The following is a 113,147-nucleotide window of genomic DNA, read 5'->3' as shown; positions in this document are numbered from 1 at the left end:
CGGTCGGCGCCGCACTCTCGGTGCTCGGGATCGCCCTCGTCGTCCTCGGCGTGCTCCAGAGCACGACGTGGGGCTGGCTGCGTCCCCGCGACCCCGAGGTGACGGTGCTCGGGTTCGCGCCGACCTTCTTCGTCGTCGCGGCGGGCCTCGTCGTGCTCGCCCTCCTGCGCGCCTGGGTGCGCCGCCGGGAGGAGGCCGGACAGGACCCGCTGATCCGGTGGTCGCTCACCGCGGTGCCCCCGTTGCGGTCCGCCCTGTGGTGCCTGCTCGCCCAGAACCTCGTGCTGCTCGGGCTGTTCTTCGCCATCCCCCTGTACCTGCAGGTCGTGCTGGGGCTCGACGCCTTCCAGACGGGGCTGCGGCTCCTGCCGATCTCGGCGACGATGCTCGTCACGGCGCTCGTCGTCCCCCGCCTCGCCGGCCTCCTGGCGCCCCGTCAGGCCGTGCGGCTGGGCTTCGGCATCCTCGTGGTGGCCATCCTCTGGCTGCTCGCCACGGTCGAACCCGAGCTCGACGACGCCGCCTTCGCCGGCGCGACCGCCCTGCTCGGTATCGGTATGGGCCTGCTCGCGGCCCAGCTCGGCAACATCGCCCAATCGAGCGTGGGCGAGGACGACCGCGGCGCCGCCGGGGGGTTGCAGTACACCGCCCAGAACCTCGGGTCCTCGCTCGGCACCGCCTTCGTCGGGTCCGTCCTCATCGCCGCGCTGGGCGGCGCGGCGGCGCGCGGCATCGGCGGCGACCCGCGGCTCACCGCGGACCTGGCGGGGCAGGTCGGCGTCGCCATCTCCCGCGGACTGGACTTCGTCCCCGTCGGGCAGGCGGGGTCGGCGCTCGCGGCGGCCGGCGTCCCGCCCGACCAGGCGGCCGTGGTGCTCGAGGCCTACGCGGAGGCCCAGCTCCAGGCACTGCGGGCCGGGCTCCTGGCGGCCGCGGCGATCGCGCTGGCCAGCGTGCTGGTGACCGGTGCCCTCCCCGCCACGAGGGCACGGGAGGAGCAGGCGGGGCCCGCGCCGGTGTGAGCGGGCCGGACTCAGTGGAGCTGCGCCTTCAGGACGATGATGGCGACCCCGACGAGCACGGAGCCGACGACCGATCCCACCCGCACCAGGACCGACCGGTGCGACCCGTGCGCCTCGACGAGGCTGAGGCCGGTGAGCGTCAGGACCCCGAGCCAGAGCCCGATGTCGACGGCGGTCGGCACCGACAGCCCGAGGAGGTCGGCGAGGAGGAGGAAGGCGCCCGCGAGGACGCCTGGGGCGGCGGCCATCGAGCTGGCGCTGATCTCGTGGCGGACCTCGGCCCGCGGCACCTTCCGCTCCGAGGCCAGGGCCGTCGACAGCAGCCCGGCGTAGGCCTCACCCAGGAAGATCACGATCCCGGTCCCGGCCACCGTGACGACGGCCGTGACCAGGGCGGTGTCGTGGTCGCCGAGGTAGGCGAGCACGGACATCGCGAAGATCGACCCCGTCAGCGCGCTGCGCAGGTGCGCCCGCGCGACGGGACCCAGATCGCTGCGCGACGACACCGCCTCGTCGGACTCGTTCGTGGTCGCCACCCGGACCTCCACCCGCCTGCGTCGCCGATGCCGGTGGCGAGCGTGCGTGGCGCCGCGGCGGGGGGACCACGCCCGCGGAGGGTGAAGCGGCACCACGCCAGGGGCCGGCCACGCGGCTCACCCGGTCGGTCGATGCCGCGGTCGCCGGCCGAGCGGGACGGTCCGGGGCGTGACGGACGCGGCGCCAGGGCCCACCCTCGTCGAGGTGGCGCCCGGCCACCGGACGCGGGTCGTCGACGAGGGCGCCCGCGACGCCGCCGCGGTGGTCCTGCTGCACGGCACCCCGCTGGACCTGCGCGCCTGGGACGCCCTGATCCCGGCGCTGACCGCGACGCGTCGCGTGGTGCGCGTCGACGCGCGCGGGCACGGTACGGCGACGCCAGTGCCGGTGGCGGACGACGCGCGGCTGGCGGCGGACGTCGTGGCCGTGCTCGACCTGCTCGACGTCCGCGACGCCCACGTCGTCGGGCACTCGTGGGGTGGCCAGATCGCCCAGCGGGTGGCCGTCGAGCACCCCGACCGGGTCCGGCGCCTGTCGCTGCTGTGCACCCGGGCGTCGCCCTTCCCCCCGTTCGCCGACCTCGCGACGTCCCTGCGGGCGGGCGCGGTGGACCTCGAGACCCTGCTCGGGCGCTGGTTCACCCCGGAGGAACGCGCCGAGGTGGACGGCGTCGCGGCCACGGTGCGGGCGTGGCTCGCCGCCGCCGACCACGCGCGGTGGGCCGAGGCCCTCGACGGCATCGCGACCTTCGACGGCCTCGCCGACCTGGCGACGGTCACCGTGCCGGTGGACGTCGTGGCCGCGGAGCTCGACGCCGTCGCGACCCCGCCGCACATGGCCGAGATCGCCGCGGCCCTGCCCGACGCCACCGGGCACGTGCTGCCCGGGGCGCGGCACCTCGTCCCGCTGCAGCGGCCCGCCGAGATCGCCCGCATCCTCCTCGCGCCGGCGGTCTGACGCTCGTGTCGTCGCGGCAGCGCATGGAGGAGATGTTCACGCGCATGGTGGAGGCCGAGGACGCCTCGCTCGTGGACACCTCCTACGACCCGCAGTTCGTGCTCACGACCAACGGTCAGAGCCAGGACCTCGCGGCGTTCGGGGCCGGCCACGAGCGGGTGTACGCGGCCGCGATCTCCGACCGGGTGGAGTACGACGCGGACGCCTGGGTCGAGTCCGGGGACCGGCTCGCCGGACGGCTCTGGATCGCGATCGGCCGGCCCGGCGAGGAGCCGCAGCCGATCGAGGTGGTCTTCGTCGCGACCTTCCGCGACGGGCGGATCCTGCGGCTGCACGAGCTGACCTGGCCGGACTGGTCGACGAGGCCAGGCGTTCGAGACCTACGGGCCGCCGACCGGCACCGGATCGCCGCGCCCGTCCCCGGCGGGGGACCGTCGCTCATCTGCCGCGGGTGAGGACAGGCACCCGCGGCGCCCGCATCCTCCGGGGACGCGACCACTTCGTGTGCGGAGGAGCCATGAGCCACGAGCAGACATCGACGCCCACCGATCTGGCCGGGGCACCACCGCGGGCGCGGGGTGCGGGGTCCGACCTCGCCTCCTGGAACGCCTGGGTCGCCTTCGGCGGCATCCTGATGGCCGTCCTCGGCGTCTTCTCGGTGATCATGGGGATCACGGCGCTCCTCTCGCCCGACGTCTTCGTCACCGTCGAGGGCACGGTCCTGGCGATCGACATCTCGGCGTGGGGCTGGGTCCACATCGTCGTCGGCGCGGTCCTGACCGTCACCGGCGCCGCCCTCCTCAACGGCGCGCCCGAGTGGGCCCGCGGCCTGGGCATCGGCATCACCGGCTTCGGGATGCTGGTGCAGATGGCCTGGATCCCGGCCCACCCGCTCTGGTCGATCTTCATGATCGTCGTCGACGTGATCGTGCTGTACGCGCTCGTGGTGACCTGGGACGGCCGACCGGCCGGCCGCCGGGCGGCGTGAGGGTCCGCGTCACCTACCCCCGGTGCCCGCGGCGGGCGTCGTGCACGTGACGGTCCATCGCGTCGGTGTAGGCGCCGAGGAAGCGCGCGACGGTGTGCAGCTCGGCCGTGGTGAAGGTGTCGAGGACCTCGTCGGTGAGCCGGGTGAGCGGGCCGAAGAACTCGCCGGCCACGGCGCGGGCCGCGTCGCTGTAGCGCACGATGACCTTGCGGCGGTCGTGCTCGTCGCGGTGGCGCCGGACGTGCCCGGCCCGCTCCAGCCGGTCGATCACCGCGGTCGCGGCGCCCGTGCTCACGCCCAGGGACGCGGCCAGCGCGCCGGCGGTCGGCGGGTCGTTGCGCGCCTGGGCCTGCATGACGTGGAGCAGCGCCTCGAGGTCGGTGGCGTGCAGGCCCTCCCGGGCGGCGAAGACGTCGCCGACCCGGCGGGAGGCGACGCCCATCCGCTGGACCGCCGCGACGATGTCCTCGCCCAGCTGCTGACGCTCCTGGTCCTCGGCCCGCTCCACGGCGCCATCCTCGCCGACCGCTGCTCTTGTCACGCGCCGCTCCCCGGGTGACCATCTCTGTCGCCGAGAAGCTCGGCGGAGGAGGGGTCGTGAGCGCGCAGCTGTTCGCCTACCTGAGCTACGACGACGCGCCCGCCGCCCTGCGCTGGCTCGAGGCGGTCGGCTTCGCGGTGGTGCGTCGCCAGGACGGCGAGGACGGCCGGGTCGTGCACGCCGAGGTCCGGTTCGGCGACGTCGTGCTGATGGTGGCCAGCACCGACGCCGACTACGCCACACCACCGCTGCGCGGCCGCTCGACCGGCCGCGGCCTCTACCTGCTGGTCGACGACGTCGACGACTGCCACGCCCGCGCCGTCGCCGCGGGCGCGAGCAGCGTCATCGACCCCGAGGACACCGAGTGGGGCACCCGCCGCGCCCGCGTCCTCGACCCCGCGGGCCAGGAGTGGAGCTTCGGCACCTACCGGCCCGGCGAGGCGTGGTGAGGTGCCGGGATCCGGGTTCAGGCCGCTCAGGCCGCGGCGAAATCGGTGAGCGGGGCGCTGTCCCGCGTCGCGTCGAGGGTCGCGCGCAGGGCCTCCACCTTCGCCGTGAGGTAGGCGTGGGAGTCGGAGCCGAGCACCTGGCGCAGCTCGGTGTTCCCGGCGACGACGTTCGCGATCATCTGCTCGGCGCCCCGGACCGGGTCGCCGAGCTGGGTGCCGGGCATCTGCCGGTGCGCGGCGACCATCGCGCGGATGTCCGGGTACGCGTCGGTCGTGTCGGCCGGCAGGGCCAGGGAGTCGCTGCTGAGGAAGTCGGTGCGGAAGTAGCCCGGCTCGACGATCGTCACCGTGATCCCGTGCGCCGCCACCTCGCCGGCCAGCGACTCCGACAGCCCTTCGAGCGCGTACTTGCCCGAGCAGTAGAGGCCCCAGCCCGGCACCGAGGTGAGGCCCAGCACGGAGGAGACGTTCACGACGTGCCCGCCACCCTGGCCGCGCAGGACCGGCAGGGCGGCGCGCAGCACGTTGAACACGCCGACGACCTGCACGTCGAGCATGTCCCGCACCGCGTCGGGACCGGTCTCCTCGACCGCGGCGAGGTAGCCGTAGCCGGCGTTGTTGACCACGACGTCGAGCGTGGAGAAGCGCTCGGTCGTGCGGGCGACCGCCTCGTCCACCGCCCGCGGGTCGCGCAGGTCGACCTCGAGGGCGAGGAGGCGACCGGTGTCGGCCGAGCGCGCCGCCAGGGCCTCGGTCAGCCGCGCGGCCGACCGCGTCGTCGCGGCCACGTTCTCCCCCCGCTCGAGGAGCTGGGCGACGAGCTCGAGGCCGAGACCGCGGGAGGTGCCGGTGACGAACCAGGTGGCGGGGCGGTCGGTGGGGTAGCTCATGGGTGTCCTCTCGCCGGTGCGGCCGAGGGGCGGCCGCCGCGATCTCCACGGTGGTCGCGGCGGGGGCCGTGCGGGCCGCCATCGCGGGCCCTGCGCGACCCAGGACCCGGCGACCGAGGACGCGGAGGTCCAGGCAGGAAGCCCCGGGCCCGGCACACTGGAGCGGTGACCGGGCGGAACCAGGAGCTCGCGGACTTCCTGCGGCGTGCGCGCAGCCAGACCGACCCGGCCCGGGCCGGGCTGCCTCCCGACGCGCGGGTCCGGCGCGTGCCGGGGCTGCGCCGCGAGGAGGTCGCGCTCCTGGCCGGCGTCTCCACCGACTACTACGCGCGGCTGGAGCAGGGGCGGCGGATCGTCCCCTCGCCGGCCGTGGTCGAGGCCCTCGCGCGGGCACTGGACCTCGACGCCGCCGGGCGGACCCACCTCGAGCACCTCCTCGGGACGACCGGCACACCCCGACCCCGCTCGCGGGCCGTCCAGCGGGTCCGTCCCGGGCTGCGCCAGCTGCTCGACGCCCTCGACGGCGAGCCGGCGCTGGTCCTCGGGCGGCGCACGGACATCCTCGCCACCAACCGCATGGCACGGGCGCTGTTCGTCGACATCGAGGCGCGCCCGCCCGCCGAGCGCAACTACGCGCGGTGGATGCTGCTCGACGAGGACGCCCGCACGCTGTTCGTCGACTGGGAGGTCCAGGCCCGGGCCGCCGTCGAGAGCCTGCGGCTCGAGCTCGGCGCCCACCCGCACGACCGGGCGACGACGGAGCTGGTGGCCGAGCTGCGCGACGCGAGCGCGGAGTTCCGCGCCTGGTGGGACGAGCACCGCGTCCACCAGCGCACCCACGGCTCGAAGCGGCTGCGCCACCCGGTCGTCGGGGACCTCACCGTCGACTTCGAGACGCTCACCCTGCCCGGCGACGCCGACTGCACCCTCTTCGTCTACACGACCGAGCCGGGCTCGCCCTCCCGGCGGGCGCTGGATCTCCTCGCCAGCTGGACCCTCGCGCCCGGCCCGCGCGAGCCCGCGTCCTGATCACCGGAAGACCGCCCCGCGCAGGACGAGGAAGTTGATCGCCGTCCCCACGCCCTGGGAGACGACCCACGCCGCCACCGCGATCCCTGGCGCCGCGACGACCGCCGGGAGCAGGGCGAGCGCGATCCCGTGGGTGACCACGACGACCGCGAAGGTCGCGGCGTAGAGCAGCGCGGTCCACCCGAGCGCGCCGCGCACGCCGGCGGTGCGGAACGTCCAGCGCCGGTGGAGCACCGCGACGAGCGCCGTCCCGAGGAGGAAGGAGAGGGCCCGGGCGGCGATCGCGTCGACGCCGAGGGCCACCGCCGTGAGGTAGACACCCAGGCTCAGGGGGAGCACGACCAGGCCGGTGGCGAGGAACCGCGCGATCCCGCCCACGAGGCCGCGCCCGGGGTGACGTCGCCGCGACCCGGGCCCTGACACGATGCGCTCGTGGACGACGGCCGCCTGGCGATCGACACGCCGACGCGGCAGCCGGCGCCGGTGTCGCGGCTCCCGGTGCGGGTCGTCGCCCTCGTGCCGCCGATCGTCGCGCTGGCGGTCGGGGCGCTGATCCTCAGCCGTGGCACCGGTCTCTGGTACGACGAGCTCTTCTCCACCGAGGTGGCCCGCCGCCCGCTCGCGGAGATCCTCCGCGCGGCGTGGGAGGGCCGCGGCACCACCTGGTACCTCCGCGACATCCCGCCGTCGTACAACCTGCCGTGGTACGTCGTCGCGCACACCGTCCTGCTCGTCCCCGGCACCGACGGCGACCTCGCGCTGCGGCTGGTCGCGCTGGCGTGCGGCGCGGCCGCGTCGGGCGTGCTCGCCGCCGCGGTGGCGCGCCTCGCGGGCGACCGGCGGGTCGGGCTGGTCGCCGGGCTGGTCACGGCCCTGAACCCGCTGGTCCTCGAGTGGAGCGTCGAGGCGCGCTCGTACGGCCTCGCGCTGCTCGGGACCGCCGGGACGGCGTACGGGCTCGCGCGCTGGCTCGACCGCGACCGCGGCGGGCTGCTGGTCTTCGGCCTGTGCGCGGCCGGCGCCGGGCTGGCGCACTGGTACGCGCTGCTGCCGGTCGCGGGGCTCACGGTCGCCGGCATGCTGCTCGCGCCGCGGCGGGCGGTCTGGCTCGCGCTCGTCGCGCTGGTGGCCGCGACGCCGACGCTCGGGCTCGTGGCGCTGAACCTCGGGACCATCGCCGACCGCAACGCCGCGCTGCTCTACGACACCGCCGGGCGGCTGCCGCTGTTCGCGGCCTGGCGCTGGTCGGGCAAGAGCGTCGTCCTGGCCGCCGTCGTCACGGTGACCGCGGCGCTGGGGGTGTGGCGGGCGCCGACCCGGCTGCTCGTGGTCGTCACCGGCTGGCTCGCCCTGCCCGTCGTCGCGCTGCTCGTGGCCGAGACCGAGTACCGCCCGATCTACGAGCCCCGCTACGTCCTGCCCGCGCTGCTCGGCCTCGGGGTGCTCACCGCGGCCGGCGTCGCCTGCTGGCCGTGGCGGCTCCGCGGGCGGCGCGGGGGTCCGGCGGCCGTGCTCAGCGCCGTCCTCGTCGTGACCTCGCTCGTCGTCGCCGTCGGGCTGCGGCAGGCCCCGCCCCGCGAGCGCGCCGACGAGGTCGCCGCCATGATCGCCGCCGCCCACCGCCCCGGCGACGTCGTCATGGCCGGCGACCGGCAGTCGGCGCTCGGGCTCGAGCACTACGTCCGCACCCGCCACCCGCAGATGGGCCCCGACCTGCGCGTCCCGCCGGTCTACGCCGCGCCGGACGCGCCTGTGGTCTGGTACGTCCGGGTCCGGATCATCCACGGCGAGACCGGCCCGGTCGACGGCGACCACCTGCTCGCGGCGTCGGGGCGGCGGGTCGAGGGGCAGTGGTTCCTGCGCGCGACCTGGACCTCGCTCGTCGTTCAACGCTGGGTCCGCTGACGCACGCACCACCGCAGGGTCCGCAGGGACTGCCGCGCCCGCGCCCGCGAGGTCCACGCGGAGGTCCCGACGGCCCGGGCGGCGCGGACGACGGGACGGGACGCGACGCGCAGGCCCGCCCCGGCGCGGGTGCGCGGTCCCACCGCCACCACGACGCTCGGCGCGCCCGGCGCGGCGAGGACGGCCGACCGTGCCCGCGGGCCGAGGACGAGGAACGCGCCGGCGTCGCGCGGCAGGCCGGTGAGCGCGGCGACGAGCCGGCGGTGGACCCCGCCCGTGAGGCGGCGGCCCGACGACTCGTAGGCCCCGCGGCGTCCGGCGAACACGACGTCGCGGCCGGTCAGCGCGGCGAGCAGGGCGGGCAGGGCCTCCGGCGGGTCCTGGAGGTCGGCGTCGAGGCAGGCCCAAGCGGTGGCGTCGCGCTCGTCGGCGAGCCCGCGGCGCAACGCGGCGTGCTGCCCGACGTTGACGGCGAGCTCGCTGACGCCGACGCAGGGATCGCGCGCGGCGAGCGCGCGGGCCACGTCGCCGCTGCCCTCGGGGCACGCGTCGACCACGAGGCGCACCCGCCACGGCTGCCCGGCGAGGGCCGCGCCGACCCGGTCGACGAGCGCGGCGAGCGTCGCGGCGTTGCGGTGCACCGGGACGACGACCGCGACGGTCACGCCGCCACTACGTGGTCGGCGCGCCACGTCCGGCGCAGACCCTCGAGGAGGTCGACCGCCGGTTCCCAGCCGAGCAGGCGCCGGGCGCGGGCGGGGTCGGCGACCCAGTGCCCGGTGTCCCAGTCGCGGCCGGGGTGGGCGCCGACGTCGACGGGGACCGGGCGACCGGTGGCGCGCGCGGCCAGGGCGACGAGCTCCTCGTTGGCGGTCTGCACGCCGGTGCCGAGGTTGAGCACGGTCCCCGCGGGCAGGTCGTCGGCGCCGGCCGCGCGCACGCAGGCCTCGACGACATCGCCCACCCAGACCCAGTCGCGCCGGCGGCCCGGGCCCGTGAGCGGCACGCGCCGGCCGGCCGCCGCCGCGGCGAGCACGACGGGCACGAGGCGCCCGGGGTGGTCGCCGGGCCCGTAGACCTGGAAGGCGCGCAGGACCGTGGCCCGCACGCCACGCTCCGCGGCGCCCGCGAGCAGCAGCAGGGAGCCGGCGGCCTTGGTGCCCCCGAAGAAGCTCGCGGTGCTCAGCGGGGCGTCCTCGGTCAGCGGGCGCCCGCTCGCGGCGTACTCCGTGGACGACCCGAGCCGCACGACCGCCCGGCACCGCGGCCCGAGCGCGTCGACCAGCCACGGGCTCGTGTTGACGGCGGTGGTCGCCGCGCGCGCCCGGGCGTCCTCGCGCGCCCGCGCCGCGGCCAGGCTGAAGACGACGTCCGGGTCCGCCGCGCGCACGGCGGCGGTGGCGGCGACGGGGTCGGTGAGGTCGACCCGCTCGCGGGTGAGGGCGGTGACCGTCCAGCCGTCCGCGCGCAGCCGTGCGACGAGGTGGCGCCCGACGAACCCGCCGGCGCCCGTGACGAGCGCGTGCACGCCGTCAGACCGGGACGGGCGCGGGGAGCCCGACCGGCGCGGCCGCCGCGATCGCCCGCGCGAACGCCGCGCGGTCCTCGGCCCGCCGGCGGGCGTCGCGCGTGCTCGCCAGGGCGAGCGCGGCGTGGATGCGCCCGATCTCGGCGGCGGGGTCGCGGTCGGCGGTGTCGGCGTGGAACGAGCGCCGCAGGAACGTGAAGTCGACGCCGAGGCGGTCCATCTCGGCCATGAGCAGCGCGGACGGCACCGGGTGGCCGGCGTCGGGGCGGGTCAGCCCGGCGACGCCGAACGGGTGGCCGGCCGCGGCGACGCGCGCGCGGACGTGCTCGACGGTGCCGTCCACCATGGGCTCGAACAGGCCGGCGCGCGCCCCGCGGTCGATCCGCAGGTCGTTCAGCCCCACGTACACCCGCGCCAGCGGGCGGGCGACGAGGGCGTCGACCGCCTCGACGGCGTCCTGCGTCTCGACCATGGCGGCCACGCCGCACCGCCCGGCGGCGAGGTCCACGACGTGCGCGACCTCGTCGGGGCGGCGCAGCATCGGCACCAGCACCTCGTCGGCGCCGAGCGCGACGGCGCGCCGTACCTCGCCGGCGGTCCACCGGCCCACCGGGTTGATCCGGCAGACGACCCGGGCCGTCGTGGCGGCCCGGACCGCGCGCAGGTCCCGGGGCGTGTCGTGGTTGATCTGCGTGTCCTCGCCGAGCTGGCGGCGGGCCTTTCCGCGGCGCTCCCAGTCGATCACCGCTCCGGCGGCCCCACCCCCGACCAGGCGGGCCACGTCGGGCCCGGAGGTCGAGAAGACGAACAGGTCCACGGCTCTCTCCAGCTCCCGTGAGGACTTAGCGAAGCCTCACCACCCTTGACGCGTTCAGCGCAACGGGTCCACAACTTGGCACAGCCGAAAGGGACGAAAACGCCCCATTTTGGGGGTGTACGCGGGGGTGAGGCGACGGTTCGTTAGGTGAGGCGTGCCTATCGACCGCTCCCCAGGTCACCACGCCCCGAGGAGGCGTGCGTGATGGTGGTGCAGGGGCGGCGGATCGTCCGGGTCGTGCTCGCGGCGGTGGCCGGCGTGGCGCTGCTCGCCGCGGCCGCGTGCGGCGGTGCGCCGGCGCCCGAGGACCGCACGATCACGCTCTACAACGCCCAGCACGAGGACCTCGGCCGGCTCTGGGTCGACGAGTTCACGCGGCAGACCGGCATCCCGGTGCAGATCCGCAAGGGCGGCGACTTCGAGCTCGGCAACCAGCTCGTCGCCGAGGGCGCCGCGTCGCCGGCCGACGTGTTCATCACCGAGAACTCGCCGGCGATGTCGCTGGTCTCCGGCGCCGGCCTCTTCGCGCCCGTCGATCCGGCCACCCGGGCGCAGGTGCCCGCGCAGTACTCGTCGAACCGCGGCGACTGGGTGGGCATCGCGGCGCGGACCACGGTCGTCGTCTACAACCCGAGCCTGGTGCGCGCGGACCAGCTGCCCGCCTCGATCCTCGAGTTCGCCCAGCCCGCGTGGCAGGGACGGATCGCGTTCCCGCCGGGCGGCGCCGACTTCCAGGCGATCGTCTCGGCGGTGAACGCCCTCAACGGCGACGCCGCCACCCAGCAGTGGCTGGCCGGGCTCAAGGCCAACGGGCGGATCTACCAGAGCAACACCGCGACGATGCAGGCCGTGAACCGCGGGGAGGTCCCGGCCGGGATCATCTACCACTACTACTGGTACCAGGACCGCGCCGAGTCGGGCGCGAACAGCGCCAACACCCAGCTGCAGTTCTACACCGACGGCGACGCGGGCGGGTTCCTCTCGGTCTCGGGCGGCGGCGTCCTCGCCTCGAGCAAGCGCCCCGCCGAGGCCCAGCAGCTGCTCGCGTTCCTCGCCGGCGCGGCGGGGCAGCAGGTGCTCGCGCGGTCGGAGAACCTCGAGTACACCGTCGGCGCCGGCGTGCCCGCCAACCCCGCGCTCAAGCCCTTCGCCGAGCTGCGCCCGCCGCCCGTGGACCTCAACGCCCTCAACGGCCCGAAGATCGTGCAGATGATGCAGCAGGCCGGCTTGCTGTGACCGTCGTCGGTCGACGCGCGCGCGTGGGGGACCCGCTGCGCGTCGCCGTCGCCTCGGCGGCCGCCCTGCTCGCGCTCCTCCCGGTCGGCTACATCGCGGTGTCGGCGGTCCTCCTGGGCCCCCGCGGGATCGTGGACCTCGTGTGGCGGCCCCGGGTGGGCGAGCTGCTGGTCAACACCACGGTGCTCCTGGTCGCGACGGCCACGGCGTGCGCGGTCCTCGGCACCGCCACGGCGTGGGTCACCGAGCGCACCGACCTCCCCGGCGCTCCCGTGTGGGGCGCGCTGTTCGCCGCGCCGCTCGCCGTGCCGGCGTTCGTCACCAGCTACGCGTGGGTCTCGGTGCTGCCGGGCGTCGACGGGTTCGTCGGCGCGCTCGTCGTGACGACCATGTCCTACTTCCCGCTCGTGCACCTGCCCGTCGCGGCGGTGCTGCGCGGCCTGGATCGCGACCAGGAGGACGTCGCCCGCGCCCTCGGGCTCTCGGCGGGCGCGGCCGCGGTCCGCGTCGTGCTCCCGGCGATGCGTCCGGCGATCGTCGGCGGGGCGCTGCTCGTCGGGCTGCACCTGCTCGCCGAGTACGGCGCGCTGGCGCTGCTGCGCTACCCCACCGTCACGGTCGCGATCTACGACCTCTTCGAGTCCACCTTCGCGGGCCCGGGGGCGATCGTGCTGGCGGGGGTGCTCGTCGTGCTCTGCCTGGTGCTGCTGGCGGTCGACGTGGCCCTGGTCGGGCGGGCGCGCCGGGCGCGCGTGGGGTCGGGGGCGGCCCGCCGCCGGGCCCGGACCCCGCTCGGCGCCGCGCGGGTCCCGGCGCTGCTGGGCGTCGGGCTGCTCGTCGTCGCCGCGCTGGGGGTGCCGCTGGCGAGCCTCGTCCGCTGGCTGCTGGAAGGGCGCTCGACGACCCTGGAGGCCGGGCCGCTCCTCACCGCGACCGTGACCTCGATCGGGCTCGGCCTGCTCGCCGCGGCGGTGACGACGGCGCTGACCTTCCCCGTCGCCTGGCTCGCGGTCCGCCGCCCGGGCCGGCTCCCGCGCCTGCTCGAGCGCACCGCGTACCTCGGCAACGCGCTGCCCGGCATCGTCGTGGCCCTGGCGCTGATCATCGTCGCGATCCGGCTCGTGCCCGGGCTGTACCAGACCACGCCGCTGCTGATCACCGCGTACGCGATCCTCTTCATGCCCCTCGCGCTGGTGAACCTGCGCGCGGCGCTGGTGCGCCTGCCGCCGGAGCTCGAGGACGTCGCGCACGGGCTCGGCTCGCCACCGGCCGCCGTGCTCGTCCGGGTCACCGCGCCGCTGCTCGCGCGGGGCGCCGGGGCGGCCGCGGCGCTGGTGTTCCTCGCGGTCTCCACCGAGCTCACGGCCACCCTGCTCCTCGCCCCCACCGGCACGACGACGCTCGCGACGGCGTTCTGGGGCAAGGCGACGGCGCTGGCCTACGGCGCGGCCGCGCCCTACGCGGCGACGATGGTGCTCATCTCGGTGCCCGCGGCGTTCCTGCTCACGCGCCACGTCCACGCCGGGGTGCGGACGTGACCGGGATGGTGGTCGAGGGCGTCACCAAGGCCTTCGGCGCGACCCCCGTGCTGCGCGGCGTCACGCTGACCGCCCCGCCGGGCACGCTGACGGCCGTCCTGGGCCGGTCGGGGTGCGGCAAGACGACCCTGCTGCGCATCGTCGCGGGCTTCGACCGTCCCGACGCGGGCACGGTCGCGCTGCACGGGCGCACCGTCGCCGGCCCCGGGCGGGCGCTGCCCCCTGAGCAGCGCGGCATCGGCTACCTCACGCAGGAGGGCTCGCTCTTCCCGCACCTCACCGTCGCGGCGAACGTGCTGTTCGGCCTGCCCCGGCGCGAGCGCCGGCAGGGCGGCGCCCGGGTGGCGGCCCTGCTCGAGACCGTCGACCTCGCCCCGGAGCTGGCCGACCGCCACCCCCACGAGCTCTCCGGCGGCCAGCAGCAGCGCGTCGCCCTCGCCCGCGCGCTCGCGCCGGAACCCGCGGTCGTCCTGCTCGACGAGCCCTTCTCCTCGCTCGACGCCGGGCTGCGCGCCGACACCCAGCGCGCCGTCGCCAAGGCGCTCGCCGCCGCCGGGGCCACGGCGCTGCTCGTCACCCACGACCGGGCGGAGGCGCTCGCGCTGGCCGACCAGGTGGCGGTGATGCGGGACGGGGTCATCGCCCAGGTGGACGCGCCGGCCGCGATCTACCGGGACCCCGTCGACCCCGGGGTGGGCGCGCTCGTCGGCGACGCGGTCCTGCTCGACGGCCGGCGCGCGGCCGCCGGGCGGGTCTCCTGCGCGCTCGGGGACCTCGCGCTGCGCGGCGACGGGCCGGACGCCACGCAGGTCCGGGTGCTGGTCCGCCCCGAACAGCTCGTGGTGGGCCGCGACGGTCCGGGGGTGCCAGCGCGCGTCCGGACCCGCGAGTTCCGCGGCCCGGACCTCACGGTGGAGCTGGCCGTGGGCGCCGGGGCGGAGGACGCCGTGGTGGTCGCGGCCCGGCTCCCCGGCGACGCCGACGTCCTGCCCGGCGACGACGTCACCGTGGCCGTGCGCGGCGCCGTCACGGCCTACCGGGTCTGACGGCGCCGGGGAGCCCGCCGGCGCGCGGGGAGCCGGGACACCAGCAAGGACCGGGCGACGGGGCCCGGGACGACGACCGACCCGTGTGTCCCGGTGAGCTGCACGTCGCCCGTGCGGCGGTCGGCGCGCACGACCGCCACGGTCTCGCCGGGCAGCGCACCGGCGTCCTCGAGCGCGACGAGGAGGTCGCGGTCGGTCTGCAGGCGCTCGGGCACCCGGCGCAGCGTCACCCGGGACGTCTCGTCGCCCACGGCGTCGGCGAGCGGGACGAGGACCGGACCGACCTCCCCGGGGTGCTCGTGACCGGCGGCGCCCACCGGCGGGATCGGGGTGCCGAACGGGGTCCAGGTCGGGTCGCCCAGCCGCGCGGACATCTTCCGCTCGGCCTCGGCGCCGATGACGTGCTGCCAGCGGGACGCCTCGACGTGGGCGAGGTCCCAGGGCAGGCCCACCACCTCGAGGAGGAAGGTCTCGGCGAGGCGGTGCTTGCGGATCACCGCGGCCGCGTCCGCCCGGCCGCGCGGGGTCAGGACCAGGTGCTTCTCCGGGGTCACCTCGACCAACCCGTCGAGCACCAGCCGGTCGACCTGCTGCCACACGGTCGGCCGGCTCGCCCCGAGGCGTCGCCACAGCTCCTGGTGGCGTGCCGGCAGCCCCTCCTCCTCGAGCTCGAAGAGGATGCGCAGGTACATCCGCCCGGCGTCGAGGAACATCCGACGCCGGTCGTGGTGGGACGGCTCCGGGGGGACCGTCCGCAGGCGTGCCGCGCTCGCCATGACCGGACTCCGTCCCGGTGGTGACCGGCCGCTCCGACCGCCCGACCGGCCGCGCCGGAGCCTCTGCCGCAGGCGAGGCTAGCCTCATGACGACGGCCCCCGTCTCCCTACAATGAGGGGGTGCGCAGCGCGGATCCGGATGCGCTCGCGGCCCGCCCGGTGACCGCGAGGAGCGTCCTCGTGGTGGACGACCACCGCGTGTTCACCGACGCCCTCCGCCTCGGGCTCGAGCGTCAGGAGGACGTGGGGTCGGTGACGGTCGCCCACTCCGCGGGCGAGGCCCTGGCGCACGCCCGCCGCACCGCCTTCGACGCCGCCATCGTCGACCTCGACCTGCCCGACGCGTCGGGGCTGGACGTCGTCGCCGCGCTGACCGAGATCCGGCCGGGCGTGCGGGTGGTGGTCCTGACCGCCTACGGCCGGCCCGACCTCGTCGAGCGCGCCACCGCGGCGGGGGCGGACGCGTTCCTCACCAAGGAGGGCACCCTCGACCGGGTCCTCGACGCCCTGCGCATGCCCGGCGCCGCACGGCCCCCGGTCGACGCCGGGCACCACCCCGGGCAGACGGGCCGGGTCGAGCTGACCCACCGCGAGCAGGACGTCCTGCGGCTGCTCGGGCAGGGCCGCGACCCCGCGGGGATCGCGGCGGACCTGGGCATCTCGCTGCACACCGTCCGCGGGCACGTCAAGGCGGTGATGGCCAAGCTGGGCGCGCGCAGCCAGCTCGGGGCCGTGGTCGCCGCGCACCGCCGGGGACTCATCAGCATCGGTTCGAGGTACTGACGTGGCCGGCGGGCGCGGGGTCGTGCGGGCGGCGCTCGTCCGCCACGCGGTCGTCGCCCTCGTCGTCATCCTGGTCGCCGTCGCGGCCGTGACGTCCGGCGTCGCGCTGTTCGCCCGCGAGGACGCCTACCGGGAGGCCGAGGTCTCGGCGCGCCGGGTCGTGGCGGCGGTCGGCGGTGCGGTGTCCCGCCACGACCTGACGCGGCCCGTCGACGCGGCCACCCGCCAGGAGCTCGACGAGGCCCTGCGGCCGTTCCTCGCGAGCGGGATCATGTCGCGCGCGAAGATCTGGTCCCTGCGCGACGGCACCGCGCGGATCGTCTACTCCGACGAGCCGCGGGTGGAGGGCGCCACGGTCCCGCTGGCGCAGTTCCAGGACGGCGCGTTGCCGGTCCAGCCCGTGCCCGACGATCCCGAGCACCGGTTCGAGAGCTCCCGCTCGCACGCGCTGCTCGAGGTCTTCACGTCGTTCCGCGACGCGACGGGTACCGAGGCGTCGCTCGAGCTCTACGTCACCGTCGACGAGGAGACCGCGGTCTGGGACGCCGCCCGGCCCGTGGTGGCGGTGACCGTCGCCGCCCTGCTCGTGCTGGCCCTGGCCACGCTGCCCTGGACGGTCGCGTCCGCCCGCCGCACGGCGCGGCGACGCGCCGACGAGCAGGCGGCCCGCGACTACGCGCTCGCCGCCGCCGAGACCGCGCGCCGCGAGATCGCCCAGCGTCTCCACGAGGGCGTCATCCCCGACCTCGCCGGCGTCGGGCTGCTCCTCGAGATCGCGCGGGCCGAGGACGGCGAGCCCCGGGAGCGGTCGTCGGTGATCGGGCACGCGCACGACCTGCTCGCCGACGAGGTGGTGCGCCTGCGCGCGCTGCTCGACGACCTCGCCCGGCCCACCGTCGCGGCGCACGGGCTCGTGGCGTCGCTGCGCGAGCTGGCCGCGCAGCTGTCCACCCCCGGGACCGTGGTCTCCGTCGAGGGCCCGGACGACCCCGCGCTGCCCGAGGACGTCGCGGTCGTGCTGTACCGGGTGGCCCACGAGCTGGTGCGCAACGCCGTCCGGCACGCCGGCGCGTCGCGGATCGAGGTCACGGTCGACGACGTCGCGCGCGGCGACGGGATCGCGCTCACGGTGGTCGACGACGGCGCGGGGTTCGACGTCGCGGCGCCGGCCGGTCCGGGCCACGTCGGGCTGCTGCTCGTGCGGGGCGTCCTCGCCGACCGCGGGGGCGACCTGGAGCTCACCAGCGCGCCCGGCCGGGGGACGACGGCCGTCGCCCGGCTGCCGCGCACCGGCGCCCCCCGGCGCCCGCGGCGACGGCTCGCCGGGGCGGCCGGCTCCTGACGGGCCTCAGGCCGCGAGGTGGAACGTCCGCGCGAAGCGCCCGAGGAGGTCGCCCCGCCCGCGCAGCACCTCGACCGCGCCGGTGGCGATCGCGCGCTCCGGGGCCAGCTCACCGGAGATCAGCCGGTGGATGCTCGGACCTGCCGTGAAGGCGAGGTCCACGGGTCCGTCGCCGCGCGTGACGTCGAGGGTGGGGCCGTCGACGCGGATGAGCAGCTCGTCCGTGTCGACGCGCGCGGCGTAGGCGGTGGCGGGCTGGGTGGCCGCGACCTGCGGGCGGAAGGCGGTGCGCAGGGCGATGGTCACCGAGGCGGGGGTGACGATCTGCTCGTCCCGCGGCTCGCCCATCGCCTTCGCGCCCCAGGCCCCGAGCGCGAGCACGAGGGGCTCGAGCTCGCGGCCGTAGTCGGTGAGCTCGTAGACGACGACGCGCGAGCGCGGCGCCCGCCGCAGGATGCCGGCCTCCTGCAGCTCCTTGAGCCGGGCGGCGAGGATGTTGCTCGGGATGCGGGGCAGGCCCGCGGCGAGCTCGCCGTAGCGGCGCGGGGCGACGATCAGGTCGCGGACGATGAGCAGCGCCCAGCGCTCGCCCACGAGCTCCAGGGCGCGCGTGACGCCGTCGTACTGCCCGTACTCCCGGGCGGGCACCGCGTCAGCCCTGCTGGCCCACGGCGGCCCCGGGGCCCTCGGCGGCGGCGGCCGGGTCCATCCAGCCGAACTCGAGGGCGTTCCCGTCGGGGTCGGTGATCCCGCGCTGGTACATGAAGCCGTAGTCCGCCGCCGCGCGCGGCTCCGACCCCCCCGCGGCCAGGCCGTTCGCGGCGGTCGCGTCGACGTCCTCGCGGCTGTCGAGGAAGAACGCGGTCGACGCCGTGGGGCTCGCGGCCGGGTCGCCGAGGGGCAGGTCGGTGAAGGTCTGGAAGTACTCCCGCGTCAGGAGCATGACGGCGCTGTGGTCCTCCTCGACGACGACGCAGGCCGCGTTGTGGTCGCTGAAGGCCGGATTGATCCTGAACCCGACCGCGGTGTAGAAGGCCTTCGCCCGCTCCAGGTCGGTCACCGGCAGGCTGACGAACATCATGGTCATCTCGGGTCTCCCGCCCGTCGCTGCGTGCGGGAGCCACACTTGCGAAAAACAAGTGCGCGGTCAAGCCCGGGTGAGCACCTCCGGCCCGTGCTCGGTGATGGCGACGGTGTGCTCGGCGTGGGTGGTGCGCGAGCCGTCCGCCGACCGGATGGTCCAGCCGTCGGGGTCGTAGACGATCTTCCCGGTGGTGCGGGCGAACCACGGCTCGAGCGCGAGCGTCAGCCCCGGCCGCAGTCGCAGGCCCCGGCCGGCGCGCCCGTCGTTGGGCACGTGCGGGTCCTCGTGCATCGTGCGCCCCAGCCCGTGGCCGCCGAACTCGAGGTTGACCGGGTAGCCGTACCGCGCGGCGACGCGCCCGATCGCGGCGGAGATGTCGCCGAGCCGGCCGCCCGGCTGCGCGGCGGCGATCGCCGCCTCGAGCGCCTCCTCGCCGGCCCGCACGAGGCGCCGGTCCTCCTCGGCGGCCTCGCCGACGATGACGGTGCGCGCGGCGTCGGCCACCCAGCCGTCGATCCCGAGGGCGAGGTCCATGCTCAGGACGTCGCCGTCGCGCAGGACGTAGCGGTGCGGCAGCCCGTGCAGGACGGCGTCGTTGACTGACAGGCAGACGACGTTGCGGAAGGGCCCGCGACCGAAGGACGGCGCGTAGTCCCAGTAGCACGACTCGGCGCCCCGCTCGCGGATCATCGTGCGGGCGTGCTGCTCCAGGTCGAGCAGGTCGACGCCCACCCGGGCGCGCTCGGCGAGCTCGCCGAGCACCTGGGCCACGAACCGTCCGGCGACCCGCATCCGCTCGATCTCGGCGGGGGTCTTGAGCTCGATCATCGGAGCACTCCTGGTCGGGATAGTTATACCGGTATTACTATCACGCCCATGGTGCGTGTGCCGCTGACCCCGGAGGAGCGCGAGCGCGGGCAGCGGCTCGGCGAGGCCCTGCGGGAGGCCCGGGGGACGCGGAGCATGGCCTCGGTCGCCGCGGCGGCCGGGATGTCGGTGGAGACGCTGCGCAAGATCGAGTCCGGGCGCGTCCCGACGCCGGCCTTCTTCACCGTCGCCGCGCTGGCCGACGAGCTGGCGTTCCCGCTGGCCGATCTGGCCGCGGCCTGCGTCCCCGCGAGCGCGGACGAGCAGCCGCGCACCGCCTGAGCGCTACAGGGGCGAGGACGGGTCCGGCTCGCCCAGCCGCGCCACGAGCCGCTCCGTGTGCGGCGCGACGCCGAGCCGGTCGAGCACCCGCCACGCCCCGCCCGGCCCCTCGCCCTCGAGCAGCAGGACGAGCAGGCGCCGGCGCACGACGCTGCGCCCACGGGGGTCGGTGCTGCGGTCCGGGCGCACCCAGGTGGCGAGGCTCGGGTCGTCCCCGATGCGGGCCCGGAGGCGCTCGAGGGCCTGGGTCGCGCCGTCGCTGAGGCTCATGTCCTCGGGGCGCGGCAGCAGGCCCGGCCGCGCGCCGATGCCGGCGTGCACCGGCCGGCCGATCTGCGCCTGGACGACGCCGAGGTCGACGCCGGCCTCCAGGACCACGCGCCGGGCGACGGGGTCGAGCAGGCTCGCGGCGAGCAGGTGCTCGCTGCCGACCCGCCAGGAACCCACGCGCTCGGCCTCCTGCAGCGCGCCGATGCCGCGCGCCCAGGACGTGGGGTCGCCGCAGCGCGGCGCCCCGCCGCCGGCGACGTCGGGGGCGCCGGACGGCGCGTTCCCGGGCCCCGACAGCACGGGCACAGCGTGCCACCGTCGATCCGCTCCGTACACGACCGTGCGGGGGTCACGCCGTCGAGGTGGGCACGACCGGACCCGGGCGGAGACACCCCGAGGAGCGGCCGCCGCCCGCCGACCGGCCCTCCCGACCACCCGGCCGGCGCTCTACCGTGTCGTGATGGAGGTGCCCCGGACCGGCACGGGCGGGCCGTCAGGGTCGGCCCCGGCGGAATCGTGCTCGTGCTGTGCCCCCGCGGGCGTCGACGACACCCGCCGCGCCGTCCTCACGCGACGGGTGCGGCTCCTCGTCGCGGCCACGATCACCTACAACGTTGTCGAGGCGGTCGTCGCGATCGCGGCGGGCACCGTGGCGTCGTCGTCGGCGCTCGTCGGGTTCGGGCTGGACTCGACGATCGAGGTGGCCTCGGCGGCGGCCGTCGCCTGGCAGTTCTCCGCCCGCGACCCCGAGGCACGCGAACGGGTGACGCTGCGCATCATCGCCGTCTCGTTCTTCGCCCTCGCCGCCTACGTCACCGTCGACGCGGTCCGCACGCTGCTCGGCGCGGGCGAGGCCGAGCCCTCGACCGTCGGGATCGTGCTCGCCGCGCTGAGCCTCGCGATCATGCCGGTGCTCTCCGTCGCGCAGCGCCGCGCCGGCCGCGAGCTCGGCTCGAGCACCGCGGTCGCCGACTCGAAGCAGACGCTGCTGTGCACCTACCTCTCGGGGGTGCTGCTGCTCGGCCTCGTGCTCAACGCGCTGCTCGGGTGGAGCTGGGCGGACCCGGTGGTCGCGCTGGTCATCGCGGCGGTCGCGGTGAAGGAGGGGCGCACGGCGTGGCGCGGGGAGCACTGCTGCTGAGCCGTGCCGTCGATCGCTGCTCCCGGTCACCGCAGGGCGGGCGCCGTCTCGACGGTCCAGGCGCCGTCGCGGAACGTCGACCGCTCGGTGACGACGGCGCTGAGCAGCGCGGCCGGCGTGACGTCGAAGGCCGGGTTGTAGACCGCGGTCCCGGACGGCGCGATCGGCGTCCCCGCGACCGTGCGGACCTCGTCGGCGTCGCGCTCCTCGATGGCGATGTCGGCACCGGTGGGCGTGGCGTGGTCGACCGTCGACTCCGGCGCCACGACGACCATCGGCACGCCGCTGCGGACCGCGGCGCACGCGTGCGCGTAGGTGCCGATCTTGTTGGCGGCGTCGCCGTTGGCGGCGACGCGGTCGGCGCCGACCACCACGGCGTCGACGAGCCCCCGCGCGATCGCCGAGGCGCCCGCCGCGTCCACGCACAGGCGGTGGGCCACGCCCATCTCGCGCAGCTCCCAGACCGTCAGGCGGGCGCCCTGGAGCAGCGGCCGGGTCTCGCACGCGAGGACCTCCGCGACCCGCCCCCGCCCGGCCAGCTCGCGCACCGCGCCCAGCCCCGTGCCCCACGCGACCGTGGCCAGGGCGCCGCTGTTGCAGTGGGTCAGCAGGCGCAGCGGGCGGTCGCCGCAGAGCTCGGTGAGCAGGTCGGCGGCGCGGGCGGACAGGCGCCGGTTGGTGGCCTCGTCCTCGTCGAGCACGGCGCACGCCTCGGCGAGCACCGCCTCGGCGCCGTCGTCGAGGCGCGCGAGCGCCCGCTCCATGCCGCGGCGCAGGTTCACCGCGGTGGGCCGGACGGCGGCCACCCGCTCGGCCTCCGCGCGCACCCGGTCCGGGTCGCCGGGGTGCCGGCGGGCGGCGAGGGCGACGCCGAGTGCCCCCGCGGCGCCGAGGGCCGGCGCGCCGCGGACGGTGAGGTCGCCGATGGCCGCGACCACCGCGTCGACCGTCGCGAGGCGCCGGACCCGGTACTCCGCCGGGAGCGCGCGCTGGTCGATCGCCGCGATCGCGTCGCCGTCCCAGTCCACGGTGCGCGCCACGAGCACCACCTTCGTCGCGAGTCCGGCCGGGCGCCAGGCCCGTGTGGCGAGGACCCCGGGCGCTGATGACCGGATCACCCGCCGCCTGCCAGGGTGGTGACGGGCACAGCGCGGCGCCGTGGCCGCGCGCGACGAGAGGACGGCGTGATGGCTGAGGTCAAGGTCGAGCACGAGGTGACGCTGTCGCGCGAGGAGGTCGCCGACTGGCTCGCCGACCTCGCGGACGCCATCCGCGAGGGCGGCTCGGCGGAGCTGTCGCTGTCCGGGCCGGTGCTGACGCTGCCCCTCGCCGACGACATCGAGGTCGAGATCGAGGTGGAGATCGACGGCGACGAGGTCGAGCTCGAGCTCGAGCTGTCCTGGACGACCGGCCGGCGGGGCCGCAAGGGCGGGGACGAGGACGCGGAGGACAGCGAGGACAGCGAGGACGCCGACGAGGACGGCGGCGAGGACGGCGGCGAGGACGCCGGCGGGGACGGCGGCGAGGACGAGGACGAGGGCGCGGCCGCCACCTCGTCGACCGGCGCGGGCTCGTCGTCGAGCGCCCCGACCACCCCGTCGTCCGGGGCGTCCGGCTCCTCGGGCTCGTCGTCGGGCTCGTCGTCCGGCTCGTCCGGCGCCGACGCCGGCTCGCGCACCGCGCCGGGCCGCTCGGTCGCGAAGGGCCCGGTGAAGGACACCTCGGCGACACCGGCGAAGGGGCGGGTCAAGGGCGCCGCGAAGGCTCCCGCGAAGAGCCGGGGCGCCGCGGCCTCGTCGCCCTCGTCGTCGTCCTCGTCGTCCTCCTCGTCGTCGGCCTCCGGGAACGGCGAGGGCTAACCCGCCGCGGAGATGTTGACCATCCAGCGGACGCCGAAGCGGTCGGTGCAGTCGCCGTAGAAGTCACCCCACATCTGCTTCTCCAGCGGGGTGCCGACCGTGCCCCCGGCGGACAGCTGCTCGTACCACCCGCGCAGCGTCGGCTCGTCGTCACCGGACAGCGCGACGGTGACGTCGTTGCCGCGCTCGCGGGTGGTGCCGGGCGGCATGTCGGCGACCATGAGGGTCATGCCCTGCTCGGTCTCGAGCTGGCCGTGCATGACCTTCTGCGCGTCCGGGCCCTCCATGCCCATCTCGGCGAAGGTCATGACGCTGGTGGTGCCACCGAAGACGTCGGCGTAGAAGGCGACGGCGTCGGCCGCCTCGCCGTCGAAGTGCAGGTACGGGTTCAGGCGGACGGCCACGGTGTGCTCCGGTGATCGACGGTGTCGGGCCCCGACGGGAGCGGAAACTAGACCCCGTCCGGAGCGCGCGGAACCCCTCGTCAGCCGTTCGCCGCGCAGTCCTCCGGATGCGCCTCGCAGTGCGGCGTCGTGCCCGGGAAGGCGCCACGGTGGTCGGCCACCCAGCGGTAGGCCCACTCCTGCACGCCGCCGGTCGCGCGGTAGAGCAGGGAGGGCAGCGGGGTGCCGGTGATCTCCGAGAGCACGGCGTTCACGGCGTCGGCCGCGCTGCGGCGCACGCCGTCGCGGCCGCGCCACTGCACCGCCTCGCCGCACTCCTCGACGGTCGCGCCGACCGAGGCCGGCACGCCGGCGGCCTGGTAGGGCTGCACGTCGATGCGCCCGCGCCGGTCCAGCACCCGCAACCAGTCGACGCAGCGCGTGCAGAAGCCGCACCGGCCGTCGAAGACGAGGCGGCCGGTCGTGGTGTCGGCGGAGCCCATGGACCCAGCGTGCCAGCGCGTCGCCGTCGCGACCGGGTCAGGAGCCGCCCGGGCGGTAGGTCCCGAAGCTCCACACGTTGTCCTCGCCGTCGACCGCGGCGTACTCGCGGGAGCCGTAGGGCTGGTCGGTCAGTCCCATGGTCACGGTGGCGCCGGCGGCGACCGCGCGGTCGTGGTGGCCGTCGACGTCGTCGACCACGACGTAGATCACCGCCCGGCCGGTGGCGAAAGCGTCGCCTTCGCGGCGGGGGCCGAGGAGGACCGCGCCGCCGCCGTGGGTGAGCTCGGCGTGCTCCACGCTGCCGGACCCGCCGCGGTGCTCGGCGGCGACGGTGAAGCCGAACGCGTCGCGCAGCAGCGCGATCGCCGCGTCGGGGTCCCGGTAGCGCAGGGTCGGGTGGATGCTCATGGCGACGACGCTAGGAGCCGGCCCGCGCCGCGTCTTGGACGTCGGGGAACCCCGCCCGCCACTCCTGCACGTAACGGCTGGGCGTGCAGCCGGCGAGGTCCCGGAACTCGCGCACGAGGTGGGAGTGGTCGGCGAACCCGCACCTCGCGGCGACGTCGGCGATGGTGTCGGCGCTGGTGTCGGCGACGCGGGCGCTCGCCGGTCCGGGCACGAGCAGGCGCGCGGCCTCGCGGAAGCGCAGCACGCGTCCGGCGGTCGTCGGCGTGAGGCCCACCTGGTCGCGGAAGCGCGCGGAGAGGTGGCGCCGGCTCCAGCCCGTCTCGTGGGCGAGCGTCGCCACCGCCACTCGCCCGCGTGCCCCGGCCAGCCGCGCCCAGGCGTGCGTGACCGCGGGGTCCGGCCGGGTGCGCGACCGGTCGATCAGCTCGCGCAGCACGGTGTCGACGAGGGCGAGGCGTTCCGTCGGCGGCGTGTCCGCGAGGCGCTCGGGGAGCGCCGCGAGCGCCGGCTGGTCGAGGGCGTCGAGGGGGACGATGCGGTTGGTCAGCGCGGAGGTCGGCCGGTCGAGCAGGCGCAGCACGCCGAGCGGGGTGAGGTCGACCTGGACGCCCTGCTGGCGCCCGGCGAACGCGGTGACGACGGCGCCGTCGTGCATGCCCGCGAGGAACGCGGCGTGGCGGGCGCGCCCGCCGGGTCCGGTCAGCTCCAGCGGGTCGGCCCAGGCGAGGATCAGCGTGCACGCGCCGTGCGGCGCCTCCCGGCGGCGGAGCGGCGCCGACGTCGCGACCTCGTCGTACGGCTCGTACCGCCGCACGACGCCGGCGAGCGCCGGGTGCGGACGTCGCCCGGTCGAGGTCACGTTGGCAGCCTGCCAAAAGCGGGGTGGAACGGATACCGTCCGGCCCGTGACGGGACAGGACGGGACAGGTCGGGAGGCCGCGACGCGGGTCGTGGTCGTGGGCGCGGGCTTCGGCGGCATCGCAGCCGCGATCGAGCTGCGCGAGCACGGGATCACCGACGTGGTGATCCTCGACAGTGCCCCCGAGATCGGCGGCACCTGGTACTACAACAGCTACCCGGGCGCGGCCTGCGACGTGCCGAGCCATCTGTACTCGTTCTCGTTCGCGCAGCGCAGCGACTGGTCACGGCTCTGCTCGCCCCAGTCGGAGATCCTCGAGTACCTCCAGGGCGTCGCCAAGGAGTACGGCCTCGGCGAGGTGTTCGTGCCGGACGTGCGCGTGGACGCCGTCCGGCTCGACGAGACGACGATGACCTGGACCGTCGAGGCGCAGGACGGGCGGCGCTGGGAGGCCGACGCCGTCGTGCTGGCCACGGGCCAGCTCAACACCCCCGCCATCCCGCCGATCCCGGGCGCCGACGACTTCGCGGGCCCGGCCATGCACTCCGCGCGCTGGGACCACGACGTCCACCTGGCCGGCAAGCGCGTCGCGGTGGTCGGGACGGGCGCGAGCGCGGTGCAGTTCGTGCCGGCCATCGCGCCGGAGGTCGGGAAGATGACCGTCTTCCAGCGCAGCGGCAACTGGTTCTTCCCGCGCAGGAACCGCTACTACCCGCCCGCGATGCGCCGGGTCTTCCGCGCCGTGCCGGGGATCATGCGCACGCGCCGGTTCCTGCTCAAGGGCTACCTCGAGTCCCTGACGATCATGATCCGGCACCCGCGGACGGTCGGGCGGGCCGGGCGCGTCTACTCGACGTTGTTCATGCGCCGCCAGCTGCGCGACCCGGAGGTGCGGCGCAAGGCCTGGCCGGACTACACGTTCGGGTGCAAGCGGATCCTCTTCAGCTCGCACTACCTGCCCGCGCTCCAGCGCGACAACGTCGAGCTCGTCACCGACCGGGTCACCGAGATCGACCCCGACGGCGTGCGCACCGAGGACGGGCGGCACCACCCCGCGGACGTGCTCATCTGGGGCACCGGCTTCAAGAGCACCGACTTCATGTTCCCGATGGACATCGTCGGGCGGGGCGGGCGCACGCTGCAGGAGGAGTGGGGGCAGGGGGCGCACGCGCACCTGGGCATGACGGTGCCGGGCTTCCCGTCGCTGTTCGTGCTCTACGGGCCGAACACCAACACCTCGGGCGGCTCGATCATCGTGTTCCTCGAGGCGCAGGTGGCCTACGTGCGCCAGGCGCTCGAGGAGACCGCGCGCCGCCGCGCCGCGGCGCTCGAGGTCCGCCGCGACGTCGAGCAGGCCTTCGACGAGCGCCTGCAGGCGGAGTTCGAGGGCACGGCGTGGACGCAGTGCGACTCCTGGTACCGCGACGAGTCGGGGCGCATCGTCGCCAACTGGCCGCGCTACATGGAGGAGTACGTCCGGGCGGTGGCGCGGCTCGACCCCACGGACTACGAGTTCATCCCCCGCCGCCGGGCCGAGTTGTCCACAGGGCCTGTCCACACTGGGGACGAATGACAGCCGTGTCATTCCGACCCCGGATCCGGGCCCTGTCTAGGGTCTGGGCATGCTGCGGCGCTCCGAGATCGAGCTGAAGACCTCCGGTGAGGTCGACGCCATGCGCGAGGCCGGTCGCGTCGTTGCCCGCTGCCTCGACGCGGTGCGCGCGGCGGCCGCGCCGGGCGTGACCCTGACGGAGCTCGACCGCGTCGCCCACGACGTCATGGACGACGCCGGCGCGGTCCCCGCGTTCCTCGACTACCACCCGCACTTCGCGCCGAGCCCGTTCCCCGGCGTCATCTGCGCGAGCGTCAACGACGCGGTCGTGCACGCCATCCCCGGCTCCCACCGGCTCGCCGACGGCGACCTGCTGAGCATCGACTGCGGCGCCTTCCTCGACGGCTGGTGCGGCGACGCCGCGTTCAGCGCGGTCGTCGGCGCCGACGCCGACCCCGCGGACCTCGCGCTCATCGCCACCACCGAGCGCGCCCTGCAGGCCGGCATCGCCGCCGCACGCCCCGGCGGGCGCCTCGGCGACATCGGCGCGGCGGTCAGCGCCGTCGCCCGGGAGGCCGGCTACGGGATGCTCGCCGACCACGGCGGGCACGGCATCGGGCGCGCGATGCACGAGTCGCCGCACGTCCCCAACGAGGGCCGCGCGGGGCGGGGGATGCGCCTGCGTCCCGGGCTGGTCATCGCGATCGAGCCGATGCTGCACGCCGGTGGCGAGGACGACTACGTCCACGACGAGGACGGCTGGACGCTGCGCACCGCCGACGGCAGCCGCGCCGCGCACGCCGAGCACACGGTCGCGATCACCGCCGACGGCCCGCGGATCCTGACGCTGCCGTAGCTACGACTGGCTGGACGCCCGCCGCTGGTCGTCCTGCGGCGAGTCGCCCTGCGACGAGCCCTCGCGCGGGGCGTCGGCACGCTCGCGGTGCGCCTGCTCCCACTCGGAATCGTCGCGCGCGGCGTCCTGCCCGCCGTCCGACGACGGCTTGCGCCGCACCCCGCGCCGGTCGAGGCGGTGCAGCTGCCCGTTGCCGTCGCGGCCCCAGTGGGTGCCGTGGGAGTCGGTGAACCGCATCTCGGGCACCGCCGGCGCCGAGTACAGCTCGTCGCGGCTGACCTCGCCGTGCCCGAACGGCAGCGAGTGGATCTCGTCGCTCGCCGGGGGCAGCAGCGCCATCGAGACGCTGTGCTGCTCGTCGCTCGAGGGCAGGCTGAACAAGCAGCGCACCTGGAACACCGGGGAGTCGCCGCCGTTGTGGACGACGATCACGTAGTCCTCGTCCCGGTCGTGGCGCGTCCCCTCGTCGAGCCAGGCGGTGACGCCCTGGGCCTGCTGCTCCTGGCGGACCTCCACCTGGTCCTTGCGGTTCAGCATCATGATCCAGACGTAGGCGGCGAAGCCGAGCAGGGAGCCGGCGCTGCCGATCGCCGACACCCACTGGGCGGCGAGCTGGGACGTGCTCATGGACGGAGGTCACCTCGGGGAGACGGAGCGGGTCGTGTGCGCACAGGTGCCCGGGCGTGCCGCCGTCTACGCTCCTGCCCGTGAGTGCCTCGTGAGCGCTGAGCCCACCTCGTCCGAACCGTCTGGCCCGTCGGGCCGCCGGCCCGCGCCGGACCCGCCGCGGCCCACCCCGCCCGCCGGGGCGACGCCGGGCGCGCTCGTGCGCTGGAGCATCGACGTCATCAACAGCCACGACGCCGCGTCGCTGCGCCAGGCCTACGCGCCCGACATCCGCGTGCGCTTCCCGATGCGCACCGTCCGCAGCGCCGACGAGCTCGTGGCCTGGTGGGCGAGCGTGTTCACCGCCGTCCCCGACCTCACGATGACGATCGAGGGGATGGCCGAGCAGGGTGAGGGCCGGAGCGGCGAGGTCTTCCTGCGCTGGCGACTCACCGGCCACCACACCGGCGGCGACTGGGAGGGCATCGCGCCCTCGGGCGCTCGCCTGGACCTCGACGGGATGGACCACGTCGTCGTCGAGGACGGCCACGTGGCCGGCAACTTCGTGGTCTTCGACCAGATGCAGTTCGCCCGGCAGATCGGCCTGCTGCCCGCCGACGGCTCCCGCCTCGACGTCGGCCTCAAGACCGCGTTCAACGCGCTGGCGCGGCGCCGCGCCCGGCGCTAGCTCGCGGACTTGGCGGTGCCGGCGGTGCCCGCCGTACCGGCGGTGCCCGCCGTGCCGTCCTTGCGGCTGCGCCCCTGGGTCCCGCCGCGGCCGCGGAACTCCACGCCCGCGTCGACGAGCAGCCGGCGGACCCGACCGATGCTGTAGCCGGTCTCGGCGCAGATCTCACGGATGCTGGCGCCCTTCTGGTACCGCTTGAGCAGCTCGTTGCCCAGTTTGGTGCGCTCCGCCCCCGTCACCCGCTGGTTGCGCGCCAGCTCCGGTGTCTTCGCCATGCGGGGAAGTATCACAGCGCGTGGCCGAATGTCGCCACTACCGGCGATTACCCCTGAGTCAAGCGGTCGGGAGCGTACTGCGAACGAGATCAAGGTCCGTCCGACGGCCGAGTGTCGTGACTTGCAGTGATCGAATCTGTTCGGCCGTGTACTACCTGTAGGCGGGGTACTGCCGGCCGCGCGGCGCGACGTCCTCGGCGGACTCCGCACCCCAGCTCGTCCACCCCGGGCGGGCGTAGCGGGCGAACATCTCGAGGTACGGCCCGGGCGAGCACGCCTCGATGAGGTCGTACGCCTCCTCGGGCTTGCGGGAGTGCTCGCGCTTGCGGGTCTCGATCATGTTCACCTGCCGCCGGCCCGGCTCCAGCGTGCGCAGCGAGCCCCGCACGCCGAACAGGATCAGCTCGGTGACGTTGCGGAAGTAGAACCCGACGCCCCGCCCGTCCGGCCCGCCGTCCTTGCGCCGCTTGGCCCAGACGAGGTTGCTGACGTACCGGAAGCCCCAGCCCTGCATCACCGCGAGCCCCTCGGGCAGCAGCGCGTTCGGCACCCACAGGTAGAGGTGCGCGTTCGCGGAGACGACGTCGGCCACCGGCAGCGAGGCGATCTCGGCCGCGGACATCGTGTCGTAGCGGTCGAGCCGCCGGTGCTCGGGCGCGACCTTGCCGGTGCGGTTGGTGAACCGCCACGGCGGGTCCGCGTAGACGCAGGACCAGCCGCCGGCCGTGCGGGGGAGCGCGAGGCTCTGCAGCGGTGTCGCGTCCGCGCGCAGGGGCGCCGCGCGGCGGGATCGCGGGGGCGCGGGCTCGGGCGCGCCGGGGTCGTCGGGGCTGATCTCCGCCGGGATCTCGGTGCTGATCTCTGCCTGGATCTCGGTGCTGATCTCTGCCTGGATCTCGGTGTCGATCTCGGCGCTGCCGGCGTCCGCCGCCAGGGTCATCGTCTCGGGCCTCCTCGCCGGGGTCGGGGTGGGCGGGACGCTAGCGGCGGGGTCCGACAGTGACCGGTCGTGCGCCGGGTGCCCGCTCACCAGCTCACCCCGTCGGTGAGCATCCACGGTGCCGGGGCCTCGGGGCGCGCCGGCTCGCCGTCAGCGGGCACCCAGCAGCGCCGGGAGATCGCGACGGCGAGCAGGGGGCAGCCGCCGGCGTCGCCGCGCGTCATCCGGGACTCCAGCTTGCCGAGGTGGGTGGTCGTCGACGTCGACAGCCGGCTGCGGACCTCGTCGTCGCTGCGCCCCGCCGCGCGCGCCAGCTCGCGGGCGAGGTCGCGCAGGTCGTCGTGGGTGCGGGTGAGCAGGACCGCGCCGTCGATGAGGCCCGCGTCGTACAGCGCCCGGTAGGCGGAGATGTCGCGGTCGAGGTTGCCGTCCTTGGCGTTCCACTCGACGTCGAGCGCCACCCGGCCCTTGACGTTGTCGACCTTGTAGCCCTCGTTGACGACCTCGCTCTCGCGCACCGTCACCCCGACCTCCCCGGCGGGGGCCCACGGCTGGACCTGCAGCCGCGAGGTGACGACGGTGTCGACGCGCCCCTCGCGCCACCCGCGCGACCGGAAGGCGGCGTTGAGCCGCGCGGCCAGGCGGGACTCGTTGCCGCCCGCCTCGACGAGGTCGGCGGTGGTGAGGGCGAAGTCGGAGAGCACCGCGCAGATCTCGGCGAACTCGTCCGGGCTCGTGGCCGCGAGCACAGCGGCGGCGTTGCGCGTCTCGCGCAGCTCGTAGCGCTCGACGACGCCGGCCGGCAGCGCCGTGGTCCAGCTGCCCGTGAGCTCCATCGACGCGCAGTCTGCCGTACCGGCATGCCGCGTCCGGCCCGCGGGAGCGTGTCGCCTAGGGTCCCCCGGATGGGTCACGACGGCGCGCGGGGAGCTTGCTGACCGATGACCGCCACGGCCCCGCTGCCCACCGTCGTCCCGGTCGCCGTCGGTGCGGGCGCGTCTTCGCCGGAGCCCCGCACCGCCTGGCGCCCCGTGCTGCTGCTCGCCGCCGCCGTCGCGGTCGTGCACGGCGTCTGCTCGGCCTGGTACGGGGCATTCGGCGACGAGCTCTACTTCCTCGCCGCCGGCCGGCACCTGGCCTGGGGCTACGCCGACCAGCCGCCCCTGGTGCCGTGGCTCGCCACCGCGCTGGACCACCTGGCGCCCGGGAACCTGGTGGTGCTGCGCCTGCCCGCCACGCTGGCCACCGCCGGGCACGTGGTGCTCGCCGCGCTGCTCGCCGCGGAGCTGGGTGGTCGACGCCGGGCGCAGCTGCTCGCCGGCGCCGCGATCGCGATCTCGCCGTTCCTGCTCGCGACGGGTCACCTGCTGGCGACCTCGACGCTCGACCCGTTCTTCTGGACCCTGCTGCTCTGGCTGGTCGTGCGCTGGATCCGCACGCGCCGGGACCGCCTGCTGCTCGCGGCGGGACCGGTGCTCGCGGTGGCCCTGTTCGGCAAGTTCCTCGTGCCGGTCCTCGTCGCGGCACTGGCGGTCGGCGTGCTGGTGGCCGGCCCGCGCCGCCTGCTCGCGCGGCCGGCGCTGTGGGTCGCGCTGGTCGTCGCGGCGGCGTCGACGGTGCCGACGCTGCTGTGGCAGGCCGCGCACGGTTGGCCGCAGCTGCGGATGGGCGCGGTGGTCGTGGGCGAGGGCGGCCTGACCGGCAACCGCTGGTCCTTCCTGCCCTTCGCCGCGTGGGACGTCGGGCTCGTCCCGGGCCTCGTGCTCGCCGGTGCCGGGCTGTGGGCGCTCCTGCGCAGCGACGCCCTGCGGCCGTGGCGGGCGGTCGGGATCGGGGCCGTCGTGACGATCGCGGCCATGGTCACGGTCGGCGGTCGGCCGTACTACGTGATGGGCCTGGCCGCGGTCCTCGTCGCCGCCGGGGCGGTCGCCCTGCAGGACCGGGCGCCCGCGCGGTGGTGGTCCTGGACGGTCTCGGTCCCGGCCGTCGTCGCGTCGGCGCTGGTCGTCGCCGTCCTGGCGCTGCCGCTCGGGCCGGCGTCCTGGCGCGTCGAGCGGGGCGACTTCCTCGCCTCCGGGCAGGTCGGCTGGCCGAGCCTCGCCGCCGACACCGCCGCGGCGTACCGCGCGCTGCCGCCCGGCGAGCAGGCGCGCACGACGGTGCTCGCCTGGTCCTACTGGTACGCCTCGGCCCTCGACCGGTACGGGCCCGCCGCCGGCCTGCCGCCGGTGCACAGCGGCCACCGCGGCTTCGGGTTCTTCGGCCCGCCGCCCGACACCGCCACCACCGCGATCCTCGTCGGGCCGGTCCGCGGGGCCGACCGCTTCTGCGCGACGGTCACGCCCCTGCCGCCGCACCGGGACCCCACGGCCAACGCCGTGATCAACGGCGACGTCCCGCTCGCCCTCTGCACGCCCCGCGCGCCCTGGTCGGCGCTGTGGCCGTCGATCGTGGACATGCACTAGGGCGGTCATGATGGGCCGGTGAGATCGCGCGCGGGGCTGACCCCGGTCGTCGTGCTCGCGGTCGTGGCCCTCCTGCTCACCGGGTGCTCGCGCCCGGGCGGCGGTCCCGGACCCGGGGCGGGTGCGCCGCCGATGGGCACCAACGGCGCGCCGGTGCCGGCCCTGGACTGGCGGGCCTGCGGTGGAGGCCAGTGCGCCGACGTCGTCGTGCCGCTCGACTACCGCCGCCCGGGCGGCCCGACGATCACCCTCGCGGCCCTGCGGATGCCCGCCACCGACCCCGCCGCGCGGCTCGGCACCCTCGTCGTCAACTACGGCGGCCCCGGCTCCCCGGGCACGGCGAGCCTGCGCCGCCTCGCCGGACGCTTCGAGGCGCTGCGTGCCCGGTTCGACCTGCTGACCATCGACCCGCGGGGCACCGGGGGCTCCGCGCCGGTGACGTGCGGGCCGTTCGGGGGCGAGCGGGTGCCCGCGCCCGTCGGCCCGGCGCGCACGCCCGCCTTCTGGGCCTCGGCCGCCGAGCCGGGGCGCGCCTGCCTCGCCGGCACCGGGGAGCGCCTCGGGCACCTGTCCACGGCCAACGCCGCCCGCGACGTCGACCTCGTCCGCCAGGCGCTCGGCGAGGAGACGGTGAGCCTCTACGGCTACTCGTACGGCACGTACTCCGCGGCGACCTACGCGAACCTCTTCCCGTCCCACACCCGCGCGATGGTCCTGGACGGCAGCCTCGACCTCGTCGCGAACGCCGCGGGCGCGCCGGGCACCGAGCGGCTGCCGGTCGACGTGCGCGCCGGGGTGAGCGAGGCGTGGGAGGAGGCGTTCGGGGTCGCGCTCGACGGGTGCGCCGCCACCCCGACCTGCCCGCTGGGTCCCGACGCGCGGGCCCGCGCCACCGACGTCGTCGCCGCCGCGGCCGCCGGGACCCTGCCCGGCACCACGTCCGCGGAGCTCGTCGCGCGCATCGACCGGGCGCTGCAGACCGAGGGCCGGCTGCCGGGGCTGATGCGCGCGCTGGCCGCCCTGGCCCCGGGCGCGCCGCCCTCGGGCGGGCGCGTCCCGCTGCCCGCACAACCGTGGGCGCCGGAACACTCGCCGTCGTACCTCGCGATCCAGTGCACCGACAGCGTCACGCCGTCCGCGGCCGACATGGACGCCGCGGTGGTCGCCGAGCAGGCCGCGCACCCGGTCGTCGGCGCGTCGACGGCGCTCAACCACGCCATGTGCGTCGGCTGGCCCGCCATCGACCCCGACCGCTACCTCGGCCCGTGGAACGCGCCCCTGGCCGCGCCGGCGCTGCTGGTCAACTCGCGCTACGACTCCACGACGCCGCTGATCGACGCCCGGGCCACCGCGTCCCAGCTCGCGGCCGCGCACGTCCTCGTCGTCGACGCCATCGGCCACACGACCCTCGACGCCCCCAGCCGCTGCGCCACCGAGGCCTACACCGCCTACCTGCTCGACCCGCGCGTCACGCCCCCCGACCGGTGCCCTGCGGGCAGGTGAGCAGAAAAGAGTGCCCCAGCACTCCTTTCTGCTCACGAGCGCCGGAGGCGCACCTGATCAGTCGTCCTCGCGGAGCACGACCTCGGGCAGGTAGCCGTGCTGGTAGAGCCGCTTCTCCCGGACCATCGGCGAGAACAGCGCCGCCATGAACAGCGTCGAGAACAGCACGAACAGCGGCAGCGTGACCCGCAGCCACGCGGGCCCGGGCAGCAGCGCCAGCAGCGCGGCCGGCGTGGCCTGCACCGCGGAGCGGCCGAGGTGGCGCAGGAACCACGTCCGGCAGGTCAGGTCGTGCAGCACCCACGGGGCGTACCGCACCGGCAGCCGCGCCCCGAACGCGTACCCGAGCCAGCGCAGGACGCCCGGCCTCATGAGCCCGTCGCGCTCCCGACCGCCCGCCCGACCGCCCGCTCCCGCGACCGCAGGCCCAGCGCGGTCGCCGCGAGCTGGGCCAGGTGCACCGGCTCGGAGCCGGCCTCGAGCTGGCGGATCTGGGTCCGGCACGAGAACCCGTCGGCGAGCACCGCGGTGTCCGGGTCGGCGGCGCGGACCGCGGGCATGAGGCCCCGCTCCGCGCACGCCGTCGAGACCTCGTAGTGCCCGTCCTCGAACCCGAAGTTGCCGGCGAGCCCGCAGCAGCCCTCGTCGAGCACCTGGGTGTCGACGCCCAGTGCGCCCAGCACCGCGCGGTCGGCGTCGAAGCCCATCGCCGCGTACTGGTGGCAGTGGATCTGGGCGAGCGCCTTCTGCCCGGTGGCGACGACGCCGGCGCGCAGCTCGTCGACGTGGGCGGCGAGCACCTCGGCGAGCGTGCGGGTCGAGGCCTTGAGCCGGACCGCGTCCTCGTCGTCCTCGCCGAGGAGCTCGACGACGTCCTGGCGCAGCGCCGCGGTGCACGAGGGCTCGAGCCCGACGACCGGGACGCCGTCGTCGAGCCACGGCTTGACGACGTCGAGGCTGCGCCGCACGACCTTGCGCGCGGTGCCGAGCTGGCCGGTGGTGTGCCAGGTCAGCCCGCAGCACACGCCCCGGTCCGGGAGCTCGACCCGGTAGCCGAGGTGCTCGAGCACCGCGATGGCGTCAAGCGCGAGGTCCGGGTCGAACGCCGAGGTGAACGTGTCGGGCCACAGCAGCACGCGCGGGCGCGGGCTGTCGTGCCGCGCCGGGTGCGGCCCCGCGAGCCGGCGCAGCGGCGTCGGGGCGAGCTCGGGGATGTCGCGCTGCGGGGCGATGCCGCCGAGGCGCTTCGCGATCGACGCCAGCGCCGGCCGACGCGCGAGCGCATTGGCCAGCCGCGGCACACCCGGCACCGCGGTGGCCAGGCGCAGCCAGCGGGGCAGGTGGCCCATCGACCAGTGGCTGCGCGGGCGCTCCCGCGCGCGGCCCGCGTAGTGCTGGGCGAGGAACTCGGCCTTGTAGGTGGCCATGTCCACGCCGACCGGGCAGTCGCGCTGGCACGCCTTGCAGGACAGGCACAGGTCGAGGGCGTCGCGGACCTCGGTGGAGCGCCAGCCGTCGGGCACGAGCTGGCCCGACGCCATCTCGAAGAGCATCCGCGCGCGCCCGCGCGTGGAGTGCATCTCCTCGCCGGTGACGCGGTAGCTCGGGCACATGTAGCCGCCCGAGTCGGTGATGCACTTGGCGACGCCGATGCAGCGCCGGCTCGCGCGGGTGAAGCTGCCGCGGTCGTCGGTGTAGTGCAGCTCGGTGCGCGGGCCGATGGTGGGCACGCCGACGAAGACCTTGAGGTCGTCGTCCATCTTCTTCGGCTCGACGACGCGGCCGGGGTTCATGCGGCCCTCGGGGTCCCAGACGCCCTTGAACGCGCCGAACGCCTCGATGAGCTGCGGGGAGTAGGTCCGCTCGAGCAGCTCGGCGCGGGCCTGGCCGTCGCCGTGCTCGCCGGAGACCGATCCGCCGTGCTCGGCGACGAGGTCGGCGGCGTCGAGCAGGAAGGCGCGGAAGTTGGCGAGGCCGGGGCGGGTGAGCAGGTCGAAGTCGATGCGCACGTGCAGGCAGCCGTCGCCGAAGTGCCCGTAGTAGGCGCCCTGGCGCCCGTGGCGGCGCAGCAGCGCGTCGAACTGGCGCAGGTAGGCGCCCATGCTCGCCGGCGGGACCGCCGCGTCCTCCCACCCGGGCCACGCCTCGCCGCCGTCGGGGGAGCGGGTGACGATGCCCGACCCGTCCTCGCGGACCTTCCACAGCGCCCGCATCTGCGACGACTCGGAGACGACCTTGACGCTGGCGCCGTACTTCGCCATCTCCCTGCCGATGGCCGTCGCCTTCGCCTCGGCCTCCGCGCGGTCGGCGCCGCCGGTCTCGACGTAGAGCCAGCCCTTGCCCTCGGGCAGCTGCTCGGGGGTGCGGTCGTCGGGCCGGCTCGCGCGCAGCGCCCCGATGACGCCGACGTCGACGCCCTCGATGGTCAGCGGGGCGTGCTCGCGGATGGGCATGACGTGGTCGGCGGCGGTGTAGGCGTCGGGGAACCCGAGCACGCACAGCGCCCGCACCGGCGGCGCTTCGACCAGCTCGACGGTCGCCTCGAGGATCGTCGCGCACGTGCCCTCGGTGCCGACCAGCGCGCGGGCGAGGTCGACGCCGGCGTCCTCGAGGAGCTGGTCGAGGTTGTAGCCGCTGACCCGCCGGGTGAGGCCGTCGACGACGAGCTCGTCGCGGATCGTCGTCTCGTACCGGTCGCGCAGCCGCGTCAGCTCGCGGTAGACCTCGCCCTCCCGGCCGGGCCGCTGCCCCGCCGCGGCGAGGTCGGGGGTGCGGCCGACGGTCATCCGCGTCCCGTCGGCGAGCAGGACGTCGAGCTCGCGGACGTTGTCGACGGTCTTGCCCCACGCCACCGAGTGCGACCCGCACGCGTTGTTGGCGATCATCCCGCCGAGCGTGCAGCGGTTGTGCGTCGACGGGTCGGGGCCGAAGGTCAGGCCGTGGGGCCGCGCGGCCTCGCGCAGGTCGTCGAGGACCACACCGGGCTGCACGCGGGCGGTGCGGGACGCGGGGTCGATCTCGAGGACGCGGTCGAGGTGGCGCGAGAAGTCGAGGATCAGGGCCTCGTTGACCGCCATCCCGCCGATGCTCGTGCTCGCCCCGCGCGGCAGCACCGGCACCGCGTACCGGCGCGCCACGTCGACGGCCGCCTCGACGTCGTCGAGGTCGACGGGCTGCACGACCCCGAGGGGCACGTGGCGGTAGTTCGAGGCGTCCGCGGACCACATGGCCCGGCTCGCGGTGTCGAAGCGCACCCGCCCGCGCACCGCCGAGCGCAGGTCCTCGGCCAGCAGGGACTCGGCGGACGAACGGCGCATGGTGGTCATCGGGGTCAGTCTGCGCCGGTCGCGGCGCGGGCGCTGCTCGGGGTGGCGGGTCGACGCAGCGAACGGGCGGTTCGCGGCGTCTACGCGCGCGAACTCCCCGTTCGCACCGTCTCGAGGTCCGCGACGTGGGTGCGGGGCGCGCGGTCGAGCAGGCCGGTGGCGGCGTCGGGGGCGTCGAGCAGGACGAGGTCGGCGCGGGCGCCCGGCACGACGTCGTGGACCCCGTCGTGGACCCCGTCCCCGATCAGCGCCGCCGCGTCGCCGGTGACCATGTCCAGCAGCGTGTCGAGCTCCACGCCCTGCATGTGGCCGAGGGTCAGGGCGGCGTCGAGCGGGTCGCCGGTGCCGAACGGGGTGAAGGCGTTGCGGACGTTGTTCGACGAGCACGCGACGCGCACGCCGGCGTCGCGCAGCTCGCGGACCGGGGCGGAGGCGCCGACGAGGTAGAGGTCGGTGGGCGGGAGGACCGCCACCCCGACGCTCGCGGCGGCGAGCGCGTCGGCAGTGCGGCGCCGCCGGTCGGGGTCGAGGCCGGCGAGGGTGGTCACGTGGCCGAGGACGACGCGGCCGCCGAGCCCCGCCGCGCTCGTCATCGCCGCGATCTCGGCGGCCAGGTCGTGGCGCGGGTCGGTGGCACCCCCACCCGCCCCGGCGGCGAAGTCGGCGTGGACGTCGACGGGCACGCCGTGCCGCTCGGCCAGGGCGAGCACGTCGCGCACGTGCTCGCGGCAGGCGTCGACGTCGTCCTCGGCGTAGCTGCAGGCCCCGAGGACGTCGGCGCCGCGGGCCAGGGCCTCGAGGAGCAGGTCGCGGGTACCGGGGCGGGCGGCGATGCCCTCCTGCGGGAACGCGACGACCTGGAGGTCGACCGCCCCGCGCCACGCGTCGCGGAGCTCGAGGAGCACGTCGAGGCTGGTCAGGCCCACGGTCGGGTCGACGTCGACGGGGGTGCGGACGCGCGTGACGCCGGCGGCGTGGGCGCGGGTCAGCAGGTCCGTGGCGCGGGCGCGGACGTCCTCGGCGGTGAAGGTCTGCTTGCGCTCGGCGGTGCGGGCGACGGCGTCGTCGAGCGAACCGACGACCTCCGCGCCGAGCATCGCCTTGTCGAGGTGCAGGTGCGGCTCGACGAGGCCGGGGAGGACGACCCGTCCGTGGCCGTCGAGGACTGGTCCGGGGTGCTCCAGCCCCGGGCCCACGGCGCCGATCCGTCCGTCGGTGACCGCGACGTCGACCGGGCCGTCGTGGTGACGGGTGCGGACGTCGGTCAGGAGGTAGGTGTCGCGAGCAGCCACGACACGTCCGTACCCGCGGCGAGCTCGACCGGCTCGTGGCCGCGGCGGAAGAGGCGGGCGGTGTAGCCGTCGAGGGTGAGGGTGTTCTCGTGGTGGAGGAGCCACGCGCCCTCGCGCAGGCCGACGACCGCGACGGCGTTCTCCTGGTGGAACTCGTGGAGCCGCTCCTCGCGGGTCTCGCCGCGGTGGGTGGAGCGCGGGTCGGGGTCGAGGTAGTGCGGGTTGATCTGCACGGGGATGCGCCCGACGGCGTCGAGGCCGCCGGGGTCGACGATCGGCATGTCGTTCGTCGTCATGATCGTCGGGCAGGCGAGGTTGGAGCCGGCGCTCGCACCCGCGTAGCGCAGGTCGTCGCGCTGGCGCAGGGCCGCGAGGACACCGTTGTCGCCGGTGCGCCGGCGCAGGCGGAAGGTGTTGCCGCCGCCGACGAAGACGGTCTCGCGGTCGGGGTCGGCGTCGCGGATCGTGGCCGCCGGGTCAGGTTCGCGGTGCAGGCCGCGGACGTCGACCGGCCCGAGGACGTTCATGAGGGCGTCGCCGACCAGGCGGGTGTAGGCGTCGAGGTCGTCGCCGGCCCAGGCCGCGAACCACATCGTCCGGTCACCGAGGTGCGCGCGCAGCGGCTCCGCGGCGTGCGCGAACGGCACCGCGGCCCCGGGCGGGCGGGAGTTCGAGAACAGCAGCGCGTCGGCGGGCACGCCGCGATCCTCGCCGCCTCCCCGGGCTGGCCGGCGCACGGGGTGGTGCCAGCCTGGCGTCCACGCTGACACTGGATGTCAGTTTCTCCACCAGCTCGGCCGGCCGGTGATCGTGGTGGGTTTGCTGGCGTCCAGTGCCAGCGTGGACGCCAGGCTGACACGCGCCGCGTGGCATCCGCGAGCGAGGATGTGGCGATCCTGGTGATGGACGCCAGGGATGCCGCATCGCTCGCACCCGGGCCTCAGCCGCCGGCGACGGGGGTGCGGGGCGGGACGGTGGGGGTACCGAGGGGGACGAGGCGCAGGGCGCCGGGGGCGTCGGCGGGGACGACCGGCGAGCGCGGCGCCACGGGTTCCACCCGGCGGTACGCCGACCCGAGCGGCGGGCGGGGGTCGGCGTCGCCCTTGTTGGGCCAGTACGCCATGGCCCGCTCGGCCTGCGCGGTGATCGTCAGCGACGGGTTGACGCCCAGGTTCGCCGAGAGCGCCGAGCCGTCGACGACGTGCAGCCCGGGGTGCCCGTAGAGGCGCTGGTAGCCGTCGATCACCCCGGTCTCCGGGGAGGCGCCGATCGGGCAGCCGCCGATGAAGTGCGCGGTCATCGGCATGTTCACCGCCTCGCCCCAGGTCCCGCCCGGGTCGCCGTCGATGATCTCCGCCATCCGCCGGGTGGTCTCGTTCGCCGCCGGGATCCAGGTCGGGTTGGGCGTGCCGTGGCCCTGCCGGGACACCAGCCGCCCGAACCGTCGGCGCACGATGATCGAGTTGTCCAGCGACTGCATCACCAGCGCGATCACGGTGCGCTCCGACCAGTGCCGCTTGTCCAGCGAGCGCGCGAACGTGCGCGGGTGGCGGGCGATCGCGCCGAGCAGCCTGAGCAGGCGCGGCACCCGGCCGCCACCGTCGGTCATCAGCGTCGTCAGCAGGCCCATCGCGTTCGACCCGTAGCCGTAGCGGCAGGGCTCGATGTGCGTGTCCTCGTCCGGGTGCCAGGACGACGTGATCGCGACGCCGCGGGTGAAGTCGCGGGGTCCGCCGCGTTCGGGCGCGCGGTGGGCCGTTGCGCCGACCAGCGCCTCGGAGTTGGTGCGGGTGAGCTCGCCGAGGCGCCGGGAGACGCGGGGGAGCACGCCGGTGTCGCGCAGCCGGTGCAGCAGCGACTGCGTGCCCCACGTGCCGGCCGCGAGCACGACCTGCTCGGCGGTGTAGGTGGTCCGCCCGCGTCCCCGGGTCGCGCGCGTCTCGACGACATAGCCGTCCGCAGAAGGCCGGACCGTGCGCACCGTCGTCTCCGGGTGCACGACCGCGCCCGCCCGCTCGGCGAGCGCCAGGTAGTTGGTCTCGAGGGTGTTCTTGGCGCCGTGGCGGCAGCCGGTCATGCACTCGCCGCACTCCAGGCAGCCCGTCCGGGCGGGCCCGGCGCCGCCGAAGAACGGGTCGGGCGACGTCACGCCCGGCCCCTCGCCGAAGTACACGCCGACCTGGGTCGGGGTGACGGTGTCGCCGCGCCCCCGCTCCTCGGCGACCTGCCGCATCACCACGTCCGACGGCGTCACCGACGGCTGCGCGACCACCCCGAGCATGCGCGTGGCCTGGTCGTAGAACGGGTCGAGCTCGTCGCGCCAGTCGGTGATCGACGCCCACTGCGGGTCGCGGTAGAAGGCGTCGTTCTTCGGGCGGTAGAGCGTGTTCGCGTAGTTCAGCGACCCGCCGCCCACGCCCGCGCCGGCGAGCACCACGACGTCGCGCAGCACGTGGATGCGCTGGATGCCGTAACAGCCGAGGCGCGGCGCCCAGAGGAAGTTCCGCAGGTCCCACGACGTCGACGGCAGCGTCGCGGGCGTGAAGCGGCGCCCCGCCTCGAGGACCCCGACGCGGTAGCCCTTCTCCGCGAGCCGCAGCGCCGTGACGCTGCCCCCGAACCCGGACCCGACGACGAGCACGTCGTAGTGGACGGCGTGTGGTGGCACGGCAGGAACCTAACCCGCCGGTAGCTGTGACGTGAAGTCACAGGTAGACGACGTCACCCTGATCTCGATAACCTCCCCGAGCTCGTCACCGTCACCGCCGAGCTCGACCTGCGCGCCCGCCGCGACCCGTCGGTTGCGCGCGGTGGTCGACCGGCAGGAAGCGGGCTGGCGCGAGGTGCTCGTCGGGCTCGTCGCGACGATCGACGCCGACGACGACCCCGTGGCGCGCACGGAGCTCGTGATCGCCGCGGTCAAGGGCGTGCGCCTCGTGCCCGACCTCGCCCCGACCGCGCCCCGACCGTGCTGGCCCGATGACGGGAGCGACGCCGTGACGGACGGACCGACGGTCGCGGTGATCGGCGGCGGGATCGGCGGGCTCTGCCTCGCCCAGGGTCTGCGCGGCGCCGGCGTGCCCGTGACCGTGTACGAGCGGGACCGCGACCCCGCCGACCGGTGGGAGGGCTACCGCATCCACGTCGACCCGGCCGGCGCGCGCTCGCTGCGGGCGTGCCTGCCCGACCACCTCTGGGAGGCGTTCCTCGCGACGTCGGCGCCAGGCGGGCCGTTCGGGTTCGTCACCGAGCAGCTCGAGGAGCTCGTCGAGGTCGAGGAGGACATCGGCTACCCCGCGGCCGCCGACCCCGCCGAGGGCCACTACGCCGTCGACCGCCGCACGCTGCGCCGCCTCCTGCTCGCCGGGCTCGACGACGTCGTGCACCTCGGGGCCGAGTTCGTGTCCTACGAGATGGGCGACGACGCGGTGACCGCCCACTTCGCCGACGGCCGGCGCGTCACCGCGGACCTGCTCGTCGGCGCCGACGGCGTGGGCTCGCGGGTGCGCCGGCAGTTCCTCCCCGACGCCGAGCCGGTGCCCGCGGGCGTGGTCGGGTTCGCGGGCAAGGTGCCGCTCACCGAGGACGTGCCGGCGGTCCTGGCGCACGGCATGCACGTCGTCGCCGACGCCGGACCGGGCTCGCTGTTCACCGCCGCCTTCCGCCCGCCACCCGGGGCGCGCGCCCGGCTCGCCGAGGTCACCGGCCGCCCCGCCCCACCGGTCGACGAGCCCTACCTGCTCACCGCGTTCGTCACCGCGCCCGAGCACCTCCCGCCCGACCTCGACGTGCACGACGCGGACGACCTCGCCGCCCTCGCCGACGAGCTGACGCGCACCTGGCACCCCGACCTGCGCCGCCTGCTCGCCGCCGGCGACCCGGCGAGCCGCGGCGCGAGCGTCTTCCTCGTCGCGCCGCCCGTCCCGGAGTGGGAGCCCGCCCGCGTGACCCTGCTCGGCGACGCCGTGCACGCCGTCCCCGCCACCGGCGGCCTCGGCGGCAACGCCGCGCTGCGCGACGCCCGCCGGCTCACGCAGGTGCTCGCCGACGGCCCCGCCGACCCGGCCGGCCTCCTGGCCGCCGTCGGCGCCTACGAGGCCGACCTGCGCGAGCACGGCACGGCGACCATCCGCGACGCGCTGGCCGTCCGCGACCAGATGCTCGCCGGCGGCGTCTGGCGCACCCGCGTCGCGCGGGCGTGGTTCCGGCTCTGCGCCCGCTCGACGTTCCTGCGCCGGCGCACCTTCGCCGAGGAGAGCGCGGTCAGCCGCCCGCGGCCGTGGGAGCTCGCCGGCGCTGACCGTCAGGGGATCGGGGGCACCACTCACGGCACCACGACGACCTTGCCCACCGCCCCGTTCTCGACGGCCTCGTGCGCCGCGACGATGTCGTCGAGGGCGTAGCGGGTCACCGGCAGCGGCGAGAGCGCCCCGGCCGCGGCGCCGTCGGCGGTCCAGGCCGTCGCCTCCGCCAGCTCGTCGGCCGGCACGCCGTAGAGCAGCACGTAGCTGATCGCGGTGTTGGCGACCATGAGCCGGCGGGTCGGGATGACCGGGTCGTCGGGCTCGTTGGCGTACACCGCGATCACGGTGCCGGCGCCGCTGACCGCGAGGTCCAGTTCGAGGTTCGCGCCAAGCGCCACCTCGACGATCCGGTCGGCGTGCGGGGCGAACTCGCGCACCCGGTCGACGGCGCCGTCCTCGCGGTAGTTGACGACGAGGTCCGCGCCCGCCGCCCGCGCGAGCTCCCCCTTCTCCTCCGAGCTGACGGTGGTGACGACCCGCGCACCCGCGTGCTTGGCCAGCTCGATCGCGTAGTGCCCGACCGCCCCGGCCCCGCCGGCGACGAGCACCGTGGCGCCCCGCAGCGCCTCGCGGCCGTGCCCGCGCACGAGCAGGCAGTGCGCCGCGGTCACGGCTGGCACGCCGAGGCAGGCGCCCAGGTCGTCGGGCGCGTCGCCGGGCAGGGGCGTGGCCCGCTCGGCCGGGACGACCGCGTACTCGGCGGCCGTGCCGTAGCGGTTGCCGAACGCCGCGAGCTGCAGCCAGACCCGCTGCCCGGACAGTGACGTGTCGACCCCGTCGCCGACCGCGTCGACCACCCCGACGCCGTCCTGGTGCGGGATCTGGAAACCCTCGGGGTCCTGGCCGGTGAGGCCCGCGCGGGTCTTCCAGTCGGTGGGGTTCACCCCGGACCCGGTGATGCGCACGCGGACCTGGCCGGGCCCGGGCTCGGGGGTCTCGACGTCCTCGACCGACAGCACCTCGGCGGCCGGACCGGTACGGCGGTAGAGCGCAGCCTTCATGGCGGCCCTGTGCCCGCGATCGCCGGTTCTCTACCCGGCGGCGTCCCGCAGTTCGCGGAACGCCGCCGCCAGGGTGGCGGGCGTCTGGTGGGCGTTGAGGCCGCTGGGGTTCGGCAGCACCCAGAGCCCGGTGTCGCCCAGGGTGCGCTCCTGGCGGCCGGCGGCGGCACGACGGTCGCCGAACGCGACGCGGTAGGCCCCGATCCCGACGACGGCGAGCCACGCCGGGCGGACCTCGGCGACCAGGCCGCGCAGCCGCTCGCCGCCCGCGACCAGCTCGGCGTCGTCGAGCTCGTCGGCACGCGCGGTGGCGCGGGGGGCGACGTTGGTGATGCCGAGGCCCAGCGACGGGAGGAGGCCCTGCTCGGACGGGGCGAAGAGCCGCGGCGTGAAGCCCGACGCGTGCAGCGCGGGCCAGAAGCGGTTGCCGGGCCGGGCGAAGTGGTGGCCGGTCAGCGCGGACAGCAGGCCCGGGTTGATGCCGCAGAACAGCACGCGCAGCGGGGGGTCGTCGGGCCCGGGCAGGACGTCGGGGAGCAGCTTGTCGCGCGCGGCCTCGAGCTCGGCGGGAGACGGCACGCGGGGGAGTATCGCCGTCCCGATCGGCCGTTCGCGTCCCCAGGGCCGACGAGGCCCGGGATCCGTCGCCGGGCGCGCGGCGTCGAACGAGGTGTGGACGAACAGGACGGGCTCGGGGTGTCACCCGCGGCGCTGCAGGCCGCGGGTGCGGCGTGCGTGGCCGCGGCCGGGGCGGCGCCGGCGGACGGGCCGGCGGAGGGGGTGCGCGGGCTGGCGATCCTGCCCGCGGGGCGGGCGGCGCCGGCGGCCGCGGCGCTGGCGGACCGGTGGGAGGTGGCGGTCGGCCGGTGGTGCGACGACCTCGCCGCGCACGGGGCGGCGCTGGACCTCGCCGCGGCCGCCTACCTCGCCGGGGACGACGACGCGGCGGGCGTGCTCGGGGGCGGGGCGCGGTGACGCCAGCGACGCCGGCCCTCGCGGCGGTCCGCCTGCTCGCTGCCCGCGCGGACCTGGCCCGGCTCGGGGACGTCCTGGCCGGCGCGGTGCCGGACTGGCGCGGCGCCGCGGCCCGCGAGGCCCAGGAGGCGCGCGCGGCCCTGCGCCGGCGGCACGAGGACCTGCTCGCCGACGTCGACGGGGTGCTCGCCGCGCTCGGGGTCGCGACGCTGGCGCTGGCCGGCGGCACCCCGCCGGCCGCCGTCGACGCTGCGCTGGCGCTCGCCCTGGACGCCGCGGGCCGCGACGCCACCGGTCGGGATGCTCCGCACGCACCGCCGACCACCCCGGCCGGCGCCGTCGACCCCGACGGCGTCGCCCGGTGGTGGGCGGGCCTCGACCCGGCGGCGCGGGCGGCGCTCGAGCGCGACCGCCCGGCCCTGGTCGGCGGTCTCGACGGCCTGCCCGCCGCGGTCCGCGACCGCGCCAACCGCCGCCTGCTCGCCACCGAGCAGGGGCGGGCGCTCGCCGACGAGCGCGCCGCGCGGGAGCGCCTGGCGCGGGTCCGCGACCCGATCGGGCTGGTCACCGCCGCGTGGGAGCTGCGCGAGGTCCGGGCGCGGCTCGCGCGCCTGAGCGCGGTCGCCGCGGCCGTCGACGGCCCCGGGCGCGCCCTGCTGGACCTCGAGGTCGACCCGCGCCGGCAGGACGGCGAGGGCGTGCGCGCCGCCGTGGCCCAGGGGGACGTCGACACCGCCGCCCACGTCGGCGTGTTCACGCCGGGCTTCACCACCGGCGTCGACGAGCTCCCGCGGCGCCTCGAGGAGCTCGACGCCCTCGCCGCGAGCGCGGGCCCGGGGACGGCGACGGTCGCCTGGTACGGCTACGACGCGCCCCAGGTCGACGAGGTGGCCGACCCCGACCGGTCGGTGCTGGGGCGCGGCCCCGCGGAGGAGGGCGGGCGGCGGCTGGCGTCGTTCCTCGACGGGCTGGACGCCGCGCGCACCGGGCCGGACGCGCACGTCACGGCGGTCGGGCACTCCTACGGCTCGGTGGTCACGGCGGCGGCGCTCGCCCCGGGCGGCGCGGGCGGGGTCGACGACGTCGTGTACCTGGGCAGCCCGGGCGTCGGGCCGGCGCCGGGGCGCCCGCCGGGCCACGCGTGGGTGGTCGAGGCGCCCGGCGACCCCGTGGCCGACACCGGCTGGTTCGGGCCGGACCCCAACCGCGCGCCCGGCGTCACCGGGCTCTCGGCCCGCGAGGTCGCGCTGCCCGACGGGCGGGTGCTCGCCGGGTCCCACGGCCACGTCGGCTACCTGACGCCGGGCAGCACCAGCGCGACCAACGTCGGGGCGGTCGTCGGCGGGCGCCCGCAGGACGCGGTGCTCGACCGGGGCGTCGGCGCCGGCGACCGGCTGCGCCGGGTGTTCGAACGGTGAGCGGGACGCGAACGGCCCGCCCCCGGTCCTGGGGACCGGGGGCGGGCCGTGCCGACGAGGGTGTGGCCGGGAGCGGACCTACTCCTTGCCGCCGGTGGCGGGCTTGTCGGAGGAGGAGACCGCGCCGTTGGGGCTGCTGCCGGACACCGCGTCGGTGGCCGTGCGGGTCGGGACCTCCTGGCTGCTGGCCTGGCCCGGCGCGACGGGCGCCTCGGTGGTCACCGGGCGGGGACGCGGCGCGGGCGGCGGCGGGGGCGGCAGCTCCGGCTCGCGCCGGGTCGCCACGACGGCGATGCCCGCGCCGAGCACCGCGAGCACCACGAGCCAGAGGCCCCAGCGGCGGCGCTTCTTGGGCTCCTCGGGCTCGATGCGGGCCGCGAGGTCCTTGCGCACCGAGGTCAGCCCCTCCTCGAGCTGGCCGCGCACGGTCTCGCCGAGGTCGCGCAGCTCGTCGGCGCTGGTGGGCACGGCCGACTGCTCGAGCCGCTTGCGGGCGTCCTTGGCGTACGCCTTGGCCTGCTTGCGGGCCTCCTTGGCGGCCTTGTTCGCGCGCTTGCGGGTCTCCTCGCGGGCCTCCTGGGCGCGCTTGCGGGCCTCGGCCTGGGCCTCCTCGGCGCGCTGGCGGGCCTCCGCGCGGGCGTCGAGGACGCGCTGGCGGGCCTCGTCGGCCGCCTGGCGGACGTCCTTGCGCACCTCGGCGCGCTTCTTCTGCCCCTGCTTGCGGGCCTTCTCGCGCTCCTTGCGGGCCTGGTCGGCGGCCTTCTGCGCACGCTTCTCGGCCTGCTTGCGGGCCTTCTGGCCCTCCTTGCGCAGATCGTCCAGGTCCTCCCTGGCGCCGATCAGAGTCTTGCTGCTCAACGACTTCACCTCACTCGTCGGTGGGCGGCCATGATGCCCCCGGCCACTGGGGTGCAGGTGCCCGACCCGCCGGGACGTCACACCCGAGGGGCCCGAAGGGGCGGGGAATGTGACCGCTACTCCATTCGAAGGTCGTCACGTGAGGGGTGGCACGATGGCCGGGTGACCACCGCCGACACGCCGACCGCCACGCTCCACACGTCCCAGGGGGACATCACCGTCCGCCTGTACCCCAACGAGGCGCCGAAGACCGTCGCGAACTTCGTGGGCCTGGCGACCGGGGAGCAGTCGTACAGCGAGCCCAACGCCAAGGGCGGCAGCAGCGGCCCCTTCTACGACGGCACCATCTTCCACCGCGTCATCGCGGGGTTCATGCTGCAGACCGGTGACCCGACGGGCACCGGCCGCGGCGGCCCCGGCTACAAGTTCGCCGACGAGTTCCACCCCGACCTGCGCTTCGACCGGCCCTACCTGCTCGCCATGGCCAACGCCGGGCCCGGCACCAACGGCTCGCAGTTCTTCATCACCGTCGCGCCGACCACCTGGCTCAACCGCAAGCACACGATCTTCGGTGAGGTCGCGGACCAGAGCTCCCGCGACGTCGTCGACGCCATCGCGGCCACCGCGACCGGCCCGGGCGACCGTCCGGTCCAGGACATCGTGATCAACTCCGTCGAGGTCTCCTCCTGAGGAGCGGCTCCACCGTGAGGACCCCGTGACGGCACCGGGACCCGGCCCCGCGGCGGGTCCGGACGCGGCCCCGCACTGCGTGCGGCACCCCGATCGGCCCACCGCGCTCGCCTGCACCCGGTGCGGGCGGCCGGCATGCCCGGACTGCCTGCGCCCGGCGCCCGTGGGCGCGCACTGCGTCGACTGCATCGCCGAGGCGAACCGCGCCGGCGGGAACGTCCGCCGACCGCGGGCCGCGACCGGCGGCCGCCCGGGCGAGCGGCCCGTCGTCACGACGACGCTCGTCGTGGTCAACGTCGTCGTCTTCCTGCTCACGGCCGTCTCGGCCGGCAGCGTCTGGGACAACGTCGCCTCGCCGCTCGCGCAGGCCACGTGGCTCGTGCCCGCCGACGTCGCGGCCGGGCAGTGGTGGCGGCTCGTCACCTCGGGGTTCCTGCACATCGGCCCGCTGCACATCGCGGTCAACATGTTCGCGCTGTGGGTGCTGGGCCGGGACCTCGAGCTGGTCCTGGGCCGGCTGCGGTTCGCGCTGCTCTACGGGGTCTCGCTGCTCGGCGGCTCGGCGGCCGTGGTGCTCCTCGGCGAGCCCGACCGGCCGGTCGCCGGCGCGTCCGGGGCGGTGTTCGGCCTGATGGGCGGGCTGCTGGTCGTGCTGCGCCGCCTGCAGCTCAACCAGGGCCCCGCGCTGCTGACCATCGGCATCAACGTCGTCCTGAGCTTCACGATCCCGGGCCTGTCGCTGCTCGGGCACCTCGGCGGCCTCGTCACCGGCGTGCTCGTCGCGGTGGCCCTGGTGCACGGGCCGGCCCGGTCACGCCCGACCGCCGGGCTCCTCGCCGTCGGCGGGATCGCCCTGGTCCTGCTGGTCCTCGTCGCGGTCCGGGCCCTGACCCTGACCGGATAGGCGCCGCCCCGCCCGCGCCCGGTGGTGCTGGAGGGCGTCGGCCACCTCGACCGGGTCGGCGCCCAGCTCGAGGCGCCCCAGCACGAGCAGCCGCCCGGGGTCCGGGCCCTCGTCGCGGACGTCCACCTCGAGGTACGACGCGGGCAGGCCCATCCGGCGCATGCGCACCGAGCGCACGGCGTCGACGCGCGTCCACGGCCAGGCGTGGCGCCCGCCGATCCCGCGCAGGGCGAGCCCGTCGGCGTCGGCCTGCAGGCGCGGGCGGGCCAGCGCCCCGAACACCGCCGAGAGGCCCAAGGCGAGGGCAGCGAGGCCGGTGAGCAGGCGGCCCGGCGGGTCGGTGGCCGTCACCGCCCAGGCCGCGAGCCCGAGGGCGCCGACCAGGCCGAGCACCACGGCCGGCCAGGGGGCGGCCCAGGTCGTCGGCGGGTCCTCGCTCACCTGTCCACAGGGTTCATCCACAGCGGTGGACGAATGACATGGGTGTGGTTCAGCGCCAGCGCATGGTCATCAGCAGCGAGACCACGATGAGCCCGAAGCCGATGAGGAAGTTCCACGCGCCGAGGTCCTGCATGAACGGGATCGACTCGGAGGCGAGGTAGTTGACCACCAGCCAGGCCAGCCCGATGAGGCCGACGCCGAGCATGATGCCGACGTACAGCGGGTGGGACGGCCCGGCGGGCGCGGGCCCGGCCTTGGGGGGCGGGGTGTAGGCCGGCTTGCGGCGGACCTTGGACTTCGGCACGTCGGCTCCGATCGGGCGAGACCACTCGAGCGGCAGTCTAGTGGACCGGGATCGATCACCGCCCCCGTACGCTGGTCGGATGCGCGTCCTGGTCGTCGACAACTACGACAGCTTCGTCTACAACCTCGTCCAGTACCTCGCGCAGCTCGGTGCCGACCCGGTCGTGCGCCGCAACGACGTGGACGGGGTGGTCGACCTCGTCGACGAGGTCGACGGCGTGCTCGTCAGCCCGGGTCCCGGGACGCCCGAGGGCGCCGGCGCCAGCACCGAGGTCATCCGCCGCTGCGCGGCCCTCGGGCGCCCGATGCTCGGCGTGTGCCTCGGCCACCAGGCCCTCGGCGCCGCGTACGGCGGGGTCGTCGAGCGCGCGCCGGAGCTCCGCCACGGCAAGACCTCGCTGGTGCACCACGAGGGCGCCGGCGTGCTCGCCGGCCTGCGCACCCCGTTCACGGCCACCCGCTACCACTCGCTCACGGTGCTGCCGGACACGCTGCCCGCCGAGCTCGAGCCGACCGGCTGGACCGACGACGGCGTGCTCATGGCCATGCGCCACCGCGAGCTCCCGCTGCACGGCGTCCAGTTCCACCCCGAGTCGGTGCTCACCGAGGACGGCCACCGGTTGCTCGCCACGTGGATGGACCTCAGCGGCCACCCCGTCGACGACGGCGTGGTCCGCGACCTCACCGAGGGCCTGCGGGCGCTGGCCGTCGCCGCCGCGCCGCCGGCGTAGGCCCCGCCGGCGTAGGTCTCGCCGGCGTAGGTCCCGCCGGCGTCGGGCCGGCGTCAGTTCCCGCCCGGGAAGAGCCCGCCGCCGTCGCCGCCCCCGGGCTGGAAGCGGCCGACGACCACCGCGATGCTCGACCCGGGGTCGACCGACGAGCCGGCCGACGGGTTCTGGCTGAGGATCTTGCCGTCCTGGGACGCGTCGTCGACCGCCTGCGAGGTCCGCTGCAGGTTCCCGCCCCGGAAGCCGGCGTTGACCAGCGTCTGCACGGCCTCCGACGGCAGCTGCCCGACCAGCGACGGCACCTGGACCTGGCCCTCGCCCCCGCGCGACACCCGCAGCGTCACCGTCGAGCCGCGCGACACCGTCGAGCCGGAACCCGGGTCGGACGCGACGACGGTGCCCGCGGCCCCGCCTCCGTCGACCTCGGTGACCTCGACCTGCAGCCCCACGCCCTCCAGGGTCGTCGTCGCGGTCCGGCGGTCCTGGCCGACGACGTCGGGCACCCGCAGCGTCTCGCGCTCGCGACCGATGGTCAGCTGCACCGGCGTGCCCGGCGCGAGGAACTGCCCGGGTGCCGGCTCCTGGGCGAGCACGCGGCCGATCTGGCGCGCGTCGTCGACCTCGCGCTGCTGGGGCACCGGCGCGAGGGTCAGGCCGAGGCGCTGCACGCTCGCCTGCGCCTCGTTCGCCGTCTGGCCGGTGAGGTCGGGGACCTGGACGCGGTCGGGACCGCGCCCGACGCGCAGCTCGACGACGCTGCCCGGCGGCACCTCCAGCCCGCCGGTGGGGTTGGTCGTGACGACCTGGCCCACCTGCTCGGGCGTCGACGCGACCGGCACGACGGTCGGGCGCAGGCCAGCGGTCGACAGCGTCTGCAGCGCCGCGGCCTGCTGCTGCCCGACGACCGTCGGCACCGCGACGGTGTTGGCGCCCAGCGAGAACAGGAAGTACGCCCCGGCCAGGGCGGCGAGCAGCGCGAGCACGGCGACGAACCCGAGGGCGCGCTTGCGCCCGCGCCGGCGCCGGGCCTCGGACTGCTCGGCCTGCCACGCGGCGAAGTCGTCGACCTGGTCGACGGGACCGGTGGCGCCGGCGACCGGCTGGCTGCCGGTCATGTACTCGGTGCGCTCCCGCGCGGTCATCACCGCGGGCGCGCCGACCCGCTCGCCGGACAGGACGCGGTAGAAGTCCTCGCGCATCTCGTCGGCGGTCTGGTACCGGTTCGACGGGTTCTTGGCCAGCGACTTCAGGGTGATCGCGTCGAGCTCCGGGGGCACCCGCGGGTTGATCTCCGACGGGGCGGGCGGGTCCTCCCGCACGTGCTGGTAGGCGATCGCGACCGGCGAGTCCCCGGTGAACGGCGGCCGCCCGGTGAGCAGCTCGAAGAGCACGCAGCCGGTGGCGTAGACGTCCGAGCGGGCGTCGACGGACTCGCCACGAGCCTGCTCGGGCGACAGGTACTGCGCGGTGCCGATCACCGCGGCGGTCTGGGTGACCGCGGGCTGGGCGTCGGACAGGGCCCGGGCGATGCCGAAGTCCATCACCTTCACCGCGCCGGCCGGCGTGATCATGATGTTGGCCGGCTTCACGTCGCGGTGGATGATCCCGTGACGATGGGAGAAGTCGAGCGCAGCGCAGACGTCGGCGAGGACCTCGCAGACCCGGAAGGGCTCCATCGGCCCCTCGGTCTTGACGATGTCGCGCAGCGTCCGCCCCGCCACGTACTCCATGACGATGTAGGGCAGCGGCACGTCGTCGGTCGGCGTCTCGCCGGTGTCGTAGACGGCGACGATCGCGGGGTGGTTCAGCGCCGCGGCGTTCTGGGCCTCGCGGCGGAACCGGATCTGGAACTGGGGGTCGCGGGCCAGGTCGGCGCGCAGGACCTTGATGGCCACGTCCCGGCCGAGCCGGACGTCGCGGCCGCCGTGCACCTCGGACATCCCGCCGTAGCCGAGCGCCGGCCCGAGCTCGTAGCGGTCGGACAGGAGCCGTGGGGTCGTCATCCTCAGAACTCCTGACAGGTGACGGTCACGGTCTCCCCGCGCGGGACCTCACCGGTCGGCGAGAGGTAGAGCACCCGGCACCGCGACGGGTCCGACGGCTCGCCGCCGAGGATCGTCGAGACCTCGGGGTCGAGGCCCGACTCGCGCAGGGCGGCGGAGGCCACCGAGGCCGGGCGGCCGACGTAGTCGACCGGGTTGACCGACACCCCGTTCGCGGCGGACGAGGACGTCGTCGTGCGGGAGCTCCGCGTGGTCGTCGGGCTCGGCGTCGTGGTGGTCGACGACGCGGTCGTGCTCGCCACCGGGGGCGGCGGGCTCGACGTCTCGGCCGAGTTCATCACCCAGATCACGCCCGCGAGGAGCAGCAGCGCGACCAGGGCGAGGGCGGCGACGGTGCCCCACGGCCCGCGACGGCGGGGCTCCTCGGGGCGCGACGCCCAGCGGTCGGGGCGCTCGGCCCCCCGCGGCGGCGACGGCTCGCGCGACATCGCCGGCGCGACGCGCGTGGACGGGTTGACGCGCTCGGTGGGCGCGTTGCCGCTGCCCGGCAGCGGGAGCGGCTCGCCGCGACGGACCGCGCCGACGGCCTGCGCGAACTCCCCGCCGGTGGCGTAGCGCTGCCGCGGGTCCTTGGCCAGCGTCGCCTCGATGAGCTGGCGGACCACGGGCGGCACGTCGTTCGGCAGCGGCGGCAGGGGGTCGCGGATGTGCATCATCGCGACCGTGACGGCGTTCTCCGACAGGTACGGGCGCCGCCCGGCCAGGCACTCGTAGCCGACGACGCCCAGCGAGTAGACGTCGGAGGCGGGGCCCGCGTCGCCGCCGCCCGCCTGCTCCGGCGCGATGTAGTGCGCCGTCCCCATGACCATGCCCGAGCGCGTCACCGGCGCCGCGTCGACGGCCTTGGCGATGCCGAAGTCGGTGATCTTCACCTGGCCCGTCGGCATCACGAGGATGTTGCCGGGCTTGACGTCGCGGTGGACCAGCCCGCGCTCGTGCGCCGCCTCGAGCGCCCACCCGGACTGCTCGAGGATGTCGAGGGTGTAGTCGACGCCCAGGCGACCGTGCACGGCGAGGATCTGGGCCAGCGGCTCGCCGCGGACCAGCTCCATGACGAGGTAGGCGGTCGGCACCTGCACGGTGCCGTTGGCCGTCTGCCACTCCGTGGTGGTCTCGCCGTAGTCGTGCACCGCGGTGATGCCCGCGTTGTTCAGCGAGCCGGCGGTGCGCGCCTCGGTGCGGAAGCGGTGCAGGAACTCCGGGTCGCCGGTGAGCTCCGCCTTGAGGATCTTCACCGCGACGGTGCGCCCGAGGCGCGAGTCCTCGGCCTCCCAGACCTCGCCCATGCCGCCGACGGCGATGCGCCGGCCCAGGCGGTAGCGGTCGCCGATGAGCGAGCCGGTGGTGGGCGCCATCAGTTGTCGCCCCCCAGGGCCGCGGCGATGACCGCGCGGCCGATCGGCGAGGCCACCGACCCACCGGTGGCCTCCTCGCCCCGGTTGCCGCCGCGCTCGACGATCACCGAGACGGCGATCTGCGGGTTCGGCACCGGGCCGAAGGCGTCGTACCAGGTGTGCGGCGGGTTGGTCTTGGGGTTCGCGCCCCACTCGGCCGTGCCGGTCTTCGACGCGATCTGCACGCCGGGGATGCGGCCCTGGCCGGAACCGTTGTTCTCCGAGCCGATCATCAGCTGGGTCAGCGTGTTCGCGGTCGACTGCGAGAACGCGCGCCCCGTGCTGTCCGGCTCGGTCTGCTCCACCGTCGAGAGGTCCTGGCCCTGGATCTGGGCGACGGTCTGCGGGGCCGTCGTGACCCCGCCGTTGGCCACCGTCGCGGCGATCATCGCGTTCTGCAGCGGGGTCAGGCGGACGTCGCGCTGCCCGATGCCGGACTGGGCGGTGGAAGCGCCGTCGGCGAGGTCGCCGAGCCGCGAGGCCTGCACCGGCATCGGGATGGTGAGCCCCGGGTTCTCGAAGCCCAGCGAGGTCGCCATCGCCCGCAGCCGCTCGGCGCCGACCTGGGCCGCGAGGTTCGCGAACGGCCCGTTGCAGGACTTCGCGAACGCGGTGGCGAACGGGACGGTGGCGCCGGGGCCGCACGGCTTGCCGTCGTAGTTCTCGAGCGTCGTCGTGCTGTCGGGCAGCGTGATCCGCGGGGCGGCGGTGACCGGGGCCTCCGGCGTGATCGCCCCGGCCTCGAGCGCCGTCGCCGTGGTGACGATCTTGAACGTCGACCCGGGCGGGTAGGTCTCGCTGATCGCCCGGTTGGTCAGCGTCGGCGGGTCGTCCTCGGTGAGCTGGTTCCACGCCTCCTGCTGGGTGGTGCCCGAGTGGCTCGCGAGGGGGTTCGGGTCGTAGCTCGGCGTGGAGACCATCGCGAGGATCTCGCCGGTCTGCGGCCGGATGGCGACGACCGAGCCCTGGTATCCGCGCGAGGTCATCGCCTCGTAGGCGGCACGCTGGATGCGCGGGTCGATGCTCAGCACGACGTTGCCGCCGGCCGGGTCGCGCCCGGTGACGGCGTCGGAGATGCGGCGCACGAACAGGCGGTCGTCGGTGCCGTTGAGCACCGGGTCCATCGCCCGCTCCATGCCGCCCGCGCCGTAGATCTGCGAGTAGTAGCCGGTGACCGGCGCGTAGAGCGGCCCGTCGGTGTACTGACGCAGGTAGCGGAGCCGGTCGCCGGGGTCGGGGCTCTGGACGCTCTGCGCGAGCACCTCGCCGCCGGCCGAGATCTGGCCGCGCTGGCGGGAGTACTCGTCCAGCAGGACGCGGGCGTTCCGGGGGTCCGCGCGGTACTCGTCGGCCTTGACGACCTGGATCCAGGTGGCCTGACCCAGCAGCAGCAGGATCAGGACCATGACCGCGAGGGAGACCCGTCGCAGCGGGGTGTTCACTCTCCTCGGGTCCTTCCTCGCGGGGCGGGGCCATGAGCGGAGGCCGGGTGGCCCCCCGGTCCGGGACCGGCGTGACCGGCGGGACCCGCCGGTCCCGCGGTGGCGTCCTGGGGGCGCACGCCCTGCGGCGGGGTGCGCACCTGGTCGCGCGAGACCATCTCGGTGCTGGCCTCCGCCAGCGGCGCGAGCGGGCTCTGGGGACCCGCCGGGGTGCCGGGCCGCTTCTCCTGCGCCGGCTGCCGGGCCGCGTTCGACACCCGCAGGACCAGCGCCACGAGGGCGTAGTTGGCCACGAGCGACGACCCGCCGTAGGACACGAACGGCGCCGTGATGCCGGTGTTCGGGATGAGGTTGATGACGCCGCCGACGACGACGAACACCTGCCAGGCGATGGCCCAGCCGAGACCGGCGGCGAGCAGCTTGCCGAACGTGTCGCGCACGGCCAGCGCGCTGCGCATCGCCCGCGTGGCCAGCACGCAGTAGATGACGAGCAGGGCCGCGAGCCCGACGAGCCCGATCTCCTCGCCGAGGGAGGTGAAGATGAAGTCGGTGCTCGAGAAGGGCACGAGCTCGGGGCGCCCGGCGCCGAGCCCGGTGCCGCCCATGCCGCCGGTGGCCAGCCCGAACAGGCCCTGGCTGACCTGGAAGCCGCGGCCGTTGTAGTCGGCGAACGGGTCGAGCCACACCGAGACGCGGACCTGGACGCGCGAGACGAACGTCCACGCCGCGAACGCGCCGGCGCCGAAGATCGTGAGACCGATGATCACCCACGAGATGCGCTCGGTCGCCACGTAGAGCATCACGAGCACGATCCCGAAGAACATCAGCGACGTGCCGAGGTCGGACTCGAAGACCAGGACCGCCATCGCGACGCCCCAGGCCACGAGCAGCGGCCCGAGGTCGCGGGGCCGGGGGAACGTCATGCCGAGGAAGTGCTTGCCGGCGCTGGTGAACAGGTCGCGCTTGACCACCAGGAACGACGCGAAGAAGACGACGAACAGGATCTTCGCGAACTCACCGGGCTGGATGCTGGCCGGGCCCACGCGGATCCAGATGCGGGCGCCGTTGACCTCGGACAGCGAGGCGGGCAGCACCGCGGGCAGGGCCAGCAGGATCAGCCCGACGAAGCCGGCGGTGTAGCCGTAGCGCGCGAGGGTCCGGTGGTCGGGCACGAGCCAGAGCACGCCGACGAAGAAGACGAGACCGATCGCGGTCCAGCCGACCTGGCGGACGGCCTCCTGGGCGGGCTCCTCGTTGCCGAGGCTCGCGGCGCGGGCGATCCGGGCCAGGTCGATCCGGTGGATCATGACGAGCCCGATGCCGTTGAGCAGCGCGGCCAGCGGCAGCACCAGCGGGTCGGCGTAGGGCGCGAACTTCCGGACGGCGAGGTGCGCGAGGGCCAGCAGCGCCAGGTAGGCCGCACCGAGGTAGAGCAGCGCCCAGGTGAGCTCCTGCTCCTGGTTCGCCTCGACGAGGACCAGCGCGCCGGTGGTGATGACCGCGGCGAACGCGAGCAGCGCCAGCTCGACGCCGCGACGTGTGGAGACGGCGGCCGCGATGGCGGGCCGCAGCGCCGTGCGGTCGGCCGGGCGCTCGACGCCGGGCACCCCGGGCGCGCCGGCACCGGGGGCGGTGGGGCGCGTCATCACGGGACCCGGCAGTCCCGGCCCGGGACCTGCGGCTCGGTCGGTGCGGCGGACGCGACGGGCGCCTGGCCCGCGACGCCGGGCGCTCCGGGGACGGGCGTCGGCGCGGCGCCGGCGGCGCCCGGCACGGCGTTCGGGTCGACACCCGGCACGGCGTTCGGGTCGGCACCGGGCACGGGGGTGGCGGCGACGGGCTCGCACGGCGGGAGCATCTGCTCGGTCCGCAGCCGGTCGACCGTCTGCTGGGCGCCCGGGAGGTCCTCGACGCGGATGCCGTCGCCGGCGAGCTGCTGGCGCGCGACGGGCGTGAGGTCGGCGACGCGCACCCCGGAGTCCTGGGCGACGCTCTGCAGCGAGACGCCGAGGAACGTGCCGGGCACGCCCTGGTAGATGACGACGGTGTCGTCGTCGCCGGCGACGTAGTACTGGCTCGAGACGTAGACGGTCGCGGCGAGCACGGCGATGCCGGCGAGCGCGACGACGGCCAGCGCGGCGAGGGCCAGGCGCAGGCGCGCGCGGCCCGGGCGGCGGCGCGGGGACTCGGAGGCGACGGGCGCGGGGCGCGGCTCGGGCTCCGTGCGGGTCAGCGTCGCGGCGGAGGCGCGCGCGGCCGCGGAGTCGCCGGGCGGGGGATCGGCGCGGCCGTCGCCGGCGGCGCCGCCGTAGATGGGGTCGTGCTCGCCGTAGTCGACGTCGACGACGTCGGCGACGATGCAGGTGACGTTGTCCGGGCCGCCGCCCTTGAGCGCGAGCTCGATGAGGCGGTCCGAGCAGTCCTGCGGGTCGGGGATCGTCAGCGCGTCGGCGAGCGTCTCGGCGCTCACGACGCCGGACAGGCCGTCGGAGCACAGCAGGTACCGGTCGCCGGAGCGGGCCTCGCGGACGGTCAGGGCGGGCTCGACGTCGTGGCCGGTGAGCGCGCGCAGCAGCAGCGAGCGCTGCGGGTGGCTCGCCGCCTCGTCCTCGGTGATCCGGCCCTCGTCGATCAGCGACTGCACGAACGTGTCGTCGCGGGTGATCTGCGTGAGGACGCCGTCGCGGAAGAGGTAGGCCCGCGAGTCGCCGACGTGGACCATGCCCAGCCGGCTGCCGGCGAAGAGCACCGCGGTCAGCGTCGTGCCCATGCCGTCGAGGTCCGGCTCCTCGGCGACGAGCTCGGTGATCGCGTCGTTGCCCTGGGCGGTGGCCTCGGCGAGCTCGCCCAGGAGGTCGTCGCCGGGCTCGTCGTCGTCGAGCGGCACGAGCGCGGCGATGACCAGCTTCGAGGCCACCTCGCCGGCCGCGTGTCCGCCCATGCCGTCGGCGAGGGCGAGCAGGCGCGGGCCCGCGTAGACCGAGTCCTGGTTGTTCTGCCGCACCAGGCCCCGGTCACTGCGAGCGGAGTAGCGCAGCACCAGGGTCACGGGTCGATCCTGCACGGGAGGGGACGGGGCGTCGTCACCCGGGTCCGGATGGGCGGCCGACCGAGCGGCGAGCTGGTCATGAGCGGAGCTCGATGACCGTCTTGCCGATCCTGATCGGTGTGCCCGCGGGGACCCGGGTGGGTCCGGAGACCTTGTTGCGGTCGAGGTACGTGCCGTTGGTCGACCCGAGATCCTCGACGTACCAGTCGTCGCCCGACTGGGAGATGCGAGCGTGCCGGGTCGACGCGTAGTCGTCGTCGAGCACCAGCGTCGAGTCGTCCGCCCGCCCGATCATGATCGGACGGCCGTCCAGGGCGATGCGGGTGCCCGCGAGGGCACCGGCGGTGACGATCAGGGCGCGGGGCCCCGAGCGGCCGCCGCCGCGGGCCGGCTTGGACGTTCCCCCGCGCGTCGGGGGACGTCGTCCGCCGGGCGCCGCGGCCCGCAGACCCGAGGCCGCGTAGAGGTCGCTGCGGACGACCCGCAACGCGGCGAGGACGAACAGCCACAACAGGGCCAGGAATCCGGCCCGCGTGATCTGGAGGACGAGTTCGGGCACGCCGACGGGCCTTCGGGCCTCAGCCCTGCGCGCGGAACAGCAGCGCGGAGTGCCCGACCCGGATGGTGTCGCCGTCGGCGAGCTGCCAGGTCTGCACGGGCGTGCCGTTGACCGTCGTGCCGTTGGTCGACCCGAGGTCGGACAGGGTGGCCTGCTGGCCGTCCCAGTTGATCTCGAGGTGACGACGCGACACACCGGTGTCCGCGAGGCGGAACTGGGCGTCCTGGCCACGGCCGATGACGTTCGAGCCGTTGACCAGCTGGTACGAGCGGTTCGAGCCGTCGTCCAGCGTCAGCGAGGCGGTCATCTGGCGGGTCTGCACCCCGCCGTAGCCACCACCCTGCTGGCCGTACTGGTCGTAGCCGCCCTGCTGGCCGTACGGGTCGTACCCGCCCTGGCCGTACTGGCCGCCGTAGCCGCCCTGCTGGCCGTAGGGGTCGTAGCCGCCCTGCTGCGGGTAGCCGCCCTGCTGCGGGTAGCCCTGGGGCTGGCCGTACTGGTCGTAGCCCTGCTGGCCGTACCCCTGCTGCTGGTAGGGGTCGTAGCCGGGCTGCTGCTGGCCGTAGCCCTGGGGCTGGCCGTACTGGTCGTAGCCCTGCTGGCCGTAGCCCTGCTGCTGGCCGTACTGGTCGTAGCCCTGCTGGCCGTAGCCCTGCTGCGGGTAGCCGCCCTGCTGGCCGTAGGGGTCGTAGCCGCCCTGCTGCGGGTAGCCGCCCTGCTGCGGGTAGCCCTGCGGCTGCCCGTACTGGTCGTACCCGCCCTGCTGGCCGTAGCCCTGCTGCGGGTAGCCCCCCTGCTGCTGCGGGTAGCCACCCTGCTGGCCGTAGGGGTCCTGCGGGTAGTTGCCGTCGCGACCCTGCTGGTCGTCCGGGTAGCGACCGGGTGCCTGACTCATGGGCTGTTCTCCTGCGGATCGGGGGCTCGCGGCCCGTCGCCGCGACGCGTCGGGGTCAACGGACGACCTGGTGCGGAACTGTCCCGTGTGCAGCGCGTCGGAACGCTCCAGAGAGACTACGACCTCACCGTATGTCTCCCACCCGCCCTCTGTGAGGTGCTCCTCCACGACCTCGATGAGCGAGTGGGTGATGGTCTCCTCGTCGCCGGCCAAACGTTCGTGGTCTGCGGGACTGAGCACCACCGTGTACTGATTGGGCGCCAGGCGACGCCCACCTGCCAACTCTCGCACGCCGTCCTCCGCCTCCCGGCGAAGGCCCTGTGCTATCTCCTGCGGGACGACCTTGCCACCGAACACGCGTGCGAAGGCGTCACCCACCAGTCCTTCGAGCTTGCGCTCGAAGCGCTGTGCGCGCCCCACCGCGATCCCTCCTCGTCCGACGCTCGCGCGGTCGTCCCGTCACTGCTGCCCCATCCGGAGTGTCGCCACACCGGGCGGGTGGCCTCGATGGTATCGGTCGCCTCCTCGGCGGTGCGGACCTCCTTCGGAGCGCGTCGGAGGGCACGTGCTAGCGTTTTCCACAGATCACTCCGGGCGAGTGGCGGAATGGCAGACGCGCACGGTTCAGGTCCGTGTATCCGGAAGGATGTGGGGGTTCAACTCCCCCCTCGCCCACCAGCACTCCCTTCGATCTGCGGGCCCCGGTCGTGACCCACGGCCGGGGCCCTTCGTCATCCCGGGGGCCGTCATCCCGGAGCCCGAGGACCGCCGGAGAGGACCGACGCGATGCACGACGCACGCCTCCTGCTCGAGCTCGGCGACGAGGCGGTGCGCCGCCTGCGCCGTCGGGGTTACGAGCTCGACCTCGCGGGGCTGGAGGCGATGTCGTCGCGGCGCGCGAGCGCGATCGGGACGGTCGACGAGCTGCGCGCGGAGTCCAAGCGCGCGGCCGCCGAGGTCGGGAAGGCCGCGAAGGCCGGCGCGTCGTCGGCGGACGTCGCCCCTGACCTGACGGCGCTCAAGGAACGGGCCCGCGAGCTCAAGGAGCGCATCCGCGAGGCGGAGGAGGAGGTCGAGGCCGCCGAGGCGGCGCTGCGCGACCTGCTGCTCGTCATCCCGAACCTGCCGTCCGACGACGCCCCCGACGGCGACTCCGAGGACGACGCCGTCGAGGTGCGCCGCGTCGGCGAGCCCCCGGCGTTCGGGTTCACCCCGCGCGACCACGTCGAGCTCGGCGAGGCCATGGGCATCCTCGACTTCGGGCGCGCGGCGAAGCTCTCCGGCGCCCGGTTCTCGCTCGCCCGCGGGCCGGGCGCGGCGCTCGAGCGCGCCATCGCCACCTTCTTCCTCGCCCTGCACACCGGGCGGCACGGCTACACCGAGTTCTCCCCGCCCTACCTCGTGAGCGGGCAGACCATGACCGGCACCGGTCAGCTGCCCAAGTTCGAGGAGGACCTCTTCCGGACCGGTACCGGCGACCGGGGCCTCTACCTCATCCCCACCGCCGAGGTGCCGCTCACGGCGCTGCACGCCGACGAGATCCTCCCCGCCGAGACGCTGCCGCGGGCCTACACGTCGTGGACGCCGTGCTTCCGGTCCGAGGCCGGCTCCTACGGCCGCGACACCCGGGGCATCCTGCGGCTGCACCAGTTCTCGAAGGTCGAGCTGGTGCGCATCTGCGCCGCGGAGGAGTCCCCCCGGGAGCTCGAGGTGATGCTCGGCCACGCCGAGGCGTGCCTGCAGGAGCTGGGCCTGGCGTACCGGGTCATCCGCCTCGCCGCCGGCGACATGGGCTTCAACGCCCAGCTCACCTACGACATCGAGGTGTGGCTGCCCGGCCAGGACACCTACCGCGAGATCTCGTCCTGCTCGGACTGCGGCACGTTCCAGGCCCGCCGCTCGGGCATCCGCAGCAAGGACGCCCACGGCGGGCGGGGCCAGGTCGCGACGCTGAACGGGTCGGGCCTGCCGATCGGGCGCAGCATGGCCGCGATCCTCGAGCAGTGCCAGTCCGAGGACGGCTCGGTGACGCTGCCCGAGGTGCTCGCCCCGTACGCGGGCTTCCGGCGGATCCTCGCCGACGGCACCACGGAGTAGGGCCTCCTCCACCGGTCTACCGGCGGATCGCCGCCAGCTGGTGGGCGTGGCCGACCAGCCGGCCGGCGGGATCCCAGACGCGGCACGACTCGTGCATGCGGTCGACGCCGGCGTGCTGCACCCACTGCGTGACCCGGAGCGGGCCCGGGGCGGGCTCGGCGACCACGTGCGCCGAGAGCGACATCGTCGGCGACCAGCCCAGCACGCCCATGTCGAACGTCGCCGGCGGCAGCACGTCGAGCACCACCAGCAGGCCCTCGGGCGTCCAGGGCTCGCCGGAGTCGAGGGCGGCCCAGCCCGAGACGCGGCCCTCGCCCGACGGCGCGCCCCGCAGGAAGCCCGTCGTGCGCGGGTCGAGACGGGTGTCGACGACGTCCATGATCGGCAGCGAGCCGCGGCCGTCGTCGGTGCTCGACGGGCTGCGCGGGCAGTCGTCGAACGGCGTGAGCTCCGGCGGGGCGGGCTCGACGTCGTGCGGTGTCGGTACCGCGGGCGGGCCCAGGACGCACGCGGCCTCGACGGCCGGCCCGCCCTGGTCGAGGCGCACGCGCAGCTGCGAGGCCCCGCGCCCGAGCCGCAGGACCGTCACCTCCAGGGAGGCCGGGCCCGGCTCCGGTGCCTGCAGGAACGTGCCGGTCACCGCCTGCGGGCAGGTGTGCTCCGGACGCTGTGCGGCGACCGTCTCGCGGGCGGCCCGGGCCAGCACGGCGAGCAGGTAGCCCCCGTGCAGCTTCGGGCCGATGCTCCACTGCTCGTCGAGGAGGACGGTGTAACGCCCCGGCTCGTCGGTGGGCTCGGGGCGCGTGGCCTTGTCGAACTCAGCCACGCGCGGCCCCGCTGGGTGTCGCCGGCCTCACGACTGCGGCGGGCGCGGCCAGTCGGCGGCTCCACCGTCGGGGTCGCGCGGCGGGTGGGTCGGGCGGCCCGGGTCGGTCGGGGTGTCGGACGGCGCGGGGCCGGCGCCGCGGCCGGTCGGCGGTCCGACGGGGCCCGTGGGCGGCTCGCCGACGCCGCCGGGACCCGCGGTCGAGGCGCCCGGCCCGGCCGGCGCGCCCTCGGCGTGCGGCGGGGTGGGATCGCCGGCGCCGGCGTCCGGGGCGCTCGGGGTCTGCGTGCCGGGGGGCTGGTTGCCCGCGGGCCGCGCGCCGGGGGTGCCGGCGGCGCCCTGGGGGCCCGCGGTGCCCTGGGGACCCGCGGTGCCCTGGGGTTCCGCGGTGCCGGGCGTGCCGACCGGTCCGGTCGCGCCCTGCTCGGTGCCGTCGCCGGCCGCCGCGCCCGGGGCCTGCGGCTCGCCCGTGCCCTGCTTCGCCGCCCAGCCGACGCCCTCGCCGACCTTCGCCTCGGCCCGGCCGATCTGCTCGGCGTACTTGCCGCCGGTCTTCTGGTCCACCCAGCGCGCGGCCTTGCCGATCGCGCCGAGGATGCTCTGCTCGTTGTCGGCCACCTTCTTGCTGGCCGTGTCGCGCAGGTCGTTGGCGAACTGCTTGCCCTGCTGCACGTAGTCGTCGCGGCTCATCGGTCCTCCACGGTCCGGGCGGGGCTCTGGACCGGCACGGTACCCGCGGGATCGCCCACCCCACACCCTCGTGAGGGCACCCCCACCGGGGGCGGAGGTATCGCCCCGGGTGGGCCGTGCGGCAGGGTGGCCGTCGGTCGCGGCGAGCGGCCAGGCACGATGGGTGGGGTGGACCCGGGGAACCGGGCCCTTCTGCGACGACGACGAGACGACGGGCCGGCACGCCGCCGGGGCACGGGGAACGAGGAGGCGCGCGGGCGTGAGTTCGACGGAGGCGGGCCCGCCGCCCACCGTGGGCGGCGGGCGCTACACCCTCGGCGACCTCATCGGCCGCGGTGGCGCGGCCGAGGTGTTCCGCGCCCGTGACGAGCTGCTCGGGCGCGACGTCGCCGTCAAGCTCTTCCCCGCCGGCGTCGGCGAGGCCGACGAGTCCCGGCGCCAGCGCGAGGTCCAGACGCTCGCCGGGATGAACCACCCCGGCCTGGTGACGATCTACGACGTCGGCCAGGAGCGCGACCGCGCGTACTTCGTGATGCAGCTCATCGAGGGCGAGTCGCTCGCCGACCGCATCCGCGGCGGCCCGCTCGCACTCGGCGACGTCGTCGCCCTCGGCGCGGCCCTCGGCGACGCGCTCACCTACGTGCACCGCCACGGCGTCGTCCACCGCGACATCAAGCCCGGCAACGTGCTGCTCGACATGGACGGGCGCCCGCACCTGTCGGACTTCGGCATCGCGGTGCTCGCCGACGCGACGAACATCACCGCGACCGGCATGGTCATCGGTACGGCGTCCTACCTGTCGCCGGAGCAGGTCCGCGGCCAGCAGGTGGGCCCGGCGTCCGACGTCTACGCGCTGGGCCTGGTGCTGCTCGAGTGCATCACGGCCCGCCGCGAGTACCCGGGCAACGCGCTCGAGGCGGCCGTCGCCCGGCTGCACCGCGCGCCCGAGATCCCGCCGGACCTCCCCGGCCCGCTCGGCAACCTGCTCGCGGCGATGACCGTCGACGAGCCCCTGGAGCGCCCCACCACCGAGCAGGTGGTCGGCGAGCTGCGCATGATGGCCCGCGAGGCCGGCATGGACGCCCAGACCGTCCTCGCCCCGGCGCCGGTCACGGGCAGCGGCGCGATGCGCACCACGGCGATGGGCCCGGGCACCGGCGCCACCGCGTACGCCCCGATGGGCGGGACCGGTCCCACGCGTCACATCGGTACCCCGCCCGGCGACTACGGCCCCGCGGCGGGCGCGGCCGGGGCCTACGGCGCCACCGGCGCGTACGGCGCGGCCGACCCGACCGCGCTCGTCGGTCCCGACGACCCCCGCACCGGCGGGGCCGCCGCCGCGCCGCGCCGCGGCCGCCGCGCCGCGGTCGTCGCGCTGCTGGCGCTGCTGCTGGCGGGCGGGGTCGGCGGCTACTTCCTGCTCTCCAACCAGGAGGAGGCGGCGCCGCCCGCGCTGCCCGTGCCCCCGCCCGTGCTGACCACGAGCAGCACGACCACCACCGAGCAGGAGACGACCACCCGCTCGCGGCGGACGACCACCCCGCCGCCGACCACGACGGTCGCCCCGCCGCCGGTCACGACGCGCCCGACGACCACCACGACCGTGCCCGTGCCGGGCGGGGGCGGCGGTGGCGGCGGTGGCGGTGGTGGCGGCACCACCGACGGCACCGGGGACGGCACGGCCGACGGGCCCGCCGACGGCACGGCCGACGGCACCGGTGACGGCGACGGCAACCCGCTGACGCCGCAGTGAGGGGAGCCGGGGCTCAGGCCCCGGCCACGCCACCGAACTCGCCGCCGAACTCGCCGGCGAGCACGCCGCGCCGGAAGGCGACCCACTCGTCGTCGCGGAAGTGCAGCACCGCGCCCGAGGCGGTCTCGTGCACGACGCGGGCGTCGTCCTCGTGCACCGTCACCTCGACGGCGCCGTTGGCGGAGGGGGAGTCGCGGGCGACCTCGTCGAGGAACACCGACCAGGCCCGGCGGTCGAGGTGCAGCACCGCACCCTCGCCGTGCTCCTTGGTGTCGCGGAGGTAGGTGTCGCCGTCGGCCTCGAGGACCTCGACGCAGCTCGCGCCGTTCGAGCTGAAGCTGGAGGTCCGCCATCCGTGGGTCATGGGCATGTCTCCTTGCACGGGGGGAGCGATGCGGCCGGACGACATCCGGGTGCCGGTCCCCGCTCAGGACCGCAGTGCCGCCCGCCGGGCGCGGATCACCTCGAGCGAGGCGTCCTCCGGCAGCGCCGCGGAGCGGAGTCTGGCAGCGGCCGTGCGGTATCCGCCAATCCGGTCGGGATCCTGGACGTAGACCGCCCCGTCCTGGAACTCCACGTAACCGATCGATCGCGCAGCGTCGAAATCGAGCAGCGTGAACTCGCCGTCCAGCCCGTCGTGCACCGCGACCGCGAGCGGCATCACCCGGATGACGACGTTGTCCTGCTCCGAGAGGAGCAGGAGGTGGTCGAGCTGGTCGGCCATCACCGTCGGGCCGCCGACGAGGCGGTCGAGGATGGTCTCCTCGATCACCGCCTCGTAGCGCAGCGGCCGGCCGTCGTCGTGCAGGCGCTGCTGACGGGCGAGGCGCAGGCCCACCACGTGGTCGACGTCGACCACCGGTACGCGCAGCGCGTCCTCGAGCAGGGCGGTGGCGTACGCGCGGGTCTGCAGCAGGCCGTGGAGCAGCAGCGGCTCGTAGGCGAACGCGGCCGTGGCCAGGCCCTCGAGGCCGACGAAGGTGCGCAGCCAGTCGGGGACGACGTCCGCGAACGGCGCCCACCACGTGCCGCGGTCGGCGTTGGAGGCCAGCGAGGCGAGCCGACCGATGTCGCTCGTGGACGCGCCGTAGGACTGCAGGAGCCGCACGACCTCGTCGGGACGCTGCTGGTTCTTGCCCTGCTCGAGATAGTTGATCTTCGCGTGGGTGCAGTCGAGGACCCGCGCCGCCGCGGTCTGCGTGTGTCCCGCCTGCTCCCGCGCTGCCCGGAGCTCGTGCCCGATCAGCCAGCGCAGGGCGCTCGGATCGGATCGGTCCGGTCCCCGTGGTGCGTCCCTGCCGGCGGGTCCGGGCTGTCCGGCTCCGCTGCGCTGCGTGTCCCCCTGCACGCGCCGAGTCCTCCTCGAGCCCCCCGTTCGGCGCCGCCGGTCGGCGCCGGTCGCCCGGAAGGGTAGCCATCTCCCACGACACGAACCGGTGAACTACTCTTCCCGCTACATGTAACAGTGCCGGCGCGTGATGTGGGGGTCCTCGTGTCCGATCCGTCCGCCGTGCGCCGCACTTCCCCGGCGGTCCCGGACACGCCGGGCGACGCGACCTGGATCCTCCCGGCCGAGCCGGCCTGCGGCACGACGACCACCACCGCCACCGGGCACCGCGCCACGCTGACCCACTGCCGGTGCGGCCTCCCGGTCGGCGGCGACGGCTACGACGTGTCCGTCGACCCCGAGCCCCACGACGTCGTGTCGGTGACCGTCCTCGGCCAGGTCCCCGGCGTCGCGCGCTGGGACCGCGGCTCCGACGGCCTCTGGTACCCCGGCCGCTCGCGCTACCAGGCGCCGACGCCGCCGGTGCCCTGGCGCGCACTGGGCGTCTGCGCCGCCCGGCGGCGGCACCGGATCGTCCCGGTGCGCCGCCTGACCTGACCTCCGTCGCCGACGGAGCGCGCCGCCACAGCCGGCACGGTGCGCGACCCAGGAGCGCACGGTGTCGTGACCGGCTCGGCGCGACACTAGGCGTGGCGGCGGAAGAGCGGCGCCCGCCCGGGCGGCTGCTCGATCTCGCCGACCGCCGGCGGCGGCGGCACGTCGAGGGTCACCGGCTCGTCGGTCGACACCGTGAACTCCTCGCCGTGGTGGCCGAGCTCGAGCTCGTCGCCCTTCTCGAGGGAGTACGTCGCGTGCGAGCCCTCGATCGCCACGTGCACCGACCGTCCCCGCCACTGGATGCGGAACCGCAGGCCGGACAGCGCCGCGGGCAGGCGCGGCGCGAAGGTCAGGCGCCCGTCGTGGGTGCGCATCCCGCCGAGGCCCATGACGATCGAGGTCCACGCGCTGCCCAGCGCCGCCAGGTGCACGCCGTCGCGGACGTTGTGCTCGAGGTCGGCGAGGTCCATCTGCGCCGACTCGCAGAGGTAGTCGTAGGCCAGGTCCATGTGCCCGGTCTCGGCGGCCATCACGGCGAGGGTGCCGGGGGACAGCGACGAGTCCCGGACGGTGATCCGCTCGTAGTAGACGAAGTTGTCGTACTTCTGCTGCGGGGTGAAGGCGTCCGGGCACTGGACCATCGCGAGGACCAGGTCGGGCTGCTTGACGACCTGCTTGCGGTAGAGGTCGAAGTAGGGGTAGTTGAGCAGCAGCGGGTAGTGGTCCTCGGGGGTGTTCTCGAACTCCCACACCGCGTGGCGGGTGAAGCCCTCGCTCTGCTGGTGCACGCCGAGCGCCTCGTCGAACGGGATCACCATCGCGGTCGCGGCCGACCGCCAGCTCGCGACCTCCTCGGGGCTCACGTGCAGCCGCTCGGCCTCCCGCGGCCAGCGCACCGCCACGTCGGCGGCCCCGCGCAGGTTCTTCTGCGCCATGAGGTTGGTGTAGACGTTGTTGTCGGCCACCGCGGAGTACTCGTCGGGGCCGGTGACGCCGTCGATGCGGAACGCGCTGTCGCTGTCGTGGTGACCGAGCGAGCGCCACAACCGTGCGGTGGCGACGAGCAGGTCGACACCGATGGTGCGCTCGAACTCGCGGTCGTCGGTGGCGGCGACGTAGCGCATGACCGCGTCGGCGATGTCGGCGTTGACGTGGAACGCCGCGGTGCCCGCCGGCCAGTACCCCGAGCACTCCTCGCCGTTGATCGTCCGCCAGGGGAAGGCCGCGCCGTCGAGCCCCAGGTGGGCGGCGTGGGCGTAGGCGATGTCGAGCGTCGAGTGCCGCCAGCGCAGGGCGTCGGCGGCCGCCCGCGGCTGGGTGTACATGAACACCGGCAGCACGAAGGTCTCGCCGTCCCAGAAGCTGTGGCCGTCGTAGCCCTGCCCGGTGAGGCCCTTGGCGCCGATCGCCCGCTGCTCGGCCCGCGCGCCGGCCTGCAGCACCTGGAACAGGCAGAACCGCAGCGCCTGCTGCAGGCGCGGGTCGCCGTCGATCTCGAGGTCGGCCTTCTCCCAGAACGCGTCGAGGTACTCGCGCTGCGCGGCGAGCAGGCCGTCCCAGCCGGTGTAGACCGACGCGTCGAGCGCGGCCTCGACCTGGTCGACGATCGCGGGCTGCGAGCGCTGGCTCGACCACCCGTAGGCCATGTACTTGACGACGCGCAGCGTCTGCCCGGGCCGCAGGCGCGTGATGACGGTGGTGCGCCCGACGTTGTTCGAGCAGGAGCTGGTCACCTGCGCGTCGTCGGGGCCGAAGACCTGGTGCTCCATGGCCGCGCCGACGCGCAGCTCGGAGCGCCGGGTCTGGTGGGTCATGCGGGCGCCGTGGCTGGAGTTCGAGTGGTGCTCGGGCACGAGCACGTCCTGCAGCGCGGCGGCGACGCGCGGGTCGCCCTCGATGACGGGCATCTGCTCGTTGGCGAAGAGCTCGGACTGGACGACGAGCAGGGCCTCCGACCCCGCGTCCGCGGGCACCCCGACCTCGTAGGAGATCGCCGCGACCGCGCGCTGGGAGAAGGACACCATGCGCGTCGAGGTGACGGTGACCCGCTGGCCGTTGGGCGAGGTCCAGTCGACGTGGCGGGTCAGGGTGCCCGCGCGCATGTCGAGGGTGCGGTGGTGGGCGTGCAGCTCGCCGTAGCGCACGTCGAGCGGCTCGTCGTCGACGAGCACCCGGATGAGCTTGCCGTTGGGGACGTTGACCAGCGTCTGGCCCTCGTCGGGAAACCCGAACCCGCCCTCGGCGTGGGGCAGCGGGCGGGACTCGAAGAACGAGTTGAGGTAGGTGCCGGGCATCGCGTGCGGCTCCCCCTCGTCGAGGTTGCCGCGCATCCCCACGTGGCCGTTGGCCAGCGCGAACAGCGACTCCGTCTGCGGCAGGGCGTCGAGGTCGACGCGCGGCTCGTGCACCGTCCACGGGTCGACCCGGAAGGCATTGGTGATCACGGGGAGCTCCTCGTCAACTCCGGACGCGCGCACACCCGCGCCCCTGGGCCGCCGGAGCCTCGGTCTCCTGCGGAGGTCGGCGGGAGCGTATCCGCCGGTTGTTTCCACCTTCGGGCCTACGGTGGTCGGCATGGTGTCCCGCGTCCGCATCCCCCGCACCGACCTCGAGGTCCACCCTCTCTGCCTGGGCGGCAACGTGTTCGGGTGGACCGCCGACGTGGACACCTCGGCCGCCGTGCTCGACGCCTATCTCGACGCGGGCGGCGACTTCGTCGACACCGCCGACTCCTACACCTGGCGCGTCGAGGGCAACACCGGCGGCGACTCCGAGCGGGTGCTGGGCGGCTGGATGGCGGCCCGCGGGGTGCGCGACCGCCTGGTCGTCGCCACCAAGGTGGGGTCGTGGCCCGAGCGCCCCGGGCTGTCGCCGGCGAACGTGCGCGCCGCCTGCGACGACTCGCTGCGCCGCCTGGGCACCGACCACATCGACCTCTACTACGCCCACCGCGACGACCCGGACACGCCGCTGGAGGACGCGCTGGGCGGGTTCGACGAGCTCGTGCGTGCCGGCAAGGTCCGCCACGTCGGCCTGTCGAACTTCTCGGCCGAGCGCCTGACCTCGGCGCTCACCGTCGCCGAGCGCCACGGGCTCGCGCGGCCGGTCGCGCTGCAGCCGCACTACAACCTCGTGGAGCGGGCGGTCTTCGAGGACGAGCTCGCCGACGTCGCCGCGTCCGCCGACCTCGGGGTCATGCCGTACTTCGCGCTGGCCAAGGGCTTCCTGACCGGGAAGTACCGCCCCGGCGACGCGCCGGACACCAGCGGCCCGATGGCCTCGGCGCGCGCCGGCGGCGCGGTGGAGTACCTCGACGACCGGGGCGTGCGCGTGCTCGGCGTGCTGGAGGAGGTCGCGGGCGCCCACGACGTCCCGATGGCGTCGGTGGCCCTCGCGTGGCTGGCGGCCCAGCCGACCGTCACCGCCCCGATCGCGTCGGCCCGCACCGTCGAGCAGCTCCACACCATCCTGCCCATGGCCGACCTCGAGCTCGCCGACGACGAGGTCGCCGCCCTCACCACGGCCTCGGAGGACACCCGCCTGGACGCCTGACCCGCTCTCCGGTGGCAGGGCGGCCACGGCTCGGGTTCTCTGTGCTCCTGTGAGCGCGCTCTCGTCGGTGCACCGCGCCCTCCAGGTGCTGGAGGTCGTCGCGGCGGCGGGGGACGGCATCACGGCGAAGGCGGTGGCGCGCCGCCTCGAGTACAACCTGTCGACGACCTACCACCTGCTCGACAGCCTCGTCTCCGACGGCTACCTCGTGCGGCTGGAGGCCTCGCGCGGCTTCGGGCTCGGGCCCAAGCTGCCGGCGCTGCACGACCGGCTCGTCGCCCAGCTGCCCGTGCCCCGCGGGCTCGGCGGGATCCTCGGCGAGGTGCACGGCACCGCGGGCGCGGGCGCGCTCTACGCGGCCTTCCGGGACGACGACGTCGTGGTGGTCGCGCACGACGACTGCGCCGAGCACCCGGTGCCCGTGATCTCGACGTGGCGCGGCGCCCTGCACGCGACGGCGATCGGGAAACTGTGGCTCGCCGAGTGCGGCGCGGCCGAGCGACGCGCGGTCCTCGACCGCGACGGCCTGCCGGCGCACGCGTACCGGACGATGACCGACCCCGCCGCGCTCGAGCGCGAGCTCGACGCCGTGCGCCGCCGCGACCTCGCCGTCGACCGCGGCGAGCTGCGCGAACGCCTGGCCTGCATGGCGGCCCCCGTGCGCGTGCCGGGGGCCGACGGCCCGGTGCTGGTGGGCGCGGTGGCGGTGGCCGTGCCGGTCGTGCCCGCCGGCGGCCCGGGCAGCATCGCCGACCGCCGCGACCGCCTCGAGCGCGCGGTCCGCGAGGGCGCGCGCCGGCTGGCGGTGGCCCTGCAGGATCGCGTTTCCACTGGGTGGGACGACGGCGGGCCCGGGGCCGTGCGGCGCGGATAACCTCCTGCGCATGAGTGCCCGGACCAGCGCCCCGTTCCGCGCCGACCACGTCGGGAGCCTCCTGCGCCCGCCCGCCCTCAAGCAGGCCCGCGACGACCACGCCGCCGGCCGCATCGACGCCGACGCCCTGCGCGCCGCCGAGGACGACGCCATCCGCGACGTCGTGAAGCTGCAGGAGGACGCCGGCCTGCAGGCGGCCACCGACGGCGAGCTGCGCCGCACGTCGTGGCACATGGACTTCCTCTACCAGCTCGACGGGGTGTCCTCGTCGAAGGACAGCTCGGTCGAGGTGGCGTTCCGCAACTCCTCCGGCGACATCACGTTCGCGGCCATGTCGCTGGTGATCGACCAGCGCATCGGGCTCTCGCAGACGATCTTCGGCGACGCCTTCTCGATGCTCGCCTCGACCGTGACGACCGCGGTGCCGAAGCTGACGATCCCCTCGCCGTCGATGCTGCACTACCGCCTCGGCGGGGCCCCGGTGCACGAGGGCTCGCCGTACACCGACGCGGACACGTTCTGGGCCGACCTCGCCGCCGCGTACCGGGAGGAGGTCTCGCGGCTCTACGAGCTCGGCGTCCGCTACCTGCAGCTCGACGACACCTCGCTGGCCTACCTCAACGACCCCGCCCAGCGCGAGTCGATGGCCGCGCGCGGCGAGGACGCCGACCACATGCACGTGCGCTACGTCGACACCATCAACGAGGTGCTCCGCGACCGCCCGTCCGACCTGCGCGTCACCACGCACATGTGCCGCGGCAACTACCGCTCCTCCTGGGCGGCCGAGGGCGGCTACGACCACGTCGCCGAGACCGTCTTCGGCGGCCTGCAGGTCGACGGCTTCTTCTGCGAGTACGACGACGCCCGCTCCGGCGACTTCTCGCCCCTGCGCTTCCTGCCCCGCGGCGACCAGCAGGTGGTCCTCGGCCTCGTGACCACCAAGACCGGCGAGCTCGAGGACCCGGACACGCTCAAGCGCCGCATCGAGGAGGCGACGAAGTACGTGCCGCTCGAGCAGCTCTGCCTCTCGCCGCAGTGCGGGTTCTCCTCGACGGTCGAGGGCAACGACCTCACCGCCGACCAGCAGCGCGCGAAGCTCGACCTCGTCGTCTCCGTGGCCCGCGACGTCTGGGGCTGACCGCCGGCCGCTTCCGGCGCGCCGGGCCCAGGGCCCGGGTCTGTCGCAGCGAACGCGCTGTTCGCTGCTTCTACGCGCGCGAACTCCCCGTTCGCGCGGCGGCCCGGGCCGGCGCCGGGACCGGCGGTCGTAGCGAACGCGCTGTTCGCTGCTTCTACGCGCCCGAACTCCGCGCTCGCGGCCCGGCGGCTGCCGCGTCCGCCTGTCCCCATCGTCCACACGCATCCACAGGGTCGGAGGGTCTCGCTACCGCTCTCGGGTGCGGCGAGGTGACGCTCCCGGCATGCCTCGTCGTGCCCGGGTCGACCCCGTCGCCATCGCCTCCGTCGGTCTCCACGGCGTCGCCGCGGTCGCGGACCTGACAGCGCTCGGCATGCCGTCGTCGACGATCGCGAGGCGGGTGCAGGCAGGACACGCGCGGCGGGTGCTGCGGGGCGTCGTGAAGGAGGGACCGGACGAACCGACCGACGACCAGCGCGCCGCGGCTGCCCTCCTCTACGCGGGCGAGCGGTCGGTGATCAGTGGTGGCGAGGCCCTGCGCCGCCACGGACTGACCGATCCGAGCCCGAGACGGCGAATCCTGGTCGTCGTCGACGCCCAGAGGCAGCGCACCTCGTCCGCGTTCGTGGAGATCGAGCGGACCGAGCGCCTCCCGGCTGCCCAGCTCGTCGACGGACTGGCCATCGCCCCGCTCGAACGGGCGGTGATCGACACCGTCCGCCGTGAGGACCGTCTCGACGTCGTTCGCGGTGTGCTCACCGAGGTCGTCCAGAAGGGCCGCACGACGGTGGCGCGGCTCGCGGCCGAGCTGGCGGCGGGCTCACAGCGGGGCTCGGCGCTCCCGCGTCGCGTGCTGCGCGACGAGCTCGGGGCCGGCGTGCGGTCGGTCGCGGAGGCGTGGGCGCGTGAGCTCCACGCCGAGAGCGAACTGCCGCGCGTCCTGTGGAACCCGCGCCTGTACGACCCGTCCGGCACCTTCATCGCGCAGGCAGACGGCTTCTTCCCGGACGTCGGCCTGGCCTGGGAGATCGACTCGGTCCAGCACCACTTCCTGCTGCCGGACTGGGACAAGACCCTGCGCCGACGCGCGCGGATGCAGGCCTTCGGGCTCGTCGTCGCGCACACTCGGCCGAGCCGGACCCGTACCGAGCGGGCCGCGGTGGTCGAGGAGCTGTGGGGCTCCTACCGCCTCGCGGCGTCGCGGCCCTGCCCGGACCTGCGCATCGTCGCCGCCTGACCACTCCGGCCCACCGATCGTGGACAGCGAGCGGGGAGTTCGTGCGCCTAGAAGCTGCGAACAGCGCGTTCGCTGCCGGGAACGAGGCCGCGCAGACCCCCACGACCGGAGCGAACGCGGAGTTCGTGCGCCTAGAAGCAGCGAACAGCGCGTTCGCTCCGGACGGGACCGCCCGCCAGCGACCAGCGACGGAGGTGCTCAGACGCCGTAGCGCGCCGCGAGCTGGCCGCGGCAGATGCTCGTGTTGGCGTCCACGCCCACCTGGTACGAGCGGGCCTTGCGCAGGTGCAGCGGCAGGGCCTCGACGCCCACCGTGGCGCCGGTGGGGTCGACGACGAGCGGGTCGGCGTCGCCTGCCGGGATGCCGAGCTCGCGGCGGCGTTCCCGCAGCCGCCGCAGGTCGTCGGACGCCGGGGCGTCGCCCAGCGTCATCGCCGCCACGTCCTCCGGCGTCGCGCCGGCGCGCACGAGCGGGCGGACGACGAGGTCGGTGCCCGCCATCAGCGCGCGCTCGGTGAACGTGCGCCGCAGGTCGTCGAGCTCGGCGACCGCCTCGCCGACCTCGGTGCCCGCCATCGACGAGACGAAGCCCGCCCGGGCGGCGACGCCGGCGTTGATGGCGTCGGAGGCGAAGTGGTCGGCGAGGACCACGTCGGCCCGGGTCACCCCGGGCGCCGCCGACACCGCGTCGTGGGCGTCGGCGACCATGAGGAACGCGAAGTTCGGCGCGCAGAAGTAGGTGGGCAGGCGCAGCGACACGTGCGCGACCCCGTCGTCGTCCACCGAGCACGACCCGACGAAGTCCAGCGAGACGACGTCGGTGTCGAGCTCGGGGTCGCGGACGGTCCGCAGCGCCTCCCACACCCGCGCCGCCGTGCCCGTGGCCGCGGCGGCCGCCGCGGCGTTCGAGCCGACCGGTCCGGCAGCGCGGGCGTCGGAGAGCACCGTCATGCCTGGGCCACCGCCTTGTCGTCCACGAGCTCGGCGTCGTCGGCCGAGGCGGGCGCGCTGGTGTCCGAGGACAGCTGGCACTCCGCGGGCACCGGGATGTCGTACAGCCGCGCGGCGTTGAGGCCCAGGATCTTCTTCTTGCCGTCGACGCCGAGACGCGGGTAGTCGTCGTACTCGGCGCTCTCGGGGAAGTCCCAGTCGACCAGGCCCTCGACCTGCCACTTCGGTTCCCAGATGTTGTAGTCCGAGCCGAAGGTCATCTTGTCCTCGCCGACCCAGAACAGCAGCTCGCCCATCACCTTGGCGAAGAAGCGCGGGCGGGCGTGCATGAGGCCGCCGAGCACGACCGAGAGGCCGGCGTAGACGTTCGGCTCCTGGGTCGCCATGAAGCAGAAGTCCTCGATGCGCGGCAGTCCCACGTGCTCGACGATGAAGTTCAGGCCCTGGAAGTCGGTGGCGGCGTGGTCGACGTCCGAGACGTCGAACGCGTCCTTGTCCAGCGGCCAGATCGTCGGGCCCTTGTGCACGTGGATGTTCTTGATGCCCAGCTCCTGGGCGCGCTCGAGGAAGCGGTAGCACTCGGGGTCGGACAGCTTGAAGCCGCGCGAGTCGCCGTTCCACTCCGCGGTGTAGAGCTTCGCGCCGGTGGGCTGGTAGGTCTCGACGTTCTTCTCGAACTCCCGCATGCCGGCGTCGCCGTCACGCGGGTCGAAGCGCGTGTTCACCCGGAACTTCTCCGGGTGCTTCTTCGCGAGCTCGCCGTTGCGCTCGCTGGTGTTGAAGCCGTCCTTGTACCACTCGCGCAGGTAGGTCGACTGGAAGATGGCCACGTCGACGTGGCCTTCCTCGAAGACCTCGCGCATCAGCTGCTCCTCGGAGACCTTCTGGAACTCCTCGAGCGGCTGGTGGGTCTCGGCCGGGCCGAGGGACTGGTAGGCGTGGAAGCACTCGATCCAGCCCTTGGCGTACTGCTCCGCACCCTGCACCCAGTTCTCGGGCGACGCGTCCCAGTAGTGCATGTGGGAGTCGACGACGAAGTACTTCTCACCGTTCTTCTCGTACACGGGTGTGGCCTCCCTGGGTGCGCGGTGGCGTCGCGCGCGGTGGTGGTGGTCGCGTGAGGGCCCCTCAAACGCGGTCCACATCACACGTGATCGTCCGGTCGTGGGCAAGAGGATGGTTTCCACCCGTCGCCGAAACGGACAACGACGACATCGGCGACCAGGTCGCCGGTCTCGGGTCGTCGGTATCGTCGGGCCATGCGCATCGTCATCGCCGGCGGACACGGGAAGATCGCGCTGCGGCTGGAGCGGCAGGCCGCCGCCCGGGGCGACGCGTCCGTCGCCCTCATCCGCGACCCCGAGCAGTCCGACGACGTGCGCGAGGCCGGCGCCGAGCCCGTCGTCGCCGACCTCGAGGCGATCGGCTCCGGCGAGCTCGCCGCGCACCTGACCGGCGCCGACGCCGTCGTGTTCGCCGCCGGGGCGGGCCCGGGCAGCACGGCCGAGCGCAAGGGCACCGTCGACCGCGACGCCGCGCTGCTGCTCGCCGACGCCGCCGCGGCCGCCGGCGTGCGGCGCTACCTGCTGGTCTCGGCGATGAACATCGACAGTCCGCCGGCGCCCGAGGACGACGACTCGGTCTGGGCGCACTACCTGCGCGCGAAGAAGGCGGCCGAGGACGCCCTGCGCGCCCGGGCGGACCAGGGGGCCCTCGACCTCACCATCCTGCGGCCCGGGCGTCTCACCGACGACCCGGGCACCGGGCTGGTGCGGCTCGGCCCCGTCGGCGGCCAGCCCCCCGTCGGGTACGGCGAGGTCACCCGCGACGACGTCGCCGCGGTCCTGCTCGCGCTGCTCGACGCCCCGGCGACGGCGGGTGCCGTGCTCGACCTCATCGGCGGGACCGTGCCCCCGGCACAGGCCGTGGCCGCGCTCGGCGGGGCGAACGCGCCCCGCTGACTCACCCGATGAGCCCCTGCTCGCGCAGGAAGGAGCGCGCGACCTCGTCGGGGTCGCGTCCGCCCGCGGACACGCGCTCGTTGAGCTGGCGCATGACCGGCTCGGTCAGCGTCGGCGCGAGCATCCGGCCCACCAGCGCCAGGCGCGGCGCGCGGGCCACCACCTCGCTGCGCACCGTCAGTGCCGCGTTGTAGGGCAGGAAGTAGCCACGGTCGTCGACGAGCGTGGACAGGCGCAGCGGGTTGAGCCGCCCGTCGGTGGCGAACACCTCGCCGAACGTGCACGGCTTCGCCGCGGCGATGGCCTCGTAGATCTGGTCGATCTCGCGGGTGTCGAGCGACTTGTCGTCGAGGGTCATCTCGTAGGTCGCGAGCATCCCCTGCAGGCCGTCCTCGCGGCCGGTGAACTCCTGGTCGACGCACAGGGTCCCCTCCGGCGCGCCCGCCCGGACGAGGGCGGCGAAGTCGGAGATCGTGCGGATGCGCAGGCGCTGGGCGATGTCGGTGCGCACGCCGATCGCGTAGGTGTTGTTGAACGGGGTGGGGTCGAACCAGGTGACCTGGTTGCCCGCGTCGGCGGTCCGCACCGCGTCGAAGAGCACGCGCGGGTCGGCGATCGTCGACTCCTGCGACAGGTAGAGGCGCCAGGCCGTGCCGGTGTACTCCCAGTACATGTCGATCTGACCGCTGGTCAGGGCGGCGCGGACGTTCGACGATCCCTTGGTGTCGCAGCGGTCGACCACGGTCGCGCCGGTCGACTGCAGCACCGCGATGGTCATCTTGCAGAGCACGATCTGCTCGGCGAACTCCTTGCCGCCGACCGTGAGCGTCTGCCCGGTGAGGTCGACCTCGCTCGCGACGCTGCCCGGCGGGGTCAGCCGCGGGCTGCCCGAGCACGCCGCGAGGCCGGTGGCGAGGGCCGTGACGACCGCGACGAGCACGAGGATCGGGACGGGGCAGCGCCGGGATCGGGGCACGGGCGTGCAGCCTCCGGTCGTCATCGTCGTGGCAGAACGGTCGTGCACGTCTCGCCGCCGCGGACGACGACGGCCGGCCGGGATCCGAGGACCCCGACCGGCCGCCGCCGTCGTCATGCGCTCAGGTCACCACCGGGGCCTCACTGGCCGCCGATGAATCCCTGCTGCTGCAGCCAGCGCGTCGCGACCTGCTGCGGGTCCTGGCCCTGCGAGGACACCTGCCCGTTCAGGTCCAGCATCACCTCGTTGGTCAGTCGAGGCGTGATCTGCTCGAAGATGCGGGCGACGCTCGGGTTGCGGTCGAAGACCTCCTTGCGGAAGGTCGGCGACGCGTTGTACTGCGGGAAGTAGTTCTTGTCGTCCTGCAGCGTCACCAGGTTCAGGCCGGGGATGCGGCCGTCGGTGGTGAAGACCTCGCCGAAGTTGCACGGGTTGCCGTTGGCGGTGGCCTGGTAGATCGCGCCCGTGTCCAGCGTGTTCAGCCCGGGCGGGCCGGCCGGCGGGTTGGTGACGCCGTAGGTCCGGAACAGCCCGGCGAGGCCGTCGTCACGACCGGCGAACTCGGCCTCGACGCACAGCGTCGCGGCCGGGTTGCCGCTGTTGGTGAAGTTGCCCCAGTCGGTCAGCGTGCGCAGGTTGTTCTGCTCCGAGAACGGGCGGGTCACCGCGAGGCCGTAGGTGTTGTTGAACGGCGACGGCGGCAGCCAGACGATGTTGTTCTGCGCCAGGTCGGCGTCCCGGGTCGCGATGTACTGCTGCTCGGAGCCCGGGATCGGCGTGGCGTTCTTGAGGTGGGTGATCCAGCCGGTACCGGTGTACTCCCAGTACATGTCGATCTGGCCGCTGGTCAGGGCCGACCGGGTCGCGGCGGTCCCGGTGATGTTGCAGCGGTCGTTGGCCGTGGCGCCCACCGATTGCATGGCCGCGATGGTCATCTTGCAGAGCACGAGCTGCTCGTCGAACTCCTTGCCGCCGACCGTGTAGGTCTGCCCGGCGAGGTTGATGCCGCTGGCCGCGAGGCTGCCGCCCTGGGCCTGGGGCTGACCGCTGCCCGACAGGCCGCCGCAGCCGGCGGCCAGCAGCGCCGTGGCGGCGAGCGTGACCGCGCCCGCCCGCCAACCGAGGCGACGACCGGAGCGGCCGCCGCGGGATGTCCACCGCACAGTGTTCTCCTTATCCTCCGGGGTAGGCCGGGCCTCGCGGGCGGGGCGGCGGCCGAGAGAAATCGTTGGGGTCCGGTGTTCAGCCGGACCGGGCGACGACGATGCGTTCGACGACGCCGGCGAGCCAGTCGATGAGCAGGGCGAGGGCGGCGATGATGCCGCCGGCCACGAGCAGGACGTTGATGCGGTTGAGGCGCAGCGCCTGCTGGACGAGCTCGCCGAGCCCGCCGGCGCCGATGTAGCTCGCGAGGGTCGCGGTGCCGACGTTGAGCACCAGCGCCACGCGCAGGCCGGCCACGATGACCGGCACCGCGAGCGGGATCTCGACCCGGAAGAGCGTCTGGCGCGACGTCATCCCCATGCCGCGGGCCGCCTCGATGAGCGACTGGTCGACCTGCTGGAGCCCGACCACGGTGTTGCGGAGCACGGGCAGCAGGGCGGCGATGGTCAGGCCGACGACGGCGGTGGTGAAGCCGAAGTCGAGCCAGAACGCCATGAGCAGCAGGACACCGAAGGGGGGCAGGGCCTGGGCGAAGCCGCCGACGGCGAGCACGGGTCCCTGGACGCGGCGGGCGCCCCGCCGGCTCAGCGCGATGCCGAGCGGCACGGCGATGAGCAGCACGAGCACCGTGGACGCCCCCGCCAGGAGGATCTGCTGCCAGAGCAGGCCGCCCACGTTGGCGGGCGCGAGCACCCGCTGCTCGATGGTGTCGAGCTGCCGGGTGCCGACGTAGAGGAACAGGAACACCAGGAGCAGCACGATGATGGCCGGGAGGATGACCAGGTCGTAGTGCTGGCTCCACAGCGCGGCGAGGCGGGTCTGCTCCCTCTTCTCGCCCTCCTCGACGGCGGCCTCGGCCTGCGCGTCGACGGTCTCGGTGGTCGCGGTGCTCATGCGTCGCGCTCCCGCGTGCGCAGCCCGCCGACGAGGTCGTTCCAGTGCAGGACGCCCTGGGCGCGCCCCTCCTCGTCGACGACGGCCACCAGCGAGGCCGAGCTGTCGAGCATGACGTCGACGGCGTCGTAGACGGTGCCCGAGATCGGGACCGTCACCAGCGGGACGCCGGTGGCGTCGCCGCCGGGCAGGTGCCGCCACGACACGGGCTTGCCCGAGCCGTCGACCTCGGCGACCGCGGTGCCGTTGCGGCCCGCCGCTCCGCCCGCCCCGGCCTCGTCGGTCTCGATGGGGTGGAGCTCGAGGTGGGCGAGCTCGAGCAGGCTCAGGCGCCGGACCGCCGCGCCGCCGCCGACGAAGTCGGACACGAAGTCGTTGGCCGGGCGGGTCAGGACGGTGTCCGGGTCGTCGTACTGCTCGAGCCGGCCGGTCGCGAAGACGGCGATCTTGTCGCCGAGCTTCACGGCCTCCTGCAGGTCGTGGGTGACGAACGCGATCGTCTTGCCGACCGTGCGCTGGATCTCCAGGAACTCGTCCTGCAGGCGGTCGCGGGTGATCGGGTCGATCGCGCCGAACGGCTCGTCCATGAGCATCACCGGCGGGTCCGCGGCGAGCGCGCGGGCCACACCCACGCGCTGCTGCTGGCCGCCGGAGAGCTGGCGGGGGTAGCGGTCGCGGAACGTCGACGGCTCGAGACCGACGAGGTGGAGCAGCTCGTCGGCGCGCTGCCGGATCCGCTGCTTGTCCCAGCCGAGCATCTTCGGGACCACGCCGATGTTGTCGGCGATGGAGAAGTGCGGGAAGAGGCCGCCCTGCTGGATGACGTACCCGATCTCGCGACGGAGCTGGTCGCCGTTGACGTGGGTGACGTCCTTGCCGTCGAGCAGGATGCGGCCCGACGTCGGCTCGATCAGCCGGTTGATCATCTTCAGCGTCGTCGTCTTGCCGCAGCCCGACGGGCCGATCAGCATCACGATCTCGCCCTGCGGGATGCTCAGGTCGAGCTGGCTCACCGCGGGCTGCGTGCTGCCCGGGTAGATCTTCTCGACGCCCTCCAGGACGATCATGTCGGGCTTGCCGGCACCGTCCGGGGTCTCGACGACGGGCTGGTCTGTGGTCTCAGACACGGATCCCCCTGGGGATGGTCAGGCGCTGGACGATGGCGAAGAAGATCTCGAAGACGGCGGCGACGACCAGGCACAGCAGCGTGCCCGCGAGGACCTGGTAGAAGGAGTTCGCCGCGCCGATGCGCGAGATCCCGTTGAGGAGCAGGATGCCGAGCCCGGGACCCTGGACGACGGCGCCGACCACGGCGATCGAGATGGAGATCAGCGTGGTGACGCGGATGCCGTTGAGGATGACCGGCCACGCCAGCGGCAGCTGGATGGTGAGCAGGCGGCGCAGCCGGCCGTAGCCGAGACCGCGGGCCGACTCGAGGATGGCCCGGTCGACCGTGGTCAGACCCGCCACCGTGTTCCGCAGCACGGTGTAGAGGGTGTAGATCGTCAGCACGATGATCGCGGTGGTGACCCCCAGCCCGGTGATGGGCAGGAACAGCGCGAACAGCGCCAGCGACGGCACGGTGAGCAGCGCGGCGGTGAACACCAGGCCGCCCTCGCGGATGCCCGTCGCGAACCAGTCGAGCGAGAACCGGCGGGGGTCGGGCTCGCCGGTCGACACCGCCAGCCCCAGCGCGACGCTGATCGCCGAACCGATGCCGACGGCGATGAGCACCACCAGGAAGTGGGCCTGGGTCAGGAACAGGATCTGCTGGGAGTTGCTGGCGAGGTAGTCCAGGAAGTTCACGACGCTCCTCTCTCGGGAGCAGGGGGGGTGGACAGGGCGGACACGTCGGGACCCGGGCCGTGCGGTCCCGCGCGGGCGGTGGCACGGCCCGGCGGGCTCGCCGCCTCCTCCGCCCCCAGGGACCGGGACAGGTCGGAGGCCGCCCGCAGCACCGCGGCGCGGACCTCGTCGAGGACGGGGTCGACGCGGGACTCCGGCCCGCTCACCCCGAGGGCGGCGACCACGGCGCCGGAGCTGTCGCGCACGGGCGCGCCGAGCGAGAGCAGGCCGCGGTCGGTCTCGTGACGGGCGAGCGACCACCCGCGGCGACGCTCGTCGGACACCCGCGAGACGAGCTCGTCGAGCGACCGGGGCGCGGCCGGGCCGGCGGGACCGAGGCCCTCGGGCACGATGATGCGGGCGATCGCGGCCGTGTCGAGGTCGAACAGGAGCGCACGGCCGGTGGCGGTGCACGACAACGGCATCGTGCGCCCCACCCACCCCGCGGCGCGCAGCTCGCTGTCCGGGGCGGCGGTGCTGATGGTCATGACGCTGCCGCCGCTGCGGATGCCGACGTCGATCCGCTCGCCGAGCAGCACGGCCTCGCGCGCGACGGTGGCGTCGGCCTCGTCGCGCAGGCGGCGGTCGACGGCCGTGGCGCCGATGGCGAACAGCCGGGTGCCGATGCGGTAGCGCAGCGACCCGGGCTCGCGGTCGACGTACCCGGCGTCGGCGAGGAGCTTGAGCAGGCGCGAGACCTGCGACTTGTCCCGCCCGAGCTGGCGCGCGATCTCGACGACGCCGAGCGAGGACGGCCCGCCGGGGGTGCCGAGGAGGTCGAGGACGTCGAGCGCCCGGTGCACCGGGCCGCCGGCCTCGTCACGGGAGCGGCGACCTCGCGGGGCGGGGGCGGACGCGTCGGTGGCGCCGAGCGCGGTGGCGGGGGAGCGGGGCGCGGGCGTCGCGGGCGTCTCGGCGGCACCGGTGCGCGCACGAGGGCTCACGGCCCGCCCTCCCCTCCGGTGTCCCCGTCGTCCGGGACGTCCACGGTGGGCGTCTGGGGCAACGGGCGTTGTCCCTGCGACAACGGCTGCGGGGACAGTAGGCGGGAGACGCGGGGTTGTCACCCCGTTGGTCCGACATTCGAGCGATGTTTACCGCGCACAACCGATCGCGCTCGGTGGCTGCACGCGCTCCGTCAGGTCGGACATCCGGGGATCCCCGCAGCTCCGGCCCATCGACGTGGCCCCGGTCACGTCCGGATGACCGCCCCGTGTCACGCGCGGTGACGTCGACGGCGTATCGAGATCGTGATGTGCCGGGAACACCCGCCGGCGCCCGTTCGGGCCAACCGCCGCGACGGCCGGGACCGATCAGCTCGGGTCGGCGCCGTCCCGGGAGCGGATCGCGGTGCGCTGGCCGCCACCGAGACCCCACAGCCCGAGCAGCCGGTCCTCGATCCGCTCGAGCTCGCCGGCGATCGCGACGTGGGCGCTGCGGCGCCGGCTCGAGGGCATCTGGTCGGCCGCCCGGATCGCGGACTCCATGTCCGTGAGCCGCTGCTCGGCGTCCTCGACGAACGACCGGATCTCGCGCCCGCGGTCGTCGTTGCCGGTGCCGTGGCGGTCGCGCAGGTCGTGCGCGGACAGGGCGAGGTTGTGCACGCGGGCGTAGAGGTGCGCGCCGCGGCCGGTGAACTCCGAGAGCTCGTCGGGGGCGATCCCGAGCTGGCGGGCGCGGTGGGCGTCCCAGCGGTCCCGGGCCACGCCGACGGCCTGGTAGACGATCGGGGCGACCACGGGCACGACGACCCGCGCGATCCCGATGTAGCGCTTGACCTTCGCGCCGGTCCAGGGGTCGGCGGCGGTGCCCTCGAGCCCGTCGTCGGACTCGAGCTCCGACTCGTCGGACTTCCGGCGCTTCTTCGCGGCCTTGAGCGCCTTCTTGTCGCCGAGGAGGGTCGCCTCCTGGGTCTCCGCGAGGTGGCGCGCGGCCAGCGCCGCCCGGCGCCGTTCCTTCTGCGCCTTGACGGCGAGGTCCGCGGCCTTGCGGCTGACGACGAAGACGTCCTCGCCGACCTGCGTCGCGTCCGCCTCCGTCGCGGGCCGTCCGCGGCGCCGCAGCAGTCCCATGGACCCTCCCGTCGTCGTGCCCGTGGGCGCGGCGCCCCGGACGGATCGCCCGCACCCTAGTGGCCGGGCGGACGCGCCGGAGCGTGATCGTCCCCGCGCGTCGGTGCCGCGCGGTCTCGGGGACGATCCCGGCCGGTCGGGGGCCGTATGCCCGGGTCCTCCCCGCGCCACACCCGCCCGTGCCCGGACGGGGTCCCGGGCGGCTCCGGACCCCGGCGAGCCCGCGACCAGCGGGGCTGTCGGGGTGACGTGGGAAACTCGGTCCATGAGCACGACCACCGCGTACGAGGCCGACGACGGGTGCCCGCCCGCCGTGCCCGCCCCGTCCCGGCGGCCGGTCCTGCTCGACGCCGCCGCGACCACGCGGTGCCGCCGCCGGGTCCACCTCGAGCACGTGCCGCCCGAGGACCTCGGGCCCGGGGGCGTACCCGCCGGCGACGACGCCGATCCCGGCGTCGCGATGCGCCGCGCGGACGCCGCGGCGCACCGGGCCGTGCTGGCCGGGCGCTGGGCCGAGCTGCTCGGCTCCCGCTGGGCGGCGGTGCCGCCGGCGCCGACGGCCGCCGCCCGCGTCGTCGCGACGCGCGAGCTGCTCGCCGACGACGAGCGCCGGCCCGACGTCGTGGGCAACGCCGAGCTCCCGGCGGCCGAGGGGCGCCGCGGCGGGGCCGAGGCGCTGGTGCGCGCGGTGCCCGGCGAGCCGGGCTCGGGCTGGTGGCCGCTCATCGTCGTGCGCCACCGCGTGACCGACCCGGGCGAGGGCGCGCTGACCGCGCCGCTGGGCCAGCCCTATCCCGAGGCGGCCACGTTCGACGAGACGCGGCGGGTCCGCACCGTCACGCGCGACGTGCTGCGCCTGGCCCACCTGCACCGCATGCTGCGCGCCGCCGGCCTCGCGCCGCCCGAGGCGCCGGACGCGCCGGTGTGGGGCGGGGTCGTCGGCATGGACGCGGACGTCGTGGTGTGGATCGACCTCGCCGACGCCGGGCCCGGCGGGCGCAGCGCGCTCGAGACGTACGACCGGCGCCACGGCGACCGGCTCGCCGTCGCCGAGTCCGCCCGTGCGCGGGGGCCCGCGCTCGCCGAGCCCTCGCGGATCACCGAGTGCCGCCGCTGCCCGTGGTGGCCGACGTGCGAGGCGGCGCTGCGCGCGGCCGACGACGTCAGCCTCGTGGTGCGCGGCGACGCCGCGCTGCGCCTGCGCGGCCGGGGCGTGACGACGGTGCGCGAGCTCGCGGCGCTCGACCCGGCGGTGGGCCTGCCCGGCCCGGAGCCGGACCCGGAGGTGCCCGAGGCCGGCGAGGTGCCCGATCTCGTCGAGGCCGTGGCGCTCGCCCGGGCCTGGACCCGCGACGTCCCGCTCGTGCGCCGCGTCGCCCGGCCCGTCGTGGCCCGGGGCGACGTCGAGGTGGACGTCGACATGGAGAGCCTCGGCGAGGACGGCGCCTACCTGTGGGGCGCGCTGCTCACCGGCGCGGACATCGGGCTGGAGCACGGCTACCGGGCGTTCGTGACGTGGGACCCGCTGCCCACCCGCGACGAGGGACGCTCGTTCGGCGAGTTCTGGACGTGGCTCTCCGACGTGCGGGCCCGCTGCGCGGAGCGGGGCCTCGTGATGCGGGCGTACTGCTACAACGAGCAGGCGGAGAACCGCTGGTTGCGCGGTTCCGTCGAGCGCTTCGCCGGCATGCCCGGCGTGCCCCCGGCCGCCGAGGTCGAGGAGTTCATCGCCTCCGAGGCGTGGATCGACCTGTTCCCGGCGGTGAGCGAGTCGTTCCTCTGCCCGCACGGCAAGGGCCTCAAGCGGGTCGCGCCCTCGGCGGGGTTCGCCTGGCACGACCCGGAGGCCGGCGGCGAGAACTCCATGCGCTGGTACCGGGACGCGGTCGGGCTCGACGGCGGCGAGCCCGACCCCGCCCAGCGCGAACGCCTGCTGGTCTACAACGCCGACGACGTGCGGGCCACGTGGACGCTGCGGACGTGGATGACCTCGGAGCGGGTGCTCGAGGTCCCCCACCTCGCGGACCTCTAGCGCGGCTGCATCCGCAGGCCGCCGTCGAACCGGATGACCTCGGCGTTGAGGTAGTCCTGCTCGATGATCTGGGCGACGAGCTGCGCGTACTCGTCGGGACGCCCGAGCCGCTGCGGGAACGGGATGCCGGCGGCGAGCTGCTCGCGGAACGACTCCTCCACGCCGGCGAGCATCGGGGTGTCGATGATCCCGGGCGCGATGGTCATGACGCGGATGCCGTACTGCGCGAGGTCCCGCGCGGCGGGCACGGTCATCCCGACCACGCCGCCCTTGGACGCCGAGTAGGCGATCTGCCCGATCTGGCCCTCGAAGGCCGCCACCGACGCCGTGTTGACGACGACCCCGCGCGCTCCGTCGGTCAGCGGCTCGGTCTGCGCGATCGCCTCCGCGGCCAGGCGCATGACGTTGAAGGTGCCGATCAGGTTGACGCCGATGACCTGGTTGAACACCGCGAGGTCGTGCGGGCCCTTCTTCGACAGCACGCGGCCGGCGGTCCCGATGCCCGCGCAGTTGACGACCACGCGCAGGGGCAGCCCGGTGGCCGTGGCCGCCTCGACCGCCGCGGCCACCTGGTCGCCGTCGGTCACGTCGGCGCCGATGTACTCGACGCCGTCGAGCGGCTCGGCGCCGTCCACGGCCTTCGGCAGGTCGATGGCGACGACCCGTGCGCCGTCCTTCGCGAGCCGGCGGACGGTGGCCCCGCCGAGGCCGGAGGCCCCGCCGGTGACGATCGCGGCGACGTCGGTGGTGTCCATCTCTCTGCGGCGCTCCTCTGCGGCACGGTCACGACAGGGGGTCGTGTACCCCGCGCGGGAGGCTAACCCCGACACCCCGCGCCGGTCAGCACTGACTGTTCGTGAACGACGCCACGCCGCCGGTCAGGGGCGCGCGATGCCGAGCTGGTAGTCGTCGAGGTAGCCCGACGCGAACCCGGCCTCGGAGTAGGCCAGGTAGAAGTCCCACATGCGCACGAAGGTCTCGTCGAACCCGAGCGCGCGCACCTCCGGCTCGCGCTCGAGGAACGTCGCGCGCCAGCGTCGCAGCGTCTCGGCGTAGTCGAGGCCGATCGAGCGCCGGTCCACCACCGCCATCGACGTGTGCCGCGCCAGCGTCCGGTCGATCGCCTCGAGGCTCGGGATGAGGCCGCCGGGGAAGACGTACTTGTGGATCCAGGTGTACGACGACTTGGTCGCCTCGAGGCGGTGGTGCGGCATCGTGATCGACTGCAGCCCGAAGCGGCCGCCCGGGGCCAGCAGCCGGTCGACGGTCGCGAAGTACTCGGGCCAGAAGCGCTCGCCGACCGCCTCGATCATCTCCACGCTGACCACGGCGTCGAAGCCGCCGGTGGCCTCGCGGTAGTCGCGGACGTCGATCGTGATGCGGTCGGAGACCCCGGCCCGCTCGGCGCGGACGCGCGCGAGCTCGGCCTGCTCGACCGACAGGGTCAGCGTCGTGACCCGTGCGCCGCGGCGGGCGGCGCGGATCGCGGTCTCGCCCCAGCCGGTGCCGATCTCGAGCACGTGCTGCCCGGCGCGCACGCCGGCCAGGTCGAGGATGCCGTCGATCTTGCGGTGCTGGGCGTCGACGAGGGCCTCGTCGGGGCGCGCGGGGTCGAACCAGGCGGCCGAGTACATCATCGACTCGTCGAGGAAGAGCGCGAAGAGCTCGTTCGACAGGTCGTAGTGGCGGTGCACGTTCTCCTGCGACACCTCGGCGTCGGCCGCGACCTCCTCGCGCGGCTGTCCGCCGTCGTAGAGGCGACGCAGCCCGCGCAGCGGCCGCGGGACCAGCTCCTCGACGTGGTCGGTGAGGGTGCGCAGCACGCCGACGAGGTCGTCGGAGTCCCAGTCGCCGACCATCCAGGCCTCGCCGAAGCCGATCAGCCCGAGCCGGCCGAGGCGGGTGAAGAAGGCGTCCGGCCGGATCAGGCGCAGGCCGGGCCCGGACGTGTCGCCCTCGCGCGACCCGTCCGGCCACACGAGGTGCATCGGCAGCCGCTTCACCGCCGCGCGGACCAGGCCGCGGGCCACCGTCATCCGGAGCGGGTTCTCGCCCGGGTCCTGCAGGCCGGGCCAGACGCCCTCCGCGGGCCGGGGGACGACGCGGCCGGTGGCCAGGGCGGTACTGCGCGTGCTCGGCAACACTGGTGTCGTCCTCTCGTCCGCGGCCCTCGGGCTGGACCGCTGGGGGCGTCGGCTGACGGTCGGGGTGGCGCACCCGTGCACGCCACGTCGCCGCCTCCTTCGCGACGCGCCGCCGAGGTGTTCGCTGCTTTCGCGGAGATCACCCCCGGAGCGCGGCCCCGAAGTGATCACTCACGGACCGCTGTCGTGCGTTACCGTGCGGAACCTGCCCAGGTCGGACGCGGTCCGGCGGCGACCGCGGAGGAAGGTGTGATGGGCGTCCCGGAGCAGCTGCGACGGCTCGACGAGGACCTGGCCACCGGCCGGGTCGACGCCGAGTCGTACCGGCGCCGGCGGGACGCGATCCTCGCCAGCCGCCTGCCCCCGCCGCCCGCCGCCCGCGACGACCTCGACGACAGCGAGCTCGACGCCGCCGAGCGCGAGCTGGGCTTCGATCCCGACGACGCCGGGTACGGGACGCGCCCCCCGTCTCCCGATCGACCGGCGCCGCGGGCGGGCGGGACGTCGTCGGGGCCGGGCGGCCCGCCGACCACGGGGTCGCCGAACGGGCGACCCCCCGCGGGCCCGCCTCCGGGTCAACGCCCCGGCCCGCCGTCGGGACCGCCGCGTCGGCCGGCGGGACCGGCCGGCGGAGCGGGCCACGACCCGGCGCCCGCGGGCGGCGCCCCGACCTCGGCGGGAGCTGCGCGACCCGCCGACGGACGTGACGGTGCCGCGCGGGGTCCCGGCCCGACCGCGCCGGTGAGCACCACCGGCGTGCGTCCCGGTCCGTCGTGGCCGGCCGACCCCCCACGCGGAGCACTCCCGCCCCCGCCGGCGTCGCGACCCGGCGGCGGCGGTCCGGCGAGCTCACCGGCGAGCCCCGCCGGCTCCGGGACGCCGACCGCGGCGGCGGCTGCCGGGCGGGGGAGCGGCCCGTCCGATCCAGCCCGCGAGACCCCGCCACCGACCGGCCCGAGGACACGGGTCGACCCGGTGGCCGCGGCGACCCCACCGGCCGCCTCGGCCTCGCCGCCCTCCTCGGCGGCGCCGGGTCGGGAGGCCACCGAGCCCGCGGCCGATCCCGCGCCCGTCGGCCCGGCGGCGGTCGAGCTCGAGCCCGCCGACGCCGAGCCGATCGGGGTCGCGGCCGTCGCGGACCCCGAGCCGCCGAGCCAGGAGCCGCCGACCACCGGCGCGTCCGCGGCGGGGGAGCCGGAGCCACGCCGGTCCGCCGACGCCTTCGCGACGATGCCGGCCGCCGGCGCGGTGGCCAGCGCCCTCGCCCCGAGCGGGCCCGCGACGCCGGTGGAGCCCGGCACGGACGACCCGACGAGCGCGGCCGCACCGGCCGGACCGGCCTCGCCGGTCGCTGCGGAGCCGACGGCCACGAAGCGCCCGGCGGTGTCGGGCGGCGCCACCGCCGACGCCTCGGCGGCGGAGCCCGCGCCGGCCACGCAGGCCGACGCCGCGCCGGCCGAGCCCGCCCCGGCCGAACCGGCCACGTCGGCCGAGCCCCCATCGGCCGAGCCCGCGCCCGCCGACACACCCCCCGCCGAGCCCGCCGACCCGGACGCGTCGGCCGTCCCCCGCGGCATCCCGATCCCCGCGACGCCCGCGGAGGCGCCCCCGCTGCCCGAGACCCGGTCGTCGCCCGCGCTGCGTCCCCCGCCGCCCCCGGTCGAGGAGGACGACGCCGAGACCGACGAGCGGCCCCTGCCGGCCGACCCCTTCCCGCCGCCGTTCCGGTGGGCGGCGGGCGAGGCGGAGGAGGCGTCACCCGACACCACACAGGTCGTGCGCGACGCCGCGGGGCCGGCCGCCGACCGCACGCAGGTCGTGTCCCGGCAGGACCGGGCGCCGGTGGCGGAGGAGACCCAGGTGGTGCGCCGGGGTCCCGCTGCGGAGCCGCCGTGGTCGGGAGGCCGCACCGGCCGCTCCGCGTGGAGCGGCGGCCCCGACCGGCCGGCGCCGCCCCCGCCACCGGAGCGGACGCAGTTCGTGCCCGGCGCACCTGCCCGCGCGGCGGCCGGCGGGGTCGTGCGCCCCGAGGACACCGCGCCGCCGTGGGCGAGCGCCGCCGCCCGCTCCGAGGGGCTGCAGGGGCGCGAGCTCTTCGCCCGCGGACCCGGCCCTCGCGCGGGCGTGATCCTGGGGACCGTCGCCCTGCTGCTGCTCGTCGCGGTGGTGCTGGTGGCGTCGATCGCGCTGGCGTGAGGCGTCGTCACTAGGCTCCGCGTCCGTGGCGACCATGGTCACCTTCCACGCACACCCCGACGACGAGTGCATCGCCTGCGGCGGCGTCATGCGCGCCGCCGCGGACGCCGGGCACCGGGTCGTCCTGGTGGTCGCGACGCGCGGCGAGCACGGCGAGATCGTCCCCGGCGTCCTCGAGAACGGCGAGACGCTCGCCGAGCGCCGGGTCAAGGAGACCCACGCGGCGGCCGACGTGCTGGGCGTCGCGCGGGTCGAGTTCCTGGGCTACGTCGACTCCGGCATGGTCGACACGGACACCAACGGCGCGCCCGGGTCGTTCTGGTCCGCGGACGTCGAGGAGGCCGCCGAGCGGCTCGCGGCGATCCTGCGCGAGGAGGACGCCGAGGTCCTCACCTGCTACGACCGCATCGGCGGCTACGGCCACCCCGACCACGTCCAGGTCCACCGCGTGGGACGCCGCGCCGGGGAGCTGGCGGGCACGCCGCGGGTCTACGAGTCGACGAGCAACCGCGACGAGTTCCGGCGCATGGCCGCGATGGCGCGCGAGGCCGGCGAGGAGATGCCCGATCTCGACCCCGAGGGGTTCGGCTCGCCCGAGGAGGAGCTGACCACCCGCGTCGACGTGACGCCGTGGCTCGCGGCCAAGCGGGAGGCCATGCGCGCGCACCGCAGCCAGATCCCCGACGACTCCTTCTTCCTCGCCCTGCCCGACGACCGCTTCGCGCTGGCCTTCGGCACCGAGTGGTTCATCCGCGTCGGCGGCGACCCCGCGCAGCGCGAGGACACCCTCTTCCCCGCGTAGCCCGCGCACGCTCACGGCACGCCCGGGAGCCCTCGTCGGAGGGACCGTCGCCCGGCGTGGTGATATGGACGACGACACCGACACTGCGGGACGGAGCCGGCGGATGCCGAACGAGATCGTCGTCGATCGGCGCCCCGTCGGGGGAGAGGGCTGACGTGGCGACCGGTCTCGACCCGGCGAGCGGCTCGGTGCGCGACCTGCCCACCCTCGTCGACGACACCCCGCGCGCCGGCACCCGGCGGCGGCCGTCGCCGGCGATGCTGCTCGCGGCCGCCGTCGGCGCGCTCATGGGCGGGCTGCTGTTCCTCGTGGCGTACCGCGGGATGCCGGACGACTCCTACATCACCCTCGACTACGCCCGGAACGTCGCCGAGCTCGGGCACTGGGGCCTGACCCCGTTCCGCGACGCGAACTCGGCCACCTCGCCGCTCAACGTCTGGCTGCTCGCGGGCGGCATCCTCGTCACCGGGCGTCCCGCGGTGTCCGCGGGCCTCGTGCTCGTCGCGACCACCGCGGTGATGGCGGTCTGGGCGGCGGGCCTGGCCGGCGAGCTCCGGCTCCGCCGGGTGCTGGTCGCGGCGCTGACGGTCGGGCTGATCGTCACCTCGCCGATCTTCGCCGCCGTCGTCGGCATGGAGTCGTTCCTGGTCGCGGCGCTGCTCGTGGGCGTGGCCCGCTACGCCGCGGCGCGCCGGGCGGTCGCGACCGGCGTCGTCACCGGCCTGTCGGTCCTCACCCGCCCCGACCTGGTGCTGCCCGCCGTGGTCCTCGTGGTGGTGCTCTTCCTGGTGGCTGCGCCGCGCTCGTGGCGCCGGACGCTGGTCGCGCTGGGCGTCGGCGCGCTGGTGACGCTGCCGTGGCACGTGTGGTCCTGGTTCGTGCTCGGCAGCTTCGTGCCCGACAGTTTGATCATCAAGACGAGCGGGGCGTTCCCCGGCGGCGAGGTCTTCGGCAACGGCCCGCTGTTCATGGCCGAGCGGTGGCCGGTCGCGATGCTCGTCGTCGGCGTGGTCGTCGGGGTCGGCGTGGTGTCGTTCGTCGTGTCGGCCGCCCGGTGGCTGCGCGGGCGGGGACGGCTGCTCGACCGCGTCGTCGTGGCCTGCGGGCTGGCCGCCGCCGCGCACTACGGCGCGTACGCGGCGATGGGCGTCTCGTCCTACATCTGGTACTACTGCCCGTCGTTGGCGCTGATGACGCTGTGCGCGGCCCTCGGCGCCGCCGACCTGAGCCTGCAGCGCACCGGCGCGGTCGTCACCGGGCTGGCGCTGGTCGCGGGCGTGAGCATCGGGCACCAGACCGGGCTGGGCATCCCGTGGCCCCACCCGGCGGTGTTCGGCAACTGGGCCAGCGCCGCCGACTACATCAACGCCGGCACCGGCCTCGGCCGCGAGCTGCCGCCCGGCCAGAGCGTCCTCGCGCCCGGCGAGATCGGGACCCTCGCGTTCGCGTGCCGCTGCGACATCGTGGACCAGTTCAGCGACCGGGCCCGCCTCATGTCGATCGTCGACTCACGGCAGGCCACCGCGGGACCGCTCGGGGCCTGGCTGCTGCGCGTCAACTTCCTGCACGCCGAGCGCGAGCCGGTGGAGCCGCCGGACCGCCAGCTCACCTACGAGACGGGGCCCGGCCCGGGCTGGCCGACCTACGTCATCGGCCGCGGCGCCGGCCACCTCGTGCTGGAGTAGGGCCCCGAGAGGGGCCCCGGGCTGCGGGCTCAGCCCTCGAGGATGTAGCCGCGCCCGCGGACGGTGCGGATGCGCTCCGCGCCGAGCTTGCGGCGCAGGTAGCCGATGTAGACCTCGACGATGTTCGACGTCGGCGGCCCGCCCCACACGCGCGTGACGAGCTGCTCCTGCGACATCGCCTGCCCGCGCGGGTGGCGGATGAGCGCGTCGACCACGGCGAACTCGGTGCGCGAGAGGCTCACCGGCTTGTTCTCGACGAAGACCTGCTCGAGCGCTGTGTCGACCGCCACGTCCCCGCGGCGCAGGAAGAGCTGCGCGGTGGGCCGGTCGTCGCCCAGCCGCAGCCGCAGGCGCGCCAGCAGCTCCTCCATGGGGAAGGGCGTGACGAGGTAGTCGTCCTGGGTCGCGCGGAGGGTCGAGACCGTGCGGTCGCGGGCTTCCGGGCTGGTCAGCGCGATGACGGGGGTGCGCGGGCTGTCGCGGTGGAGGTCGGCGAGGACCTCGACCGGACGCAGCCCGGGCATCTCGATGTCGAGGACGACGGCGCGGGCGCCGCTCGCCCGGGCCGTGGCCCCGACGCTCCAGCTCTCACGAAGGAGTTGCGGTTCGAAGCCGTGGGACCGCAACGTCCCCACGAGGACGCTCGTTGTGCGGTGGGACGGGGCCACGCACAGCACGCGGCCCCGCTCCGCGCCCGCATAACGGTCAGGTCTCATCGCGGCCACTGTGGCCCGAGCTGCTCGCGGTTTCAATCGACGAGCGCTGAACGGAGACGTGATGCTCGTCGGCGTCGCCGACCGGTGGTCACCTGAGAGCCGGGCGGTGCGAGCGGAGCACGGATTCATCCTTTCGGCGGCATCAGCCTGCCGATCGTCGCGCCGAGCGGGCCTGCGAGCGGTGTCCGAGCACTGATTTTCTCAGCTCCGGTCTCCGTGAGTGGCCGTGTCCCTACCGTGACCTTCCGTCGGAGCCGGACGGCGACGCTCCCCCTCACGTCATGCCGTCGTCCGTGCTCCGCCGACAGACCACCCGTGGACACCCGTGTCCCCGACGCCGACTCCCCGGACGAGCTCCCCACGTCCCGGCGCCGCGGGCACCCGTAGGAGGTTCCCCGTGCCCCGACGCGGACGACATCGCGTATCACTCCCCAAGCGGCTGCTCGCGATCGTGGCGGCCCTGCTCATCACCGGCGGCATCGTCACCGTCGCCGGCTCGGCCTTCGCGGACGACGACTCGGGCTCGGGCTCCGACTCCGGGATCCTCAGCGCGTTCACGGGCGGCGACGAGGAGTCCGGCGAGGAGGGCTCCGAGGAGAGCTCGGAGGGCTCGGACGACGAGTCCGGCTCCGGCTCCGACGAGGGCTCCGAGGGCTCCGAGGGCGAGGAGAACTCCGACCAGGGTGGCCAGGACGAGGACGGCCAGAGCGAGCGAGAGCGTCGCTCGGCCGAGAACAACGGGATGAACGAGGACGTCGGCGAGGTCGAGGCCGACAACGAGGGCGCCGAGGTCGAGGCCGCCGAGGCCCGGGCGGCCCAGGAGGACCCGTTCCCCGGTCGTGACGAGGCCGCGGACGCCGACGAGGGCGACTACGTCGACATCGCCGACGTCGAGCGCAACGGCAACATCGGCGAGGGCGGCGTGTTCCGCGGCGGGTCCTACGCCGTCGACTGCGGCGTCAGCGACCACAACAACTCCGACAACTACATGGCCGCGCCGGGCAAGCGGAACGGTGCCCAGCACGTCCACGACTACGTCGGCAACCGGACGACGAACGCGGACTCGGACGACGACTCGCTGCAGGCGGCCGCCGACGACAACCAGACGTCGTGCGTCAACGAGGACGGTTCGACGTTCTTCTGGCCGGTGCTGCGCGACATCAACGGCGCGAGCCCCGACGACGGTGAGGACGGCGGCAGCCTCGACGGCAACCGCGGCGCGATCCTCAAGCCGGCCTCGGTGGACCTGCGGTTCCACGGCCACGGCGACCGCGAGGTCCAGCCGATGCCCACGCACCTCATGATGATCATGGGCAACGCGAAGCAGGGCGCGCAGGACGGGAAGAACGTCAACGCGAAGTACACGTGCTCCGGCGGGGGCAACGAGGACCGGATCACCGCGCAGTACCCCATCTGCGGCGAGGGTGAGCAGCTCACGCGCATCCTCGACTACCCCAGCTGCTGGGACGGCGAGAACCTCGACTCGAAGGACTTCCGCTCGCACATCTTCTTCCCGGACGACGAGGGGAACTGCGAGTCCGACCAGACGCCGATCCCGGCGCTGCGGATCACGCTGAAGTACGACCAGCCCGAGGGCCGCACCTTCCAGATCGACAGCTTCCCGAACGAGCAGCACGACCCGGCGACGGACCACTCCGACTACGAGAACGTCGCCACCGAGGCGCAGAACGAGGCCGGTGCCGAGTGCATCGCCGGTCGCATCCCCGCTGCGCAGTGCACCAACATCCCGCGTGAGGGGACCAACTCCTAGCGCGACCGCACGACCCGAGGGGCCGTCCCCGTGATCTCCGCGATCACGGCGGGCGGCCCCTCGCGTTCGTGCGCCCGCCGACATACGGTCGGGGGCAGGCGCCGAGGCGGCGCTCACGGGAGTCCGGGCGAACCGGGCTGAGAGGGGACCTCGCCGTAGCAGGACGGCAGCGGTCCCGACCGTCGGAACCTGATCCGGATCATGCCGGCGCAGGGAGGCTGCGAATGAGCACGTCCACGTCCGCGTCCACCTCCGGGACCGGTGCGCACCCCGAGGTCGCGCCCACCCTCGACGGACCCGTCCCCCAGACCCTCGGCTTCCTCGACCAGGGCGCCTTCTGGGCCAACCTCGGCGTCAGCCTGCTGGGGTTCGCCGGTGTCCTCGCCGTCCTCCAGCCCGCGGGTGCGCCGGCGCTGACCGTCACCGCCGCCGTGGTCGCGACCGTCGTCGGCACGCTGATCGGCAGCGCCATGGTCGGGCTGTCCGCGATGCCGGGCGCGGCGACCGGGGCGCCGGCGATGGTGCTGCTCCGCGGCCTGTTCGGCGGGGTCCTGTCGTGGGTGCCGTCGGTGCTCAACGTCGTCCAGCTGATCGGCTGGGGGACGTTCGAGCTGGTCGTCATCGCGCAGGCGGGCACGCTCGCGCTCGGCGGGCCGACGTGGGCGTGGGTGCTCGGCGCCGGGGTGGTGACGACGCTGCTGACCCTGCGCCCGCTCGGGATGCTGCGGCTGCTGCGGCGGGTCGTGACGATCCTCGTCGCGATCTCCGTCGCCTACCTCGCCTGGTGGCTCTTCTCGCGCCCGGAGCTCGACCTCGCCGCCGGGGGCGGCTCCTGGGCCGGGTTCTGGGCGGGCACCGACGCGGCGATCGCCGTCGCCGTCTCCTGGATCCCCGTCGCCTCGGACTTCTCCCGGCACTCCCGCCGCGTCTCCACCGCCTTCGCCGCGGCCACGGTCGGCTACGGCATCACCCAGATCGTCTGCTTCGTCGTCGGCCTCGCCGCCCTCGCGCTGGTGGCGGGCGACGGCGACGCGGTGTTCGCGCCGATGCTGGCCGCGCCGCTCGGTCTCGTGGCGCTGCTCGTGCTCACCGCGCGGGAGACCGACCAGTCGTTCGCCAACGTCTACTCGACGGCGGTCTCGGTGCAGAACCTCGCGCCGCGCGCCGACCGTCGGCTGCTCTGCCTCGTCATCGGCGCGCTCATCACGGTGCTGGCCCTCGGCGTCACCATCGACGACTACGCGGTCTTCCTCGCCGTCATCGGGTCGGTGTTCGTGCCGCTGCTGGGCGTCGGGGTCGGGGACGCGCTCGTCCGTCGGGGCGCCGCGCCCGACCTGTCGCGCTGGGCGCCCTCCCGGCCGCTGATGGTCGTCGCGTGGGCGGTCGGGTTCGTCGTGTACCAGCTGGTCAACCCGGGTGGCGCCCCCGTCTGGTCCGACGCCTGGACCGCGGTGCGCGACGCCCTCGGGTTCACGCCGCCGACGTGGCTGTCGGCGTCGCTGCTGTCGTTCGTCGTCGCCACGGCCGTCGCCGCGGGCCTCGCCCTCGTGGAGCGCCGGCGCCGGACGTGACACTCGTCCGGGTGACGGCGACGGGGTGGGTCGGGTAGGGCTGGTGCCGTGGGGCGCCGCGGTGGGTTCGGACGCGAGCTGCGCTCGCCGGTGACGCTGGTGCTCGTCGTCGTCTGCGTCGTGACCGGGGTGTGGGCGGCGCTGGTGCTCACCCCCGAGCAGGACGTCGAGGCGTTCGGGCAGCAGATCAGCGTCGGGGCGCAGCCGCCGACCGCGACGCCGTCGGGCCCGCCACGGATCGTGCAGATCGGCAACACCAGCCTCGACGTCCCGGACGTGACGATCTACGGGCCGCTGCGCCCGCAGCTCTCGATCGGGCCGGTGCAGCGCAACGAGACCGCCGGCCGCGCGGTGGAGTCGCTGGCGGAGGGCAGCAGCCCGGCGGACGCGCTGGCGGCGATCGTCGGCGGCTTCGAGCGCTGGTACGCGTGGGCGACGCTGATCCTGGTCGCCGTCGTCCTCGGCGTGTGCGGGCTCGTCGGGTCGCTGCGCGTCCTCGCCGCCCTGCGGTCCACCGCGCGGCGGTCGGGGGCGGCGGCGCGCCCGGCCGTCATCGCCCGCCGGCTCTCGCGGACGCTGACGCGCTCGACGGTCGTCGCCCTCGCCGTGGCCCTCGGGGCGTGGGGCGTGTGCGGGGTGCTCGCCGTGGCCGGGGCCCAGGGCCTGCGCGACGCCCGCTCGCTCACCGACCTCACCGGCGCCCACCACGTCACGCCGTCGCCGGTCGGCCCCGAGGTGTCCGGGGTCCGGGGGGTCGTGATCGGGGACTCGCGCGTCGCCCGGCTCGGCGGGCCCCCGACGCCCGACGCCACGCCCGAGGACCTCGCCTGCGCCCGCAGCAGCGACTCGCTCGCGCGCCAGGTCGGGGCCGCGCTCGGCGACGAGGTGCTCAACCTCGCCTGCTCGGGCGCCCGCATCACCGCGGGCCTGCGCGCACCGCAGCAGGTCGGCGGGCAGCTGGTGCCGCCCCAGATCGGCCGGCTCAAGCAGGTCGAGGACCCGGCGTTCGTCGTCGTCGCCGTCGGGCCCAACGACCTGAACTGGACCGACCTCATCGGCTACTGCTACGCCGCCGCCGACTGCGCCGACAACTTCACCGCCGGCGAGTTCCGCTACCGGCTCGCGGCCTTCGACCGCGACTACGCCGACCTCCTCGCCGACCTCGCCACCCTGCCGTCGCGGCCGCGGGTCGTCGTCGTCACCTCCTACGACGTGCTGCGCCCCGACGCGCGGTGCGCCACCGTCCGCGGGCCGCTGCAGTACCCCGGGCTCACCCCCGAGGAGATCGCGCTGCTCGCGGGCCGCAACGCCGAGCTCAACGGCGTGCTCACCGCGGGGGCCCGGCGCTACGGGTTCGACGTCGTCGCCCCGCCGCTGCGCCCCCTGTGCACGCCGGCGCCCGACGGGCTGGGCGCCGACCTGCAGTCCCTCGAGGACCCGCACCCGTTCCACCCGACCGGGATCGGCGAGCTGCGCCTCGCGATCCCCGTCGTCGCCCGGATCGGCCTGCCGTCCGGCGCACCGCCGCCGGGTTGATCCCGGGGCAGGCATCGATCGGGCAACCGACGGCTACTCCCCGGCCGTGAGGATGCGGACGCTGGGACGTACCGGGATCAAGGTCAGCCCCTACTGCCTGGGCGCGATGATGTTCGGCGCGTGGGGCAACACCGACCACGACGACTCGATCCGGATCATCCACCGCGCGCTGGACGCGGGGATCAACGTCGTCGACACCGCCGACGTCTACGCGCAGGGCGAGTCGGAGGAGATCGTCGGCAAGGCCCTGCAACAACTCCCGCCCTCCCGCCGGGACGACGTCGTGCTCGCCACCAAGGCGCACGCGCCGATGGGCGACGACCCGAACCACCGCGGCAACTCGCGGCGCTGGCTCGTGCGCGAGGTGGAGGACTCGCTGCGGCGGCTGCAGACCGACCACGTCGACCTCTACCAGATCCACCGCCCCGACCCCGAGACCGACGTCGAGGAGACCCTCTCCGCGCTCACCGACCTCGTGCGCAGCGGCAAGGTGCGCGCGATCGGGTCGTCGACGTTCCCGGCCTCCGAGATCGTCGAGGCGCAGTGGGTCGCCGAGCGCCGCGGCCTCGAGCGCTTCCGCAGCGAGCAGCCGCCGTACTCGATCCTCAACCGCGGCATCGAGCGTGAGGTCCTCCCGGTCTGCCGGCGCTACGGCATGGGCACGCTGGTCTGGAGCCCGCTGGCGATGGGCATGCTCACCGGGAAGATCCGCAAGGGCCAGGAGGCCGGGACCCGACGCGCCCAGCGCACCCCGGGCCGGTTCACCGACGAGCGCAAGCTCGACGCCGTCGAGGCGCTGATCCCGCTCGCGGAGAAGGCGGGCCTGTCGATGGTGCACATGGCGATGGCCTTCGCCGTGTCCCACCCGGCCGTGACCTCCGCGATCATCGGGCCGCGCACGATGGAGCAGCTCGAGGACGTGCTCGCCGGGGCCGAGGTCACCCTCGACGACGAGGTCCTCGACCGCATCGACGAGATCGTCCCGCCCGGCGTCGACGCCAACCCCGGCGACGTCTCGTACGAACCGCCCGCCATCGGCGAGGTCACGCAGCGCCGCCGACCGCGCGAGGAGCGGGCCGCGGCAGGGAATTAATTCCCTCGAAAGGGGCGGATGGCGGATGGAGACCGGGCACCCCCTCCACAACGCTGATCACTAGAAACCCACCTCCGGAAGGGGTCCCGCGATGGGCACCGTGGCCGTCGTGATCGTCATCGTGGTGGTGCTGCTGGCGATCGCCGGGGCCGCTGCCCTCGTGCTCGCGCGACGCCGGAGACAGCAACAGCTGCAGCAGGAGTTCGGTCCCGAGTACGAGCGCCGTGTCTCCGAGACCGGCGACCGCAAGGAGGCCGAGCGCGAGCTGCGCCAGCGCAAGGAGCGCCACGACCAGCACGAGCTCCGGCCGCTGCAGCCCGAGGAGCGCCAGCGGTTCCACGCCGACTGGCAGCAGGTCCAGCGCGGGTTCGTCGACGACCCGGGCGGCGCGGTGGAGCACGCCGACGCGCTGCTCGTGACGATCATGCGCGCCCGTGGCTACCCGGTCGAGGGCGGCGAGCGCCGCACCGACGACCTGTCGGTCGCCCAGCCCCACCTCGTCGAGGACTACCGCGAGGCCCAGCGGGTCGTGACCGCCCACCGGCAGGGCTCGGCGACCACCGAGGACCTGCGCGCCGCCTTCACGGCGTTCCGCACGCTGGTCGAGGCGATGCTGGACGACGGCTCGCCGCAGGGTGGGCACGACGGCGCACCCGGCGGCCCGGGCCAGTACGACGGGCAGCCCGGTGGCCCGGGCCAGTACGGCGGGCAGCCCGGCGGCCCGGGTCAGTACGGCGGGCAGCCCGGCGGACCGGGTGGTCAGTACGGCGGACAGCCCGGCGGGCCGGGGCAGTACGACGGTCACGGCGGCCCCGCCGGCGGCACCGAGCGCATCCCGGGCTCGCCCGGGGGCGGCGCGGGCCAGTACAGCGGTCCCCCAGCAGGAGCGACAGAGCGGATCGAGCCGTCACGCGGGGGTGCGCCCGGGCAGGGAGCGCCGCCCGCCGCCCCGGCCGGTCCGGGCCGGCCACCGTCGGCGCCCCCGGCGACCGGCGGACCCGACGGACACCAGGAGCGCAGGCGATGAACCACCCCGAGCAGAGCCGTCCCGCGGGCTACGACGAGCAGGCGGGCCACGCCCGTCCGGGCGGGTACGACGAGGACCCGCGGCAGAACGAGGGCGGACCGGGACGCGCCGAGGACCCCTACGGCCGCCAGGCCGCCGGGCAGTTCGGCGACCAGCACGCCCAGCACGCCGACCCCTACGGCGACCCGACCGTCGGCGCCCAGCAGCAGTACGGCCAGCCGCAGGGCGGGCAGTACGCCGCCCAGCACGGCGGGCCGGGCGGGGCGTACGGCCAGCAGGCCGGCGAGCACGTCGGCGGCAGCCAGTACGGCAGTCAGTACGGCGACCAGTACGGCAGTCAGTACGGCGGCCAGTACGACCAGCCGGGCCAGCACGTCGGCGGTCAGGGTCCCGGCACCGGCGAGGGCCTCGGCGGCGGCCAGGGCGTCGGTGGGGGCCAGTACGACCACGAGGGCGCGCAGCCGGGCCAGCACGTCGGTGGTGGCCAGTACGACCAGGCCGGTCAGTACGGCGGGGGCCAGTACGGGGGTCAGTACGGGGGCCAGTACGACCAGCCCCGTGCCCAGCCCGACCAGTACGGGCAGCACGCCGGCCAGGCGCCCGGTCAGCAGTACGCCGGGCAGGACTCCGGGGTGCCGACCGGCGCCGGTCCGGGCGGCCCCGGGGTCGCCGGCCCGTCCGGGATGGGCGGACAGCCCGGGGCCTACCCCGGACCGCCGGACCGCGCGGGCGGGGCGCCCGGTGAGCCGACGAGCGGCCGTGACGGCGGCAACGGCTTCGGCGGGCCCGGTGGTCCGGGCGAGCCGGCCTCGGACACCGCTCGGGGCGGTACCGGCGGCGGGAGCAGCGCCGGCCCCGACCACGACACGATCATCGACCCGCAGCGGGCGGCCCAGTGGCGCTCGCAGTGGGAAGAGGTCCGCATGACCTTCGTCGACCAGCCCCGTGACGCCGCCGCGCGGGCGGACGGCCTGGTCGGCGAGGTGCTCGAGGAGCTCTCGCGCACCTTCGCCCAGCAGCGCAGCGCGCTCGACCCGAACGCGCTGGACGGCGACCCGTCCACCGAGGAGCTGCGCCGCGCCGTGCAGCGCTACCGGGAGTTCTTCGACCGGCTGCTCACGCTGTAGCCCGCGCTACCCGCCGGTACGGTCCGGCCGTGGTCTCGACCCAGGACTTCGGCCGTGCCCTCGACCGCCTCGCCCCCGTGGTCGGGGCGGTCACGAGGGCGCACATCGCGCTCTACCGCCGTACCGGCGGGCGCCTCGGGCACAGCATCCCGGGGTTGCCGACGATGCTGTTGCTCGACCACGTGGGCGCGCGCAGCGGGCGCCCACGCACCACGCCGCTGCTGTACTTCACCCACCCCGACGACCCGGACGACCTCGTCGTCGTCGCGTCCTACGGCGGCCACCCGCGCCACCCGGCCTGGTTCCACAACCTGAAGGCCCACCCCGACACGACCGTGCAGGTGCGCGACGAGGTCCGCCCGGTGCACGCACGCATCGCCGGCGACGCCGAGCGCGAGCGGCTCTGGCCCGCCGCCATCGCGACGTACGGCCCCTTCCGCGGCTACCAGCGGCGCGCGCAGGAGGTCGGGCGCACGATCCCGTTCGTCGTGCTCACCCGCCGCCGCTAGCGCCTCCCCAGAGCGCCTACCGACCGCGCCTACCCGGAGCCGCCTATCCCCGCAGCCGGACGTGGTCCGGCGTCAGGTCGGCGATCCGCGAGACGCCGAGCAGCGCCATCGTCCGGCGGATCTCGGCGGTGAGGATGGCGCCGAGCCGCTCGACCCCGCGCTCGCCGCCGGCCATGAGCGCGTAGAGGTAGGCCCGCCCGACGAGGCAGCCCGACGCCCCCAGCGCCACGGCGGCCACGATGTCCGCGCCGGACATGATGCCGGTGTCGAGCAGAACCTCCGCGTCGTCGCCGACCGCCGCGACCACGGACGGCAGCGTCTCCAGCGGCACCGGCGCGCGGTCGAGCTGGCGCCCGCCGTGGTTCGACACGACGATCGCGTCGGCGCCGGCGTCCACCACCCGGCGGGCGTCCTCCGCCGTCTGCACGCCCTTGACGACGAGCGTCCCGTTCCACGTGGATCGGAGCCACGTCAGGTCGTCGAGCGTCAGGTGCGGGTCGAACATCGTGTCGATGAGCTCCGAGACCGTGCCGCCCCACGACGACAGGGCGGCGAACTCGAGCGGCTCGGTGGTCAGGACGTTCGCCCACCAGTGCGGGTGGCGGGCCATGTCGAGCAGCGTCCGGACGGTGAGCGCCGGGGGGATGGTCAGCCCGTTGCGCCCGTCGCGCAGGCGCGCCCCGCCGACCGGGGTGTCGACGGTGAGCATGAGCGCCTCGTTGCCCGCGGCCTTGGCCCGCTCGACGATCGCGGCGCTCGCCTCCCGGTCGCGCCAGAGGTAGAGCTGGAACCAGCGGCGGGTCTCCGGCGCGGCGAGGGCGAGGTCCTCGGGCGACGTGGTGCCCATCGTCGAGAGCGTGTGCGGCACCCCGAGCCGCGCGGCCACGCGCGCCACGGCCGGCTCGCCCTCGTGGTGCATCATCCGCGTGAACCCGGTCGGTGCGAAGGCGAAGGGCAGCGCCGACGGCCCGCCGAGCAGCGTCGTCGACATGTCCACCGTCGAGACGTCCCGCAGCACCGACGGCCGGAACTCCAGCGACGCGAACGCCTCCCGCGCCCGCCGCAGCGAGTGCTCGGCCTCGGCGGCCCCGTCGGTGTAGTCGAAGACCGCGCGCGGGGTGCGCCGGCGGGCGATCTCGCGGAGGTCGGCCACGGTCTGGGCGCGGGCGAGGCGGCGCCGCGTCGGGTCGAGATCGGGGCGGGCGACACGCAGGAGCGGCCGCAGCTCCGACGGCCGCGGCAGCCGGCGTGCCGTGCGGCCCGTGATGGGGTGCTGCTGCGGGGTCGTCATCGGCCACGCTCCTCCTCGCGACGGCAGGACCTCCCACCGAACGGGGCCGGACGCGGAACGTCAAGGACGGGGACGAAGCGCGAGCGCGCGCACGGGCAGGGGATGGTCCCCCCGTGACGACCTGCTCTGCGGTACAACCGACCGTGACGGGGCCGACCACCGACGGTCCGGGGGAGAGGACGAGGTCGTGAGCTACCCGCAGCGCTCGTGGGACGACGGCGACGTGGAGGTCCTCGGCAAGAGGCTCTGGGCCGGCGGTGTCGCCACGGCCATCGTCGCCGCGGGCATCGCGATCGTCGGCGTGCTGATCATCTCCAACGTCTTCGAGCTCGGCATCCAGACCGCGGAGCGCAGCGGCGCGCTGGTCGACAACGCCATGACGATCATCCCGGTGTGCGCGGTCATCGCGGCCCTCGCCGGCACCGCGCTGCTGCACCTGCTGCTGCTCACCACGCCCCGGCCGGCGACGTTCTTCTCGGCGATCGTGCTGCTGGTGCTCGTGGTGCTGCTCCTGCAGGTCTTCCTCGCCCGCGGCGGCATCATCGACCACATCGCGACCGCGGTCCTCTACGCCGCGATCGGGCTCGCGATCATCTCGATGCTCTCGGGCGTCTCGCGCACCGCCGTGCGCCCCGTGTCGGCAAGCGGCTGGGGCGGGCGCCAGTACGACGGCCGCTACGACCAGCGCTACGGCAGCTACGAGCAGCCCCGCGAGCCCTACCCCGGCCCCTACGGCCAGGACGAGCGCACGACGCGTTACGACCCTCGCGGGCAGCAGGGCGGCCGCTGGGGGTAATCGACCGGGCCGCCACCGTGACGTTGATTCTATTGACGCCCCTTCCCTTGACCCTCCGTGCGACTCCTGACGACGATCGAGGCGCGTGATGCTCCACGCGGGCGACCACACCTGTCCGCGTCCAGCTCCGTCGCCCCCGGTGGGCGACACCGGGAGGAGAGGTCAGCGATGGCACCCACGGCGGTCAACGGCACGAGCACCGGCACGAGCGGCCGCGAGCACGAGGTCGTCCGACAGGCACCGGCGCCGGGCGAGGCCTCGGGCAGGACGCCCCACCACCCCGTCGACCTCGAGGCGGCGCGCCAGTCGATCCGCCTCGCGCTGCCCGAGCCGGGCAGCAAGTTCAGCCAGGACGACGAATTCTGCGTCGTCGCCCAGCCCGACGGCTCGTGGGGCGAGTTCCGCTTCCACGACTACGACCGCATCTTCCAGGTGCCGGGGCTCTACGAGAAGATCTTCTACGACGTGCTGGGCTGCGACTCGCCGCGGTTCATGGTCGGGCTCCTCGACGACGCGCTCGCCTCGTCCGGCGTGGCGGCGTCCTCGCTGCGCGTCCTCGACCTGGGCGCGGGCAACGGGATCATGGCCGAGGAGCTCGCGGCGGTCGGGGTCGAGCACTCCGTCGGCGTCGACATCCTCACCGAGGCCCGCGACGCCGCGCTGCGCGACCGGCCGGGCCTCTACGCCGACTACCGGGTCGCGGACCTCACGAAGCTGCCGGCCGAGGACCGCGAGGTGCTGGCCGCCCACCAGCTGGACACGCTGACGGTGGTCGCCGCCCTGGGCTTCGGCGACATCCCGCCCCTGGCGTTCCGCACCGCCTATGACCTCATCGCCCCCGACGGCTGGGTCGTCCTGACCATCAAGGACGCCTTCCTCGAGGCCACCGACACGTCGGGCTTCGGCGGCATGATCGGCGAGTCGATCCGCTCCGGCGCGCTCGAGGTCGTCCGTCGCGAGCGCTTCCAGCACCGCCTCGCCACCGACCGCAGCCCGCTGCTCTACGAGGGCATCGTCGCGCGCAAGCGGGGGCCGCTCGCCGGCTGACCGGGGCGTGAGAGGGACCTCGGACTCGTCGGTAACCGTGTGATGCACGTCCTAGCGGGGCACACTCGTCGATGGGGCGTGTCAGGTGCGGCACGCCCGGTGAGTCGACGTGGAGGTCGCCGACATGACCGTGGACCAGGCCCGTACCGAGGCGCAGCGGAGCCCGGCCGTCCCGACGTTCCCGACCGTGGACGTCGCCCGTTCCCTGGAGTCGGTGGTCCCCGCCGACGTGCTGGCCGAGGTCGACCCGGCGCTGTGGGGACGCACCGTCGTGCAGCTCGCGCAGGGTCTGGCGACCCACCCGTCCGACGTGGGGCGGGTGGTCGCCGGGCACGCGGCCCTCGCCGCGCGCATCGGGACGGCCACCGTCGCCCGGGCCTTCGGGTCGACCGCGGACGGGCCGGTGCCGATCGAGAAGGACGGCCGGTTCAAGGACCCGACCTGGGAGGAGAACCCGGTCTACTGGGGGCTGCGCCAGCAGTACCTCGCCCTGGCCGCGACCCTGCACGACCTCGTCGACGCCGCGGGACTCGACCCGTCGTCGCGTGAGCGGGCCTCGCTGCTCGCCGACGTGCTGGGCAGCGTGCTCTCCCCGACCAACCTCCTGCCGGGCAACCCGGCGGCGCTCAAGCGGGCGTTCGAGACCGGCGGGTCGAGCGTGGTGTCCGGCTTCCGGCAGATGCTCGACGACCTCGCCACCAACCAGGGCCGCCCGCAGCAGGTCGACCGCACCACCCTGCGCGTCGGCAAGGAGCTCGCGGCGACGCCGGGCAAGGTCGTCTACCGCAACCGGCTCATGGAGCTCATCCAGTTCGAGGCGCAGACCGACGAGGTCCACGAGATCCCGATCCTCGTGAGCCCGCCGTGGATCAACAAGTACTACGTCATGGACCTCGCCCCCGGCCGCAGCTTCCTCGAGTGGGCCGTGCAGCACGGCCACACGGTGTTCGTCATCAGCTACCGCGACCCGGACGAGTCGATGGCCGACACGGGGCTCGACGACTACCTGGAGCTCGGCGACCTCGCCGCGCTCGACGTCGTCCAGGAGATCACCGGGGCGGAGAAGGTCAACCTCGTCGGGCTGTGCCTGGGCGGGCTGATGGCCACGATCGCGACGGCCATGCTGCACGCGCGGGGGCAGGGCGACCGCATCAACTCGCTGACCCTGCAGAACACCCTGCTCGACTACTCCGATCCCGGGCCCGTGGCGAGCTTCGTCGACCCGGAGATCGTCGAGCGGCTCGAGCGCAAGATGGCCAAGACCGGCTACCTGCCCTCGGAGTCGATGGCGGGCACGTTCGACCTGCTCCGCGCCAACGACCTGATCTTCAACTACGTCGGGCCGAACTGGCTCGAGGGCAAGGCGCCGCCGGCGTTCGACATCCTCGCGTGGAACGCCGACTCGACCCGGATGCCGGCGAAGATGCACGCCTTCTACCTGCGGCACTTCTACCTGCAGAACGAGCTGGCGCGCGGCGAGCTGGAGCTGCTCGGCGAGCACCTGCAGCTGAAGTCGATCACCAACGACACCTTCATCGTGGGCGCGGTGAACGACCACATCGCGCCGTGGCGCACGTCGTTCACCTCCACCGGCCTGCTGGGCGGCGACGTGACGTTCACGCTGTCGAACGGCGGGCACATCGCCGGCGTCGTCAACCCGCCCGGCAAGAAGGCGAAGCACTGGATCGGCACCGTCGGCGGCGACGCGGCGCCGGACCCCGACACGTGGATGCAGCGGGCGACCGAGGTGCAGGGTTCCTGGTGGGAGCCGTGGCGCGACTGGATCGGCGAGCGCGCCGGCGGGATGCGCCAGCCGCCCCCGACGGGCTCGGAGGCGCACCCGCCGCTCGGTGACGCGCCGGGCAGCTACGTGCTCGGCGAGGGGTGACGCGCACCGCACGGCCATGACGTCGGGGTGACCCTGCGTAACAGGAGGAGGTCGGCGGTCGATCGACGGTTGACGGCACCGTCCCGGGTCGTCACCGTGTTGCACGGGGCGCATCGTCAGCGCGCCTCCTGCAACCGGCCGCCAGCCTTCACCTCCGAGGGTGTTGCCCGTGAACCGTCACGCCTCCGTCGCCCTGCGTCGCAAGGTCGACGACGCCGTCGGTCCCGTCTACGACCGGGTGTTCTTGCGCCTGGACCTCCTGCTGACCACCCGCGAGGGGCGGTGCGGCTGCGACGCCTGCGTCGCGAAGGTCGCGGGGTGGCGCGATCGGCTGGTGGGGACGCTGCCGCCGCTGTAGGCCGCGGTGACGGCTGGTGGTCCGTCGGTGACCCGACGTGACCGAGGCCACCGCACCCCCGCGCCGGGGCCCGGGTGCTTGATAAACTGAGCACTCGTCACCGACGACGGAGGGACCCCTCATGGCAACGCCGACCGCGCCGAAGGCCGACCCGGACCTCGACCAGCTCCGCGACCGGGCCGTCGACACGATCGCGCAGGTGCAGGAGGCCGGTCTGCGCCTCGCCGGCTCCGTCGCCGAGAGCTGGGCCTCGGCCCTGCGCGGCCTGCCGGGCATCCCCGGCCTGTCCGGCGGCGTCCCCGGCCTGTCCGGCATCCCGGGCCTGTCCGGCGTCCCGGGTCTCGCCCAGGGTGCCGACCAGGGGGTGGCCGGCCTGCCGCGCACGCCCGCCGAGGTCGTCGACCGGGTCTACGACACCGGCGTGCAGATCCTCGAGGCGCAGCGCTCGGTGGCCCACCAGGTGCTCGACGCGGTCGCCCCGGCGCTCCCGTCCGCCCGCGCGACGGTGACGTCGCCGCTGCGCTGACGTCGTGGGCTGACGCCGTGGTCGGCCCGGGCGGGCCGTGGGAGGACCACCGCCGCGCCCTGGGCGGGTTCATCCGCAGCCAGCGCAAGCTCGCGCGACTGTCGCTGCGGCAGCTCTCCGCCCTGAGCAACATCTCCAACCCGTACCTGAGCCAGATCGAGCGAGGGCTGCACGAGCCGTCGGTCCGTGTGCTGCACGCGATCGCGGAGGCCCTCGACATCTCGGCCGAGAACCTGCTCCTGCAGGCCGGCCTGGTACGCGAACAGGCCGGGGGCGCCCCGGCAGATGCCGATGAGCGGGGGGACTCGTCCACCGAACGGGCGATCCGCGCCGACCGCCGGCTCTCCGACGCCCAGAAGGAGGCCCTGATCTCCGTGTACCGCAGCTACACCGCGGGTTCGCCGACCGGAGGCGCGTCGTGAGCGCGCTCGCGGTCCCCGAACCCGCTTCCGCCCCACGCGACGAGTGGGTGGGCGACGTGGTCGTCACCGGCCACCGGCTCCACGTCGCCCACCGCCCCGGTGCGCCCGGGCGCCTGCCGCTGGTGCTGGTCAACGGCATCGGCGCGAGCCTCGAGCTGTTCGAGCCGCTCGTCGCCGCGCTCGACCCCGACCGGCCCCTGGTGCGCTTCGACGTGCCCGGCATCGGGGGGTCACCGCTGCCGTGGGTGCCGCTGCCGATGGCCGGGCTCGCCGCGCTCCTCTCGGGGCTGCTCGACGAGCTCGGGTACGCGCGGGCCGACGTCCTCGGCCTGTCGTGGGGCGGCGGCATCGCCCAGCAGTTCGCGCTCCAGCACCCCGACCGGACCGCGCGCCTCGCCCTGGTCAGCACCGGGACCGGCGCGATGATGGTGCCGGCCCGCTTCAGCGTGCTGGCCAAGATGCTGACCCCGCGGCGCTACAACGACCGCGCCTACCGTCGCGAGGAGGGCGCGGAGATCTACCAGGGCGAGTCCCAGGCGGGCGTCGACGCGGTGTTCTCCCGCGTGCACCCGGTGAAGTTCCGCGGCTACCTCTTCCAGCTCATGGCCCTCATGAGCTGGACGAGCCTGCCGGTGCTGCCGTTCATCGGGGCGCCGACGCTGGTGCTCGCGGGCCGTCGCGACCCGGTCATCCCGATCGTGAACGCGCACATCATGGGCACGCTCATGCCGCGCGCGACCGTGCACCTGCACCACGGCGGGCACCTCGGTCTGCTCACGCGGCCCGACGAGCTGGGCCGGGTCCTCGAGGACTTCCTGGACAACTGAACGCCTGCCAATAAGGTTCACCACCATGACGGCGGTGGACTGGCGGACCTGGGTGCCCGAGCGGCTCGCGTACCCGGAGGTGCCCGTCGGGGCGCTGCTCGACGGCGCCGCACGGCGCTTCGGCGAGCGCACGGCGTTCCGCCACCACGACCGGGAGATCGGCTTCGCCGGGCTGTGGCGGGCGGCCTGCGGCCTGGCGCACGAGCTGCAGGCGCGCGGGGTCGTCCCCGGCGACGTCGTCGGCGTGCACCTGCCCAACGTGCTGTCGTTCCCGATCGCCTACTACGGGATCCTCATGGCCGGGGCGACGTTCACGCCGGTCAGCCCGCAGCTGCCGCCGGAGGGCGTGGCGGGCCAGCTCGCCGACGCCCGCGCGGTGGCGATGATCGGCCTGCAGGACACCGGGTCGGGCGTGCCGCTGATCCCGACGGACGGCGTCACCGTCGCCGACGGCGCCGAGGCCGACCACCCGCCGGTCGTCGACCTCGACCCGACCGTCGCGCGGGCGCACCTCGCCTACACCGGCGGCACCACCGGGAGCCCCAAGGGCGTCGTCCTCACGCACACCAACGTCGTCACCAACGTGCTGCAGTACGCGTGCCACGGCAGCGGGTCGCGGCCCGTGCCGGGCGTCGGCGGGGACGTCGGCCTCGAGCAGCTCGGCCCGGCGCACGAGTGGCCGGTGCGCCTGGGCGAGGGCTCGGGCATCGCCGTCGCGCCGTGGTTCCACGCGATGGGGACGATCGGCGGGATCGGGGTCGCCGTCGTGTCCGGCTCGACGAGCATCGTGCACGAGCGCTTCGACCCGGTCCGCCTGCTCACCGACGTCGAGACCCACCGCGTCACGACCATCTCCGGGGCGCCGCCGCTGTTCCACGCGCTGCTCGCGCACCCCGAGGCGGCCGGCCGCGACCTCACCTCGGTGCGCACCGTGACCTCGGGCGCCGCCCCGATGCCGCTCGCGCTCGCCCGGCGCATCGCCGCGCGGATGCCCGAGGCGGTCATCGTCGAGGGCTACGGCCTGACCGAGGCGACGATGGGCCTCACGATGGGCGCCACCGCGCGCTCGGCGCACCGCCGCATCGGCACGGTCGGCGTCCCCGTGCCCGACACCGAGATCCGGGTGGGCCCGTCGCCGTCGGAGCCGGTCGCCGCCGGCGAGGCGGGCGAGGTGTGGGCGCGCGGGCCGCAGGTGATGGTCGGCTACCTCGACCGGCCCGAGGCCACGGCGGAGACGCTGGTCGACGGGTGGCTGCGCACCGGCGACATCGGCGTGGTCGGCGAGGACGGCCAGCTCGAGATCGTCGACCGCGCCAAGGACATGCTGCTCTACAAGGGCTACAACGTGTACCCGCGCGAGCTCGAGGAGCTGCTCGTCGCGCGCCCCGAGGTCGCGTCGGCCGCGGTCGTCGGGCGGCCGGACGTCGCCGTCGGGGAGGAGCCGGTCGCGGTGCTCGTGCTCGCGCCCGGGCACGAGGCCTCCGCGGAGCTGGCGGCGGGCATCGTCGCGGCCCTCGACGAGCAGGTGGCGCCCTACAAGCGGCTGCGCGCGGTGCACGTCGCCGACGCCCTGCCGGTGTCCGCGGCGGGCAAGGTGCTCAAGCGCGAACTGCGCGATCAGGTCCGCGACGCGGGCCCGCTCGGAGCACCCGTCTGGCGTCGTGAGCAGGGCTAGAGTGACGTCATGGCCCGGATCCGCATCGTGCGCGCCGCCGACGGACGGCAGTGGATGGTGCGCCAGAAGCTCGAGTGGATCGACCCCGCCACGGGAGAGGACTTCGAGCACGACATGCAGGGTGGCCGGCTCGCGGCCATCGGCATCGTCTCGATCATGGGTCTGCTCTGGGTCGCGCTCCTGGCCTGGTGGTTCACGGGCAGCCAGGGCGTCGTCGTGCCGGTCTGGGTCTGGCTGATCCTGCTCGCGATCGCGCTGTTCTTCCCGACCCGCTGGGTGCTGCGCCGCCCGCGCACCCTCGTCGCCGAGACGCCCGGGGGCAGCGACGGCTCGGCGCCCGAGCGCTGGGTGGGGTGGGTGCGGGGCACCTCGGCGGCGCGCGAGGAGATGATGCAGACCGTCCGCAGCCTCGAGACGCGCGCGACGCCCGCCTACGCCGACAGCCCGCTCCAGCCGGTGAGCTGATGCCCGAGCTGCCCGAGGTCGAGGCCCTCGCCGAGCACCTGCGCACCCACGCGCTGGCCCGGCCGGTGGCGCGGGTCGACCTCGCGAGCATGACGGTGCTCAAGACGTTCGACCCTCCGCTCTCGGCGCTCACCGGCCGCCTGGTCACGGGCGCGGCGCGGCACGGGAAGTTCCTCGACGTCGAGCTCGACGGGCTCCACCTCGTCGTGCACCTGTCGCGGGCCGGCTGGCTGCGCTGGCACGACCAGGCGTCGACGACGCCGCCGAAGCCCGGCAAGGGGCCGCTCGAGCTGCGCGTGCACCTCGAGACCGTCGGCGGACCCGGGTTCGACCTCACCGAGGCCGGCACCCAGAAGCGGCTCGCGGTCTACCTGGTCGAGGACCCGCAGCAGGTGCCGGGCATCGCGAAGCTCGGGCCGGACGCGCTGACGCTCGGGCGCGCGGAGTTCGGCGAGCTGCTCGCCGGGCGCACCGAGCGGCTCAAGACGCTGATCGTCGACCAGCAGGTGCTCGCGGGCATCGGCAACGCCTACTCCGACGAGATCCTGCACGTCGCGAAGCTGTCGCCGTTCGCCGCGGCGGGCAAGCTCGACGTCGAGGCGGTCGACCGCCTGCACCAGGCGATGATCGGCGTGCTGTCCGAGGCCGTGGACCGCGCGGTGGGCCAGGACGCCGCCCGGCTCAAGGGCGAGAAGCGCTCGGGGATGCGGGTGCACGCGCGCACCGGCCTGCCGTGCCCGGTCTGCGGGGACACGGTCCGCGAGGTGTCGTACGCCGAACGGTCGTTCCAGTACTGCCCCACGTGCCAGACACAGGGTCGCGCGTTGGCGGACCGTCGGCTGTCGCGTCTGGTCAAATAGCTGTCGTGTTCAGCTGGCTGACCGATCCGCGCGTGCTCGCCGCCGTCGGCGTGGCGATCGCGCTGGTGGTCGCCGTCCTGGTCTACCGGCGGGTGAAGCGGCGCAACGAGTTCGCGTCGCCGCTCGAGCGCGCGACGTTCTCGACGCTGCACACGGTCTCGCTGGCCGCGCCCGCGCTGCGCGAGGGGCTCTCGGAGGGGTCGGCGCAGTTCGCGGTGCCCTACCTGCGCACGCTGCTCGACACCGAGGCGCTGTCGATGACCGGGTCGGACTGCGTGCCGCTGGCCTGGGACGGCGAGGCCGAGCACCACAGCCTCGACGTGCGCCAGTACGCCGAGAAGGTCATGCGCACCGGTCGCCAGCAGGTGGCCAGCCGCAAGGACATCGAGTGCGGCTCGCAGGACTGCCCGGTGCGCGGCATCGTCGTCGTCCCGCTCGAGGTCGACGGCAACGTCGCGGGCACCCTGGCCGCGGTCAGCGCCGACACCCCCGGGCCGGTGCTGCTGCGCGCGTCGGCCGAGGTGGCGCGCTACGTCTCCAGCCAGCTCGAGCTCGCCGACCTCGACGAGTCGCGCGCCCGGCTCAACCGTGCCGAGGTCCGGGCGCTGCGCGCGCAGATCTCGCCGCACTTCATCTACAACGCGCTCAACACCGTCGCCTCGTTCATCCGCACCGACCCGGAGCGGGCGCGCGAGCTGCTGATGGAGTTCGCCGACTTCACCCGCTACTCGTTCCGGCAGGCCGGCGAGTACACGACGCTGGCCGACGAGCTCAAGAACATCGACCGCTACCTGGCCCTCGAGCACGCCCGCTTCGGCGCGCGGCTGACGGTGAAGGTGCAGGTCGCGCCCGAGGTGCTCTCGGTGGTCCTGCCGTTCCTCGCGCTGCAGCCGCTGGTGGAGAACGCGGTGCGCCACGGCCTGTCGGGCAAGCCGGGCGGGGGCACGGTGACGCTGACGGCCGAGGACTCCGGGGCCGAGTGCACGATCATCGTCGAGGACGACGGCGTCGGCATGGACCCGAAGGCGCTCAAGGAGGAGAACCGCGACGCCCACCTCTCGGGCGCGCACGTCGGCCTCGGCAACGTCGACGACCGGATGCGCTCGGCGTTCGGACCCGACTACGGGCTGATCGTGGAGACCGAGCGCGGCGCCGGCACCAAGATCATCCTGCGCGTGCCCAAGTTCCGGGCCGGCGTCCGCGTCTAACCGGAGCTGCGCGTCCTGGAGCCGCGCGTCCTTGGGGCAGCGAGGGACGCCCTGGCTGCGTGGGAGGCAGCGAGGGACGCCTTCGCTGCGCA

At 75.2% G+C, this 113,147-nt stretch carries 112 protein-coding genes, 1 tRNA gene and 1 riboswitch (1 of these 114 only partly in view); of the genes, 57 read left to right on the top strand and 56 right to left on the bottom strand.

Annotated elements, in window-relative coordinates:
- Positions 1-1,022: the 3' portion of an MFS transporter gene (locus tag PH190_RS09805; RefSeq protein ID WP_274231317.1), read on the top strand. It extends 595 nt beyond the left edge of the window; the window shows 1,022 of its 1,617 coding nt (coding positions 596-1,617); its start codon lies beyond the left edge, outside the window; the stop codon is at positions 1,020-1,022.
- A gap of 11 nt (positions 1,023-1,033) precedes the next feature.
- Here the strand turns inward: PH190_RS09805 and PH190_RS09800 are convergent, their stop codons facing one another.
- The gene (locus PH190_RS09800; protein ID WP_274231316.1) at positions 1,034-1,558 is read right to left on the bottom strand and encodes a hypothetical protein; all 525 of its coding nucleotides are present in this window, start codon (positions 1,556-1,558) and stop codon (positions 1,034-1,036) included.
- Between the two features lie 169 nt (positions 1,559-1,727).
- Here PH190_RS09800 and PH190_RS09795 point away from each other — a divergent pair, with 169 nt between their 5' ends.
- The 3 genes from PH190_RS09795 (at position 1,728) to PH190_RS09785 (ending at position 3,504) form a co-directional block, all read left to right on the top strand.
- Complete coding sequence (locus PH190_RS09795) at positions 1,728-2,516, top strand: alpha/beta fold hydrolase (protein ID WP_274231315.1); 789 nt, start codon at positions 1,728-1,730, stop codon at positions 2,514-2,516.
- A gap of 5 nt (positions 2,517-2,521) precedes the next feature.
- Positions 2,522-2,971, top strand: coding sequence for a nuclear transport factor 2 family protein (locus PH190_RS09790; protein WP_274231314.1), 450 nt, complete (start codon positions 2,522-2,524; stop codon positions 2,969-2,971).
- 62 nt (positions 2,972-3,033) lie between these two features.
- Positions 3,034-3,504: a DUF7144 family membrane protein gene (locus tag PH190_RS09785; RefSeq protein WP_274231313.1), complete on the top strand. Its 471-nt coding sequence runs from the start codon at positions 3,034-3,036 to the stop codon at positions 3,502-3,504.
- 13 nt (positions 3,505-3,517) lie between these two features.
- On the opposite strand, the gene PH190_RS09780 is transcribed toward PH190_RS09785, so the two are convergent.
- A complete protein-coding gene (locus PH190_RS09780) occupies positions 3,518-4,012 on the bottom strand; it encodes a MarR family winged helix-turn-helix transcriptional regulator (RefSeq protein ID WP_274231312.1) in 495 nt (164 codons plus the stop codon).
- A gap of 89 nt (positions 4,013-4,101) precedes the next feature.
- On the opposite strand from PH190_RS09780, the gene PH190_RS09775 reads away from it, so the two are divergent.
- Positions 4,102-4,494: a VOC family protein gene (locus tag PH190_RS09775; protein WP_274231311.1), complete on the top strand. Its 393-nt coding sequence runs from the start codon at positions 4,102-4,104 to the stop codon at positions 4,492-4,494.
- Between the two features lie 26 nt (positions 4,495-4,520).
- On the opposite strand, the gene PH190_RS09770 is transcribed toward PH190_RS09775, so the two are convergent.
- Entirely contained in the window at positions 4,521-5,384 is an 864-nt protein-coding gene (locus PH190_RS09770; protein ID WP_274231310.1) for an SDR family oxidoreductase, read from the bottom strand.
- Positions 5,385-5,549: 165 nt separating this feature from the next.
- On the opposite strand from PH190_RS09770, the gene PH190_RS09765 reads away from it, so the two are divergent.
- Positions 5,550-6,413 carry a helix-turn-helix domain-containing protein gene (locus tag PH190_RS09765; protein ID WP_274231309.1) on the top strand — a complete coding sequence of 288 codons (864 nt, stop codon included), beginning with the start codon at positions 5,550-5,552 and terminating at the stop codon, positions 6,411-6,413.
- Here the strand turns inward: PH190_RS09765 and PH190_RS09760 are convergent, their stop codons facing one another.
- Entirely contained in the window at positions 6,414-6,836 is a 423-nt protein-coding gene (locus tag PH190_RS09760; RefSeq protein ID WP_274231308.1) for a GtrA family protein, read from the bottom strand.
- A 9-nt stretch (positions 6,837-6,845) separates the two neighbouring features.
- Here PH190_RS09760 and PH190_RS09755 point away from each other — a divergent pair, with 9 nt between their 5' ends.
- Positions 6,846-8,318, top strand: a complete 1,473-nt coding sequence (locus PH190_RS09755; protein WP_274231307.1) for a glycosyltransferase family 39 protein — start codon at positions 6,846-6,848, stop codon at positions 8,316-8,318.
- Here PH190_RS09755 and PH190_RS09750 read toward each other — a convergent pair.
- From PH190_RS09750 to PH190_RS09740, 3 genes are read right to left on the bottom strand one after another with little or no spacing between them, the layout of a single operon-like run.
- Positions 8,300-8,983 carry a glycosyltransferase gene (locus PH190_RS09750; RefSeq protein WP_274231306.1) on the bottom strand — a complete coding sequence of 228 codons (684 nt, stop codon included), beginning with the start codon at positions 8,981-8,983 and terminating at the stop codon, positions 8,300-8,302. The genes PH190_RS09755 and PH190_RS09750 overlap by 19 nt on opposite strands.
- Positions 8,980-9,846 carry an NAD-dependent epimerase/dehydratase family protein gene (locus tag PH190_RS09745; RefSeq protein WP_274231305.1) on the bottom strand — a complete coding sequence of 289 codons (867 nt, stop codon included), beginning with the start codon at positions 9,844-9,846 and terminating at the stop codon, positions 8,980-8,982. The genes PH190_RS09750 and PH190_RS09745 overlap by 4 nt, the downstream gene beginning before the upstream one ends.
- Positions 9,847-9,850: 4 nt before the next feature.
- Positions 9,851-10,663: an aldolase/citrate lyase family protein gene (locus tag PH190_RS09740; RefSeq protein ID WP_274231304.1), complete on the bottom strand. Its 813-nt coding sequence runs from the start codon at positions 10,661-10,663 to the stop codon at positions 9,851-9,853.
- 204 nt (positions 10,664-10,867) lie between these two features.
- Here PH190_RS09740 and PH190_RS09735 point away from each other — a divergent pair, with 204 nt between their 5' ends.
- Genes PH190_RS09735 through PH190_RS09725 form a run of 3 tightly spaced genes read left to right on the top strand, consistent with a single transcriptional unit; the run spans position 10,868 to position 14,483 of the window.
- The gene (locus PH190_RS09735) at positions 10,868-11,899 is read left to right on the top strand and encodes an iron ABC transporter substrate-binding protein (protein ID WP_274231391.1); all 1,032 of its coding nucleotides are present in this window, start codon (positions 10,868-10,870) and stop codon (positions 11,897-11,899) included.
- 23 nt (positions 11,900-11,922) lie between these two features.
- Positions 11,923-13,437, top strand: coding sequence for an ABC transporter permease (locus PH190_RS09730; protein ID WP_274231303.1), 1,515 nt, complete (start codon positions 11,923-11,925; stop codon positions 13,435-13,437).
- 5 nt (positions 13,438-13,442) lie between these two features.
- Entirely contained in the window at positions 13,443-14,483 is a 1,041-nt protein-coding gene (locus PH190_RS09725; protein WP_274231390.1) for an ABC transporter ATP-binding protein, read from the top strand.
- Here the strand turns inward: PH190_RS09725 and PH190_RS09720 are convergent.
- On the bottom strand, positions 14,471-15,259 hold the full coding sequence (locus PH190_RS09720; RefSeq protein ID WP_274231302.1) for a metal-dependent transcriptional regulator: 789 nt from the start codon (positions 15,257-15,259) through the stop codon (positions 14,471-14,473). The genes PH190_RS09725 and PH190_RS09720 overlap by 13 nt on opposite strands.
- Positions 15,260-15,379: 120 nt before the next feature.
- Between PH190_RS09720 and PH190_RS09715 the strand changes: the two genes are divergently transcribed.
- Both PH190_RS09715 and PH190_RS09710 read left to right on the top strand, forming a co-directional pair.
- A complete protein-coding gene (locus PH190_RS09715; RefSeq protein WP_274231301.1) occupies positions 15,380-16,042 on the top strand; it encodes a response regulator transcription factor in 663 nt (220 codons plus the stop codon).
- 1 nt (position 16,043) lies between these two features.
- A complete protein-coding gene (locus PH190_RS09710) occupies positions 16,044-17,384 on the top strand; it encodes a sensor histidine kinase (protein WP_274231300.1) in 1,341 nt (446 codons plus the stop codon).
- Positions 17,385-17,390: 6 nt separating this feature from the next.
- Here PH190_RS09710 and PH190_RS09705 read toward each other — a convergent pair whose 3' ends face one another.
- The 3 genes from PH190_RS09705 to map (PH190_RS09695) are packed head-to-tail and all read right to left on the bottom strand — an operon-like array spanning position 17,391 to position 19,296.
- Positions 17,391-18,032, bottom strand: coding sequence for a winged helix-turn-helix transcriptional regulator (locus tag PH190_RS09705; RefSeq protein WP_274231299.1), 642 nt, complete (start codon positions 18,030-18,032; stop codon positions 17,391-17,393).
- Between the two features lie 4 nt (positions 18,033-18,036).
- Positions 18,037-18,471 (bottom strand): VOC family protein, encoded by a 435-nt coding sequence (locus PH190_RS09700; RefSeq protein ID WP_274231298.1) that lies wholly within the window; start codon positions 18,469-18,471, stop codon positions 18,037-18,039.
- A gap of 60 nt (positions 18,472-18,531) precedes the next feature.
- The gene (gene map / locus PH190_RS09695; RefSeq protein WP_274231297.1) at positions 18,532-19,296 is read right to left on the bottom strand and encodes a type I methionyl aminopeptidase; all 765 of its coding nucleotides are present in this window, start codon (positions 19,294-19,296) and stop codon (positions 18,532-18,534) included.
- Positions 19,297-19,344: 48 nt separating this feature from the next.
- On the opposite strand from map (PH190_RS09695), the gene PH190_RS09690 reads away from it, so the two are divergent.
- Positions 19,345-19,617 (top strand): helix-turn-helix domain-containing protein, encoded by a 273-nt coding sequence (locus PH190_RS09690; protein WP_274231296.1) that lies wholly within the window; start codon positions 19,345-19,347, stop codon positions 19,615-19,617.
- 3 nt (positions 19,618-19,620) lie between these two features.
- Here PH190_RS09690 and PH190_RS09685 read toward each other — a convergent pair whose 3' ends face one another.
- On the bottom strand, positions 19,621-20,187 hold the full coding sequence (locus tag PH190_RS09685; RefSeq protein ID WP_274231295.1) for a Clp protease N-terminal domain-containing protein: 567 nt from the start codon (positions 20,185-20,187) through the stop codon (positions 19,621-19,623).
- A 160-nt stretch (positions 20,188-20,347) separates the two neighbouring features.
- Between PH190_RS09685 and PH190_RS09680 the strand changes: the two genes are divergently transcribed.
- Positions 20,348-21,028, top strand: coding sequence for a cation efflux transmembrane domain-containing protein (locus tag PH190_RS09680; RefSeq protein ID WP_274231294.1), 681 nt, complete (start codon positions 20,348-20,350; stop codon positions 21,026-21,028).
- Between the two features lie 26 nt (positions 21,029-21,054).
- Here PH190_RS09680 and mtnA read toward each other — a convergent pair whose 3' ends face one another.
- A complete protein-coding gene (gene mtnA / locus PH190_RS09675; protein ID WP_274231293.1) occupies positions 21,055-22,068 on the bottom strand; it encodes an S-methyl-5-thioribose-1-phosphate isomerase in 1,014 nt (337 codons plus the stop codon).
- A gap of 147 nt (positions 22,069-22,215) precedes the next feature.
- Between mtnA and PH190_RS09670 the strand changes: the two genes are divergently transcribed.
- The gene (locus PH190_RS09670) at positions 22,216-22,887 is read left to right on the top strand and encodes an amphi-Trp domain-containing protein (RefSeq protein WP_274231292.1); all 672 of its coding nucleotides are present in this window, start codon (positions 22,216-22,218) and stop codon (positions 22,885-22,887) included.
- Here the strand turns inward: PH190_RS09670 and PH190_RS09665 are convergent.
- The 4 genes from PH190_RS09665 to PH190_RS09650 all read right to left on the bottom strand — a co-directional run bounded on the left by PH190_RS09665 (position 22,884) and on the right by PH190_RS09650 (position 25,041).
- A complete protein-coding gene (locus PH190_RS09665) occupies positions 22,884-23,291 on the bottom strand; it encodes a VOC family protein (RefSeq protein WP_274231291.1) in 408 nt (135 codons plus the stop codon). The genes PH190_RS09670 and PH190_RS09665 overlap by 4 nt on opposite strands.
- Positions 23,292-23,371: 80 nt before the next feature.
- Positions 23,372-23,773 (bottom strand): thiol-disulfide oxidoreductase DCC family protein, encoded by a 402-nt coding sequence (locus tag PH190_RS09660; RefSeq protein WP_274231290.1) that lies wholly within the window; start codon positions 23,771-23,773, stop codon positions 23,372-23,374.
- A 37-nt stretch (positions 23,774-23,810) separates the two neighbouring features.
- The gene (locus PH190_RS09655) at positions 23,811-24,182 is read right to left on the bottom strand and encodes a VOC family protein (protein ID WP_274231289.1); all 372 of its coding nucleotides are present in this window, start codon (positions 24,180-24,182) and stop codon (positions 23,811-23,813) included.
- Positions 24,183-24,192: 10 nt separating this feature from the next.
- Entirely contained in the window at positions 24,193-25,041 is an 849-nt protein-coding gene (locus PH190_RS09650; RefSeq protein WP_274231288.1) for a helix-turn-helix domain-containing protein, read from the bottom strand.
- A gap of 46 nt (positions 25,042-25,087) precedes the next feature.
- Between PH190_RS09650 and PH190_RS09645 the strand changes: the two genes are divergently transcribed.
- A complete protein-coding gene (locus tag PH190_RS09645) occupies positions 25,088-26,614 on the top strand; it encodes a flavin-containing monooxygenase (protein ID WP_274231287.1) in 1,527 nt (508 codons plus the stop codon).
- Between the two features lie 49 nt (positions 26,615-26,663).
- Complete coding sequence (gene map / locus PH190_RS09640) at positions 26,664-27,449, top strand: type I methionyl aminopeptidase (RefSeq protein ID WP_274231286.1); 786 nt, start codon at positions 26,664-26,666, stop codon at positions 27,447-27,449.
- On the opposite strand, the gene PH190_RS09635 is transcribed toward map (PH190_RS09640), so the two are convergent.
- On the bottom strand, positions 27,450-28,076 hold the full coding sequence (locus PH190_RS09635; protein ID WP_274231285.1) for a hypothetical protein: 627 nt from the start codon (positions 28,074-28,076) through the stop codon (positions 27,450-27,452). It lies immediately after the preceding gene.
- Positions 28,077-28,167: 91 nt separating this feature from the next.
- Here PH190_RS09635 and PH190_RS09630 point away from each other — a divergent pair, with 91 nt between their 5' ends.
- Positions 28,168-28,743 (top strand): ester cyclase, encoded by a 576-nt coding sequence (locus PH190_RS09630; RefSeq protein WP_274231284.1) that lies wholly within the window; start codon positions 28,168-28,170, stop codon positions 28,741-28,743.
- Here PH190_RS09630 and PH190_RS09625 read toward each other — a convergent pair.
- The 3 genes from PH190_RS09625 to PH190_RS09615 form a co-directional block, all read right to left on the bottom strand.
- Positions 28,740-29,018 carry a helix-turn-helix domain-containing protein gene (locus PH190_RS09625; protein WP_274231283.1) on the bottom strand — a complete coding sequence of 93 codons (279 nt, stop codon included), beginning with the start codon at positions 29,016-29,018 and terminating at the stop codon, positions 28,740-28,742. The two genes, PH190_RS09630 and PH190_RS09625, sit on opposite strands and share 4 nt — an antisense overlap.
- Before the next feature lie 151 nt (positions 29,019-29,169).
- The gene (locus PH190_RS09620) at positions 29,170-29,958 is read right to left on the bottom strand and encodes an MT-A70 family methyltransferase (RefSeq protein WP_274231282.1); all 789 of its coding nucleotides are present in this window, start codon (positions 29,956-29,958) and stop codon (positions 29,170-29,172) included.
- An 86-nt stretch (positions 29,959-30,044) separates the two neighbouring features.
- Complete coding sequence (locus tag PH190_RS09615; protein ID WP_274231281.1) at positions 30,045-30,794, bottom strand: BglII/BstYI family type II restriction endonuclease; 750 nt, start codon at positions 30,792-30,794, stop codon at positions 30,045-30,047.
- 105 nt (positions 30,795-30,899) lie between these two features.
- Between PH190_RS09615 and PH190_RS09610 the strand changes: the two genes are divergently transcribed.
- A complete protein-coding gene (locus PH190_RS09610) occupies positions 30,900-32,423 on the top strand; it encodes a glycosyltransferase family 39 protein (RefSeq protein ID WP_274231280.1) in 1,524 nt (507 codons plus the stop codon).
- Positions 32,424-32,441: 18 nt separating this feature from the next.
- Entirely contained in the window at positions 32,442-33,926 is a 1,485-nt protein-coding gene (locus PH190_RS09605; RefSeq protein WP_274231279.1) for an alpha/beta hydrolase, read from the top strand.
- 57 nt (positions 33,927-33,983) lie between these two features.
- Here PH190_RS09605 and PH190_RS09600 read toward each other — a convergent pair whose 3' ends face one another.
- The 5 genes from PH190_RS09600 to PH190_RS09580 all read right to left on the bottom strand — a co-directional run bounded on the left by PH190_RS09600 (position 33,984) and on the right by PH190_RS09580 (position 41,212).
- Positions 33,984-34,298, bottom strand: a complete 315-nt coding sequence (locus tag PH190_RS09600) for a DUF5313 family protein (RefSeq protein WP_274231278.1) — start codon at positions 34,296-34,298, stop codon at positions 33,984-33,986.
- Positions 34,295-37,252, bottom strand: coding sequence for an FAD-binding and (Fe-S)-binding domain-containing protein (locus tag PH190_RS09595; RefSeq protein WP_274231277.1), 2,958 nt, complete (start codon positions 37,250-37,252; stop codon positions 34,295-34,297). Before PH190_RS09595 ends, PH190_RS09600 begins: the two co-directional genes overlap by 4 nt.
- 80 nt (positions 37,253-37,332) lie before the next feature.
- The gene (locus tag PH190_RS09590; RefSeq protein ID WP_274231276.1) at positions 37,333-38,544 is read right to left on the bottom strand and encodes an amidohydrolase family protein; all 1,212 of its coding nucleotides are present in this window, start codon (positions 38,542-38,544) and stop codon (positions 37,333-37,335) included.
- Positions 38,517-39,242: a dipeptidase PepE gene (gene pepE / locus PH190_RS09585; protein ID WP_274231275.1), complete on the bottom strand. Its 726-nt coding sequence runs from the start codon at positions 39,240-39,242 to the stop codon at positions 38,517-38,519. The genes PH190_RS09590 and pepE overlap by 28 nt, the downstream gene beginning before the upstream one ends.
- Positions 39,243-39,484: 242 nt before the next feature.
- Entirely contained in the window at positions 39,485-41,212 is a 1,728-nt protein-coding gene (locus tag PH190_RS09580) for a GMC oxidoreductase (RefSeq protein WP_274231274.1), read from the bottom strand.
- Between the two features lie 142 nt (positions 41,213-41,354).
- On the opposite strand from PH190_RS09580, the gene PH190_RS09575 reads away from it, so the two are divergent.
- Entirely contained in the window at positions 41,355-42,947 is a 1,593-nt protein-coding gene (locus PH190_RS09575; protein ID WP_274231273.1) for an FAD-dependent oxidoreductase, read from the top strand.
- Here PH190_RS09575 and PH190_RS09570 read toward each other — a convergent pair.
- Together PH190_RS09570 and mug are read right to left on the bottom strand one after the other, a co-directional pair.
- Positions 42,869-43,849, bottom strand: coding sequence for an NADPH:quinone reductase (locus PH190_RS09570; RefSeq protein ID WP_274231272.1), 981 nt, complete (start codon positions 43,847-43,849; stop codon positions 42,869-42,871). The two genes, PH190_RS09575 and PH190_RS09570, sit on opposite strands and share 79 nt — an antisense overlap.
- 30 nt (positions 43,850-43,879) lie before the next feature.
- The gene (gene mug / locus PH190_RS09565; RefSeq protein ID WP_274231271.1) at positions 43,880-44,428 is read right to left on the bottom strand and encodes a G/U mismatch-specific DNA glycosylase; all 549 of its coding nucleotides are present in this window, start codon (positions 44,426-44,428) and stop codon (positions 43,880-43,882) included.
- 93 nt (positions 44,429-44,521) lie between these two features.
- Here mug and PH190_RS09560 point away from each other — a divergent pair, with 93 nt between their 5' ends.
- The gene (locus tag PH190_RS09560) at positions 44,522-44,824 is read left to right on the top strand and encodes a hypothetical protein (RefSeq protein ID WP_274231270.1); all 303 of its coding nucleotides are present in this window, start codon (positions 44,522-44,524) and stop codon (positions 44,822-44,824) included.
- Positions 44,821-46,242, top strand: coding sequence for an alpha/beta hydrolase (locus tag PH190_RS09555; RefSeq protein ID WP_274231269.1), 1,422 nt, complete (start codon positions 44,821-44,823; stop codon positions 46,240-46,242). The genes PH190_RS09560 and PH190_RS09555 overlap by 4 nt, the downstream gene beginning before the upstream one ends.
- Before the next feature lie 78 nt (positions 46,243-46,320).
- Here PH190_RS09555 and PH190_RS09550 read toward each other — a convergent pair whose 3' ends face one another.
- A complete protein-coding gene (locus PH190_RS09550; RefSeq protein WP_274231268.1) occupies positions 46,321-47,100 on the bottom strand; it encodes a hypothetical protein in 780 nt (259 codons plus the stop codon).
- A 162-nt stretch (positions 47,101-47,262) separates the two neighbouring features.
- Here PH190_RS09550 and PH190_RS09545 point away from each other — a divergent pair, with 162 nt between their 5' ends.
- Together PH190_RS09545 and PH190_RS09540 are read left to right on the top strand one after the other, a co-directional pair.
- Entirely contained in the window at positions 47,263-47,790 is a 528-nt protein-coding gene (locus PH190_RS09545) for a peptidylprolyl isomerase (protein WP_274231267.1), read from the top strand.
- Between the two features lie 25 nt (positions 47,791-47,815).
- Positions 47,816-48,694 carry a rhomboid family intramembrane serine protease gene (locus PH190_RS09540; RefSeq protein WP_274231266.1) on the top strand — a complete coding sequence of 293 codons (879 nt, stop codon included), beginning with the start codon at positions 47,816-47,818 and terminating at the stop codon, positions 48,692-48,694.
- Here the strand turns inward: PH190_RS09540 and PH190_RS09535 are convergent.
- Both PH190_RS09535 and crgA read right to left on the bottom strand, forming a co-directional pair.
- Positions 48,602-49,135 carry a PH domain-containing protein gene (locus PH190_RS09535; protein ID WP_274231265.1) on the bottom strand — a complete coding sequence of 178 codons (534 nt, stop codon included), beginning with the start codon at positions 49,133-49,135 and terminating at the stop codon, positions 48,602-48,604. The genes PH190_RS09540 and PH190_RS09535 overlap by 93 nt on opposite strands.
- 49 nt (positions 49,136-49,184) lie before the next feature.
- A complete protein-coding gene (gene crgA / locus PH190_RS09530) occupies positions 49,185-49,439 on the bottom strand; it encodes a cell division protein CrgA (protein ID WP_274231264.1) in 255 nt (84 codons plus the stop codon).
- A gap of 79 nt (positions 49,440-49,518) precedes the next feature.
- Here crgA and PH190_RS09525 point away from each other — a divergent pair, with 79 nt between their 5' ends.
- A complete protein-coding gene (locus PH190_RS09525; RefSeq protein WP_274231263.1) occupies positions 49,519-50,169 on the top strand; it encodes an aminodeoxychorismate/anthranilate synthase component II in 651 nt (216 codons plus the stop codon).
- 53 nt (positions 50,170-50,222) lie between these two features.
- Here PH190_RS09525 and pknB read toward each other — a convergent pair whose 3' ends face one another.
- The 7 genes from pknB to PH190_RS09490 form a co-directional block, all read right to left on the bottom strand.
- Positions 50,223-52,169 carry a Stk1 family PASTA domain-containing Ser/Thr kinase gene (gene pknB / locus PH190_RS09520; protein ID WP_274231262.1) on the bottom strand — a complete coding sequence of 649 codons (1,947 nt, stop codon included), beginning with the start codon at positions 52,167-52,169 and terminating at the stop codon, positions 50,223-50,225.
- Positions 52,170-52,171: 2 nt separating this feature from the next.
- Positions 52,172-53,584, bottom strand: coding sequence for a serine/threonine-protein kinase (locus tag PH190_RS09515; RefSeq protein WP_274231261.1), 1,413 nt, complete (start codon positions 53,582-53,584; stop codon positions 52,172-52,174).
- Positions 53,584-55,065 (bottom strand): peptidoglycan D,D-transpeptidase FtsI family protein, encoded by a 1,482-nt coding sequence (locus tag PH190_RS09510; protein ID WP_274231260.1) that lies wholly within the window; start codon positions 55,063-55,065, stop codon positions 53,584-53,586. The genes PH190_RS09515 and PH190_RS09510 overlap by 1 nt, the downstream gene beginning before the upstream one ends.
- Positions 55,062-56,711, bottom strand: a complete 1,650-nt coding sequence (locus PH190_RS09505; protein WP_274231259.1) for an FtsW/RodA/SpoVE family cell cycle protein — start codon at positions 56,709-56,711, stop codon at positions 55,062-55,064. The genes PH190_RS09510 and PH190_RS09505 overlap by 4 nt, the downstream gene beginning before the upstream one ends.
- Positions 56,711-58,114 (bottom strand): PP2C family protein-serine/threonine phosphatase, encoded by a 1,404-nt coding sequence (locus PH190_RS09500; protein WP_274231258.1) that lies wholly within the window; start codon positions 58,112-58,114, stop codon positions 56,711-56,713. The genes PH190_RS09505 and PH190_RS09500 overlap by 1 nt, the downstream gene beginning before the upstream one ends.
- Positions 58,115-58,190: 76 nt before the next feature.
- Entirely contained in the window at positions 58,191-58,673 is a 483-nt protein-coding gene (locus PH190_RS09495; protein ID WP_274231257.1) for an FHA domain-containing protein FhaB/FipA, read from the bottom strand.
- A 19-nt stretch (positions 58,674-58,692) separates the two neighbouring features.
- On the bottom strand, positions 58,693-59,988 hold the full coding sequence (locus PH190_RS09490) for a DUF3662 and FHA domain-containing protein (protein WP_274231256.1): 1,296 nt from the start codon (positions 59,986-59,988) through the stop codon (positions 58,693-58,695).
- 172 nt (positions 59,989-60,160) lie between these two features.
- Between PH190_RS09490 and PH190_RS09485 the strand changes: the two genes are divergently transcribed.
- Both PH190_RS09485 and serS read left to right on the top strand, forming a co-directional pair.
- A tRNA-Leu gene (locus PH190_RS09485) sits at positions 60,161-60,246 on the top strand.
- A 108-nt stretch (positions 60,247-60,354) separates the two neighbouring features.
- Positions 60,355-61,665, top strand: a complete 1,311-nt coding sequence (serS, locus tag PH190_RS09480; protein ID WP_274231255.1) for a serine--tRNA ligase — start codon at positions 60,355-60,357, stop codon at positions 61,663-61,665.
- A 16-nt stretch (positions 61,666-61,681) separates the two neighbouring features.
- Here the strand turns inward: serS and PH190_RS09475 are convergent, their stop codons facing one another.
- Positions 61,682-62,491, bottom strand: a complete 810-nt coding sequence (locus tag PH190_RS09475; protein ID WP_274231254.1) for a thioesterase family protein — start codon at positions 62,489-62,491, stop codon at positions 61,682-61,684.
- A 27-nt stretch (positions 62,492-62,518) separates the two neighbouring features.
- Positions 62,519-63,181, bottom strand: coding sequence for an Rv0909 family putative TA system antitoxin (locus tag PH190_RS09470; RefSeq protein ID WP_274231253.1), 663 nt, complete (start codon positions 63,179-63,181; stop codon positions 62,519-62,521).
- A gap of 259 nt (positions 63,182-63,440) precedes the next feature.
- Between PH190_RS09470 and PH190_RS09465 the strand changes: the two genes are divergently transcribed.
- Positions 63,441-64,934 carry a serine/threonine-protein kinase gene (locus PH190_RS09465; RefSeq protein ID WP_274231252.1) on the top strand — a complete coding sequence of 498 codons (1,494 nt, stop codon included), beginning with the start codon at positions 63,441-63,443 and terminating at the stop codon, positions 64,932-64,934.
- A gap of 13 nt (positions 64,935-64,947) precedes the next feature.
- On the opposite strand, the gene PH190_RS09460 is transcribed toward PH190_RS09465, so the two are convergent.
- Positions 64,948-65,298, bottom strand: a complete 351-nt coding sequence (locus PH190_RS09460) for a DUF397 domain-containing protein (protein ID WP_274231251.1) — start codon at positions 65,296-65,298, stop codon at positions 64,948-64,950.
- Between the two features lie 63 nt (positions 65,299-65,361).
- Positions 65,362-66,282, bottom strand: a complete 921-nt coding sequence (locus PH190_RS09455) for a helix-turn-helix domain-containing protein (protein ID WP_274231250.1) — start codon at positions 66,280-66,282, stop codon at positions 65,362-65,364.
- A gap of 144 nt (positions 66,283-66,426) precedes the next feature.
- Here PH190_RS09455 and PH190_RS09450 point away from each other — a divergent pair, with 144 nt between their 5' ends.
- The gene (locus PH190_RS09450) at positions 66,427-66,819 is read left to right on the top strand and encodes a hypothetical protein (RefSeq protein ID WP_274231249.1); all 393 of its coding nucleotides are present in this window, start codon (positions 66,427-66,429) and stop codon (positions 66,817-66,819) included.
- A gap of 86 nt (positions 66,820-66,905) precedes the next feature.
- Here PH190_RS09450 and PH190_RS09445 read toward each other — a convergent pair whose 3' ends face one another.
- A complete protein-coding gene (locus tag PH190_RS09445) occupies positions 66,906-69,263 on the bottom strand; it encodes a glycoside hydrolase family 65 protein (RefSeq protein ID WP_274231248.1) in 2,358 nt (785 codons plus the stop codon).
- Between the two features lie 130 nt (positions 69,264-69,393).
- On the opposite strand from PH190_RS09445, the gene PH190_RS09440 reads away from it, so the two are divergent.
- From PH190_RS09440 to PH190_RS09425, 4 genes are all read left to right on the top strand, one after another.
- The gene (locus tag PH190_RS09440; protein ID WP_274231247.1) at positions 69,394-70,371 is read left to right on the top strand and encodes an aldo/keto reductase; all 978 of its coding nucleotides are present in this window, start codon (positions 69,394-69,396) and stop codon (positions 70,369-70,371) included.
- A 49-nt stretch (positions 70,372-70,420) separates the two neighbouring features.
- Positions 70,421-71,245 carry an IclR family transcriptional regulator gene (locus PH190_RS09435; protein WP_274231246.1) on the top strand — a complete coding sequence of 275 codons (825 nt, stop codon included), beginning with the start codon at positions 70,421-70,423 and terminating at the stop codon, positions 71,243-71,245.
- Positions 71,246-71,255: 10 nt separating this feature from the next.
- Positions 71,256-72,383 carry a 5-methyltetrahydropteroyltriglutamate--homocysteine S-methyltransferase gene (locus PH190_RS09430; RefSeq protein ID WP_274231245.1) on the top strand — a complete coding sequence of 376 codons (1,128 nt, stop codon included), beginning with the start codon at positions 71,256-71,258 and terminating at the stop codon, positions 72,381-72,383.
- Between the two features lie 283 nt (positions 72,384-72,666).
- Positions 72,667-73,620: a hypothetical protein gene (locus PH190_RS09425; protein ID WP_274231244.1), complete on the top strand. Its 954-nt coding sequence runs from the start codon at positions 72,667-72,669 to the stop codon at positions 73,618-73,620.
- A gap of 198 nt (positions 73,621-73,818) precedes the next feature.
- On the opposite strand, the gene PH190_RS09420 is transcribed toward PH190_RS09425, so the two are convergent.
- A complete protein-coding gene (locus tag PH190_RS09420; protein WP_274231243.1) occupies positions 73,819-74,571 on the bottom strand; it encodes a metal-sulfur cluster assembly factor in 753 nt (250 codons plus the stop codon).
- The gene (locus tag PH190_RS09415; protein WP_274231242.1) at positions 74,568-75,635 is read right to left on the bottom strand and encodes an amidohydrolase family protein; all 1,068 of its coding nucleotides are present in this window, start codon (positions 75,633-75,635) and stop codon (positions 74,568-74,570) included. The genes PH190_RS09420 and PH190_RS09415 overlap by 4 nt, the downstream gene beginning before the upstream one ends.
- 195 nt (positions 75,636-75,830) lie before the next feature.
- Here PH190_RS09415 and PH190_RS09410 point away from each other — a divergent pair, with 195 nt between their 5' ends.
- Positions 75,831-76,532, top strand: coding sequence for an NAD(P)H-binding protein (locus PH190_RS09410; protein WP_274231241.1), 702 nt, complete (start codon positions 75,831-75,833; stop codon positions 76,530-76,532).
- 1 nt (position 76,533) lies between these two features.
- On the opposite strand, the gene PH190_RS09405 is transcribed toward PH190_RS09410, so the two are convergent.
- The 7 genes from PH190_RS09405 to PH190_RS09375 form a co-directional block, all read right to left on the bottom strand.
- Positions 76,534-77,508, bottom strand: coding sequence for a glycine betaine ABC transporter substrate-binding protein (locus PH190_RS09405; protein ID WP_274231240.1), 975 nt, complete (start codon positions 77,506-77,508; stop codon positions 76,534-76,536).
- Positions 77,509-77,648: 140 nt separating this feature from the next.
- Positions 77,649-78,671 (bottom strand): glycine betaine ABC transporter substrate-binding protein, encoded by a 1,023-nt coding sequence (locus tag PH190_RS09400; RefSeq protein ID WP_274231239.1) that lies wholly within the window; start codon positions 78,669-78,671, stop codon positions 77,649-77,651.
- A 79-nt stretch (positions 78,672-78,750) separates the two neighbouring features.
- Entirely contained in the window at positions 78,751-79,566 is an 816-nt protein-coding gene (locus tag PH190_RS09395) for an ABC transporter permease (RefSeq protein WP_274231238.1), read from the bottom strand.
- Complete coding sequence (locus PH190_RS09390) at positions 79,563-80,693, bottom strand: ABC transporter ATP-binding protein (RefSeq protein ID WP_420791612.1); 1,131 nt, start codon at positions 80,691-80,693, stop codon at positions 79,563-79,565. The genes PH190_RS09395 and PH190_RS09390 overlap by 4 nt, the downstream gene beginning before the upstream one ends.
- Positions 80,686-81,372, bottom strand: a complete 687-nt coding sequence (locus PH190_RS09385; protein ID WP_274231237.1) for an ABC transporter permease — start codon at positions 81,370-81,372, stop codon at positions 80,686-80,688. Before PH190_RS09385 ends, PH190_RS09390 begins: the two co-directional genes overlap by 8 nt.
- The gene (locus PH190_RS09380; protein WP_274231236.1) at positions 81,369-82,355 is read right to left on the bottom strand and encodes an IclR family transcriptional regulator; all 987 of its coding nucleotides are present in this window, start codon (positions 82,353-82,355) and stop codon (positions 81,369-81,371) included. The genes PH190_RS09385 and PH190_RS09380 overlap by 4 nt, the downstream gene beginning before the upstream one ends.
- A gap of 369 nt (positions 82,356-82,724) precedes the next feature.
- Complete coding sequence (locus PH190_RS09375) at positions 82,725-83,483, bottom strand: DUF6474 family protein (RefSeq protein ID WP_274231235.1); 759 nt, start codon at positions 83,481-83,483, stop codon at positions 82,725-82,727.
- Positions 83,484-83,748: 265 nt separating this feature from the next.
- Between PH190_RS09375 and PH190_RS09370 the strand changes: the two genes are divergently transcribed.
- Entirely contained in the window at positions 83,749-85,515 is a 1,767-nt protein-coding gene (locus tag PH190_RS09370) for a TM0106 family RecB-like putative nuclease (RefSeq protein ID WP_274231234.1), read from the top strand.
- Here the strand turns inward: PH190_RS09370 and PH190_RS09365 are convergent.
- Complete coding sequence (locus PH190_RS09365; RefSeq protein ID WP_274231233.1) at positions 85,512-86,270, bottom strand: SDR family NAD(P)-dependent oxidoreductase; 759 nt, start codon at positions 86,268-86,270, stop codon at positions 85,512-85,514. The two genes, PH190_RS09370 and PH190_RS09365, sit on opposite strands and share 4 nt — an antisense overlap.
- 123 nt (positions 86,271-86,393) lie before the next feature.
- Positions 86,394-87,659 carry an SAM-dependent methyltransferase gene (locus tag PH190_RS09360; protein WP_274231232.1) on the bottom strand — a complete coding sequence of 422 codons (1,266 nt, stop codon included), beginning with the start codon at positions 87,657-87,659 and terminating at the stop codon, positions 86,394-86,396.
- Positions 87,660-87,911: 252 nt separating this feature from the next.
- On the opposite strand from PH190_RS09360, the gene PH190_RS09355 reads away from it, so the two are divergent.
- The 3 genes from PH190_RS09355 (at position 87,912) to PH190_RS09345 (ending at position 92,342) form a co-directional block, all read left to right on the top strand.
- Positions 87,912-89,855: a hypothetical protein gene (locus tag PH190_RS09355; RefSeq protein WP_274231231.1), complete on the top strand. Its 1,944-nt coding sequence runs from the start codon at positions 87,912-87,914 to the stop codon at positions 89,853-89,855.
- Between the two features lie 25 nt (positions 89,856-89,880).
- Positions 89,881-90,657 (top strand): PIG-L family deacetylase, encoded by a 777-nt coding sequence (locus tag PH190_RS09350; protein ID WP_274231230.1) that lies wholly within the window; start codon positions 89,881-89,883, stop codon positions 90,655-90,657.
- A 155-nt stretch (positions 90,658-90,812) separates the two neighbouring features.
- Positions 90,813-92,342 carry a hypothetical protein gene (locus PH190_RS09345; protein ID WP_274231229.1) on the top strand — a complete coding sequence of 510 codons (1,530 nt, stop codon included), beginning with the start codon at positions 90,813-90,815 and terminating at the stop codon, positions 92,340-92,342.
- A 29-nt stretch (positions 92,343-92,371) separates the two neighbouring features.
- Here the strand turns inward: PH190_RS09345 and PH190_RS09340 are convergent, their stop codons facing one another.
- Positions 92,372-92,977, bottom strand: coding sequence for a response regulator transcription factor (locus tag PH190_RS09340; protein WP_274231228.1), 606 nt, complete (start codon positions 92,975-92,977; stop codon positions 92,372-92,374).
- A gap of 532 nt (positions 92,978-93,509) precedes the next feature.
- On the opposite strand from PH190_RS09340, the gene PH190_RS09335 reads away from it, so the two are divergent.
- The 7 genes from PH190_RS09335 to PH190_RS09305 all read left to right on the top strand — a co-directional run bounded on the left by PH190_RS09335 (position 93,510) and on the right by PH190_RS09305 (position 101,692).
- On the top strand, positions 93,510-94,829 hold the full coding sequence (locus PH190_RS09335; RefSeq protein WP_274231227.1) for a DUF1996 domain-containing protein: 1,320 nt from the start codon (positions 93,510-93,512) through the stop codon (positions 94,827-94,829).
- 105 nt (positions 94,830-94,934) lie between these two features.
- A riboswitch (TPP riboswitch) is annotated at positions 94,935-95,062 on the top strand.
- Entirely contained in the window at positions 95,054-96,400 is a 1,347-nt protein-coding gene (locus tag PH190_RS09330; protein WP_274231226.1) for a purine-cytosine permease family protein, read from the top strand. Its footprint overlaps the riboswitch before it by 9 nt.
- 48 nt (positions 96,401-96,448) lie before the next feature.
- Positions 96,449-97,936, top strand: coding sequence for a GDSL-type esterase/lipase family protein (locus PH190_RS09325; RefSeq protein ID WP_274231225.1), 1,488 nt, complete (start codon positions 96,449-96,451; stop codon positions 97,934-97,936).
- 46 nt (positions 97,937-97,982) lie between these two features.
- Entirely contained in the window at positions 97,983-99,029 is a 1,047-nt protein-coding gene (locus PH190_RS09320) for an aldo/keto reductase (protein ID WP_274231224.1), read from the top strand.
- 91 nt (positions 99,030-99,120) lie between these two features.
- Positions 99,121-100,056, top strand: coding sequence for a hypothetical protein (locus PH190_RS09315; RefSeq protein ID WP_274231223.1), 936 nt, complete (start codon positions 99,121-99,123; stop codon positions 100,054-100,056).
- Positions 100,053-101,183 (top strand): hypothetical protein, encoded by a 1,131-nt coding sequence (locus tag PH190_RS09310; RefSeq protein WP_274231222.1) that lies wholly within the window; start codon positions 100,053-100,055, stop codon positions 101,181-101,183. Before PH190_RS09315 ends, PH190_RS09310 begins: the two co-directional genes overlap by 4 nt.
- Positions 101,184-101,212: 29 nt before the next feature.
- Positions 101,213-101,692 carry a nitroreductase family deazaflavin-dependent oxidoreductase gene (locus tag PH190_RS09305; protein ID WP_274231221.1) on the top strand — a complete coding sequence of 160 codons (480 nt, stop codon included), beginning with the start codon at positions 101,213-101,215 and terminating at the stop codon, positions 101,690-101,692.
- 43 nt (positions 101,693-101,735) lie between these two features.
- Here the strand turns inward: PH190_RS09305 and PH190_RS09300 are convergent, their stop codons facing one another.
- Positions 101,736-102,983 (bottom strand): alpha-hydroxy acid oxidase, encoded by a 1,248-nt coding sequence (locus PH190_RS09300; RefSeq protein WP_274231220.1) that lies wholly within the window; start codon positions 102,981-102,983, stop codon positions 101,736-101,738.
- Between the two features lie 187 nt (positions 102,984-103,170).
- On the opposite strand from PH190_RS09300, the gene PH190_RS09295 reads away from it, so the two are divergent.
- The 11 genes from PH190_RS09295 (at position 103,171) to PH190_RS09245 (ending at position 113,055) form a co-directional block, all read left to right on the top strand.
- The gene (locus tag PH190_RS09295) at positions 103,171-103,779 is read left to right on the top strand and encodes a hypothetical protein (RefSeq protein WP_274231219.1); all 609 of its coding nucleotides are present in this window, start codon (positions 103,171-103,173) and stop codon (positions 103,777-103,779) included.
- Positions 103,780-103,947: 168 nt separating this feature from the next.
- The gene (locus PH190_RS09290; protein ID WP_274231218.1) at positions 103,948-104,826 is read left to right on the top strand and encodes a methyltransferase domain-containing protein; all 879 of its coding nucleotides are present in this window, start codon (positions 103,948-103,950) and stop codon (positions 104,824-104,826) included.
- 124 nt (positions 104,827-104,950) lie between these two features.
- Positions 104,951-106,714: a PHA/PHB synthase family protein gene (locus PH190_RS09285; protein ID WP_274231217.1), complete on the top strand. Its 1,764-nt coding sequence runs from the start codon at positions 104,951-104,953 to the stop codon at positions 106,712-106,714.
- A 169-nt stretch (positions 106,715-106,883) separates the two neighbouring features.
- A complete protein-coding gene (locus PH190_RS09280) occupies positions 106,884-107,072 on the top strand; it encodes a hypothetical protein (protein ID WP_274231216.1) in 189 nt (62 codons plus the stop codon).
- 121 nt (positions 107,073-107,193) lie between these two features.
- On the top strand, positions 107,194-107,598 hold the full coding sequence (locus PH190_RS09275; protein ID WP_274231215.1) for a hypothetical protein: 405 nt from the start codon (positions 107,194-107,196) through the stop codon (positions 107,596-107,598).
- A gap of 17 nt (positions 107,599-107,615) precedes the next feature.
- The gene (locus tag PH190_RS09270) at positions 107,616-108,020 is read left to right on the top strand and encodes a helix-turn-helix domain-containing protein (RefSeq protein ID WP_274231214.1); all 405 of its coding nucleotides are present in this window, start codon (positions 107,616-107,618) and stop codon (positions 108,018-108,020) included.
- Positions 108,021-108,067: 47 nt separating this feature from the next.
- Entirely contained in the window at positions 108,068-108,847 is a 780-nt protein-coding gene (locus PH190_RS09265; RefSeq protein ID WP_274231213.1) for an alpha/beta fold hydrolase, read from the top strand.
- A 25-nt stretch (positions 108,848-108,872) separates the two neighbouring features.
- A complete protein-coding gene (locus PH190_RS09260) occupies positions 108,873-110,522 on the top strand; it encodes a class I adenylate-forming enzyme family protein (protein ID WP_274231212.1) in 1,650 nt (549 codons plus the stop codon).
- Between the two features lie 9 nt (positions 110,523-110,531).
- A complete protein-coding gene (locus tag PH190_RS09255) occupies positions 110,532-110,987 on the top strand; it encodes a hypothetical protein (protein WP_274231211.1) in 456 nt (151 codons plus the stop codon).
- Positions 110,987-111,847 (top strand): Fpg/Nei family DNA glycosylase, encoded by an 861-nt coding sequence (locus PH190_RS09250; protein ID WP_274231210.1) that lies wholly within the window; start codon positions 110,987-110,989, stop codon positions 111,845-111,847. The genes PH190_RS09255 and PH190_RS09250 overlap by 1 nt, the downstream gene beginning before the upstream one ends.
- A 5-nt stretch (positions 111,848-111,852) precedes the next feature.
- Positions 111,853-113,055, top strand: a complete 1,203-nt coding sequence (locus tag PH190_RS09245; RefSeq protein WP_274231209.1) for a histidine kinase — start codon at positions 111,853-111,855, stop codon at positions 113,053-113,055.
- Positions 113,056-113,147 lie beyond the last annotated feature (92 nt).

It is taken from the genome of Actinomycetospora straminea (genome assembly GCF_028737255.1).
GTDB classification, from domain to species: domain Bacteria; phylum Actinomycetota; class Actinomycetes; order Mycobacteriales; family Pseudonocardiaceae; genus Actinomycetospora; species Actinomycetospora straminea.
The sequence above is the reverse complement of the archived record's forward strand: the minus strand, read 5'-3'. Positions and strand labels throughout refer to the sequence as shown.

Coding starts and splice junctions, on each gene's coding strand:
- PH190_RS09410 (WP_274231241.1), top strand. CDS start 75,831: ATGCGCATCGTCATCGCCGGCGGACACGGGAAGATCGCGCTGCGGCTG.
- PH190_RS09370 (WP_274231234.1), top strand. CDS start 83,749: ATGAGCACGACCACCGCGTACGAGGCCGACGACGGGTGCCCGCCCGCC.
- PH190_RS09330 (WP_274231226.1), top strand. CDS start 95,054: ATGAGCACGTCCACGTCCGCGTCCACCTCCGGGACCGGTGCGCACCCC.
- PH190_RS09625 (WP_274231283.1), bottom strand. CDS start 29,018: ATGGCGAAGACACCGGAGCTGGCGCGCAACCAGCGGGTGACGGGGGCG.
- PH190_RS09365 (WP_274231233.1), bottom strand. CDS start 86,270: ATGGACACCACCGACGTCGCCGCGATCGTCACCGGCGGGGCCTCCGGC.
- map (WP_274231297.1), bottom strand. CDS start 19,296: ATGATCGAGCTCAAGACCCCCGCCGAGATCGAGCGGATGCGGGTCGCC.
- PH190_RS09275 (WP_274231215.1), top strand. CDS start 107,194: ATGGCAACGCCGACCGCGCCGAAGGCCGACCCGGACCTCGACCAGCTC.
- PH190_RS09570 (WP_274231272.1), bottom strand. CDS start 43,849: ATGAAGGCTGCGCTCTACCGCCGTACCGGTCCGGCCGCCGAGGTGCTG.
- PH190_RS09620 (WP_274231282.1), bottom strand. CDS start 29,958: ATGACCCTGGCGGCGGACGCCGGCAGCGCCGAGATCGACACCGAGATC.
- PH190_RS09515 (WP_274231261.1), bottom strand. CDS start 53,584: ATGGCGCCCACCACCGGCTCGCTCATCGGCGACCGCTACCGCCTGGGC.
- PH190_RS09440 (WP_274231247.1), top strand. CDS start 69,394: ATGGTGTCCCGCGTCCGCATCCCCCGCACCGACCTCGAGGTCCACCCT.
- PH190_RS09600 (WP_274231278.1), bottom strand. CDS start 34,298: ATGAGGCCGGGCGTCCTGCGCTGGCTCGGGTACGCGTTCGGGGCGCGG.
- PH190_RS09525 (WP_274231263.1), top strand. CDS start 49,519: ATGCGCGTCCTGGTCGTCGACAACTACGACAGCTTCGTCTACAACCTC.
- PH190_RS09635 (WP_274231285.1), bottom strand. CDS start 28,076: ATGAGCACGTCCCAGCTCGCCGCCCAGTGGGTGTCGGCGATCGGCAGC.
- PH190_RS09680 (WP_274231294.1), top strand. CDS start 20,348: ATGGAGGTGCCCCGGACCGGCACGGGCGGGCCGTCAGGGTCGGCCCCG.
- pknB (WP_274231262.1), bottom strand. CDS start 52,169: ATGACGACCCCACGGCTCCTGTCCGACCGCTACGAGCTCGGGCCGGCG.
- PH190_RS09290 (WP_274231218.1), top strand. CDS start 103,948: ATGGCACCCACGGCGGTCAACGGCACGAGCACCGGCACGAGCGGCCGC.
- PH190_RS09770 (WP_274231310.1), bottom strand. CDS start 5,384: ATGAGCTACCCCACCGACCGCCCCGCCACCTGGTTCGTCACCGGCACC.
- PH190_RS09355 (WP_274231231.1), top strand. CDS start 87,912: ATGGGCGTCCCGGAGCAGCTGCGACGGCTCGACGAGGACCTGGCCACC.
- PH190_RS09690 (WP_274231296.1), top strand. CDS start 19,345: ATGGTGCGTGTGCCGCTGACCCCGGAGGAGCGCGAGCGCGGGCAGCGG.
- PH190_RS09735 (WP_274231391.1), top strand. CDS start 10,868: ATGGTGGTGCAGGGGCGGCGGATCGTCCGGGTCGTGCTCGCGGCGGTG.
- PH190_RS09310 (WP_274231222.1), top strand. CDS start 100,053: ATGAACCACCCCGAGCAGAGCCGTCCCGCGGGCTACGACGAGCAGGCG.
- serS (WP_274231255.1), top strand. CDS start 60,355: ATGCACGACGCACGCCTCCTGCTCGAGCTCGGCGACGAGGCGGTGCGC.
- PH190_RS09615 (WP_274231281.1), bottom strand. CDS start 30,794: ATGGAGCTCACGGGCAGCTGGACCACGGCGCTGCCGGCCGGCGTCGTC.
- PH190_RS09655 (WP_274231289.1), bottom strand. CDS start 24,182: ATGAGCATCCACCCGACCCTGCGCTACCGGGACCCCGACGCGGCGATC.
- map (WP_274231286.1), top strand. CDS start 26,664: ATGCTGCGGCGCTCCGAGATCGAGCTGAAGACCTCCGGTGAGGTCGAC.
- PH190_RS09700 (WP_274231298.1), bottom strand. CDS start 18,471: ATGACCATGATGTTCGTCAGCCTGCCGGTGACCGACCTGGAGCGGGCG.
- PH190_RS09505 (WP_274231259.1), bottom strand. CDS start 56,711: ATGACGCGCCCCACCGCCCCCGGTGCCGGCGCGCCCGGGGTGCCCGGC.
- PH190_RS09420 (WP_274231243.1), bottom strand. CDS start 74,571: ATGACGGTGCTCTCCGACGCCCGCGCTGCCGGACCGGTCGGCTCGAAC.
- PH190_RS09460 (WP_274231251.1), bottom strand. CDS start 65,298: ATGACCCACGGATGGCGGACCTCCAGCTTCAGCTCGAACGGCGCGAGC.
- PH190_RS09425 (WP_274231244.1), top strand. CDS start 72,667: ATGCCTCGTCGTGCCCGGGTCGACCCCGTCGCCATCGCCTCCGTCGGT.
- PH190_RS09470 (WP_274231253.1), bottom strand. CDS start 63,181: ATGAGCCGCGACGACTACGTGCAGCAGGGCAAGCAGTTCGCCAACGAC.
- PH190_RS09285 (WP_274231217.1), top strand. CDS start 104,951: ATGACCGTGGACCAGGCCCGTACCGAGGCGCAGCGGAGCCCGGCCGTC.
- PH190_RS09725 (WP_274231390.1), top strand. CDS start 13,443: ATGGTGGTCGAGGGCGTCACCAAGGCCTTCGGCGCGACCCCCGTGCTG.
- PH190_RS09660 (WP_274231290.1), bottom strand. CDS start 23,773: ATGGGCTCCGCCGACACCACGACCGGCCGCCTCGTCTTCGACGGCCGG.
- PH190_RS09595 (WP_274231277.1), bottom strand. CDS start 37,252: ATGACCACCATGCGCCGTTCGTCCGCCGAGTCCCTGCTGGCCGAGGAC.
- PH190_RS09610 (WP_274231280.1), top strand. CDS start 30,900: ATGACCGCCACGGCCCCGCTGCCCACCGTCGTCCCGGTCGCCGTCGGT.
- PH190_RS09250 (WP_274231210.1), top strand. CDS start 110,987: ATGCCCGAGCTGCCCGAGGTCGAGGCCCTCGCCGAGCACCTGCGCACC.
- PH190_RS09375 (WP_274231235.1), bottom strand. CDS start 83,483: ATGGGACTGCTGCGGCGCCGCGGACGGCCCGCGACGGAGGCGGACGCG.
- PH190_RS09670 (WP_274231292.1), top strand. CDS start 22,216: ATGGCTGAGGTCAAGGTCGAGCACGAGGTGACGCTGTCGCGCGAGGAG.
- PH190_RS09785 (WP_274231313.1), top strand. CDS start 3,034: ATGAGCCACGAGCAGACATCGACGCCCACCGATCTGGCCGGGGCACCA.
- PH190_RS09260 (WP_274231212.1), top strand. CDS start 108,873: ATGACGGCGGTGGACTGGCGGACCTGGGTGCCCGAGCGGCTCGCGTAC.
- PH190_RS09255 (WP_274231211.1), top strand. CDS start 110,532: ATGGCCCGGATCCGCATCGTGCGCGCCGCCGACGGACGGCAGTGGATG.
- PH190_RS09430 (WP_274231245.1), top strand. CDS start 71,256: ATGAGTGCCCGGACCAGCGCCCCGTTCCGCGCCGACCACGTCGGGAGC.
- PH190_RS09395 (WP_274231238.1), bottom strand. CDS start 79,566: ATGAGCACCGCGACCACCGAGACCGTCGACGCGCAGGCCGAGGCCGCC.
- PH190_RS09720 (WP_274231302.1), bottom strand. CDS start 15,259: ATGGCGAGCGCGGCACGCCTGCGGACGGTCCCCCCGGAGCCGTCCCAC.
- PH190_RS09315 (WP_274231223.1), top strand. CDS start 99,121: ATGGGCACCGTGGCCGTCGTGATCGTCATCGTGGTGGTGCTGCTGGCG.
- PH190_RS09300 (WP_274231220.1), bottom strand. CDS start 102,983: ATGACGACCCCGCAGCAGCACCCCATCACGGGCCGCACGGCACGCCGG.